The organism is Halosimplex marinum, assembly GCF_051414075.1.
Lineage (GTDB): Archaea > Halobacteriota > Halobacteria > Halobacteriales > Haloarculaceae > Halosimplex > Halosimplex marinum.
The window spans coordinates 1-112,958 of record NZ_JBLKNY010000003.1; the positions used below are offsets into that span (position 1 = coordinate 1).

The 112,958-nt window shown below is 69.8% G+C and carries 103 protein-coding genes and 1 tRNA gene (1 of these 104 running past the window's edge); 55 read left to right on the forward strand and 49 right to left on the reverse strand.

Going from position 1 to position 112,958, the window contains the following annotated elements; translation table 11 throughout:
• Positions 1-677: hypothetical protein (locus ACMGFI_RS01015; protein WP_436906726.1), on the forward strand; the 677-nt coding region annotated here is incomplete at its 5' end.
• A 42-nt stretch (positions 678-719) separates the two neighbouring features.
• Here ACMGFI_RS01015 and ACMGFI_RS01020 read toward each other — a convergent pair.
• The 6 genes from ACMGFI_RS01020 to ACMGFI_RS01045 form a co-directional block, all read right to left on the reverse strand.
• Positions 720-893: a DUF7129 domain-containing putative zinc-binding protein gene (locus tag ACMGFI_RS01020; RefSeq protein ID WP_436906727.1), complete on the reverse strand. Its 174-nt coding sequence runs from the start codon at positions 891-893 to the stop codon at positions 720-722.
• A 102-nt stretch (positions 894-995) separates the two neighbouring features.
• Positions 996-1,139 carry a hypothetical protein gene (locus tag ACMGFI_RS01025; protein WP_167837420.1) on the reverse strand — a complete coding sequence of 48 codons (144 nt, stop codon included), beginning with the start codon at positions 1,137-1,139 and terminating at the stop codon, positions 996-998.
• Between the two features lie 81 nt (positions 1,140-1,220).
• Entirely contained in the window at positions 1,221-1,589 is a 369-nt protein-coding gene (locus tag ACMGFI_RS01030) for a Cdc6/Cdc18 family protein (RefSeq protein ID WP_436906728.1), read from the reverse strand.
• Between the two features lie 125 nt (positions 1,590-1,714).
• Positions 1,715-2,404 carry a TIGR00266 family protein gene (locus ACMGFI_RS01035; RefSeq protein WP_436906729.1) on the reverse strand — a complete coding sequence of 230 codons (690 nt, stop codon included), beginning with the start codon at positions 2,402-2,404 and terminating at the stop codon, positions 1,715-1,717.
• Positions 2,405-2,517: 113 nt separating this feature from the next.
• The gene (locus tag ACMGFI_RS01040; RefSeq protein ID WP_436906730.1) at positions 2,518-2,736 is read right to left on the reverse strand and encodes a DUF8015 family protein; all 219 of its coding nucleotides are present in this window, start codon (positions 2,734-2,736) and stop codon (positions 2,518-2,520) included.
• A 69-nt stretch (positions 2,737-2,805) separates the two neighbouring features.
• Positions 2,806-3,558 carry a DUF429 domain-containing protein gene (locus ACMGFI_RS01045; protein WP_436906731.1) on the reverse strand — a complete coding sequence of 251 codons (753 nt, stop codon included), beginning with the start codon at positions 3,556-3,558 and terminating at the stop codon, positions 2,806-2,808.
• A gap of 166 nt (positions 3,559-3,724) precedes the next feature.
• On the opposite strand from ACMGFI_RS01045, the gene ACMGFI_RS01050 reads away from it, so the two are divergent.
• Positions 3,725-3,919, forward strand: a complete 195-nt coding sequence (locus tag ACMGFI_RS01050; protein WP_006883278.1) for a cold-shock protein — start codon at positions 3,725-3,727, stop codon at positions 3,917-3,919.
• Positions 3,919-4,113, forward strand: coding sequence for a cold-shock protein (locus ACMGFI_RS01055; RefSeq protein WP_436906732.1), 195 nt, complete (start codon positions 3,919-3,921; stop codon positions 4,111-4,113). The genes ACMGFI_RS01050 and ACMGFI_RS01055 overlap by 1 nt, the downstream gene beginning before the upstream one ends.
• 211 nt (positions 4,114-4,324) lie before the next feature.
• On the opposite strand, the gene ACMGFI_RS01060 is transcribed toward ACMGFI_RS01055, so the two are convergent.
• Positions 4,325-5,191, reverse strand: coding sequence for an aldo/keto reductase (locus tag ACMGFI_RS01060; RefSeq protein WP_436906733.1), 867 nt, complete (start codon positions 5,189-5,191; stop codon positions 4,325-4,327).
• A gap of 145 nt (positions 5,192-5,336) precedes the next feature.
• On the opposite strand from ACMGFI_RS01060, the gene arsN2 reads away from it, so the two are divergent.
• A complete protein-coding gene (gene arsN2, locus ACMGFI_RS01065) occupies positions 5,337-5,777 on the forward strand; it encodes an arsenic resistance N-acetyltransferase ArsN2 (RefSeq protein ID WP_436906735.1) in 441 nt (146 codons plus the stop codon).
• A gap of 11 nt (positions 5,778-5,788) precedes the next feature.
• On the opposite strand, the gene ACMGFI_RS01070 is transcribed toward arsN2, so the two are convergent.
• Both ACMGFI_RS01070 and katG read right to left on the reverse strand, forming a co-directional pair.
• Complete coding sequence (locus ACMGFI_RS01070) at positions 5,789-5,962, reverse strand: hypothetical protein (protein ID WP_436906736.1); 174 nt, start codon at positions 5,960-5,962, stop codon at positions 5,789-5,791.
• 134 nt (positions 5,963-6,096) lie between these two features.
• Positions 6,097-8,262 carry a catalase/peroxidase HPI gene (katG, locus tag ACMGFI_RS01075; protein WP_436906738.1) on the reverse strand — a complete coding sequence of 722 codons (2,166 nt, stop codon included), beginning with the start codon at positions 8,260-8,262 and terminating at the stop codon, positions 6,097-6,099.
• 238 nt (positions 8,263-8,500) lie between these two features.
• Between katG and ACMGFI_RS01080 the strand changes: the two genes are divergently transcribed.
• The 4 genes from ACMGFI_RS01080 to ACMGFI_RS01095 all read left to right on the forward strand — a co-directional run bounded on the left by ACMGFI_RS01080 (position 8,501) and on the right by ACMGFI_RS01095 (position 12,618).
• Positions 8,501-9,802: a M48 family metallopeptidase gene (locus ACMGFI_RS01080; protein WP_436906739.1), complete on the forward strand. Its 1,302-nt coding sequence runs from the start codon at positions 8,501-8,503 to the stop codon at positions 9,800-9,802.
• A 105-nt stretch (positions 9,803-9,907) separates the two neighbouring features.
• Positions 9,908-11,527: an alpha,alpha-trehalose-phosphate synthase (UDP-forming) gene (locus ACMGFI_RS01085; protein ID WP_436906741.1), complete on the forward strand. Its 1,620-nt coding sequence runs from the start codon at positions 9,908-9,910 to the stop codon at positions 11,525-11,527.
• Positions 11,514-12,332, forward strand: coding sequence for a trehalose-phosphatase (gene otsB / locus ACMGFI_RS01090; protein ID WP_436906742.1), 819 nt, complete (start codon positions 11,514-11,516; stop codon positions 12,330-12,332). The genes ACMGFI_RS01085 and otsB overlap by 14 nt, the downstream gene beginning before the upstream one ends.
• Before the next feature lie 76 nt (positions 12,333-12,408).
• Positions 12,409-12,618, forward strand: a complete 210-nt coding sequence (locus tag ACMGFI_RS01095; protein ID WP_436906743.1) for a hypothetical protein — start codon at positions 12,409-12,411, stop codon at positions 12,616-12,618.
• 107 nt (positions 12,619-12,725) lie between these two features.
• On the opposite strand, the gene ACMGFI_RS01100 is transcribed toward ACMGFI_RS01095, so the two are convergent.
• Positions 12,726-13,805: an NAD(P)/FAD-dependent oxidoreductase gene (locus ACMGFI_RS01100; RefSeq protein ID WP_436906744.1), complete on the reverse strand. Its 1,080-nt coding sequence runs from the start codon at positions 13,803-13,805 to the stop codon at positions 12,726-12,728.
• A 104-nt stretch (positions 13,806-13,909) separates the two neighbouring features.
• A complete protein-coding gene (locus ACMGFI_RS01105; RefSeq protein WP_436906745.1) occupies positions 13,910-15,682 on the reverse strand; it encodes an ArnT family glycosyltransferase in 1,773 nt (590 codons plus the stop codon).
• Between the two features lie 211 nt (positions 15,683-15,893).
• Here ACMGFI_RS01105 and ACMGFI_RS01110 point away from each other — a divergent pair, with 211 nt between their 5' ends.
• A complete protein-coding gene (locus ACMGFI_RS01110; protein WP_436906746.1) occupies positions 15,894-16,997 on the forward strand; it encodes a Gfo/Idh/MocA family protein in 1,104 nt (367 codons plus the stop codon).
• A gap of 46 nt (positions 16,998-17,043) precedes the next feature.
• Here the strand turns inward: ACMGFI_RS01110 and ACMGFI_RS01115 are convergent, their stop codons facing one another.
• Entirely contained in the window at positions 17,044-19,185 is a 2,142-nt protein-coding gene (locus ACMGFI_RS01115) for a PAS domain S-box protein (RefSeq protein ID WP_436906747.1), read from the reverse strand.
• Positions 19,186-19,420: 235 nt separating this feature from the next.
• Here ACMGFI_RS01115 and ACMGFI_RS01120 point away from each other — a divergent pair, with 235 nt between their 5' ends.
• The 3 genes from ACMGFI_RS01120 (at position 19,421) to mutS (ending at position 24,037) form a co-directional block, all read left to right on the forward strand.
• Positions 19,421-20,260 carry a sugar phosphate isomerase/epimerase family protein gene (locus ACMGFI_RS01120; RefSeq protein WP_436906748.1) on the forward strand — a complete coding sequence of 280 codons (840 nt, stop codon included), beginning with the start codon at positions 19,421-19,423 and terminating at the stop codon, positions 20,258-20,260.
• Positions 20,261-20,323: 63 nt separating this feature from the next.
• Entirely contained in the window at positions 20,324-21,172 is an 849-nt protein-coding gene (locus ACMGFI_RS01125; RefSeq protein WP_436906749.1) for a hypothetical protein, read from the forward strand.
• Positions 21,173-21,262: 90 nt separating this feature from the next.
• Positions 21,263-24,037, forward strand: coding sequence for a DNA mismatch repair protein MutS (gene mutS / locus ACMGFI_RS01130; RefSeq protein ID WP_436906750.1), 2,775 nt, complete (start codon positions 21,263-21,265; stop codon positions 24,035-24,037).
• 104 nt (positions 24,038-24,141) lie between these two features.
• Here the strand turns inward: mutS and ACMGFI_RS01135 are convergent, their stop codons facing one another.
• Positions 24,142-25,641, reverse strand: coding sequence for an outer membrane protein assembly factor BamB family protein (locus ACMGFI_RS01135; RefSeq protein ID WP_436906751.1), 1,500 nt, complete (start codon positions 25,639-25,641; stop codon positions 24,142-24,144).
• Positions 25,642-25,797: 156 nt separating this feature from the next.
• On the opposite strand from ACMGFI_RS01135, the gene ACMGFI_RS01140 reads away from it, so the two are divergent.
• Positions 25,798-26,478, forward strand: coding sequence for a GNAT family N-acetyltransferase (locus tag ACMGFI_RS01140; RefSeq protein WP_436906752.1), 681 nt, complete (start codon positions 25,798-25,800; stop codon positions 26,476-26,478).
• Between the two features lie 112 nt (positions 26,479-26,590).
• Here ACMGFI_RS01140 and ACMGFI_RS01145 read toward each other — a convergent pair whose 3' ends face one another.
• Complete coding sequence (locus tag ACMGFI_RS01145; protein WP_436906753.1) at positions 26,591-27,163, reverse strand: DoxX family protein; 573 nt, start codon at positions 27,161-27,163, stop codon at positions 26,591-26,593.
• Between the two features lie 224 nt (positions 27,164-27,387).
• On the reverse strand, positions 27,388-28,563 hold the full coding sequence (locus ACMGFI_RS01150) for a tubulin/FtsZ family protein (protein ID WP_436906754.1): 1,176 nt from the start codon (positions 28,561-28,563) through the stop codon (positions 27,388-27,390).
• 252 nt (positions 28,564-28,815) lie between these two features.
• Between ACMGFI_RS01150 and ACMGFI_RS01155 the strand changes: the two genes are divergently transcribed.
• Positions 28,816-29,877 (forward strand): hypothetical protein, encoded by a 1,062-nt coding sequence (locus ACMGFI_RS01155; RefSeq protein WP_436906755.1) that lies wholly within the window; start codon positions 28,816-28,818, stop codon positions 29,875-29,877.
• Between the two features lie 24 nt (positions 29,878-29,901).
• On the opposite strand, the gene ACMGFI_RS01160 is transcribed toward ACMGFI_RS01155, so the two are convergent.
• Positions 29,902-30,321 (reverse strand): hypothetical protein, encoded by a 420-nt coding sequence (locus ACMGFI_RS01160; protein WP_436906756.1) that lies wholly within the window; start codon positions 30,319-30,321, stop codon positions 29,902-29,904.
• 130 nt (positions 30,322-30,451) lie between these two features.
• Between ACMGFI_RS01160 and ACMGFI_RS01165 the strand changes: the two genes are divergently transcribed.
• Positions 30,452-32,974: a hypothetical protein gene (locus tag ACMGFI_RS01165; RefSeq protein ID WP_436906757.1), complete on the forward strand. Its 2,523-nt coding sequence runs from the start codon at positions 30,452-30,454 to the stop codon at positions 32,972-32,974.
• 150 nt (positions 32,975-33,124) lie between these two features.
• Here ACMGFI_RS01165 and ACMGFI_RS01170 read toward each other — a convergent pair whose 3' ends face one another.
• Complete coding sequence (locus ACMGFI_RS01170; RefSeq protein WP_436906758.1) at positions 33,125-33,994, reverse strand: NAD-dependent epimerase/dehydratase family protein; 870 nt, start codon at positions 33,992-33,994, stop codon at positions 33,125-33,127.
• Positions 33,995-34,080: 86 nt separating this feature from the next.
• Positions 34,081-35,061 carry a glycoside hydrolase family 5 protein gene (locus tag ACMGFI_RS01175; RefSeq protein ID WP_436906759.1) on the reverse strand — a complete coding sequence of 327 codons (981 nt, stop codon included), beginning with the start codon at positions 35,059-35,061 and terminating at the stop codon, positions 34,081-34,083.
• A 693-nt stretch (positions 35,062-35,754) separates the two neighbouring features.
• Between ACMGFI_RS01175 and ACMGFI_RS01180 the strand changes: the two genes are divergently transcribed.
• Positions 35,755-36,510: a pirin family protein gene (locus ACMGFI_RS01180; protein ID WP_436906760.1), complete on the forward strand. Its 756-nt coding sequence runs from the start codon at positions 35,755-35,757 to the stop codon at positions 36,508-36,510.
• Between the two features lie 406 nt (positions 36,511-36,916).
• Here ACMGFI_RS01180 and ACMGFI_RS01185 read toward each other — a convergent pair whose 3' ends face one another.
• Positions 36,917-38,149: an iron-containing alcohol dehydrogenase family protein gene (locus tag ACMGFI_RS01185; RefSeq protein ID WP_436906761.1), complete on the reverse strand. Its 1,233-nt coding sequence runs from the start codon at positions 38,147-38,149 to the stop codon at positions 36,917-36,919.
• A 118-nt stretch (positions 38,150-38,267) separates the two neighbouring features.
• On the opposite strand from ACMGFI_RS01185, the gene ACMGFI_RS01190 reads away from it, so the two are divergent.
• The gene (locus ACMGFI_RS01190) at positions 38,268-38,888 is read left to right on the forward strand and encodes a VOC family protein (protein ID WP_436906762.1); all 621 of its coding nucleotides are present in this window, start codon (positions 38,268-38,270) and stop codon (positions 38,886-38,888) included.
• Between the two features lie 461 nt (positions 38,889-39,349).
• Here ACMGFI_RS01190 and ACMGFI_RS01195 read toward each other — a convergent pair whose 3' ends face one another.
• Positions 39,350-41,515: an ABC transporter substrate-binding protein gene (locus ACMGFI_RS01195; RefSeq protein WP_436906764.1), complete on the reverse strand. Its 2,166-nt coding sequence runs from the start codon at positions 41,513-41,515 to the stop codon at positions 39,350-39,352.
• A gap of 782 nt (positions 41,516-42,297) precedes the next feature.
• Complete coding sequence (locus ACMGFI_RS01200) at positions 42,298-43,473, reverse strand: mandelate racemase/muconate lactonizing enzyme family protein (protein WP_436906765.1); 1,176 nt, start codon at positions 43,471-43,473, stop codon at positions 42,298-42,300.
• Between the two features lie 121 nt (positions 43,474-43,594).
• Here ACMGFI_RS01200 and ACMGFI_RS01205 point away from each other — a divergent pair, with 121 nt between their 5' ends.
• The 3 genes from ACMGFI_RS01205 (at position 43,595) to ACMGFI_RS01215 (ending at position 47,112) form a co-directional block, all read left to right on the forward strand.
• Complete coding sequence (locus ACMGFI_RS01205; RefSeq protein ID WP_436906766.1) at positions 43,595-44,356, forward strand: IclR family transcriptional regulator; 762 nt, start codon at positions 43,595-43,597, stop codon at positions 44,354-44,356.
• Positions 44,357-44,546: 190 nt separating this feature from the next.
• Entirely contained in the window at positions 44,547-45,416 is an 870-nt protein-coding gene (locus ACMGFI_RS01210) for a fumarylacetoacetate hydrolase family protein (protein ID WP_436906768.1), read from the forward strand.
• A gap of 199 nt (positions 45,417-45,615) precedes the next feature.
• Positions 45,616-47,112 carry an alpha-N-arabinofuranosidase gene (locus ACMGFI_RS01215; RefSeq protein WP_436906769.1) on the forward strand — a complete coding sequence of 499 codons (1,497 nt, stop codon included), beginning with the start codon at positions 45,616-45,618 and terminating at the stop codon, positions 47,110-47,112.
• Between the two features lie 152 nt (positions 47,113-47,264).
• Here the strand turns inward: ACMGFI_RS01215 and ACMGFI_RS01220 are convergent, their stop codons facing one another.
• Positions 47,265-47,912 carry a TetR/AcrR family transcriptional regulator gene (locus ACMGFI_RS01220; RefSeq protein ID WP_436906771.1) on the reverse strand — a complete coding sequence of 216 codons (648 nt, stop codon included), beginning with the start codon at positions 47,910-47,912 and terminating at the stop codon, positions 47,265-47,267.
• 89 nt (positions 47,913-48,001) lie between these two features.
• Here ACMGFI_RS01220 and ACMGFI_RS01225 point away from each other — a divergent pair, with 89 nt between their 5' ends.
• A complete protein-coding gene (locus ACMGFI_RS01225; protein WP_436906772.1) occupies positions 48,002-49,915 on the forward strand; it encodes a glycoside hydrolase family 127 protein in 1,914 nt (637 codons plus the stop codon).
• A 336-nt stretch (positions 49,916-50,251) separates the two neighbouring features.
• Here ACMGFI_RS01225 and ACMGFI_RS01230 read toward each other — a convergent pair whose 3' ends face one another.
• Both ACMGFI_RS01230 and ACMGFI_RS01235 read right to left on the reverse strand, forming a co-directional pair.
• A complete protein-coding gene (locus ACMGFI_RS01230; protein ID WP_436906774.1) occupies positions 50,252-51,043 on the reverse strand; it encodes an IclR family transcriptional regulator in 792 nt (263 codons plus the stop codon).
• Positions 51,044-51,189: 146 nt separating this feature from the next.
• Complete coding sequence (locus tag ACMGFI_RS01235; RefSeq protein WP_436906775.1) at positions 51,190-52,281, reverse strand: Gfo/Idh/MocA family protein; 1,092 nt, start codon at positions 52,279-52,281, stop codon at positions 51,190-51,192.
• Positions 52,282-52,499: 218 nt separating this feature from the next.
• Between ACMGFI_RS01235 and ACMGFI_RS01240 the strand changes: the two genes are divergently transcribed.
• The 6 genes from ACMGFI_RS01240 to ACMGFI_RS01265 all read left to right on the forward strand — a co-directional run bounded on the left by ACMGFI_RS01240 (position 52,500) and on the right by ACMGFI_RS01265 (position 59,728).
• Positions 52,500-52,946 (forward strand): NUDIX domain-containing protein, encoded by a 447-nt coding sequence (locus tag ACMGFI_RS01240; RefSeq protein WP_436906776.1) that lies wholly within the window; start codon positions 52,500-52,502, stop codon positions 52,944-52,946.
• Between the two features lie 115 nt (positions 52,947-53,061).
• Positions 53,062-55,320, forward strand: coding sequence for a DNA mismatch repair endonuclease MutL (mutL, locus tag ACMGFI_RS01245; RefSeq protein WP_436906777.1), 2,259 nt, complete (start codon positions 53,062-53,064; stop codon positions 55,318-55,320).
• Positions 55,321-55,422: 102 nt separating this feature from the next.
• Entirely contained in the window at positions 55,423-56,364 is a 942-nt protein-coding gene (locus tag ACMGFI_RS01250) for a sugar kinase (RefSeq protein WP_436906779.1), read from the forward strand.
• A 138-nt stretch (positions 56,365-56,502) separates the two neighbouring features.
• Positions 56,503-57,741: a carboxypeptidase-like regulatory domain-containing protein gene (locus ACMGFI_RS01255; protein ID WP_436906780.1), complete on the forward strand. Its 1,239-nt coding sequence runs from the start codon at positions 56,503-56,505 to the stop codon at positions 57,739-57,741.
• Between the two features lie 145 nt (positions 57,742-57,886).
• Positions 57,887-59,248, forward strand: a complete 1,362-nt coding sequence (locus ACMGFI_RS01260) for an MFS transporter (protein ID WP_436906781.1) — start codon at positions 57,887-57,889, stop codon at positions 59,246-59,248.
• Between the two features lie 72 nt (positions 59,249-59,320).
• On the forward strand, positions 59,321-59,728 hold the full coding sequence (locus ACMGFI_RS01265; protein WP_436906782.1) for a hypothetical protein: 408 nt from the start codon (positions 59,321-59,323) through the stop codon (positions 59,726-59,728).
• A gap of 115 nt (positions 59,729-59,843) precedes the next feature.
• On the opposite strand, the gene ACMGFI_RS01270 is transcribed toward ACMGFI_RS01265, so the two are convergent.
• Entirely contained in the window at positions 59,844-60,419 is a 576-nt protein-coding gene (locus ACMGFI_RS01270; protein ID WP_436906783.1) for an LURP-one-related/scramblase family protein, read from the reverse strand.
• Positions 60,420-60,637: 218 nt separating this feature from the next.
• On the opposite strand from ACMGFI_RS01270, the gene uvrA reads away from it, so the two are divergent.
• The 3 genes from uvrA to ACMGFI_RS01285 all read left to right on the forward strand — a co-directional run bounded on the left by uvrA (position 60,638) and on the right by ACMGFI_RS01285 (position 65,894).
• Positions 60,638-63,655 (forward strand): excinuclease ABC subunit UvrA, encoded by a 3,018-nt coding sequence (uvrA, locus tag ACMGFI_RS01275; protein WP_436906784.1) that lies wholly within the window; start codon positions 60,638-60,640, stop codon positions 63,653-63,655.
• Between the two features lie 117 nt (positions 63,656-63,772).
• A complete protein-coding gene (locus ACMGFI_RS01280; protein WP_436906785.1) occupies positions 63,773-64,981 on the forward strand; it encodes a hypothetical protein in 1,209 nt (402 codons plus the stop codon).
• Positions 64,971-65,894, forward strand: coding sequence for a hypothetical protein (locus ACMGFI_RS01285; protein WP_436906786.1), 924 nt, complete (start codon positions 64,971-64,973; stop codon positions 65,892-65,894). Before ACMGFI_RS01280 ends, ACMGFI_RS01285 begins: the two co-directional genes overlap by 11 nt.
• Positions 65,895-65,901: 7 nt before the next feature.
• On the opposite strand, the gene ACMGFI_RS01290 is transcribed toward ACMGFI_RS01285, so the two are convergent.
• Both ACMGFI_RS01290 and ACMGFI_RS01295 read right to left on the reverse strand, forming a co-directional pair.
• Entirely contained in the window at positions 65,902-66,870 is a 969-nt protein-coding gene (locus tag ACMGFI_RS01290) for a glutathione S-transferase family protein (protein ID WP_436906788.1), read from the reverse strand.
• 42 nt (positions 66,871-66,912) lie between these two features.
• Positions 66,913-67,332: a DoxX family protein gene (locus ACMGFI_RS01295; RefSeq protein WP_436906789.1), complete on the reverse strand. Its 420-nt coding sequence runs from the start codon at positions 67,330-67,332 to the stop codon at positions 66,913-66,915.
• Positions 67,333-67,561: 229 nt separating this feature from the next.
• Between ACMGFI_RS01295 and ACMGFI_RS01300 the strand changes: the two genes are divergently transcribed.
• Both ACMGFI_RS01300 and ACMGFI_RS01305 read left to right on the forward strand, forming a co-directional pair.
• Positions 67,562-67,924 (forward strand): winged helix-turn-helix transcriptional regulator, encoded by a 363-nt coding sequence (locus ACMGFI_RS01300; RefSeq protein WP_436906790.1) that lies wholly within the window; start codon positions 67,562-67,564, stop codon positions 67,922-67,924.
• Positions 67,925-68,050: 126 nt separating this feature from the next.
• A complete protein-coding gene (locus ACMGFI_RS01305; protein WP_436906791.1) occupies positions 68,051-69,154 on the forward strand; it encodes a WD40/YVTN/BNR-like repeat-containing protein in 1,104 nt (367 codons plus the stop codon).
• Positions 69,155-69,178: 24 nt separating this feature from the next.
• Here ACMGFI_RS01305 and ACMGFI_RS01310 read toward each other — a convergent pair whose 3' ends face one another.
• The gene (locus tag ACMGFI_RS01310) at positions 69,179-69,565 is read right to left on the reverse strand and encodes a hypothetical protein (protein WP_436906792.1); all 387 of its coding nucleotides are present in this window, start codon (positions 69,563-69,565) and stop codon (positions 69,179-69,181) included.
• A gap of 128 nt (positions 69,566-69,693) precedes the next feature.
• Positions 69,694-70,080 carry a 5-fold beta-flower protein gene (locus tag ACMGFI_RS01315; protein ID WP_436906793.1) on the reverse strand — a complete coding sequence of 129 codons (387 nt, stop codon included), beginning with the start codon at positions 70,078-70,080 and terminating at the stop codon, positions 69,694-69,696.
• A 145-nt stretch (positions 70,081-70,225) separates the two neighbouring features.
• On the opposite strand from ACMGFI_RS01315, the gene ACMGFI_RS01320 reads away from it, so the two are divergent.
• The 5 genes from ACMGFI_RS01320 to ACMGFI_RS01340 all read left to right on the forward strand — a co-directional run bounded on the left by ACMGFI_RS01320 (position 70,226) and on the right by ACMGFI_RS01340 (position 75,587).
• A complete protein-coding gene (locus ACMGFI_RS01320; protein ID WP_436906794.1) occupies positions 70,226-71,434 on the forward strand; it encodes an FAD-dependent monooxygenase in 1,209 nt (402 codons plus the stop codon).
• A gap of 84 nt (positions 71,435-71,518) precedes the next feature.
• The gene (locus ACMGFI_RS01325) at positions 71,519-71,719 is read left to right on the forward strand and encodes a DUF7333 family protein (protein ID WP_436906795.1); all 201 of its coding nucleotides are present in this window, start codon (positions 71,519-71,521) and stop codon (positions 71,717-71,719) included.
• A 117-nt stretch (positions 71,720-71,836) separates the two neighbouring features.
• Positions 71,837-72,988, forward strand: coding sequence for a CAF17-like 4Fe-4S cluster assembly/insertion protein YgfZ (gene ygfZ, locus ACMGFI_RS01330; RefSeq protein WP_436906796.1), 1,152 nt, complete (start codon positions 71,837-71,839; stop codon positions 72,986-72,988).
• A gap of 132 nt (positions 72,989-73,120) precedes the next feature.
• Positions 73,121-73,990: a CheF family chemotaxis protein gene (locus tag ACMGFI_RS01335; protein ID WP_436906797.1), complete on the forward strand. Its 870-nt coding sequence runs from the start codon at positions 73,121-73,123 to the stop codon at positions 73,988-73,990.
• Between the two features lie 118 nt (positions 73,991-74,108).
• The gene (locus tag ACMGFI_RS01340) at positions 74,109-75,587 is read left to right on the forward strand and encodes an alpha-N-arabinofuranosidase (RefSeq protein WP_436906798.1); all 1,479 of its coding nucleotides are present in this window, start codon (positions 74,109-74,111) and stop codon (positions 75,585-75,587) included.
• A gap of 22 nt (positions 75,588-75,609) precedes the next feature.
• Here the strand turns inward: ACMGFI_RS01340 and nth are convergent, their stop codons facing one another.
• The 5 genes from nth to ACMGFI_RS01365 all read right to left on the reverse strand — a co-directional run bounded on the left by nth (position 75,610) and on the right by ACMGFI_RS01365 (position 83,285).
• Positions 75,610-76,299 (reverse strand): endonuclease III, encoded by a 690-nt coding sequence (nth, locus tag ACMGFI_RS01345; protein WP_436906799.1) that lies wholly within the window; start codon positions 76,297-76,299, stop codon positions 75,610-75,612.
• An 88-nt stretch (positions 76,300-76,387) separates the two neighbouring features.
• The gene (hmgB, locus tag ACMGFI_RS01350) at positions 76,388-77,734 is read right to left on the reverse strand and encodes a hydroxymethylglutaryl-CoA synthase (protein WP_436906800.1); all 1,347 of its coding nucleotides are present in this window, start codon (positions 77,732-77,734) and stop codon (positions 76,388-76,390) included.
• A 93-nt stretch (positions 77,735-77,827) separates the two neighbouring features.
• Complete coding sequence (locus ACMGFI_RS01355; protein WP_436906801.1) at positions 77,828-81,946, reverse strand: hypothetical protein; 4,119 nt, start codon at positions 81,944-81,946, stop codon at positions 77,828-77,830.
• Positions 81,947-82,089: 143 nt separating this feature from the next.
• Positions 82,090-82,671 carry a DUF2150 family protein gene (locus ACMGFI_RS01360; RefSeq protein WP_436906802.1) on the reverse strand — a complete coding sequence of 194 codons (582 nt, stop codon included), beginning with the start codon at positions 82,669-82,671 and terminating at the stop codon, positions 82,090-82,092.
• A gap of 395 nt (positions 82,672-83,066) precedes the next feature.
• A complete protein-coding gene (locus tag ACMGFI_RS01365) occupies positions 83,067-83,285 on the reverse strand; it encodes a hypothetical protein (protein ID WP_436906803.1) in 219 nt (72 codons plus the stop codon).
• A 172-nt stretch (positions 83,286-83,457) separates the two neighbouring features.
• Here ACMGFI_RS01365 and ACMGFI_RS01370 point away from each other — a divergent pair, with 172 nt between their 5' ends.
• The gene (locus ACMGFI_RS01370) at positions 83,458-83,715 is read left to right on the forward strand and encodes a DUF6199 family natural product biosynthesis protein (RefSeq protein WP_436906804.1); all 258 of its coding nucleotides are present in this window, start codon (positions 83,458-83,460) and stop codon (positions 83,713-83,715) included.
• Between the two features lie 28 nt (positions 83,716-83,743).
• Here ACMGFI_RS01370 and ACMGFI_RS01375 read toward each other — a convergent pair whose 3' ends face one another.
• Positions 83,744-83,980: a hypothetical protein gene (locus ACMGFI_RS01375; RefSeq protein WP_436906805.1), complete on the reverse strand. Its 237-nt coding sequence runs from the start codon at positions 83,978-83,980 to the stop codon at positions 83,744-83,746.
• Positions 83,981-84,124: 144 nt separating this feature from the next.
• Here ACMGFI_RS01375 and ACMGFI_RS01380 point away from each other — a divergent pair, with 144 nt between their 5' ends.
• The gene (locus ACMGFI_RS01380) at positions 84,125-84,511 is read left to right on the forward strand and encodes a winged helix-turn-helix transcriptional regulator (RefSeq protein WP_436906806.1); all 387 of its coding nucleotides are present in this window, start codon (positions 84,125-84,127) and stop codon (positions 84,509-84,511) included.
• Between the two features lie 3 nt (positions 84,512-84,514).
• Here the strand turns inward: ACMGFI_RS01380 and ACMGFI_RS01385 are convergent, their stop codons facing one another.
• The 3 genes from ACMGFI_RS01385 to ACMGFI_RS01395 all read right to left on the reverse strand — a co-directional run bounded on the left by ACMGFI_RS01385 (position 84,515) and on the right by ACMGFI_RS01395 (position 87,129).
• Positions 84,515-85,363, reverse strand: coding sequence for a TatD family hydrolase (locus tag ACMGFI_RS01385; RefSeq protein ID WP_436906807.1), 849 nt, complete (start codon positions 85,361-85,363; stop codon positions 84,515-84,517).
• 72 nt (positions 85,364-85,435) lie between these two features.
• On the reverse strand, positions 85,436-86,296 hold the full coding sequence (locus ACMGFI_RS01390) for a CAP domain-containing protein (RefSeq protein ID WP_436906808.1): 861 nt from the start codon (positions 86,294-86,296) through the stop codon (positions 85,436-85,438).
• A 281-nt stretch (positions 86,297-86,577) separates the two neighbouring features.
• On the reverse strand, positions 86,578-87,129 hold the full coding sequence (locus ACMGFI_RS01395; protein WP_436906810.1) for an NYN domain-containing protein: 552 nt from the start codon (positions 87,127-87,129) through the stop codon (positions 86,578-86,580).
• Positions 87,130-87,222: 93 nt separating this feature from the next.
• On the opposite strand from ACMGFI_RS01395, the gene ACMGFI_RS01400 reads away from it, so the two are divergent.
• The gene (locus ACMGFI_RS01400) at positions 87,223-88,047 is read left to right on the forward strand and encodes an ATP-binding cassette domain-containing protein (protein ID WP_436906811.1); all 825 of its coding nucleotides are present in this window, start codon (positions 87,223-87,225) and stop codon (positions 88,045-88,047) included.
• A 79-nt stretch (positions 88,048-88,126) separates the two neighbouring features.
• The gene (locus ACMGFI_RS01405) at positions 88,127-89,626 is read left to right on the forward strand and encodes an aryl-sulfate sulfotransferase (protein ID WP_436906812.1); all 1,500 of its coding nucleotides are present in this window, start codon (positions 88,127-88,129) and stop codon (positions 89,624-89,626) included.
• Between the two features lie 33 nt (positions 89,627-89,659).
• On the opposite strand, the gene ACMGFI_RS01410 is transcribed toward ACMGFI_RS01405, so the two are convergent.
• The gene (locus tag ACMGFI_RS01410) at positions 89,660-92,188 is read right to left on the reverse strand and encodes an efflux RND transporter permease subunit (RefSeq protein WP_436906813.1); all 2,529 of its coding nucleotides are present in this window, start codon (positions 92,186-92,188) and stop codon (positions 89,660-89,662) included.
• A 390-nt stretch (positions 92,189-92,578) separates the two neighbouring features.
• Here ACMGFI_RS01410 and gcvT point away from each other — a divergent pair, with 390 nt between their 5' ends.
• The 3 genes from gcvT (at position 92,579) to ACMGFI_RS01425 (ending at position 94,726) form a co-directional block, all read left to right on the forward strand.
• Entirely contained in the window at positions 92,579-93,673 is a 1,095-nt protein-coding gene (gene gcvT / locus ACMGFI_RS01415) for a glycine cleavage system aminomethyltransferase GcvT (protein WP_436906814.1), read from the forward strand.
• Complete coding sequence (gene gcvH / locus ACMGFI_RS01420) at positions 93,670-94,053, forward strand: glycine cleavage system protein GcvH (RefSeq protein ID WP_436906815.1); 384 nt, start codon at positions 93,670-93,672, stop codon at positions 94,051-94,053. The genes gcvT and gcvH overlap by 4 nt, the downstream gene beginning before the upstream one ends.
• A 310-nt stretch (positions 94,054-94,363) precedes the next feature.
• The gene (locus ACMGFI_RS01425; protein WP_436906816.1) at positions 94,364-94,726 is read left to right on the forward strand and encodes a hypothetical protein; all 363 of its coding nucleotides are present in this window, start codon (positions 94,364-94,366) and stop codon (positions 94,724-94,726) included.
• 641 nt (positions 94,727-95,367) lie between these two features.
• On the opposite strand, the gene ACMGFI_RS01430 is transcribed toward ACMGFI_RS01425, so the two are convergent.
• Positions 95,368-96,384, reverse strand: coding sequence for a hypothetical protein (locus tag ACMGFI_RS01430; protein ID WP_436906817.1), 1,017 nt, complete (start codon positions 96,382-96,384; stop codon positions 95,368-95,370).
• A gap of 551 nt (positions 96,385-96,935) precedes the next feature.
• Here ACMGFI_RS01430 and ACMGFI_RS01435 point away from each other — a divergent pair.
• Entirely contained in the window at positions 96,936-97,733 is a 798-nt protein-coding gene (locus ACMGFI_RS01435) for a hypothetical protein (RefSeq protein WP_436906818.1), read from the forward strand.
• Positions 97,734-98,072: 339 nt separating this feature from the next.
• Here the strand turns inward: ACMGFI_RS01435 and ACMGFI_RS01440 are convergent, their stop codons facing one another.
• Together ACMGFI_RS01440 and ACMGFI_RS01445 are read right to left on the reverse strand one after the other, a co-directional pair.
• Entirely contained in the window at positions 98,073-98,258 is a 186-nt protein-coding gene (locus ACMGFI_RS01440) for a hypothetical protein (protein ID WP_436906819.1), read from the reverse strand.
• Positions 98,259-98,321: 63 nt separating this feature from the next.
• A tRNA-Ile gene (locus tag ACMGFI_RS01445) sits at positions 98,322-98,396 on the reverse strand.
• A gap of 101 nt (positions 98,397-98,497) precedes the next feature.
• Here ACMGFI_RS01445 and ACMGFI_RS01450 point away from each other — a divergent pair.
• Positions 98,498-99,004 carry a macro domain-containing protein gene (locus ACMGFI_RS01450; protein ID WP_436906820.1) on the forward strand — a complete coding sequence of 169 codons (507 nt, stop codon included), beginning with the start codon at positions 98,498-98,500 and terminating at the stop codon, positions 99,002-99,004.
• Between the two features lie 34 nt (positions 99,005-99,038).
• Here ACMGFI_RS01450 and ACMGFI_RS01455 read toward each other — a convergent pair whose 3' ends face one another.
• The gene (locus ACMGFI_RS01455) at positions 99,039-99,902 is read right to left on the reverse strand and encodes an ATP-grasp domain-containing protein (protein ID WP_436906821.1); all 864 of its coding nucleotides are present in this window, start codon (positions 99,900-99,902) and stop codon (positions 99,039-99,041) included.
• Between the two features lie 128 nt (positions 99,903-100,030).
• Here ACMGFI_RS01455 and ACMGFI_RS01460 point away from each other — a divergent pair, with 128 nt between their 5' ends.
• Positions 100,031-100,177 (forward strand): hypothetical protein, encoded by a 147-nt coding sequence (locus tag ACMGFI_RS01460; protein WP_436906822.1) that lies wholly within the window; start codon positions 100,031-100,033, stop codon positions 100,175-100,177.
• Between the two features lie 395 nt (positions 100,178-100,572).
• Here ACMGFI_RS01460 and ACMGFI_RS01465 read toward each other — a convergent pair whose 3' ends face one another.
• On the reverse strand, positions 100,573-101,103 hold the full coding sequence (locus ACMGFI_RS01465) for a 50S ribosomal protein L16 (RefSeq protein WP_436906823.1): 531 nt from the start codon (positions 101,101-101,103) through the stop codon (positions 100,573-100,575).
• Between the two features lie 159 nt (positions 101,104-101,262).
• Here ACMGFI_RS01465 and ACMGFI_RS01470 point away from each other — a divergent pair, with 159 nt between their 5' ends.
• Positions 101,263-102,261: a glutathione S-transferase family protein gene (locus ACMGFI_RS01470; protein ID WP_436906824.1), complete on the forward strand. Its 999-nt coding sequence runs from the start codon at positions 101,263-101,265 to the stop codon at positions 102,259-102,261.
• A 69-nt stretch (positions 102,262-102,330) separates the two neighbouring features.
• Here ACMGFI_RS01470 and ACMGFI_RS01475 read toward each other — a convergent pair whose 3' ends face one another.
• Positions 102,331-103,428, reverse strand: a complete 1,098-nt coding sequence (locus ACMGFI_RS01475) for a hypothetical protein (protein WP_436906826.1) — start codon at positions 103,426-103,428, stop codon at positions 102,331-102,333.
• A gap of 213 nt (positions 103,429-103,641) precedes the next feature.
• On the opposite strand from ACMGFI_RS01475, the gene ACMGFI_RS01480 reads away from it, so the two are divergent.
• The 5 genes from ACMGFI_RS01480 (at position 103,642) to ACMGFI_RS01500 (ending at position 107,769) form a co-directional block, all read left to right on the forward strand.
• The gene (locus ACMGFI_RS01480; protein ID WP_436906827.1) at positions 103,642-104,610 is read left to right on the forward strand and encodes a beta-ribofuranosylaminobenzene 5'-phosphate synthase family protein; all 969 of its coding nucleotides are present in this window, start codon (positions 103,642-103,644) and stop codon (positions 104,608-104,610) included.
• Between the two features lie 115 nt (positions 104,611-104,725).
• A complete protein-coding gene (locus ACMGFI_RS01485) occupies positions 104,726-105,568 on the forward strand; it encodes an RAD55 family ATPase (RefSeq protein WP_436906828.1) in 843 nt (280 codons plus the stop codon).
• A 123-nt stretch (positions 105,569-105,691) separates the two neighbouring features.
• Positions 105,692-106,627 carry a hypothetical protein gene (locus ACMGFI_RS01490; RefSeq protein WP_436906829.1) on the forward strand — a complete coding sequence of 312 codons (936 nt, stop codon included), beginning with the start codon at positions 105,692-105,694 and terminating at the stop codon, positions 106,625-106,627.
• Between the two features lie 4 nt (positions 106,628-106,631).
• Complete coding sequence (locus ACMGFI_RS01495) at positions 106,632-107,342, forward strand: DUF8135 domain-containing protein (RefSeq protein ID WP_436906830.1); 711 nt, start codon at positions 106,632-106,634, stop codon at positions 107,340-107,342.
• Positions 107,343-107,445: 103 nt separating this feature from the next.
• Entirely contained in the window at positions 107,446-107,769 is a 324-nt protein-coding gene (locus ACMGFI_RS01500) for a transcription factor S (protein WP_436906831.1), read from the forward strand.
• Positions 107,770-107,805: 36 nt separating this feature from the next.
• Here ACMGFI_RS01500 and ACMGFI_RS01505 read toward each other — a convergent pair whose 3' ends face one another.
• A complete protein-coding gene (locus tag ACMGFI_RS01505; RefSeq protein ID WP_436906832.1) occupies positions 107,806-108,066 on the reverse strand; it encodes a MarR family transcriptional regulator in 261 nt (86 codons plus the stop codon).
• Positions 108,067-108,199: 133 nt separating this feature from the next.
• Between ACMGFI_RS01505 and ACMGFI_RS01510 the strand changes: the two genes are divergently transcribed.
• A complete protein-coding gene (locus ACMGFI_RS01510) occupies positions 108,200-108,661 on the forward strand; it encodes an SHOCT domain-containing protein (RefSeq protein WP_436906833.1) in 462 nt (153 codons plus the stop codon).
• Between the two features lie 109 nt (positions 108,662-108,770).
• On the forward strand, positions 108,771-110,636 hold the full coding sequence (locus ACMGFI_RS01515) for a receiver/sensor box histidine kinase (protein ID WP_436906834.1): 1,866 nt from the start codon (positions 108,771-108,773) through the stop codon (positions 110,634-110,636).
• Between the two features lie 80 nt (positions 110,637-110,716).
• Here the strand turns inward: ACMGFI_RS01515 and ACMGFI_RS01520 are convergent, their stop codons facing one another.
• The 3 genes from ACMGFI_RS01520 to ACMGFI_RS01530 all read right to left on the reverse strand — a co-directional run.
• On the reverse strand, positions 110,717-111,580 hold the full coding sequence (locus ACMGFI_RS01520; RefSeq protein WP_436906835.1) for a hypothetical protein: 864 nt from the start codon (positions 111,578-111,580) through the stop codon (positions 110,717-110,719).
• A gap of 309 nt (positions 111,581-111,889) precedes the next feature.
• A complete protein-coding gene (locus ACMGFI_RS01525) occupies positions 111,890-112,258 on the reverse strand; it encodes a hypothetical protein (RefSeq protein ID WP_436906836.1) in 369 nt (122 codons plus the stop codon).
• A protein-coding gene (locus ACMGFI_RS01530; RefSeq protein WP_436906837.1) for a hypothetical protein crosses the window boundary here: on the reverse strand, positions 112,255-112,958 show its 3' portion. It continues 406 nt past the right edge of the window; 704 of the gene's 1,110 nt are visible here — the last part of the coding sequence; its start codon lies off the right edge, out of view; the stop codon is at positions 112,255-112,257. Before ACMGFI_RS01530 ends, ACMGFI_RS01525 begins: the two co-directional genes overlap by 4 nt.

The window sequence follows — 112,958 nt, forward strand, 5'->3', positions numbered from 1 at the left end:
GTCAACAACACACCGGCCAGCAACCTCAACAACACACCGGCCAGCAACCTCAACAACACACCGGCCAGCAACCTCAACAACACACCGGCCAGCAACCTCAACAACACACCGGCCAGCAACCTCAACAACACACCGGCCAGCAACCCCCCCAGCAGGCCGGCCGGCAGTCTCAACAGCAGACTGGTCAGCAGTCACAGCACCCCGGCCAGCAGTCACGGCACCACAGCCAACAGGGGTCACACTCCGGGACGGCCAGCAGCCCGCAACACAGTCCGAGCGAGCAGAACTATCGACAGGGCGGACAGCAGGGGACCGGCGGGCACCGAGGGGGCAGCGACCGGACCGCCAGCAGCCCGGACCACCGCCCGAGCGAGCAAGGGTCACAGCAGCGCGGGGGGAAAGTCCAGAGCCGGCAACAGCACAGCCAGCGGACGGGCGGGCGACCCGGACAGCCGACGCGGGGCGGCCAGCAGTCGGGAGGGCGCCAGCAGTCACGGGGCGGTCCGGAGGACAGCTCCGGGCGCTCGCGCGGCGCCGCCGAATCCAGCCAGTGGCCGGACACGGAACCCGGCCGGCACACCGGCACCTGGTCGGAGGAGGGGCTCCGCTACGGCGGCGAGGCGCGTCACGGACACGACCCGACCCACGTCGGCAGCGAGAACACGGCCGGGCGATAGCCGTCGAGGGATCCCCGGCCGTCGCGGACGACCGCCGCGCCGTCAGGTGTCCGGCGCAGCGTCGAATCCCTCGACCTCCTTGATGTCGGTGCCGCCGCAGTTCGGGCAGTCGGCCCGGGCGTCGTCGAACCGCTCGCCGCAGTCGGCGCACTCGTAGCGGACACCGGGTTCGTTGTCCGGGACGAGCACGTCCCTGACCGTGTCGAAGATGCCCATGCGAGGGGGTTCGCCGCGGCCGGTCGAAACCCCCTCGCTTGCGAACGAAGGGCCGGGAGGGGTCCGGGCCGCGCGACCGCGGCGACGCCGGAGTCGCGGATCCTACAGGCCGACGAGGTCGTCGAGTTCCACGTCCCTGACGCGGCCGCCGCAGGCCGAACACTCGCTGACGTTCGTCGGCGCCGGGCCGCCCTCCATGTGTACCACGCCACAGTCCGTACACACTTCGAGTTCAGCTTCGAGCATACACCGGGTCGTCAACCCGACGACACATGGGTCTTGTGCCGGCCCGGGGTCGTACTCGGCGGAGTCGCGGGGGGAGAACGGTCAGGAGTCGAGCGAGCCGAGCCGCTCCGCCAGTTCCGCGGTGCGGTCGTCGTCGGCCAGCGCCGCGCGGACCGCGTCGGCGGGCGGCACCAGCCGGTAGTTCGGCCGGCCCTTGCCGGCGGGCGACGCGTCCACCCGCGCGCCCTCGACGACGCCGTCGGCCTCGAGTTCGTTCAGCGTCCGCGCCACCTCCGCTTCGGTCACCGTGCCGAGGACCTCCCCCTCGACCGCGTCCATCGCGTCGTTGCACGCCCGCCGGATCTCGCCGGCGTGGGCCGGCGTCTCGTCGCGCACGGACAGTTCGACCACGCCCGCGGCCACGACGCGCGACGCCAGCGACTCCGAGTCGAGTTCGGCTCGTTCGCTCATGTCCACCTGTTCGGACGGCCCTGTCATAACGATTGTGCGGGATCCACCGACCGCGTGACCGGTCTGACGGCTACGCGCAGGCCGCGGCTCCGGGCGGCTCGCGCCCCGGCCGCGACGCCACCCGGTCACGTGGTCGTCGTGGTGGTGTTGCGCTGGGGGATCTTCGGGATCAGCCACGAGAGGAACGCGTCGGGGCTACGGGTCTGGGTCCAGACGGTCCCCTCGCCGGAGAACTCGCAGACCAGCCCCTCGCCGCTGAACAGCGTCGACTTCAGCCCGCCGACCTTCCGCACGTCGAACGACAGCGACTCCTCGAAGGCGACGATGTGGCCCGTGTCGACGACGAACGACTCGTCGCTCGTCACCTCGTGCTCGTCGATGGCGCCGTAGCTCGACAGGAAGACGGGCCCGGTCCCCGACAGCCTGAGCAGGAACAGCCCCTCGCCGCCGAAGAAGGTCTTCGCGCCGCCGAACTCGGTGTCCACCTCGACCGTCGGGTCGGAGGCCAAGAACGACGACGACTGGACGTACAGCGTCTCGTCGGCGAGTTCGTGGTGTTGCACGTCGCCCGACAGGGCCGGCGCCAGCTGGATCTCCCCGCCGTCGGGCGCCGAGAACGCATTCATAAAAAAGGACTCGCCGCCGAACAGCGACCGCGAGATGGACTTGAAGATGCCGCCCTCGGCGCTGGTCTCCACCTCGACCGACGGCGACTTGCTCACCATCGCACCCGCCTCCGAGCGGACGGACTCGCCGGGACCGAGGTCGAGCGTCAGCTGCGCGTACGACGGCCTGTGGGAGATCTCGTGCTCCATGGACACCCTGTTGGTTCGCCGATACGATATCCTTGTCGCCGGATCGTTGCGTGTCGCCGGCGGACCGGTCACCAACTGGGCGCCGATCGGAACGCCGACCGGGAGGGTTCCGGTCAGTTCAGCGCGTCGACCTCGTCGGTGAGGTCGTCGGCCCCGTCGACGGGGCCGTTGACGAACAGGCCGTGGCCGATGAGCGCGACGGCGACGAGGCCCGCGGCGAACACCGACGTGGTCGCCGCGACCGACGTGAGCGCCGCGACCGCGACGCCCGCGCCCATACTGGCGACCACGCCGAGCAAGACCAGGTCGTAGTACTGCCAGGTGTAACCCATGACACCCCTTCGCGCGGCAGCGGAAAAAGTGCTCGGGCGGCGCGCCGAACCGCCTGAGGGGAGGCGGGCTCACTCGGTCACGAGCGGGCCGTCGGCGCGGTACGTGATGGCCATCGGCAGGCCGGCAGCGTCGGTCGGCGGGTCCGCCGGGAGCGTCCGGAGGTCGCCCTCCCCGGGGGCGGCGGTGTAGGCCAGCGCGACCCCGTCGAGTACGTCGGCGACGGTAACCTCGTGACCTTCAGTGGCCTCGGCGGCGGCCTGGACGACCGGCGGCGCGTCGCGGTCGTGGTGGGCGAGCGTCCGCATCCGCTCGGCGTACCCCGCGGCGTAGGCCGTCCCGTGTTCCAGCGGCTCGCCCGCGAACGCGCGGAAACAGACCTCGGGGTGGCTCTCCGCGAACGCCGCCCTGGCCTCCGGGACGTTCTGGAGGAGTTCGTCGACGGCGACGATGGCGTCGCTCAGTTCGAACGCCCGCTCGGAGATGCCCCGCCCGGCCTTGCGCTCGTTGACTCGCTGGGCGGCGGGATACCGGCGTTTGCGCGTCGCCTCCCGCACCGGCGGCGTGACGACCGCGTCGCTCATCGGCCCGAGCACGCGCCGCGCGAGCTCGTCACAGCGGCGTCCCTCCTCGCCCTCCTCGACGAGCCCGACCGGCACGTCCACGAGCACGCGCTCGGCGGTCTCCTCGTAGCGGACCCACAGGTCGCCCACCTCCGCGAAGACCGCGGCGTGGTCGAACCCCTCGCGGTCGAACGCCACCGCGAACCACGACCCCTCGGACCAGGCCGCGCCGACGTACAGCGGTTCCCCGGCGTCGCTCATTACCAGTTACTCCGCCCCGCTCGATAAAAACCCCTCGCCCGCTTGCGATCCCCCCGCCACCACGACTCTCACGCGGCTGAGAATCCCCGATCCCGGTTCCGTGACGGGTCGTGGTAACGGTTCTCTCGGAATGCTTATACATCCCCCGCCTCTGTGTTTAGTCGCAATGGCATCCGGTAAGGTTGATTTCTTCAACGACACGGGCGGTTACGGTTTCATCGAGACTGAGGACGCTGACGACGACGTTTTCTTCCACATGGAGGACGTGGGCGGTCCGGACCTCGAAGAGGGACAGGAAGTGGAGTTCGACATCGAGCAGGCCGACAAGGGCCCGCGAGCGACCAACCTGGAGCGCCTCTAATGGCCTCCGGTAAAGTCGACTTCTTCAACGACACTGGCGGCTACGGCTTCATCGACACCGACGAGGAGGACGAGGACGTCTTCTTCCACATGGAAGACATCGGCGGCCCCGACCTCGAAGAGGGCGAGGAAGTCGAGTTCGACATCGAGCAGGCCGACAAGGGCCCGCGCGCGTCGAACCTCACCCGACAGTAAGTCGCTGACTCCGACGGCGTCAGCGACGGGCTGACCCCGGAATCTACTACTCACTCACCGACGAGCGACGGCGCCGTCGGTGGTACCGCACTATCGTTCCGCGGAGCGACAGCGCCGTCAGTGCGCCGCCGGCACACGCCACCGAGCGACCGCGCCGCCGCTCGCGGTCGCGAAATCCGAAAAACGCACTCGAAGCCCGCCAGCGACGGCCCTACTGCGGGTCGATGTCGTTCAGCTTCGCCAGGTCCTCGTCGGTGAGTTCCACCTGCGAGGCGGCGACGTTCGATTCGAGGTGGTCGACGCTGGAGGTGCCGGGGATGGGCAGGGTCACGTCGGAGTGTTCGAGCAGCCACGCGAGCGCGACCTGGCGGCGGCTGGCGCCGCGGGCCTCGCCCACCTCGTCGAGGACGCCCGCGACGCCCTCGTCGTCGACCGTGTAGAGCGGACCCCACGGGATGAAGCCCACGTCGTACTCCTCACAGGCGGCCAGTACGTCCTCGTCGTCGCGGTAGGCGACGTTGTACTGGTTCTGGACCGTCGCGATGTCGACGATGTCGCGGGCCAGATCCAGCTGGTCGACGGTGACGTTCGACAGGCCCACGTGGTCGACCTGCCCGGCGTCTTTCATCTCGGCGAACGCGTGGACGGAGTCCTCGAAGTCCGTGTCGGGGTCCGGCCGGTGGAACTGGTAGAGGTCGATGCTGTCGACGCCCAGCCGGTCGAGGCTGCAGAGCACCTGATTGTGGAGGAACTGCGGGTCGCCGTGTGTCGGCCACTCGCCGTCGCGGTGGCGCAACAGGCCGGCCTTCGACGCGACCACGGGGTCGGCGTCGACCTCGGCCAGCGCCTCGTTGAGGATCCGCTCGCTGACGCCCGGGCCGTAGGAGTCCGCGGTGTCGATGAAGTCGACGCCGAGTTCGACCGCGCGGTGGACGACCTCGCGCGCGGTCTCCTCGTCGTCGGGGCGGCCGATGATATCTTCCCCTGTCAGTCGCATCGCGCCGAAGCCCAGGCGGTGGACCGTCAGCTCCCCGCCGATGTCGAACGTGTCGCTCTCGTTGTGTACGTCCTCAGCCATAGCGCTCCGATCTGGGGTCGCCACCCACTAAGCCGTGGGGAAGCCGGAAGGCCGGGTGGGGTTCGGCGGGGGCCGCCTCCCTGACGGCGGCGGATGCCCCCCGACGGCGGCAAACGTCTTTGCGTCGGCGGCGGAACGTCCCCGCATGGTCGAACCCGTCGTCACGCTCGACCCGACGGACGGGTCCGCCGAGTACGTCGAATCGGTCCTGGCCGGCGCCGGCCTGCCGACCGACGACCTGGGACGCGACGCCGTCGACTGCTACGTCGCACGCGCGGCCGGCGAGCGGGTCGGCGTCGGCGGCCTCGAACGCCACGGGCGCGACGGCCTGCTCCGGTCGGTCGCGGTCGAGCCCGAGCACCAGGGATCGGGCTACGGTGCCGCCGTCGTCGACGGGATCGAACGGGAGACCAGCGACGCCGGCGTCGACCGGCTCTTCCTGCTCACCACGACCGCGAGCGACTTTTTCGCCGGGCTGGGCTACGAATCGGTCGAACGCGAGGACGTACCGGCGGCGCTCCGGACCACCGAGCAGTTCGCGGAGCTGTGTCCGGCGAGCGCGACGGTCATGCGGAAGTCGCTGTAGCGCGCCCACAGTCACTCCAGTCGCTCGCGCGCGACGAAGACGGTCTTGAGTTTCCGCCCGCAGTCCGGACAGCACAGCGCCTGCCACTTCGTCGGGTCGAGGTCGGCGATGGTCTCGCTGCGGATGGCCGACTCGCGAGGGACCGACCGTTCGCAAGTCTCGCAGTGGAGGTCGTCGTCGCTCATGCGCGCGGCTACGGGCGGTGCGCGCAAAGCCACTCCGGATCGTCCGGCGGCGTCGGAAAACGGAAGGAAAATCCCGGTCGGGGTTCAGATGGGACGGGTCGCGGTCACTTCGAGTCGAAGCGTTCGGGGCGCGGTCACTTCAGGTCGAAGCGGTCGGCCCGCATGACCGTGCTCCAGGCGTCGACGAAGTCTTCGACGAGTTCTTCCTCGCCGTCCTCGGAGCCGTACACCTCCGCGATGGCGCGCAGCCGGGAGTTCGACCCGAAGATGAGGTCGAAGCGGGTCCCCTCCCACTCCAGTTCGCCCGTGTCGCGGTCGTAGCCCTCGTAGACCTGGTCGGCGCCGTCGGCGGGCTCCCACTCGGTGCCCATGTCGAGCAGGTTGACGAAGAAGTCGTTGGTCAGCGTGCCCGGCCGGTCCGTGAACACGCCCAGCTCCGAGTCCTGGTAGGTCGCGCCCAGCGCGCGCATCCCGCCGACCAGCGCCGTCATCTCCTCGGCGCTCAGGTCGAGCAGGTCCGCCCTGTCGACCAGCAGTTGCTCGACCGGGCGGTCGACGTCGTCCGCGACGTAGTTGCGGAACCCGTCGGTCTTCGGCTTGAGCGCCTCGAAGGAGTCGGCGTCGGTCTCCTCGGCCGTCGCGTCGACGCGGCCGGGCTCGAACGGCACCGTCACGTCGTAGCCGGCGTCGGCGGCAGCCTGTTCGACGGCCGCGTTGCCGCCCAGCACGATGAGATCAGCCAGCGAGACGCGGGTGTCGTCGTCCTGGGCCTCGTTGAACTCCGCCTGGATCGACTCGTAGGTCTCCAGCGCCGTCTCCAGCTCGGCCGGCTCGTTGACCTCCCAGCTACGCTGGGGCTCCAGCCGGACGCGGGCGCCGTTGGCGCCGCCGCGCTTGTCGCTGTCGCGGTAGGTCGACGCCGAGGCCCACGCGGTCTTGACCAACTGCGACCGGGAGAGGTCGCTGTCGAGGATCTCGGCCTTGAGCTCTTCGACCTGCTCATCGTCGATGAGGTCGAAGTCCCGGTCGGGCAGCGGGTCCTGCCAGATCTTCGTCTCGTCGGGCACCTCGGGGCCGAGCAGGCGCTCGGGCGGACCCATGTCGCGGTGGGTCAGCTTGTACCAGGCCTCGGCGAAGGCCATCCCGAACTCCATCGGGCTCTCCTGGAAGTCCTCCATGATCTCGCGGTAGTCGGGGTCGCGCTTCAGCGCGATGTCCGTCGTGAGCATCATGGGGGTGTCCCGCTCGTCGTCGTCCAGCGCGTCGGGGGCCGAGCCCTCGAGTTCGCCGTCCTTGGGCGTCCACTGCCAGGCGCCGCCGGGCCCCTTCTCGGGCTCCCACTCGTAGTCGAGCAGGTTGTCGACGTAGCCCATGTCCCACCAGGTCGGGTTCTGCGTCCAGGGACCCTCGATGCCGCTGGTCGTGACGCCCTCCTCGGCGGCGGTCTCGCCGTCCTGCCAGCCCAGCCCCATGTTCTCGATGGGGGCCGCCTCGGGCTCGGGGTCGTGGGCCTCGTCGGGGTTGTCGGCGCCGTGGACCTTCCCGAAGGTGTGGCCGCCGGCGATCAGCGCGGCCGTCTGCCTGTCGTCCATCGCCATCCGCGAGAACGTCTGCCGGATGTTCTTCGCGGAGGCCTCCGGGTCGGGCTCGCCCTTCGGGCCCTCGGGGTTCACGTAGATGAGGCCCATGACGGAGGCGCCGAGCCCCTCCTGGATCCCGCCGGGCTCCTCGAAGCGGTCGTCGGCCTCCCACTCCTGTTCGGGCCCCCAGTCGACGGCCTCGTCGGGCTCGAAGGCGTCCTCGCGGCCGCCGCCGAAGCCGAACGTCTTGAAGCCCATCGACTCGATGGCGACGTTGCCCGCCAGGACGATCAGGTCGGCCCACGAGAGGTTGCGGCCGTACTTCTGCTTGACCGGCTGGAGCAGGCGCCGCGCCTTGTCGAGGTTGGCGTTGTCGGGCCAGCTGTTGATCGGCGCGAAGCGCTGTCGCCCGCCGGCCGCGCCGCCGCGGCCGTCGTAGGCGCGGTAGGTCCCGGCGCTGTGCCACGCCATGCGGATCATGAGGGGGCCGTAGTGGTCGTAGTCGGCCGGCCACCACTCTTTGGGCGTCGTGATCGCCTCCTCGATGTCGGACTTCACCTCGTCGAGGTCGAGTTCCTGGAACGCCTCGGCGTAGTCGAAGTCGTCGTCGTAGGGTCCGGCGTCGCGCGCGTTCTGGTCGAGGGCACTCAGGTCCAGCGAGTTCGGCCACCAGTCACGGTTCTTCTTCCGTGTCTGGGGATTCGGCTCGTTGTTGCTCATTAGTCATCTCTCTAGCGGGATTGTTGCTCCATAAGGTTACCTTTGGATAGGAACAACCCGGTAAGGTCCCCTGAATCGGCCCACCGGGGAGCGACGGCCCGTTGCGGGGCCGAGTGGTCGCCCTGTCGGACTGCCGAACGGTCGAATTCCGCGACCCGGCGACGACGGCGGCCCCGTCCGGCGGGTCGGTGAGGCGGCGGGCGAGGGGATTTAATGGGCCGCTCCCGTATCGGCCGGTATGCTCGCGTTTCACGTCGCCTTCCTCGCCCTGCTGGTCGGGACGGAGGCGTTTTTCACCTGGCTCGCGGCGCTGAACGTCCGCCACGGCGCCGCGGCGGTCACCCGGGAGGCCGAGTGGTTCGACGACCGCCTCGACGTCGACGACACCGACGAGCTGCTCGGCTACCAGCGCGCGACGACCGGGGCCGCCCAGCTGGAGTCGTGGGTCGGACTCGGGCTGGTCCTGCTGGTACTGTACTCGGGCCTGCTGGCCGACGCCGTCGCCGCCGTCGAGTCGCTCGGCTTCGGTACCGTGCCCTCCGGCGTCGTCTTCTTCCTCGGCGCCGTGGCCGTCCTCCAGGTCTCCTCGCTGCCCTTCGACTGCTTCGACACCTTCGTCGTCGAGGAAATCTTCGGGTTCAACGAGGCGTCGCCGAAACTCTGGGTCCGCGACAAGGTCGTCGGCCTCGCCGTCGCGCTCGCCTTCACCGCCGTCATCGGGGCGGCGGTCATGTGGGTCGTCGCGGCGTTCCCGGCGCTGTGGTGGGTCGGCGCCTGGGCGCTGTTCGTGGCCTTCTCGCTGGCGATGATGGTGATCTACCCCCGGGTGATCGCGCCGCTGTTCAACGACTTCGAGCCCGTCGAGGAGGGGGAACTCCGCGACGCCGTCACGGACGTGTTCGACCGCGCGGGCTTCGAGTGCTCGCAGATCTACGTGATGGACGCCAGCCGGCGCAGCGGCCACTCCAACGCCTACTTCGTCGGCTTCGGCGCGACCAAGCGCGTCGTCCTCTTCGACACGCTGGTCGAGCAGATGGAGACCGAGGAGCTCCAGGGCGTGCTCGCCCACGAACTCGCCCACTGGAAGAAGGCCCACATCTGGAAGCGCGTCGGCGCCTCGGCGGTCCAGATGGGGATCGTCCTGTTCGTCGCCTACCAGCTCGTGACCGGGCCGTGGCTCTACGAGATGTTCGGGCTCGCGACGGGCGCCGGCAAGCCGCTCTACGCCGGCCTGCTACTGGCCGGGCTCGTGCTCCAGCCGCTCACGCGGCTGACCAGCCCCATCGAGAACAGGCTCTCGCTGGCCCACGAGCGGGAGGCCGACGCCTTCGCCGTCGAGGTGATGGGCGACGGCGAGCCGATGGTCGACGCGCTCACCCGCCTCGCCAGCGAGAACCTCTCGAATCCCTTCCCGCACCCGCTCTACGAGACGTTCCACTACACCCACCCGCCGATCCCCGAGCGGGTCCGGGAGATCCGTCGGCGGGCCGGGGAGACGGCCGCGAGTGACGGCGACACGACCGACGCGTCGGCGGGATAGACCCCGTTCTACTCCTCGATTTCCGGAAGCGTGACGATCCGGGTGACACTCGCAGGTGCAAGCCGCGGCCATACCCCCGTGGCGGGGCAAGAGCGGGTAGCTGACATGGCGAGGACACACCTGCGTGCGGACCGGGTCGAGGCCGACCTCGACCGACTCCTGGCGGCGACCGGCGACGACATCGTCGTCGCCTCGAACCGACAACCGTACAGACACGACTACGAGGGCGGCGAGGTGACGGTCGACCGCCCGGCCGGGGGGCTGACCGCCGGCCTCGACGCGGTCATGCGGCGCGTCGACGGCACGTGGATCGCCTGGGGGGACGGCGAGGCCGACGAGGCCGTCGTCGACGGCGACGACACCGTCACCGTGCCGCCCGACGAGGGCGGCGAGGGCAGCGCGGGACCCGCCGCCGCGGCCGACGCCGACGGGACCTACACCCTCCGCCGGCTGTGGCTCGACGACGACGAGGTCGAGGGCTACTACTACGGGATGGCCAATCGGGTGCTGTGGCCGCTGTGTCACGCCGCGCTGGGTACCGTCGAGAGTTGCGGCGACGCCTGGGGGGACTACCGCCGGGTCAACGACCAGTTCGCCGACGCGATGGCGAGCGCCGCCGCCGACGGCGACCCCCTCGTCTGGCTCCACGACTACCACCTCGCGCTCGCGCCCCGGCAGGTCCGCGAGCGGACCGGGAGCGGGGGCGACGGCGTCGCCCGCGACGGGACCGACCGCGACGGCGATCCGACGCTCGCACACACCTGGCACATTCCGTGGCCCAGCTGGGACACGTTCCGGGCCTGCCCCAACCGCGAGGCCCTCCTCGACGGGCTGCTCGGCAACGACCTGCTCGTCTTCCACGTCCCGCGGTACTGCGAGAACTTCCTGCGGAGCGCCGACCGGGGGCTCGACGGGACGACCGTCGACGTCGACGCCGGGACCGTCGACTACCGCGGCCGGACGACGGCGGTCAGGGCCGCGCCGATGGGCGTCCCCGTCGACCGCATCCGCGAGCAGGCCGACAGCACGGAAGCCACGGGGTTCCGCGCCGCCTTCCGGAAGAACAGGGGCATCGACCGCGACACGCGCCTCGGGATCGGCGTCGACCGCCTCGACTACACCAAGGGGATCGTCCAGCGCCTCGACGCCGTCGAGCGGCTCTTCGCGGAACAGCCCGACTACCGCGGCGAGTTCACGTTCGTCCAGGTCGGCACGGAGAGCCGGTCGGCCATCCCGGCCTACGCGGACTACCAGGACCGCGTCGAGGCGGCCGTCGAGCGGGTCAACGACCGCTTCGCGACCGACGACTGGCGGCCGGTCGTCTACACGACGGACATGATCTCGAACGAGGGGCTCGCCGGACTCTACCGCGAGGCCGACCTGGCGGTCGTCAGCCCCGTCCGCGACGGGATGAACCTCGTCGCCCAGGAGTACGTCGCCGCCCAGAGCGACGACCCGGGGGTGCTCGTCCTCAGCGACCAGGCCGGCGTCCACGACGAACTCGGCGAGTGGGCCGTCTCCGTGCGCCCGCACGACACCGAGGGGTTCGCCGCCGCGCTCGACGACGCCCTCTCGATGCCCGACCGCCAGCGGCGCCGCCGCGCGAACGCCCTGGCCGACGGCGTCGAGGACGGCGACCTCGACGCCTGGCTCGGGGACGTGCTCGGCGCGGTCGCCCGCGTCGCGCGGCCCGACGGGGGTGTCCCCACCCGTGCAGACCACTGACGCGACGCCGCTGTGGCTCGCCCGCGAGGGCGTCGCCGACCGGCTCGCCGCCGCCCCCGGCGTCGTCTGCTGTCTTGACTTCGATGGAGTGCTCGCCCCCATCGTCGACGACCCCGACGCCGCCGCGATGCCCGCGCCGCTGGGCGAGCGCCTCGTCGCCCTCCGCGAGTGCGAGTCCGTCCGCGTCGCGGTCGTCAGCGGCCGCGAACTCTCCGACCTGCGCGACCGCGTCGGGATCGACGGGATCGCCTACGCCGGCAACCACGGTCTCGAACGCTGGGTCGACGGCGAGCGGTCGGTCGCCTCCGACGCCCGCCGGAGCGCTGACGCCGTCGCGCGGGTCTGCGACCGCCTCGACGATCAACTCGCGCACGTCCCCGGCGTCGGGATCGAGGACAAGGACCTCACCGCGACGGTCCACGTCCGCGACGTGCCCGACGACCGGGTCCCCGAAGTGGAGCGCGTCGTCAGGGAGACGGTCGAAGAGGCGATGAGCGCCGGCGGCCCCGCCATGGAGATCCGCGACGGCAAGGCCATCCGCGAGATCCGCCCCGCCGTCGACTGGGACAAGGGCCGGGCCGTCGAGCGGCTGGCCGAGGCGGCGCCCGACGGCTGGCTCCCCCTCTACGTCGGCGACGACGTGACCGACGAGGACGCGTTCCGCGTGCTGGACGGGGAGAGCGGGTCGCTCGACGGAGTCGGGATCCTGGTCGGCCAGCGCGAGACGGCCGCGGACGTTCGGATCGGGTCACAGCGCGACGTGCGCGAACTGCTGGACCTGGTCGCCGAAGCACAGTGCGAGTGAGACCGATCCGCCGGCGCGGATCCATCTCCGAGCGGCCGCAAACAGTAATGTGACCCGAGGCCGAACGCTACGCCCGATGCGCGAGTTGCTCGCGGACGCCCTGGCGCCGACGCGGTACAACGTGGCAGCGGCCGTCAGCGCCGCGGCCCTGCTGTTCGTCGCCTACGTCGTCGTCCCACACCCCTACGTCCAGTACGGCGCGTGGCTGGTCATCTTCACCGTCTGGATGGTGTGGTTCGTCTACCTCGGCGTCGACCACGTCTACGGGATCGACTCCGAGCCGTGAGCCCGGGAAAACCGCAGGTGCCGCTCATACGGATTATTGCACGCGTTTACCGGGTCGACCGCACGCAGTCGTGCGTTCGATCCCGGAATGTCTTGCAATAATCCGTATCAGTCGTCGTCAGCGGGCTGTTCGTCGTCCGCGGGCTGCTCGCCGCCCTCGTCCGCTTCGACCCGCGGCCCGCCGGCGTGGCCCTCGTGGGCGATAGCCGTCGCGAGCAGTTCCTCGGAGACCGCCGGCACGTCGCCCGAGGAGACCGGACCGAGTTCGTCGATGGCCTCGGTCGACCGGGGGAACTCCCGTTCGTCCATGTGGATGGCGATGCCGGCCTTGGCGCCCTGGCCCATCGCGACGGGGATCTGGTTGTGGCCGGGGGTCACGTCGCCGACCGCGTAGACGCCGTCGACGCTGGTGCGGCCGTGGTCGTCGACGGCGACCGTCCCGTCGTCGGTGATCTCGCAGCCCAGCGACTCGTGGAGGTCGGTGTTGTACTCCGAACCGAGCATCGGGAAGCCGCCGCGGTACTCCCGAACGGTGCCGTCTTCGAACTCGAACGATTCGAGCCAGCCGCCGTCGTCGCGGTTGGCCGCGGTGATCTCTTCCTCGACCACGTCGACGGGGTGGTTGTCCAGCATCTCCGCGGTGTCCGCGCTCCACTCGGGGTCGTCGCCCCGCAGTAGCACGTCCACGTCGTCGGTGAAGTTCAGCATGATCATCGCGACGTAGGCTGCCGAGTCGCCGGTTCCCATCACGTAGACGGGCTCGTCGACGAACATGTAGGCGTCGCAGTGCAGGCAGTAGTGGAGCCCGCGGCCGGTCGGCGGCAGCGGCGGGTCCGGCCGCACGTCCGAGAAGCCCGTCGCCAGGACGACGTTGCCGGCTGTGTACTCGCCGTCCTCACCTTCGAGGACGAATGACCCGTCGTCCACCCGCTCGACCTCCTCGACGAAGTCACGATGCACGTCGGCGCCGTAGGAGGCGACCTGTTCTTTCGCCGTTTCGAGGAACTCGACGCCGCTGGTCTCCTCGGTGACGCCGATGACGTTGTGGGTGTCCTGCATCATCGCGGCGCGGCCGCCGCCGCGGTCGACCAGGGCGGTGTCCAGCCCCAGCCGCGTCGTGTAGAGCGCGGCCGTCAGCCCCGCCGGGCCGCCGCCGACCACGACCACGTCGTACTCGCTGTCGCTCATGTACCCGTCGCTAGCGAACGCGCCCGCTTAAACCCCGTTATCCCGAGGTTCACGCACACTCGCGGGAGCGGCACCGCGTCGGCGGTCAGAACCGACCGTCGGCCTCACGTCTCGCAGGGGCCAGTCCGGCGGAGGACGACGGTGTACTGGTCGACGCCCATGTCCTGGGGGTCGCCGTACTGGATCGTTCGCGGGCGGACGCTCACTCTGAGGAGCCGCTGGTACATCGGCGCGCGGCCCTTCCCGTCAAGGAACCTCGGCTCCCGGCCGTACTCGCCGGCGATCTCGTAGGGGTAGGTGTCCTCCGCGAGGAGCGTGCGGACGTGCTCCTCCACCGCGTCGTTCGAGAGGACCTCCGCCCGCTTGCCCCAGCTGTCGGGGGCGAGATAGAGGATCGACTTGTGGTAGTTGAGGACGACGTACTCCGGACAGCGGAACTCGAAGCTGTCCGCGCCGACGCCGAAGCGGGCCTCGACGCGGTCGGTGTGGGGCACGGCCGCGTCCTGCGGGTCGTTGGTGTAGGTCTCGATGGTGTCGTTCGCCCCCGCTTCGCTCCGCAGGTAGTCGACGGCCTGGTCGCGCGGCTGTGAGGCGTAGGCGAGCGTCCCGGTGCCGGCGTAGACGGCGCTGGTGACGAGCAGGACGGCGACGACCGCCCGGCCGACCGCTGGGCGGCGGTCGCGGAGGCGGGCGAGCCCGACCGCGAGGACGACGACCAGCAGCGCGGCCACCGGCAGGAGGTGGTGGGTGCGGACGTAGCGCCACGAGGAGAACACCGCCAGGTAGACGCCGACGCCGACCAGCGCCATCCGCAGGCCGTCGGCGGCCAGCGAGTCCTCGCGGACCCGCCGGAGCGCCGCGAGCGCGCCCCCGACGAGGGCCACGGCCAGCGGGAGGCCGACGCCGTGGAGGTAGCTCCGGAGGATCCACCACCAGCTCGGCTGGACGAGCCAGCCGTGGGGCTCGGACTTCGACCCGAACGCGCGGGCGAGCCGGCCGGCGAACTCCGCTGGCGCGCCGAAGAGGATGCTCGGGTAGCCCGCGCCGATGGTGACGACCCCGATCAGGACGCCCGTCGCGAGAAACCGCGGGCGGACGGCCCCGTTCACGAAACCGTCTTCGGAGCGGCGGGCGCGCTGGAGGTGCGCGACGCCGAGCATCACCGCGCTGACCCCCCCCGAGAGTTTGAACGCGATGGAGACGCCGCCGGCCAGCGCCCCCCAGTAGAACAGCCGGTCGACGCCCGTCTCGACGTACCGGACCGCGAAGTACAGCGACAGCAGGAGGAAAAAGAGGGATGGCACGTCCTCGCCGCCCTCGTGAGCGAGGATGAGCAGCGCCCAGGTGACCGTCAGCAGGGCGGCGGCCAGCCGGCCGGTCGCGCGGTCCCGGAGGACGGTCCCGATGCGGTAGCAGAGATAGACGCAGCCGACCGCCATCGCGACGTTCGCCAGCCGGACGGGCAGGACGCTCCAGGTCCATATCCACGCGGGCGTCCGCAGCCAGTGGGTCCAGAAGCCCACGTCGAGGTGGCGACCCATGTCGGCGAACGCCGGCAGGGCGTCCGTCGCGAGAGCGACGACCAGCACCGGGATCAGGGCGAGCGCGGAGAGGTACATCGCCGAGCCGTAGGTCCGCCAGTAGCCGACGCCCTCGGAGACCGACCCGGGCCGCGGGTCGTCGAGGACGGTCGCCAGCACCTCGACGGGGTCGACCACGCGCCACCGCTCGTCGCGCGTCGCGAAGTTGGGCAGGCGATGCCAGATCCAGAACGACGACAGCAGGAGGGCGGCCAGCAGGATGTAGGGGAGGTACGGGTCGGCGCGCAGGTCGTCGACGACCTGGCGCTTCGCCCGCCGGAGCGGTTCGAGGACCATTCGTTCGTCCCGACTCGACCGGGCCGAAGGGTAAAAACGGCCCGCCTTCGGTCCGGTATGCGGCGGCTACGGCCGGATCGGGGGAGCGCGGTGGGCCGCGGGCGCGAACGCGGCGGGTCGCGGGGTGGCGACCTCCGCCCGTCGCCGCGCGTTCGAGGCACGGCTCGCCCGCTCGGATGGTTTTTTGCCGGGGCGTCGAGAACCCCGGGACATGACAGACCGCATCGCGATCGCCGGGATCGGCGCCGTCGCGTCGATGCACGCCGAATCGATCGCCGACATCGACGGGGCCGAACTCGTTGCGGGTTCCTGCCGGACCGAGGAGCGGGGCCGCGAGTTCGCCGACGAGTACGACTGCACCTGGTACGCGGACACCGAGGCGATGCTCGACGCCGAAAACGTGGACGTGCTGTCGATCTGCACGCCCAGCGGCGCCCACCTCGAACCCGCGCTGGCCGCGGCCGACCGCGGCGTCGACGTGCTCTGCGAGAAACCCCTGGAGATCACGACCGACCGCATCGACGAGATGGTCGCGGCCGCCGACGCGGCGGGGATCCGGTTGGGCGGCATCTTCAACCAGCGGTACAACCCCGTCGTCCGCCAGTTGCGGGCGGCCGCCGCGGAGGGTCGGTTCGGCGGCCTCTCGGTCGCCAACGCCTACGTCCCGTGGTGGCGCGACGACGACTACTACGACGGCGCCTGGCAGGGCACTCAGGACCTGGACGGCGGCGGCGCGCTGATGAACCAGTCGATCCACGGCGTCGACGCGATCCAGTGGATCGCGAGCGCAGCCGGGGCCGGCGGGGACGGCGACGCCGCGGGCGAGGCGGGCGGCGCGAGTGCCAACCCCGTCGAGGAGGTGTTCGCCTACACCGCACGTCGCGCCCACGGCGACGACATCATGGAGGTCGAGGACTCGGCGGTGGCCGTCCTCCGCTACCGGGACGGCACGCTCGGCCAGATCCTCGGTGCGACCTCGATGTATCCCGGGTCGCTGAAGCGGCTCCAGGTCGCCGGCCGGGACGGCACCGCCGAGATCATGGAGGACGAACTCGTCACCTGGCAGTTCCGCGAGGAGCGCGACGACGACCCCGAGGTCCGCGAGCGGTTCGGCGAGACGGAGTCGGGCGGCGGCGCGGCCGACCCGATGAGCATCGACTACGCCAACCACCGCCGCAACATCGCCGACTTCCTCGACGCCCGCGCGAGCGGCGATCCGTATTTGCTCGACGCGAGCGAGGCGCGCAAGGCCGTCGAGATCATCGAAGCCATCTACGAGTCGGCCGAGCGAGGCGAGCCGGTGCGGATCGAGTGAGTCAGTCTTCCACCCCGATTTCAGAGCCGGCGGGTCGCGTCCGCCGTCAGTTGCCTCGGTCCGATGCCGCCGGGAACGACAGCACGACCGCCGCCCCGCCGAGCGAACTCTCCTCGAACGCGAGCGTCCCGCCGGCGTCGTTCGTGATCCAGGTGACGAGCCAGAGTCCGATTCCGGTCCCGTGGTCGAGCGGCGTCTCCTCCTCCGATCGGACGGCCTCGCGTTCGTGTGCGGGGATCCCGGGCCCGTCGTCTTCTACGCGGATCCGGACCCGTTCGTCGGTCGCCGTCACCGCGATCCGCGCGGTCGGCGCGTCGACGTGGCGCCGCGCGTTGGCCACCAGTTCAGCCACCGCGTGCCTGACGTGCGGCGTCGCCACCGCCGTGGCCGCGTCGGGCAGGTCGGTCGTCACGTCGATCCCCGTCGTGTCGGTCGCACCAAGCGCGTCCGCGACGACCCGACAGAGGTCGATCGGCCGTCGCTCGGTCTCCCGGTCGCGGAGGAGCCGCTCGGCCAGCCGAGCGTGCTCGCTGGTCGACTCCAGGGCCGCAGCCGACTGGTCGACCACGTCGAGGGCGTCCGTCAGGTCGGGGTCGGCGACCGCCTCGGCGACCTGCCGAGCCCGGCCGCGGATGACCGTCGTCCGGTTGCGGACGTTGTGGCGGAGTACGCGCGACAGCACCGATAGCCGCTGCTCGCGCAACCGTTTCGCCGAGACGTCGCGCCCGATCCCGACGAGGCCGGTCACCGCCCCGTCGGCGTCGTGCAGCGGACTGCCGCTGAACTCGTGGGGGATCTCCTCGCCCCGCTTCGTCAGCAACGCCGACTCGACGGTCTGAGTCTCCTGCTCGTGCAGGACGGCGGCGATCGCGGCTCCGACCCGGTCGCGGTCCGACTGCGGGATCACGTCCAGCGCGTCCATACCGTCGAGTTCGGCGTCGCTGTAGCCGGTCACCGCGTTCAGTTCGTCGTTCCACCGCTGGAAGGTCCCGTCGAGCCCGAGCACGTAGAAGGCGTCCGGGAGCGCGTCGAGAATGCTCTCGACGAAGCGCCGCTCGGTCCGGAGTTCCTCCCGCCGACGTACCCGGTCGGTGATGTCCCGGACGACACACACCAGCCCGCCGTCGTCGAGCCTGGTCAGCGAGATCTCCTGCGGGAACGTCGACCCGTCCGCCCGCCGACCGGTCAGCTCGCCGCGCCACTCCCCATCGTCGTCGACGGTCGGTAACACCTCGGCTTCGAGACGCTCCACCTCCGCCTCGTCGTACAGCGTCCGCCAGTGTTCGCCCTCCAGCGCCGCCGGGTCGTCGTACCCGTAGACGGCCGCGTGGGCCGCGTTGACGTACTCGTATCTCCCGTCGGCGTCCAGCAGCGCCACGCCGTCCATCGAGGCCTCGACCGCCGTCGCCAGCCGGTCGAGCCGCGCCTCGCGCTCCCGCTGGTCGCGCATATCCCGAACGACCGCACTGAACAGATGCCCGTCGTCGGTCACCGTGTCGCCGAACGAGATCCCGAGCGGGACCTCGGTGCCGTCGCGGTGACGGCCCGGCAGTTCGACCCACGACCAGTCCAGCGAGCGCTCGCCGCTCGCAAGGTACGCAGCGACCCCCTCGTGGTGGGCGTCGTGGAACCGCTCGGGCATGATCGTCGTCAGCGGCTCGCCTTCGAGGGCGGCCGGTTCGTAGCCGAAGATGTCCCCGGTCGCGGGACTGGCGTACTGGACGCGGCTCTCCGCGTCGACTGTGAGGATCGCGAACGAGTCGTTGTTCGTGAGCGCTTCGAACTCCGCCGTGGTCGCCCGGTCGGACCGACCAGTGTCCGGGTCCAGGCCGACGGTTTCGAGGCGGTGGGCCAGCACCGGGAATCGGTCGGGACCGGCCGCCGTGACGACGTCGGTCGCGCCTGCCGCCAGCGCCGCGTCGGCCAGTCCCTCCGACGGCGGGACGAAGGCGACGACCGGAGGGTCGCGGTCCGCCAGTCGCTCGACCGCGTCGACGGCCAGCGCGTCCTCGCCGACGACGGCGACGAGACGCGCGTCGGCACCGAGCGACCGGTCGTCGAGGGCCGACGGCGACCGGACCGCCCCGACGGACGAACGGTCCAGTTCGGCGTCGAGCCGGGCGACGAGACGGTCCGCCCCGTCCACGCCGACGCAGATGACACCAGTCGTCGGGTCGGTCCCAACCACACAGTCGAATACGGAGCGATCCCCAAAAATCCCGGTGTCGAGCGGTCGAGCCGGCGGTCCGACGTGGACCGAACTCGCGAGCACCAGTGAGAGCCCGGAGCCACCGGTCGATCCGGAGACGACGGGAGGGGGCGCCGCCGCGGGCCCCCCGGTGCGGCCGGGACCGCGACTCGGTTTCCTGGCACCCCTCTCCGCGGGCGCAAGACACACCACCCCGCGCGCCGACCGGCGAGTCATGGCCGAAGCCCTACCGATCAGCGGGTTCGCCGACGAGATCGCCGACGACCTCGACGAACAGCTCGCGACGCTCGAATCGCTCGACATCAGCCACCTCGACCTGCGCGGAGTCTGGTCGGAGAACGCGCTCGACCTCTCCGAGGACCGGCTGGACGCCCTCGAAGCCGCGCTGGACGACCGGGGCTTCTCGGTCACCTCCATCGGCTCGCCGATCGGGAAGATCGGTATCGGGGACGACTTCGAACCCCACCTGGAGCGACTGGAGCGGGCGCTGGAACTGGCGAACCGCTTCGACACCGACCGCGTGCGGGTGTTCTCCTACTACATTCCCGACGGCGACGACCCGGCCGACCACCGCGAGGAGGTCCTGCGGCGGACCCGCGCGGCGGTCGAACGGGCCGAATCGGCGGACGTGACGCTCGTCCTGGAGAACGAGAAGGACATCTACGGCGACACGCCCGGGCGGATGCGGGATCTCTTGACGACCGTCGACTCGCCGCACCTGCGGGCGGTCTTCGACCCCGCGAACTACCTGGAGATCGGCGCCAGGCCGTATCCGGACGCGCTCCTGCAGGTCGTCGAGTACGTCGACCAGGTCCACGTCAAGGACGCCGAGTACGGCGAGCGCGGCGAGATCCGTCCCGCCGGCGAGGGCGACGGACGCATCGGCGAGACCGTGGCGGCACTGCACGAGCGAGGGTTCGACGGTCCGCTGTCGCTGGAACCGCACTTGGCGTTCGCGGGGTCGGCCTACGGCTACAGCGGCCCCGAGGGGTTCGAGGCAGCCGCCGAGGCGCTGAAGGACGAGCTGGACGAGGCGGGCGTCGAGTACGAGTAGCCGGGCGTCGAATACGAGTAGCGCGGGACAAGATCTTTCAATTCCCAGGAAAGATATGTGAGTGTGTCGAGCGACGATCCCCCGGAGTCGACGGGTGAACCTGCGGCGGCGGAGCGGACGCATCCACTGGTAGCCGTCGGCAAGTCGGACCGCCCGCTCGCAGGCGCCCTCGTCGTGCTCGCGGCGGCTGTCGCCTACGCGGTCGCGCTCGGGTTCGCGCTCGAACTGCCCGAGCCGACGCAAGCGGCCACGTTCGCTCTGTACTTCGGCGGTCTCGGTGCCGGCGTCGGGTTCACTTGCCGACGAGCACCTACGTCGGCCGGGGTCGGTCTCGTCGCCTTCGCGGTCGTGCCGTGGGTGCTGACCTGGGGGTTCGGACTGAACCGCGGACGGCCAGTGACGGCGCTGTGGTCGGCCGGCGCGATCGCCTTCGGCGTCTTCCTCCTGGCGTTCGGATCGGAGTCGCTGCTCCGCTGGCCGTCGTCCGTCCGGTCGCTGCTGTCCGGACGGGACGCGCTCGCGGGCGGGGCCGTCGGTGCCGCCCTTGCGCTCGCGGTCTTCATCACGTGGACGCCCGTTCCGACCACCTACGGGTCCGCCTGGGCCCGCGGGATCCACTACGTCGCCGTCGCGACGCGGGGCCTGTTCCTCGCCGCGGCCGTCACGGCCGCGGTCCTGTTCGCGACCCGGAAGCGAACGGTCGCTCCCGGGCTGCTGGTCGGCTGGGCGTCCGGGGTCGCCTTCCTCGGCGACGGCCGCGGGACCGCCGTCTGGTCCGCCACGCCGGACTACCTCGCTGAGTTCGGCGTCGTCGTCCTCGCCCTGACGCTCGCGGCGGGCCTCCTCGGACTCGCCGCGCGTGGGTTCCTCGGTCGCTTCGGCGGCTTCGACCCGACGCCCAGTGGACGGTGACGCGACCGCGGTGCGACCGCCGCACGGGACAGTGACTACTTCCGCTCCGGACCCGTAGGCTTTTACCCCAGTTCGGACACACCTCAGGGTATGACCGAGGCGACGGGTATCGTCGGGGAGTTCCTCTCGCTGAAGGAGGAGACCGACGCCGACTTGCTGGCGATGCAGTGCGGCGATTTCTACGAGTTCTTCGCCGAGGACGCCGAGACCGTCGCGGACGAGTTAGACCTCAAGGTCTCACAGAAGTCCTCGCACGGCTCGTCGTACCCGATGGCGGGCGTGCCGCTGGACGACCTGACGCCCTATCTCTCCGCGCTCGTCGAACGGGGGTACCGCGTGGCCGTCGCCGACCAGTACGAGACGGCGGACGGCCACGCCCGCGAGATCACGCGGGTCGTGACCCCCGGGACGCACCTCGAAACGAGCGACGACGACGCGCAGTACCTCGCGGCGGTCGTCCGCGAGGGCGGGAGCGGCCGCGGCGACAGCGGCGGGAGCGATGGCGACGACGCCACCTACGGCATCGCCGTCGCGGACGTGACGACGGGGCAGTTCCTCGTCACCGAACAGTCGGGGGCCGACGCGACGAGCGCGGCGCTGACGGAGCTGTACAAGTTCGACCCCGCGGAGGTCCTGCCCGGCCCCGAGGTCCGCTCGGACGACGACTTTCTGGACGAGATCCGCGAGCGCACCGACGCCTCGCTGTCGCTGCACACCACGGAGGCGTTCGCGCCGGGCCGCGCCCGGCATCGCGTCCGCGAGCAGTTCGGGACGGAGACCCTGGAGAGCGTCGGCATCGCCGACGCGGAGGCCGCGGTCCGCGCGTCCGGTGCCGTCGTCTCCTACGTCGACGAGACGGGCGCGGGCGTGCTGGCGTCGATGACGCGGCTGCAGTCGTTCGACGAGTCGGCCTACGTCGACCTCGACGCGACGACCCAGCGCAACCTCGAACTCACGGAGACGATGCAGGGCGACCGCGAGGGGTCGCTGTTCGACACGGTCGACCACACGGTCACGAGCGCCGGCGGACGGCTCCTCCGGGAGTGGCTCCAGCGCCCGCGCCGCTCGCGGGAGGAGCTCGGCCGCCGCCAGTCCGCGGTGGCGGCGCTCGCGGAGGCGGCGATGGCCCGCGACCAGCTACGCGGGACGCTCGGCGACGCCTACGACCTCGAACGGCTGGCCTCGAAGGCCGCGTCGGGCAGCGCCGACGCCCGGGACCTCCGGGCAGCCCAGGAGACGCTCGCACTGCTCTCCGAGGTCGGCGACCTCGTCGCCGACAGCGAGCGACTCGCCGACTCGCCGCTGGGGGACGTGCTCGACCGGCCGGACAGGGAAGCTGCGGCCGAACTCGCTGCCGACCTCGACGAGGCGCTCGTCGAAGACCCGCCCGGGACGGTGACTCAGGGCGGACTGATCCGGCGGGGGTTCGACCCCGAACTCGACGAGATCATCGACGACCACGAGGCGGCGCTCGACTGGATCGAGCACCTGCCCGAACGGGAGAAAGAGCGGACGGGCATCACCCACCTCTCGGTCGACCGCAACAAGACCGACGGCTACTACATCCAGGTCGGCAAGAGCGAGACCGACGCGGTGCCCGAGGCGTACGAGCAGATAAAGACGCTCAAGAACTCCGAGCGGTACGTCATCGACGAACTGGCGGAGAAGGAACGGGAGATCCTCCGGCTGGAGGAGCGCCGTCACGAACTCGAACGGCAGATATTCGAACGCCTCCGGGACCGCGTCGCGGCCCGCGCCGAGGCCCTCCAGGAGACCGGGCGGGCGCTGGCGGAGTGCGACGCGCTGGCGAGCCTGGCCGCCCACGCCGTGCGCAACGACTGGACCCGGCCCGAACTGTCCGACGGGCGGGAACTGGTCGTCGAGCAGGGGCGGCACCCGGTCGTCGAGCAGACGACGCAGTTCGTCCCGAACGACCTGCGGATGGACGACGACCGGCAGTTCCTCATCGTGACGGGGCCGAACATGAGCGGGAAGTCGACGTACATGCGCCAGGCGGCGCTGATCACGCTACTCGCGCAGGTGGGGAGTTTCGTCCCCGCCCGCTCGGCGCGCGTGGGGCTGGTCGACGGTATCTACACGCGCGTCGGCGCGCTGGACGAGCTCGCGCAGGGCCGCTCGACGTTCATGGTCGAGATGCAGGAGCTGTCGAACATCCTCCACTCGGCGACCGACGACTCGCTCGTGATCCTCGACGAGGTGGGCCGCGGGACCGCGACCTACGACGGTATCTCTATCGCGTGGGCCGCCAGCGAGTACATCGTCAACAACGTCGCGGCGAAGACGCTGTTCGCCACCCACTACCACGAGCTGACGGTCCTCGGGGAGGAGCTGCCGAGCGTCCAGAACGTCCACGTCGCAGCGGAGGAGCGCGACGGCGACGTGACCTTCCTCCGGACCGTCGAGGACGGGCCGACCGACCGCTCCTACGGGATCCACGTCGCCGACCTGGCGGGCGTGCCCGACCCCGTCGTCGACCGCTCGCGGGCGGTGCTCGACCGGCTCCGCGAGGAGGAGGCCATCGAGGTCCGCGGGAGCGACTCGGGCTCGGGCACCACCCAGGCCGTCTTCGACCTGAGCAGCGGGCAGTTCAAGACCGGGGATGGCGGCGACGGGTCGGCGGCCGACACGGAGCCGACGGCCGACGAAGGGACGGGCTCGGGCGGCGAACAGCTCGCCACCGACGGCAGTCACGCGGTCGGCGAGTCCGCCGACGCGGGGCCGGCGCTCGACCCCGAGGTCGAGGACGTGCTGGACGAACTGCGCGATCTCGACGTGAACGAGACGCCGCCGGTCGAGCTGATGGCGACGGTGCAGGACTGGCAGGCGGAACTCGACGAGGAGTGATACGGATTATTGCAAGTCATTCCGGGATCGACCGCACGCAGTCGTGCGGTCGACCCGGGAAACGCTTGCAATAATCCGTATGAGGCGTCGCCGGGCGGTCGAACTCACTCGGCGGCCTCGAAGACGCCCAGGCGACCGTCCCCGAACCCGGCGTAGACCGTCCCGTCGAACCCCGCGACGGTGAACACGGAGTCGTCCGGCCGGTAGACAGCGCGCGGTTCGCCGGTCGCCGCGTCGACGGCGAAGAGGCTGGTGAACTCGGCCTGCTCGGGGGCGATCGCCTCGGCGACGAGCGTCTCGGCCGTGGCGGCGGCCGGCCAGCCGTTGTTCGAGGGAGTGACGAACCGGAACGGCCGGTCGCCGCCGGGGAGGTCGTAGGCGTCGACGGCGTTCATCCGCGCGTTGGTCCGGGTGTACAGCCGGTTCCCGTCCGCGGAGAGCAGCGGGTCGTGGGCGGAGGCGCGCTCGCGCCAGGCGACGGTCCCGTCGGCGGCGACGGCGGCCACCGAGTCGTCCCCGACGTACACCCGGTCGTCGGTCGGGACGAACCACCGCGCCGACAGCGAGCGGGTCCACGCCGTCTCGCCGCCGGTCGAGAGGCCGACCAGCGAGGAGTCGTCGTCGCTCTCGCCGACCGAGCAGACGACGGTGTCGCCGAGGACGGTGGCCAGCCGGACGGGGGCGGCGAGTTCGCGGCGCCACCGCCGGTCGCCGCCGGGACCGTACGCCGAGAGCGTCCGGCCGCTGGCGGCGTAGACTGCTTCCGGACCGACCGCCAGTGCGGATAGCCCCGCGAGCGATGCCGACCACCGTGGGTCGCCACTCTGGGTGTCGACGGCGTAGACCGTCGTCTCCAGCGGTTCCTCCGGCGTGTCGTGGCTGTGCTCGGGCTCGAAGAACTCCGTGGCGCGGACGGCGACGGCGCCGTCGAGGAAACCGCAGACACCGAGGCGGCGCTCGCGCTTGAACGACCAGCGTTCGGTGCCCGTCCCCGCGTCGAGGGCGTGCAGCGCCGTCCACTCGTAGGAGTCGCCGCGGCCGTGGACGCTGTAGACGGTCCCGCCGCCGACGGTCACGCCCCAGGTGTCGGTGGCGTCGGTCGGTTCGTGGTGTGAGCGCGCCTCGGCCTCGCCCGCGAACGACTGGACCCAGTCGAAGTCGGTCCGGCCGGGCGACAGCGCGGCGACGGCCGAGCGGCCGCCACCGTCCGACCCCAGCGTGACGTAGAGACGGTCTTCGCCCCCGTCGAGCCCGAGGACGTCCGCGTAGTCGGTGTCGACCCAGTGGGCTGCGGTCCACTCGGGGAGTTCGTCCGGGACGCGGGTGACGGTCGCGGGCGGTGCCGGCGTGGCCGGGTCGGCCGTCTTCCGGGGTTCGTCGGTCCCCGCGACGGTGGGCGTCCCGTCGGGCCCCGGGGTGGGCGTCGCCGACGGGGAGGGCGTCGGGGCAGTGCCGGTCGGTTGTCGAGCGGTCGGTTCGTCCGTCGGCGTCGCGTCAGCCGTCGGCGGGTCCGTCCCGCTCCCGGCGTCGCCGTCGCCGAGACAGCCGGTCAGCGACGCGGCGAGGCCGGCCGCGAGCGCGAGCGTTCGGCGTCGAGTGGGCATGGTCGCAACCCACAGCCGGTACCGGAAAGGGCCTTCTGGAGGGTCAAACGACCGCTGAAGGACGAAGCGGCCACCGACCTGCGACCCTCCCTACCCGTTCCCAGCGACTGAGAGCGCGGTGGCCCCCTTATCCCCGTCGGGAAGGGACGTTCGTGTATGACCGACGCCGACGGGACGTGCACGTACTGGGCGCCGACGGAGTGCGAGGGGTCGGCCCACTGCCCGCCGCGCTGTCCGCGGTTCGTCGACCGGACGGGCGAGCCGTGGGTGGTCCGCCCCGCGACGGGCGAGGACCGCGCGGCGCTCGTCGAGATGTACGACGACTTCGCGCCGGGCGAACAGGCCCAGGGACTGCCGCCCCGTCACCGCCCGCGGCTGGAAGACTGGGTCGACGACTGCCTCGACGACGGCTGTAACTTCGTCGTCGAGGGCGGCGACCGACTGGTCGGCCACGCGCTGTACACGCCGACCGACGCGGCCGAGCCGGAGTTCGCCGTCTTCGTCCACCAGGACTACCAGGACCGCGGGCTCGGCACGGAGGTGAGCAAACACGTGGTCGCGGCGGCGGCCGTCGCCGACCGCGACGCGCTCGCGCTCGTCGTCGAACCGGACAACCGCGCCGCCCGGCACGTCTACGACGAACTCGGCTTCGAGACGGAGTCCGAACCGTCCGTCGCCGGCGGGGGCCTGGGCGCCGTCCGGATGCGCCGGCCGCTGGACGCCGAATCGACGGCCCCGTTCAGTCACCCGCCGGCCGTCCGGAACGGGTCTGCCGAGCCCGGAAGCGGAGCCGACGCGACCGCGGGGTCCGGCCCCGGCCCGGCGGCGTCCGACTGAAACGTCGCGGATACGGTCGGTCGCTCCGCAGGAGACCCGCCGCTCGTCGGGGGAAGCGGTCGCGAAAACAGGGTGCGGTCGCAGAGCGCGGGGAAATCGAGGGGCGTGGCCCTCAGCCGAGGACGTATTCGAGACGGGGGTAGCGCTCGACGAGCGTCTCCCCGCCCACGTCGTAGTTCTCGATGTAGGCGTCCAGGCCGAGAATGCGGCCCGCGCCGAAGGCGGCGACGGCGAGGAACACGAGCATGTAGGCGAAGTCGCCGTTGATGAACCCGTGGGCCATGTCCCAGTTGCCGAAGTAGAACATGAGCATCATCAGCGCGCCGAAGAACGCTGCGAGGCGGACGAGTGCGCCGACGAGCAGGCCGAGCCCGATGAGGACCTCGCCCCACGGGACGGCGACGTTGGCGAACTCGACGAACCAGGGCGTCGATCCCATCCACGCGAACAGCCCGGCCAGCGGGTTGCCGTTGGTCGCGGCGACGTTCGACAGGTAGCCGCCGGCGTCGAAGCCGCCGGCGAGGACCTTCGTCGCGCCCGAGTACAGGAACGCGTAGCCCATCATGAGTCTGAGCGAGAGGACGAACCACGCCGACAGGCTGTGGGCGCGGCCGCCGACCGTGTAGCCGCCGATTGTGCTTTCGAACGTGTTGCGAGTGTCGGGGGAGATAGTCGAGGCTGTCATGATACAGGAAGGGAACTTCCTACTACAGACGACGACCGGAGGGGTAATAAAGTAATATGTACAGGCGTTACCATGGTTCTCGATAAGTTATAGAGATATAAAACCGGGATCGGGATCGGTCCGGGGCCGTAGCGGGGAGCGGCGTGAGGAGGAGAGTCGTACGAGGAGAGCCGTACGAGGAGACCGTGACGGGGAGGGCCGAACCGGGGACAGGAGAGCGGCGGTCAGTAGAGGGGCGAGATCTCCTCGGCGCCATCGTGGAGGAGGCGGTCGAGGTTGTCCTCGCTCTCGGCCCGCAGGCGGTCGATGTTCTCGCGGGCCTCGATGGCGACCTGCTGGAGTTCCTTGATCCGGGGGACCCTGTGGACGCCGGAGAACAGGACGGCGCTCGCGACGGTCCCGGAGTCGGGGAGCGGGTAGTCGCCGCCGCGCACCTCCATGCTCCCGGTCTCCTCCTCCAGCCAGGAGCGGCCGCGCTCGATGCCCTTCCGGTTGAGCTGTCCGGGCGGTCCGCCGACGACGAGCAGCGAGCGTTCGGTCCCCGAGAGGTCGCAGGGGAGCGTGAGCCTGCCGAGCGCGGCCTTCCGGACGAGCGAGGTGATGCGGTTGGTCGTGTTCGTCTCGTCGAACTCGTCGTCGTCGTCCCGGCGGATCCGCGAGCGGAGGCCGCCGTCGTCGTCGGATTGCACCGATTCGGCGGCGTAGCCGACCGTGGAGACGCCGCCGCCGGCGAGCGTGTTGATGATCTCCGAGGAGTCGACGACGCTCTCGGCGACTCTGTCGTTGCCCTCGGTCTCGCCGGCGCCGAACAGCATCCCGAACCGGCGGACGATCTCGCGGTTGATCTCGTCGTAGCCGCCCGCCATCGACTCGCCGGTCTGCCGCCAGGCGTCGTTGTCGAACACGAGGACGTTGTCCGTCTCGCGGACGAACGTCTGGAACGAGCGGGCGGCGTTGAGCGTGTAGATGCCGCCCTCGTCGGCCGCGGGGAGGACCCCGAGGCCGAAGACCGGCTCCGTGTAGATGCGCTTGAGGTGCTTGGCGAGCACCGGCGCGCCGCCCGATCCGGTTCCGCCGCCGAGCCCCGCGACGATCAGGAACGCATCGACCTCGTGAACGGGGATCTCGTCGAGGGCCGCCTGGACCTCGTCGATGTCCTGTTCTGCGATCTCGGCGCCGAGTTCGTTGTCGGCGCCGACGCCGTGGCCCTTCACGCGGGCCTGGCCGATGAGGACGCGGTTGTCTGTGGGAACGTGCTCCAGCCCGTGCAGGTCCGTCTTCGCGGTGTTGACCGCGACGGGAGCGGTGAAGATGTCGAGTCCCGTCCGCCGCTCGTAGGCGACGAACTCGTCGACGATCTTCCCGCCCGCCTGTCCGAACCCGATGAGTGCGAGTTTCATGGGTGTCTGTGTGCCGGGGCCGCTCGCCCGCGACCCGACTCCGGCCGCACCGCCACGACTCGACGCTCCGGCGCCCCGGTTGCACCCGGACTCGCGGCCGGTCCCCGTATTGTTATGGGCCGTATTCCCGCTCTCCGGCCGCCCGGACCGACGGCCCGTTCGGTCGGGCCGCGACTGTTCGCGGCCGGCCGGACCGGGCGAACGACGACCCCCGACCGGGCGGATTTACGTCCGGGACTCCAAGGCGTATCCATGAGTCAGGGAGACGCCAGCCGCGGCGGTATCGCGGACGAAGACACCGCGCAGCCGGGGGAATCCAGCGGGGACGACGGGCGAGCGACCGGGCTCGCCTCGCGCCTCCGCGAGCACGCGAAGTCGGGGACGGTGGCGGGCGTCCTCGGCGGGGCAGCGGTCGTCCGGGGGGTCCGCTCGCTCCGCGCCGGCGAGCGCGCACGCGGCCTCGGCCGACTGGCCGTCGGCGGCGCGCTGCTGGCGGTGGCCGCCGTCCAGCGCCGCGCCGGCCGCGGGCCGGGCGGCGAACGCATCGACATCGACCAGTCGGACGTGGTCGACACCGCCCCGGACATCGGGGATGTCGGGTCGTCGAGCGACGAGGGCGACCGCGCCGGCGGCGACGCGGCCTCGGAGGTCGTCGACACCGCCCCGGACATCGAGGGGGCCGCGGGCGGCGACCGGACGGGGGTCGACACCGGCGAGGGAAACGGAACCGGGGCCGGCGGGGGCGCCGCCGGTGGGACCGCCGACGCGGCGGACGCCGGGGCACGAGACAGCGAGGGGACCGGAGACACCGAAGCAGCCGACGACGGAGCGACCGATACCGGCGCGGACGGGACGGCTGACGCCGGGCCCGGGGAAGAAGCCGCGGAGACGGCGGCGGACGCCGGGCCGGACGAGACGGTTACGTACGACCGGCTGGGCGAGGCGGCGTTCGACGAACACAGCAACGAGGTGCCGGTCCCCCAGCAGGCGTTCAACCGGGGCTTCCTCTCGCTCGGCGAGGAGGCCCACTGGGGCGTCCGCGACGGCGGGAGCGTCGTCGTCTCCGAGCGGTTCGACCCGGTCGCCAGCGGCGACGGGGTCGACTACGTCGCCACTACGGCGGTCGACGACGACCGGATGCTGACGGTCCCCGACGAGGTCACCGACCACTGGGACGACGCGGTCGGGGGACCGATGGCCGTCGAGAGCGGCGACGACATCGTCTTCGCGACGAGCGACGACCTGGCGACCGACCGTCAGTTGCTGGTCGTCCCCGCGGCGTGGGCCGACGACGTGCTGGGCGGGGGCGCCTGACGGCGCGCGGGGACGGTGTGCCGGTCAGTTCTGCCGGAACTCGGTGTCGGCGGGGGTCGGTTCGGAGGCCTCGACCCAGTTGGACTCGTCGAGGGCGGTCCGGGCAGCGACGGCGGCGACCTCGCGGGCGGTCGCCTCGCGGTCGAACAGCGAGACGCTCCCGAGCGAGACGCCGACGCTCTTGCTCACCTCGCGGACCGGCACGTCGGGGTCGCCGACCAGCGCCTCGATCTCGCGGGTGAGCCGCTCGTCGAGCTCCTTGCGCGCGGGCCTGGCGAGTTCCTTGCCGGCGGGGAGCAGGTCGTACGTGACGGTGTAGCCCTCCTCGTAGCGCTCGACCGCGAAGAAGGGAGTCCCCTCGCGCTCGGCGGTCTCGTAGGCCGCGTCCCGGGCGGCCGGGCTCTCGTAGACCGGCACGTCGGACGGCGCGTAGTCCTCGGTCACGCCCGGGCGTAGGGCCCTCGACGACATAAATACCGGGCGCGGCCGTCCGGACCGTGCCACGGCGTGACACTCAAACCGCTCTTTGAGCAAGCGGAACCTACTCCGTACGTCCGTGAGTCGGACCCGGTACATGTCTCGCGAACGAACGGCGACAGCCTGCTGGCTGGCCGCGCTGATGGTCGTCGGCACCCTCGCAGCAGTGGTGCCGGCCGGTGCGGCCGCCGCAGGGCCCTCCAGCCCGGCCGAGGCCGCGGACGGATCCGCCGCGGCCGCGGCCGACGCACAGTCGAACAGTCCCTACGGCGACATCGTCCCGACGGCGATCGAGGAGACCGACGACGGGACCGTCGCCGGCGGCGTCGTGCTGCCGGAGAACTACAGCGTCCGCTCGACCCCGCGGACGGTGAACGGCTCGGTCGTGCGCGTCGAGGACGACCGCACCGTCTGGTCGCGGACGTTCTCGACCGAGAACGCGACCACCCAGATCGCCGAGGTCGAGGTCGGTCCCGACGGCGACGTGTACGCGCTCGTCTCGACGCGACCGACCCAGGTCCAGTCGTACCCGCCGGAGACGACCACCGAGGTCGTCCGCCTCACCGCGGACGGCGACCTGACCTGGCGGTACGAACTCAACGCGAGCGTGGCCGCGACGGTCGGGTCCGGCGGCGAGACGCTGCGCGCGACCGACCAGGGCGTCGCCGTGGTCCACACGCTGCCCGGCGGCGACGGCGTCCGCCTGGCCGAGCTGACCGGCGGCGACGCTATCTGGACGGAAACCTACGATATCAGCGCCGAGCCGGTGACGCTCCGGACGACCGAGGACGGCTTCCTCGTGGCCGGGACGACCGGCTACGCGAACCCGTGGGTGCTGAAGACCAGCGCCTCCGGGGCGGTCGAACTCAACCGGACCGTCCGCGGGAGCGTCGACCAGCGCGTCGTCGGCGCGGTCCCGACCGACGACGGCGGCGTCCTGCTGGCCGGCTCCCGGACCATCTTCGGCGACGGCGCCACCTCGAACGCCTGGGTCAGCCGCCTCGACGACGACGGCGTCACGCGCTGGAGCCGCGTCTACGGCGCCGACGCCCGCTCGACCGTCCAGGGAGTCGCCCCCCGCGACGGCGGCGTCCTGCTGGTCGAACGCGGCGACCTCGTGGGCGGCAACGCGACGACCCTGCGCCTCCGCGGCGTCGGCGCGGACGGCGCCCAGCGGTTCGTCGAGTCGACCGAGTTCGACGGCTCGCCGACCGCGACCCACGTCGGCGAGGACGCCGTCACGCTGGCCGGCGTCACGAACCTCCTCGCCGGGAACTACTCGGTGACCACGGCGACCGTCGACGTGCCCCGGGGCGGCGACGGCGAGTACGCCTTCGAGGCCGACGCCGGCCCGACCTCCAACGAGACGGTCTACCGCGGGCAGAACCTCCGGTTCGCCGACGCGACTGCCGTCGGCGAGACCTACGAACTGGTCCGCCTGCCCGCCGAGTACGACGAGTTCGAACCCCACGTCGTCCGCCGACTCGCCTTCGAGGACGACGAGGTGCTCCTCGAGTCGGCCACGCTGCCCGCCGGCGAGTACGTCCTCCGGAACGCCGACGGCGAGCCGGTCGTCCTCGACGACGGCCGGGTCGTCGAGACCGCCGACCGCGAGGCCGCCGCGTTCGACCTCCGTAGCCAGGACTTCTTCCACCTCGAGACCAACCGGACGTTCGTCGACGCCGCCGCCGGCGAGGACGGCGTCTCGCTGTCGCTGTACTCCGATCGTTCGGACTACGTCCTCCACGCCTCGGCGACGGACTCGGACGGTGAGCCGGTCTCCGCCGCGGAGCTCCGGAACGCCTTCGGGACCGTCGACGGCTTCGACGGCGTCGAGACGGTCGACGGCCGCGAGGTCGCCCGCATCGAGGTCGGCGACGTCGAGGAGGTCCGGCTGAACGTCTCGGCCGCCGCGTTCGACGCCGGCCTCTACGAGGTCACCGTCGCGAGCCCCGACACCCGCGAGGCCGGCGGCGTCGCCACCGGCCGCGTCGTCGTCGCCCAGGACGCCGGCCGCGAGGTCGGCGTCTCGCTCAACCGGAGTTCGCTGACCGTCCCCGTCGACGGGTCGGCCGCGGCGAACGTCACGCTCACGGACGTCGACAACGGCATCAGCGCGCTCTCGCTGTCGGCCAACCGCACGGGCGAGCCCGCGGTCCGCCCGCGCCTGAACCTGCGGGTCAACGCCTCCCGGATCTCCGTCGGCGCCGGGTTCGGCGGCGGCGAGGCGACCACCGAGGCGACCGCCTTCGAGGCGAACACCCCCAGCGGCACCGTCGAAGTCGGGAACCTCGAAGTCCAGACCGAGCGCTTCGGGGACGAGACCATCGCGACCGGCAACAACACGATTGCCTTCCGCGTCGACTGGGTCGTCGACGAGGACGGGATCCCCTACAGCGTCCCCGGGACGATCACCGTCCCCGTCGAGGTCGTCGAGTCGACGAACGGGACGGACGCCGGCGAGCCCGACGAGGGCGGCGTCGTCGGCGGTGACGACTCCGGTGGCGACTCCGACGGGAGTTCCGGGAGCGGCTCCGCCGGCGGGTCGGCGAGCGGCTCCGACGGCGATTCGAGCGACTCCGGTAGCGAGTCCGACGCCGCCGCGGCCGCCGAGCGGTAACGAGCAGTCGCAACCGACGCAGTTCGATTTTTTCGGCTCCACGGCATGTAGCGACCGCTCCACGTTCCACGCGCGGAGCGATGCCCGGTCGCAGTCCGTCGGTCGCGGGGCGCCGGTTGCGTCCCGGCGGTTATCGAACCGCGACGTGCCTCAGTAGTCCCGCCAGCTGTGTTCGGGTTCCCAGCCGAGCACCTCGCGGGCCTTCGCGGTCGAGATGAGCGACTCGTGGCCGTCGAGCGAGCCGCGGATCTCGGCGTCGGGGTAGCACTCGGCGGCCACCCGCTCGGAGGGCGCGTCGACGTTCGTGTCGGCGGCGACCGCCCAGAACGCCTCGTGGCCGGCGAAGTCGGCCTCGACGGCGCGGCGGGCGATCGCGGCCGCGTCGGCGACGTGGAGATAGGAGAACAGCGTCGAGCGGCCGCTGTCGCGGACGGCGTCCAGCGAGCGGTCGGTCCCGACGAACCGCTCGCGGATCTGGTCGCCGCTCGGCACCCAGGGGTACCGGAGCGAGGCGACCCGCGGGGCGTCCGGACGGCGACCGAAGCCGTCCCCGAGGACCTCGGTCGTGTGCTTGCCGAGCGCGTAGGGGTCCCGCGGGGTGAGCGGATGCTCCTCGTCGACCGGGAGATATCGCACGTCCGTCGGGGCGTCCTGGTAGTCGGCGCCCATGACGTTGATGCTGGAGGGGAGAACGACGGCCGCCAGCCCGAGTTCCGCCGCGGCTTCGAGGACGTGGTAGGCCGACATCGCGTTGCTCTCGAAGGTGACGTGTTCGGGGTGGCGGACGGGCGAGGGGATGGTGCCCATGTGGACGACGGCGTCGGCGTCGCTCGCGGCGAGCGAGCCGTAGGTCTCGCCGGCGTCGAGCAGGTCGGTGGTGCGGTAGCTGTCGGCCGCCTCCTCGCGGCGCTTCCCGCGCGAGAGGGCGACGGTCCCGTAGCCGGCGTCGGCGAACTCGCGGAGGATCGCCTCGCCGATCTTCCCGTTGCCGCCGGTCACGGCCACGCGGTCGATGCTCATGGACGGGGATCGGGGGACCGGCGAAAATAGCTACCGGCGGGGGAAATCCGGTCCGGGAGTCCCGCGACTTCGCGCCCGCGGGCGAGTCAGTACTCCCGGAGCAGTTCCAGCATCTCGCGGTCCAAGTCGTGGCCGTGCCAGTCCTCGTAGTCGACGTCGTCGCGGTCGCTGTCGAGGACGCCGAAGGGGCCGCGGAAGTTCCACAGCGCCCAGCCCCAGCCGGCCGACTCCCACAGCGAGAGGTCGTCCTCCATCCACGAGAGGGTCACGTCGTGGGGCGTGTGGTTGTAGACGCCCCACTCGCCGACGTGGACGCCGACGCCCGTCGATTCGAGGCGCTTCCACGGAGCGATCCGGGTCGTCCGTAGCCACTCCCGACCGTGGACCTTCCCCGCGTCGTCGACGTAGGGCCACGTCGGCGGCTCGTCCAGATCCACGTCGGTCCACTCCGCCTCGTGGTGGGTCAGCGGGAACGGGTCGTACCCGCGGGTCGACTGGGCGCAGTCGACGCCGGCGAGTTCGAAGACGGGTTCTCGGCCGTAGCGCATCCCGTCGGCCACGACGAGCCGGTCGGGATCGACCTCGTGGATCGCTTCGACGGTATCGCGGACCACGTCGGCGTAGGCCCCGTGGCTCGTCTCCGCGGGCTCGTTGATCAGGTCGAAACTCAACTGCTCGCTGGGAGTCCCCTCGTAGCGCTCGGCGAATCGCTGCCAGTGCTCGGCGAACACCGCCTGCGTCTCGGCGTCGGTCCACAGGTCGGTCTCCTCGGGCGGGTCGGCGACGGTGAACCCCGGGCCGCGGTGGAAGTTGAGTTGCACGTGGACGCCGTGTTTCCGCCCGTACTCGACGGCCTCGTCGACCTCTTCGAGGGCGTCCTCGTCGAACTCGCGCCAGTCCTCGCCCGTCCAGCAGCGGTAGTCCATCGGGAGCCGGGCGAAGTCGAAGCCCCACTCGGCCATCCACTCGAAGTCCGCCTCGCGGAAGCGCTCCTCGTCGTCCGCCATGAACTTCGCCTGGAGGTTGAACCCGCGCCACCGCGGCAGCGAACTCGCGTTCACGTCCATGGTTCCCTGCCGGGCCGCGTCCGAGTTAAGTACGCGACTCCCGGAAGTTCGCGCCCGTTCGACTATACATAATAATTACATAATAAAACGATATCCAATATGATTCTGCGAGAATGAGAGACACAGGTGACGGCTGTTGCGGTTGCGGTGCGGTCGGCGCGCGCTGGAGCGCGCGTTCATGCGCGCGACCGTAGCCGCGCGAGGTCTTCTCGAACTCGTGAGAGAAGGCTCGTCAGAGCTTGCCTCTGACGGTGGATGAGGCGCGCAGGAGCCTGCGACGAGCACCGCAATCGGCTGGGGAGGTGTGTGGCCGTCTGCGGTGCTGTGCGGGACGGTTGCCGTGGCGGTGCTGTGCAGTCCCTGGTGGACTGAAAGGGCGAGGCGCGCTCGCGCTCGTTGCAGTCGTCTGCGCGGCCCCTATCCGCGCGGGCGGTGCCGAGAGCGCGGATATGCCGCTCAGCGACCGCGAGCGCGGCGAGGGCTTTCACCGCCCGCTGTCTCTTCCGGTCACTCTCGTTCGACTTCGTTTCACGACATTAGAAACAGAAACACCCACCCAACTCGCACAGACGCAGCACGCCGTAAATATAAAAGAAAATCTATCTTACTCGAATAAGGTAAGAAATCAAATATAAATATCCCTCCATCGTCGACCGTCGAGTATTAGTTCGCCCGGCCTTTACCGGACGGTAAATGGACACGGACGAGACAGTCGACGGCGGCGCCGAGGTACAGAGCGCGGAGGACATCACCCATCCGGGCGGGATGCGCGGCAATCGGGTGATGCCGACGCCGGTCCGGGACCACCTCGACCCGTTCGTCGTCTTCGAGCGCTTCTTCATCGCGGCCGACCAGGGCTTCGACACCCACCCCCATCGCGGGTTCGAGATCGTCTCGTACATGCTGGAGGGCGGGATGGTCCACGACGATTCGCTGGGCGAATCGCACACCGCCTACCCGGGCGACGCGATGCGGATCACGACCGGGAGCGGTATCCGCCACTCGGAACTCCCGGCCGACGGCGCGGCCTGCAACGGGCTCCAGCTGTGGGTGAACCTCCCGCGCGACCGGAAGGACGCCGACCCGGCGTTTCAGGACGTGAGCGGCGGCGAGTTGCCGACCGAAGACGCCGGCGACGCGACCGTGACGACCGTCGTCGGCCGCGGTTCGCCCATCGAGCTGGCGACCGACGTGACCTACCTCGACGTGACCGTCGAGGGGTCGTGGACCTGGGACCCGCCGGCGGGCTGGTCGGGCTTCCTCTACGGGATCGACGGGTCGGGGACGGTGGAGGGTGAGGACTTCGCAGTCGAGGACTTCGCGGCGCTGGAGGGGATCGACGAGGGGACGAGAGTGACTGTCGAGAGTGAAGAGGGGGTTCGGCTGGCCGCTATCGCTGGAGCGCCTCACGGCGATCCCATCGTCCAGCGCGGCCCCTTCGTGGAGTAGTTGGTGTCGCGTGAGATTCGTCGGCTCGCTCTTTAGCAGTGACCGGAGTCGACGGCACGTGCTGAAAGCCCTCGCCGCGCTCGCTAGAAGTGACCGTGATGGCTCTCGACAGCGAGCGATGAAAGCCCTCGCCGCGCTCGCGGTCGCTGCGCGGCATATCCGCGCTCTCCGCACCGCCCGCGCGGATAGGGGCCGCGCAGACGACTGAATAAACGCGAGCGCGCCTCGCCCTTTCAGTCCGCCAGGACAGCACCCACACCGCGACAGCACCCGCCCCATAACAGCACCGCAGACGGCCACGACCCTCCCCAGCCGATTCGCTCCGTCACTCCGTTCCTCCGCTCATCCCTCGCGCGGTGTCGTCGCGCGCATGAAAGCGCGCTCCAGCGCGCGCCACCGCAGTTGTTCACCAGGCTTCGTCGAGGACGGCCTCGATGTCCTCGGTCGTGGGGTCCAGCCCCCCGGGCGTGGCGTCCATGAGACCGTCGTCGCGGATCGCGGCGGCGATGGCCGGGAAATCGTCCCGCGAGAGTCCGTCGATCTCCCGGAGCCGGTCGGGCAGTCCCAGGTCGTCGCTGACGGCGGCGACCGCGTCGACGACGGCGTCAGCGAGTTCCGCGTCGGTCGCCCTCTCGTCGGCGTCGCCGAACGCTTCGGCGAGCAGTTCCCGGCGGCCGTCGACCTCGTCGAAGACGTACCGGAGGACGTGGGGCGCGAGGATGCCGTGGACGGTCCCCTGGTGGGCGTCGTAGTCGTGGGAGAAGCCGTGGCCGAAGGCGTGGATCACCGACGCTCGATAGGCGTCGGGCGTCGAGATGCCGTACTGCGCGAGCACGACGCCCGCGACCGCCTCGTAGAGCTTCTCCTCGTCCATCTCCTCGTCGGGGAGCGTCTCGAAGCCCGACCCCATGAGCGAGAGCGCGCGCATTGCGGTGCCGTCGGTGACGGGCGTGCGATGCGGCGAGTAGAGACACTCGACGGCCTTGTCGAAGCCGTTCATGGCCGAGGCGCAGAGCACGCCCTTCGGCGTCGTCTCGAACAGCGCCAGATCGTAGACCAGCGCCGTCGGCATCAGCCGGCGGTCGCCGACCGATCCGTTGGGGATCTCGTCGTCGGGGACGCCCTCGGGAGCCAGCGAGAGGCTCACGCCCGCGATGACCGACAGATCCGCGCCCGCCAGCGTCGTCGGGACGGCGACGACCGGCAGGGGCTCGCGCTCGTCGGCGACCGCCACCCCGCCGGAGTCGAGGGCATCCTCGGCGGCGGCCCGGAGGTCGTCGTGGCTCGACAGGGCGCTGGCGACCTTCGCCACGTCGAGACTGCTACCGCTCCCGACCGCGACGACGGCGTCGATGCCCTCTTCGCGGACGCGCTCGGCCGCGTTCAGGCCGGTCTTCAGGTACTTCTCGGGGGTCGTCTCGTCGAAGACGCCGGCGAGACGGTCGCCCAGGCCCGCCTCGACCGGGTCCATCACGTCGCGGTTCGCGCCGACGTTCGAGCCGGTGACCACGAGCGCGTCCTCGCAGTCGCGGTCGGCGAGCACCTCGCCGAGGTCCGCGACCGCGCCACGGCGACACCGGAGTTCGCCGGGGTCGTAGTCGAACGCGAACTGTCGATCGGAGCCGCCACCGGGAGTCATACCACGGAATTCGGCCGATCCGGGGAAAAGTCCACCGGGCCGCGAGGCCGCGGACCGGGGAGCCATCGCCGCCCGCGTTCGCAAGGTATATTCGCGCTCTCCCGTAGTCTCGGCCATCGTGTCAGATCCGACAGACCCGCCCGTGGACGCCGAGCGACCCGACAGCGTCGTCGGCGTCGAGGGCACCGACCACATCACCATCGAGGGGACCAGCGTCGCCGACACCGTCGAGTTCTACCGCGACATCCTCGGCATGCCCCTCGTGCTCCGCCAGCCCAACCTCGACCGGAGCGAGCTGACCCACCTCTACTTCGACACCGGCGACGGCCGCCTGCTCACCGCGTTCGTCTCCGACGAGCGGGAATCGACGGACGACCACGACCCCGACCGCGGCGACGTCCACCACGTCGCCTACCGGATCGACCACCGCCGCGTCGGCGAGATCCGCGAGGGGCTCCGCGAGGCGGGCTACCCCGTCGACGAGTACGATCGGGGCGCCTTCCACGCGCTGTACACCGAGGACAACAACGGCCTCACCGTCGAACTCGTCGCCGACAAGTTCGCGATCCCCGACGACCGCCGCGGCGAGGTGCTCGCCCGCGCCCACGCCCGCCGCGTCGACGACGGCGCCGAGTTCGTCGCCTCGAAACACATGCGCGCCGCCCTCGACGACCTCGGGATCGACGCCGAACAGCGGGACATCCCTACCGCCGCCGCCGGCCGCGACTACGGCGGCTGACCGACGAGTCCGCCACCACGCCGGATACACCTCGCTTTCACATACATATACGATAGATCACTCCCCGACAGGCACCGAACCGGACACGGATCGAATTTGCCGTTCGTTAGCCGTCTCTATCCATATACCGCTCTTTTCTGTTTCTCGCCGAACGTGGGAACGATCCGATCCGGCTCGGCAAGGAATCGAATATTCGGGTTCCCAGTGGCCGTATTGTAGCCGAATCCGAGTGTCGGCGTCGAAGATCGCCGTTACAGACAGTTATTCTATACTTCTATGTATCTATCAGATGCGTATAATATGTTCCGGCGTTCGGAGTCGGTGACAAGGAGCGGTTCGGGACCCGGTACCGCAGGGGTGGCGGGCGGTCGGGTCCGGGTGACGATCCGGACGTCCAGCGAGGGCGGGCCCGGAGGAGTGTCAGCGGGGTGGCGCCAGGCGGGGCGGGCGGCTCGACGGCGTCACTCCGGCGGCTGGAACTCGGTGTCGTAGCTGGCTTCGACGAGGCCGCCGAGGACCAGGGCGGTGCTGATGCCGAAGCCGCGCTCGTAGTCGAGGCCGCGTTGGCCGGGGTCGGGCCACTCGAAGTCTCGGACGTTACCCCAGGCGCCCCAGTTGTACTGGTGGAACACGAAGTGCGGGAGGTAGTAGTTGTAGTACCGGGCGCAGGTTCGGTACAGCTCCTGGACCTCTTCCTCGGACTTGCCGGGCTCGCGGATCTCGTGGACGATGCTGGCGAGGTCGATCTCCTCGCCGTCGGACAGGTCGGGGTTGATCCCGGCCTCGTCGGGCGCCTCGATCGAGCCGACCTCCGAGGGGATCTCGACCTGCAGGGGCTTGCCCTGGGCGTCCATCTCGGTGTCGGGGTCGACCCGCTGGGAGGGGGCGTCGGCCTTGCCCATCACGAGGGTGCCGGAGACCCAGCCGGGGCTGGAGTTGTAGTAGCCGAACGGCTCGCCGTAGCCGTGCCAGAAGATCGAGGAGTCGTAGTTGAGGCCGTTCGACGCCTTGAGGTTGTTCGACCAGGTCGACCACCCCTGGCTGGAGAAGTTGACGCCGAACCCGATGTTCGAGAGGTTCGCCCGGATCGTCTGGGCGGCGCCGGCGTAGTCGGCGATCGACGAGGGGAAGATGACGTCGATCTCCGCGGCGTTGCCGTTGGGGTCGACCCACTGGCCGCCCTGGTTGCTGTAGCCGCCCCGTCGGAGGTACTCGGCGGCCGCCTCGGTGTCGGACTCCATCGGCCACGCGTGGAGGCTGTCGAGGAACTCCCCGGAGAACACCGACTGCGACTGGGCGTCGAGCATGTAGGTGTGGTTCTCGATGGGGACCGACCGTTCCGGGCCCCAGCCGTTGGCTCCGGCCGCGTTCCAGTCGATGGCCGCGACCAGCGCGCGGCGCACCCAGAGGTTCTGGAGGTGCGGGTTGTTCCAGTTGAGCCGCCACTTGTCGCCGCCCGTCGAGCGCAGCCACCGGGTCAGCTCCTGCATGTGGTCGGGCAGCGACTCCCGCGAGTAGAGGCCGTTCGGCGCGACGATGTTGCCGTTGAGGTCGAGCGCACCGTTGCCCGCGAGCGTCTGTCGCCGCTCGCCGTCGCCCCACTTGATCGTCAACTGCGGGACGTTCGTGTTGGCGGCGTTGGGGTGGGCGGTCTCCGTGTCGCCCGCGCTGGCGGCGGCCTCGTCGCGCAGGCGCAGCGTGAGCTCCGCCGACCCGATGTCGTCCGCCGAGCGCAGTTCGTAGGGACCGCTCCCCCACCCGTTCTCCATGAGCCGCTGCAGCGAGATGCGGTCGCTCACCAGTTCGTCCGTCACCGACGAGACCTGGTCCGTGCTGCCGGCGTCCCGATAGCGTTCGAGATACGGCTGCGTGAAGTCGGGGTGGATCGGCATATCCCCGTCGTTGGGCGCCGCCTGCGACTCGAGGACGTGCCTCGCCTGCGGGTTGTCCGGCAGGCCGTCGCCCCCGTCGGGGTTCCACCAGTGGTACTCCCACTGACTGGCCGCCTCCTGAGTGAAGGCGGTGTCCTCGGTGAACTTGTTGCCCCCCTGGAAGTAGTCGACGTGGAAGTGCGTCTCCCGGGCCTCCGCGTCGAGCGGGTCCCCGTTCCAGTAGGTCGCGCGGTCGTCGTGGCTCTCGTAGACGTCGTACGGCGGGTCGATCTCGTACCCGCTGTACCAGGTCATGATCGAGGCGCTGTCGGTCCGGGGCTTCCACGGCGTCTCGATCTCAACGCCGCTGTAGGCCATCTGTCGCGTGTGAACGTTCTGCAGCGCCTGCAGGTCCGTCATGAACGCGACCCCGGTCGTGTTGTCCTGGGGCGCCCAGACGTTCGCGTCGAACACGCTCGGCGAGTTGGCCTGGAAGACCCGGACCTCCTCGGTCACCGGGTCGCCCAGCGGCGTCGGACTGTCCGTCTCCGTCTCGGTGTCGGCCGGCGGCTCCGTCCCGTCGGCCGGCGTGGCCGTCGGTGTCGCCGCGGACCCGTCCGTCTCGGTCGGCTCGTCCGTCGAGCCGTCACCGCTCCCCGATGGACACCCCGCCAGGCCCACCGCGCCCATTCCGGCCAGCAACTGTGCGTACTGCCGACGTGACAGCTGGTCACGCAGGTTGGTACTGTCCCGCATACTAACCACCGTTCCCCGGACGGCACATAAACTTTTTCACGGAGGCTGTCCGGCTCGACGAGCGGATGACCCGGCGTGCGGGACTCCGACGGCGCGGCCCTCGTTTCATACTGTGAAATACGGGCGCGGATCCGGCCGCGTCGATCCAGCCCAGGCGGACCGCTCGCGAGTCGACAGGCGCGACCGGCGACCATCGATTCCAATATTATACTCGTAATTCACCTGCGCAGGAGCGGCGCGACGCCACCGGCCACGGCGCAGATCGTTTCAGTATATGATACACCGTCGTGAGTCGTCGACTCCCCGCGGGACCGACGCTCGGGAGAACAGAATTCCGGTATGATCGGATCCATCGTTTCATGCCCGATATGCCAAATTCGCACCGTTTCGGGGCTGTGCTGTACCCGGTACGAACCCCCGCGGTCGCCCCCGACGTGAGCGATCCGATCGGCGACGAAAGCCGTCGGGTTGAGCCGGGAACGGGCGGCACACGCGCTCGTCCTCCGTGCGCCGGGAATTACAATCCTACTCGTGTAATCAGATCGGCCCGTCGCGAGGACCCTCATGCGGTCCGATAATATCGGACTAGATGGTCGGAACGGCCGAGTGCGGAGGGGCGCGGACGAACGGGGAGGGTCACAGCCCTGTGGGCTCGCGGGCGATGCTCCCAGGCCGTGTCGAGTTCCTCCTCGACTACGAGCCGAGAGACGGGCGAACGGCTACGGACGGGCGCCTCCGGTTCGACGGTCGAATAGAGGAGCCGCTCGATCCTTACCGCGCGGTCACCGCAGTTCGTCGGCGCGCTTCTCCCAGTCCTCCTCCCAGAGGTCGATCGTGTGGACCGCGTCCTCGGTGTACTCGTGTTCGCGGACCACGTCCATGTCGAGTTCGACGCCGTAACCCGGCCCCTCGGGGACCTGGACGGAGCCGTCCTCGACCTTCAGCGGCTCTTTCAAGAGGTCGTCGACCCACGGCTCGTCGTAGGTCTGGAACATCTCCTGGATGCGGAAGTTGGGGATGGAGGTACAGAAGTGCGAGTAGATGGCGCCGGCGACCGGTCCCTGCGGGTTGTGCGGCGCGATGTCGACGTGGTCGGCCTCGGCGAGCCCCGCGATCTTCTTGCCCTCGGTGATGCCGCCCGTGTTCATCAGGTCGGGCTGGAACACGTCGATGTCGGTGCGGGTGACCAGCTCGAAGAAGTCGTACTTGGTCATGTGGCGCTCGCCGGTGACGACCGGGATGGGGGACTTCCGGGCGACCTCGGCGAGGCTGTTGATCGAGTCCGGCGGGCACGGTTCCTCGTACCACGCCGGGTCGAACTGGTCGAGCTTCTTCGCGATGTCGACGGCCTGAGCGGCCGAGAAGCGGCCGTGACACTCGATCAGGAGTTCGACGTCCGGGCCGACGGCCTCGCGGACGGCGCCGACGATGTCGACGGCGTGGTTCTTCTCCTCGGTGGTCATCGACTGCCAGGCCGTACCGAAGGGATCGAACTTCATCGCGTCGTAGCCGTCGTCGACGACGCGCTCGGCGGCGCGGGCGAACCCCTCCGGCTCGCCGTCGGCGTCGGTGTACCAGCCGTTGGCGTAGGCGCGCAGCTCCTTGCCGTGGACCGGGCCGCCCAGCAGGTCGTAGACGGGCTGGTCGAGCACCTTGCCCTTGATGTCCCAGCAGGCCATGTCGACCGCCGAGACGACCGTCGTGTTGATGACGTTCTTCGAGAACCACTCGTCGCGGTACATCTCCAGCCACAGCGACTCCGTGTCGAACGGGTCCCGGCCGACGAAGAAGTCCGACATCTCCTCGATGGCCGCCGCGACGGTCCGGGGCTTGTCGTGGGTCGTCGCCTCGGCCAGCCCCGTCACGCCCGCGTCCGTCTCCAGCCGGACGAACACCCAGGGCTTCCACGGGTTGGCTACCAGGTACGTCTCGACGCCGGTGATTTCCACGTCTGACATACTCAGTCGAGTAGCGCCCGAGAGTCGACTTAAAATTGCCGGTCCGGGCCGAACGTCTCCGGCCGCGACGCCGTCCGACGATGCCGGACGATTAAAGAGGGATCGTCCCCGTGTGTCGAGTATGCACGCCGAACGCGACCCGCCCATCAAGTCGACCGCGACGAGCCTCGACATCGTCGAGGCGGTCCACGCGATGGGCGGCGCGACGCTCTCGGAGGTCGTCGAGCAGTTCGAGAAACCGCGGAGCACGGTCCACGACCACCTGAAGACGCTGACCGACGCGGGCTACCTGGTGAAGGACGGCCGGGAGTTCCGCGTCAGCGTCCGCTTTCTCAACCTCGGGGGTCGCGCACGCGCCCAATCGGAGCTGTTTCAGGTGGCGGAGGCGGAGGTCCGCGAGCTGGCGGGCGACACCGGCGAGCACGCCAACCTGATGGTCGAGGAGAACGGCCGCGGGGTCTTCCTCTACAAGGTCAAGGGCTCGCAGTCGGTCCACCTCGACACCTACGAGGGGATGGAGGTCGACCTGCACACGACGGCCATGGGCAAGGCCATCCTCTCGGAGCTCCCCCGGGAGAAACGGGACGCCATCGTCGACGAACACGGGCTCGAGCCGGTGACCGCCGAGACGATCACCGACCGCGAGGAACTGGAGACGGAACTGACGGAGATCCGCGAGCGGGGGTACGCCGTCGACAACGAGGAGCGCGTCGACGGGGTCCGCTGTGTCGCCGCCCCCATCACGACCGAGGACGGTGTCGTCGGCGGCGTCAGCGTCTCCGCCCCGAAGAGCCGCATGAACGGCCAGCGGTTCGAGGAGGAGATCCCCTCGGAGGTGCTCAGCACCGCGAACATCATCGAGGTCAACCTCCAGCACGCCTGAGCGGCCGCCGCCAGCCGCCGTGTGTGGTGCCCTCACACGACCATCCGATATCGTCGGACGCAGTGGCGGTCGGTCTGCTCCGCGAGGGTGGCCCGTCGGTCCCACCGAGTCAGCCCGTCGACGGCGGTCGACCGGAAATGAAACCGATTCGATAGCAAAGTTTATGCTGACGAACTCACGATGAGGCTGTATGCGTTACTACCGCAGCGATCGGGGCGGATCCATATCGCTGATCGCAGCAGACGAGTCGGCCGCGTACGACCTCTCGGGGACCGAGGCGGGGCCGACGTCGTTTCTCGAACTCGCGTCGGCAGCGTCGCTGACCGACGGGACCGTCGACGACGTGGCGCGGGGGCTCGTCGACGAGGCGCCGACGGTCGAACTCGCGGCGGTCGAGGACCACCTCGTCCGGCCGCTGGACCCCGACGAGGTGTGGGCGGCCGGCGTCACCTACTCCATCAGCCAGGAGGCCCGCCAGGAGGAGGGGGGACTCGCGGAGTCCTACCTGGAGGCCTACGAGGGCGACCGCCCGGAGGTGTACTTCAAGGCGACGCCGAGCCGGACCGTCGGTCCGAACGACCGCGTCGGGATCCGCGGCGACTCCGACTGGGACGCCCCCGAGCCCGAGATGACGATCGTCCTCTACGACGAGGAGATCGTCGGGTTCACCGTCGGCAACGACATGTGCAGCCGGTCGATCGAGCGGGAGAACCTCCTCTACCTGCCCCAGAGCAAGATCTACGCCAAGAGCTGCGCCATCGGCCCCTGCATCGCCACGGGGGAGACGGTCGGGGACCCGCTCGACCTGGAGATGCACATGTCGATCGAGCGCGACGGCGAGACGGTCTTCGCGGAGGGGACCTCGACCGCCGAGCTGGTCCGGACCTGCGAGGAACTGGTCGACTACTACACCCGCTACAACGAGGTCCCCGAGGCCAGCGTCCTGCTGACCGGCACCTCGATCATGGTCCCCGACGACGTGTCCCTGGAGGAGGGCGACGTGATCCACATCGAGATCGAGGACATCGGCACTCTCACCAACACCGTCGAACAGCTGTAGCCGAAGCTCCGGGCTCGCCCGCTACCCGGACGGGGACGTGTCGGCCCGAACGGAGGCGTACCGGCGCGGACGGAGGCGTATCCACCCGGAGGAGGACGCATCGACCCGAAGGGAGACGCATCGCCGGACTGCGGGGGCGTCCAGGCGGCCCCGCCGACCGATCGTTTTATAATATCGCTATCGGATACCATACGACTGCATGGCAAACGCCCGCGTTACGGTCCACACAGAGGCAGGTATCGACCGGGTCGAACCCGAACTCCACGGCCACTTCGCCGAGCACCTCGGGCGGTGCATCTACGACGGCATCTACACGGACGACTCCGTCGACGAGGACGGCTTCCGCGAGGACGTGGTCGAACTGCTCGACGAGCTGGAGATGCCCGTCCTGCGGTGGCCGGGCGGCTGTTTCGCGGACGACTACCACTGGGAGGACGGGGTCGGCCCCGTCGAGGACCGCCCCCGCCGGCGCAACCTCTTCTGGGGCCAGGGCCGCGAGATGGTCCCCGAGGAGTCCAACCGCTTCGGCACCGACGAGTTCCTGGGGCTCTGCGAGCGCGTCGGAGCCGAACCCTACCTGGCCGTGAACGTCGGCTCCGGCGACCCGGGGGAGGCCGCCGACTGGGTCGAGTACTGCAACTACGACGGCGACACCGAGCTCGCCGACCGCCGCCGCGCCAACGGCCACGAGGACCCCTACGGCGTGCGCTACTGGGGCATCGGCAACGAGAACTGGGGCTGCGGCGGCAACATGGGCCCCGAACAGTACGCCGGCGAGTACCGCCAGTTTGCCACCTACGTCGGCTCGATGGACGGGCAACTGCTCGACGACGACCTCGAACTCATCGGCTGTGGCTTCTCGAACCACGAGTGGAACCGCCGGTTCATGGAGGACATGACCGACGGTATCTGGCTCTCCGACATGCAGATGGACCACCTGACACTCCATCACTACTACGGGCGGACGATGTCGATCCTCGACGGTGACGCCGAGGACTACGACGAGTTCCTCATGGGCGCGCTCGCGCTCGACGACCACGTCGAGCGCATCGCCGGGACGATCGAGGCGACCGCCTCGACCCGAAACGTGGGCGTCATCGTCGACGAGTGGGGCGCCTGGCACACCGAGGCCGACCCCGGGACCGGCCTCGAACAGCCCGGCACGGTGCTGGACGCGCTGTCGGCCGCCGCGGTGCTCGACATCTTCAACGACCACGCCGACGTGATGACGATGTCCAACATCGCCCAGACGGTCAACGTGCTCCAGTGTCTCGTCGAGACCGACGGCGACGACGCCTTCAAGCGGCCGACCTACCGGGTCTACGATCTGTACGCCCCCCACAAGGGCAACGAGGCCGTCACCACGTCCGTCGAGACGCCGACCCGCGAGGTCGACGACGGCGAACTCCCGCTCGTCGGCGCCTCGGCCTCCGTCGACGACGACGGCGAGGTGTACGTCACCGCGACGAACCTCGACACCCGCGCGGCCCACACCGTCGAGTTCACCGTCGAAGACGCGACGGGCGACGACGTGGACGCCTCGGTCCTCTTCGAGGGCCAGGAGCCGGACACGGTCGTCGACGCCGACAACGCCGACGCCTTCGCCGCCGACGACCTCGACGTGAGCGTCGACGGCGACGGCCGCGTCACCGCCGAACTCGAACCGGGCACGGTCGCCGGTATCTCCGTCGAGTAACCGGCGGTCGGAGCCGGGGGTTGGAGCCGGAGGTTCGGATCTCTGATCTTCCGCGTCGGGACTGGGGAGAACTTCGTCGAGCGGCCGTACCTACGGTAAGGCGGGATCGGAGGGTCGAAGCCGAGGTGGTCGTGCTGTATTACGCTGTGGCGTCAGTTCCGTTGCTTGCTGAAGTCGCCGCCCTGATACTCGCCGACCTCGCGGTCGACGGCGAGGAGGTCGTGATCGATCCACCGGGCGATGCCTTCCCGCATTCGGAACGTGGCACGTTCGACACCGAAGGTAACCTGCACCGTCCGGGCACCGACGAGTGACGTGTACATGATGTGAGCGGTCTTGTGGGGGTTGACCTGCCGGAAGAGACCGGCGTCGGCGCAGTCGACGACGATCGCGGCGATCGTCGCGACGTTCTCGTCGTAGCGAGCCGAGAGTTTCTCGCGGAACTCGTCGTTGTGGGCGGCCTGAACCCGCAGTTCGGTGATCGCGAGCGCGAACGTCTCGCGCTGTTCCTCGCCCGGCTCGATGACGAACCGGTCGACGAACTCCACGAGACGAGCGAGCGGGTCCTCGGTATCGGACTCCCGGAGGCGTTCGCGCCGCCATCCGATAGCCTGGTCGAGAAACGCGACGAGTAACTCCTCTTTCGTGTCGTAGTGATAGTGGAGGAGTGACCGGCTCTTGTCGAACTCGTCCGCGATGTCCTGCATCGTGAGATCCGCGTAGCCGTGTTTGCACAGCGCGCTGTAGGTCGCGCCCATGATGGCGTCGTGAGTTTGGTCGGCCGCTTCCGCAAAACTCATACAGCCAAGTCAACCTCCTAATTGAATAATGTTTCGGCGATCGAGATCAGCAGGGTTATGTTTTCGCTGGCGCGACACTCCGCACTCTCATGCCCAGCCAGTACACCGTCGGCGTCGACGAGGTGACCGTCGACGACCCCTTCTGGTCGCCGTGGATCGAGCGCAACCGCGAGGTGACCATCGAGTACCAGTACGAGCAACTGGAGGAGTCGGGGACCCTGGAGAACTTCCGGCGCGCGATCGAGGGAAAATCGGGCGGCTTCCAGGGGATGTGGTTCCAGGACAGCGACGCCTACAAGTGGCTCGAGGCGGCGAGCTACGAGCTCGCGAAGGCCGACGACCCCGACCTGCGCGAGCGGGTCGACGAGGTTATCGACCTGGTCGCCCGCGCCCAGGAGGACTCGGGCTATCTGAACACCTACTTCCAGCTCGTCGAGCCGGACAACAGGTGGACGAACCTCAACATCATGCACGAGCTGTACTGCGCCGGCCACCTGATCGAGGCGGCCGTCGCCCACCACGAGGCGACCGGCGAGACCGCACTGCTCGACGTGGCCGTCGCCTTCGCCGACCACATCGACGACACCTTCGGCGACGAGGTCGACGGCGTCCCCGGCCACGAGGGGATCGAACTCGCGCTGGTTCGGCTCTACCGGGTCACGGACGAGGAGCGATACCTCGACCTCGCGCAGTATTTCGTGGACCTCCGGGGCCACGACGACCGCCTGCAGTGGGAACTCGAACACTCCGCGGCGATCGGCGGGGCCTCGTGGGACGACGGGGCGCTGATCCCCGCCGAGGGCGGGGGAAGCCTCCTGCTCGACGACGAGGGCGAGTACGTCGGCGCGTACGCCCAGGCGCAGGCGCCCGTCCGCGAGCAGGAGGCCGTCGAGGGCCACTCGGTGCGCGCGATGTACCTCTACGCGGGCGTCGCCGACCTGCTCGCCGAGCGCGACGACGCGGAGCTGCGCGCGGCGCTGGACCGGCTGTGGGCCAACATGACCGAGAAGCGGATGTACGTCACCGGCGGGATCGGGTCGGCCCACCGACACGAGGGGTTCACCGAGGACTACGACCTCCCGAACGAATCGGCCTACGCCGAGACCTGCGCCGCCGTCGGGAGCGTCTTCTGGACCCAGCGGCTGTTCGAGCTCGACCCCGACCCCGCCTACGCCGACCTGGTCGAGCGGACGCTGTACAACGGCTTCCTCGCCGGGGTCGGGATGGACGGCGAGGAGTTCTTCTACGTGAACCCCCTCGCGAGCGACGGCGACCACCACCGCAGCGGCTGGTTCACCTGCGCCTGCTGTCCCCCCAACGCCGCCCGACTGTTCGCCTCGCTCGGCCAGTACTGCTACTCGACGGCCGGCGGCGAGCTGTACGTCACCCAGTACGTCGGGAGCCACCTCTCGACAGCGGTCGACGGGACCGCCGTCGAACTCGACCAGGAGAGCGCGCTCCCGTGGGACGGCGAGGTGACGCTCGATATCGAGGCCGACGGGACGGTCCCGGTCAGCCTCCGGATCCCCGAGTGGGCCGCCGACGCGACGGTCACCGTCGACGGCGAGGAAGTCGACCACGACGGGTCCGGGTTCGTCCGCCTGGAACGCGACTGGGGCGGCGAGCGAGTCGAGCTGACGCTGGAGCAGACCGCCGAGTTCGTCGCGGCCCACCCCGCGGTCGAGGCCGACGCCGGTCGGCTGGCCGTCGAGCGCGGCCCGCTGGTCTACTGCGCCGAGGCCGTCGACAACGAGCGGCCGCTCCACCACTACGCCGTCGACGAGACCGGGGAGGTCGAAGCGAGCCACGACGCGGGCCGGCTCGACGGCGTGACGGTCCTCGATGTGGACGCGACGGTGCCGGATCCCGACGGGTGGGACGGGGAACTGTATCGCCCGGTGGATGAAACCGAACGGGAGAACACTGATCTCGAACTGGTCCCGTACTACGCCTGGGACAACCGCGACCCGGGCGCGATGGCGGTCTGGTACCGCCGGGCCTGACCCCTCTCCCCGGAACATAATTTTTTCTAGAATAGATTTAACTCGTTCCCGCTTCGAATCCGGGTCGGCAGGCACGTACCGACCACTGTCAGACCGAATCAGCCCTACATCCCCCCGTAGGACGCCGTCTCCACACCCGGTACTACGACCATGCGTCGCGGATCGCCTGCCACACTTCTCTCTCCCCTCTCTGCATACCGACGGCGCATACCGGAGTTAGTGCCCCGAATAGTTCGCATCACAGTATACATTGGAATATGATAGTTAGGGCTCGTAGATGGGTGAGACAGGGGCTCGCCGGCGAGGCGAGCGGAAACCGACTCGAGCGGGGGAGACTCAGAGCGCGTCCGACCACTCGGAGTAGGTGGTGTTGAACTCGACGACGCCGACGACGTTGCGGAGCTGGGAGGGGATCTCCGAGCGGAACCGGTCGTCGGGCATCCGGTCGACGGGAGCGGAGACGCTGATGGCGCCGAGCAGATCGCCCGAGCGGTCGGAGACCGCCGAGGCGACACAGCGGACGCCCTCGTCGCGTTCCTCGTCGTCGAAGGCGACGCCGCGCTCGCGGATGGTCGAGAGGGCCGCGCGCAGCTCCTCGGGGTCGGTGATCGTGTCGGGGGTCCGCCGGGGGAGCCGGTGGTCCGCGAGGAACTCGTCGAGCCGCTCCTCGGGGAGCTCCGCGAGGTAGGCCTTCCCGGCGGCCGTGCAGTGGGGGTCCTCGACGGTGCCGGCGTAGGTCGGCGGGTCGTCGACCGCGTCGCCGGTCGCCTGGTAGAGGGTGATCGCGCGGCCGTCGCGGACGACGACCAGCCGGGCCTGTTCGCCGGTCGCCTCGGCGAGGCGGTCGACGTTCGGCTTGGCCACGTGGTAGATCCGCTCGCCCGTCCGCGCGGTCGCACCGAGCGTGAACAGCCCGAGCCCGAGCCGGTAGCGGCCGTCCTCGGCGCGGAGATACCCGTCGTCCGCCAGCGTGGCGAGGTAGTGGTGGACGGTGCTCTTCGGGAGGTCCAGCGCCTCCGCGAGTTCCGTCACCCCGGCGCTGTCGCGCTCGCGCACCGCCTCGAGGATCCGAAAGGCCGTGCCGACCGAGGCGATCCGGTCGCCGCCACGGGTGTCCCCGTCGCTCATGTCCGTGACTGTCGCGGCCGACACTTAACCGTGTCCCGCCGGCCTGTCGCGCGACCGTCGGGCGGACCGTCAGCCCGTCAGTGGTATATCGGCGCCGCCGTCGGTCGGCCGGCGTCCGTCGGCCGGTGAGATCGCGGTCCTCCGGGTCAGGCCCGCCCTCGGTCGGCGGCCTCGTAGATGCGGTCGACCACGCGCTGGACGGCCAGCGCCTGCTCGGCGGTGCAGCGGTCGGGCGACTCGCCCGTCTCGACGGCCGCGAGGAAGGTGGCGAGTTCGTCCCGGAACGGGTCGTTGGCCGGCGGGACGAGCTCGCTGTCGACGTAGTGGTCGACCACGTCGCTGCGCACCTCGTAGAGCCGGAAGTCCCGGTGCTGGCCGTCCGAGGGGTCGACCGACTCCAGCGGGGTCGTGATGTCCAGCGAGACGCCGGCCTCGGTGCCGCGGATGTTGTACTCGTGGCGCCGCCGGGCGTTGGCGGCCCACGCGACCTCCAGGTGGGCGGTCCGGCCGCCTTCGAACTCGCAGAAGGCGGTCGCGGAGTCCTCCACGTCGTACATCTTCGCCTCGTCGTCCTCGCCCCACATCTCCAGGTAGGCGTAGTCCTCGCGGTCGCCGAAGTCCGACCGCGTGGTCGCGACTACCTCCTCCAGGTCCGGCCAGCCGTAGAAGTCCAGCACGAGGTCGACGACGAACGACCCCACGTCGATGAGCGCTCCCCCGCCAGCGATCTCCCGGGAGGTGTACCACGTCCCCAGCCCGGGGACGCCCCGGCGGCGCATGTACCGGGCGTCGATGTGGGTGACCTCGCCCAGTCGGCCGCTCTCGGCGTAGGCCTTCGCCAGCCGACAGCGGTTGCGAAACCGGTGGAAGTAGCCGCACATACAGATGCTGTCGGTCTCGTCGGCCCGCTCGACGATCCGCTCGGCGCTGGCGAGATCGTGGGCCAGCGGCTTCTCGATCAGCACGTCCAGCCCGGCGTCGAAGGCCTTCAGCGCCGCGGTCTCGTGGAACTTGTTCGGCGTCGAGATGATCGCGGCGTCCACGCCCGCCGCGAACAGCTCGTCCAGCCCCTCGTACATCGACGCGTCGTAGCGCTCGCGGAAGCGCTCTTTCGCCCGCGGGTCCAGGTCCACCGCGTGGACCGTGTGGCCCAGCTCCTCCAGGAACTCCGCGTGGGTCTCCCCGTGCTCGCCCAGCCCGACGAGTCCGATGTCCATGCGGGCGGCGTCGTCGTCCATAGCCCACCCTCCGGGCGGACCGACGTATGGGTTTTGGTCACCGCCACGACACTGCGGTCACCTCGCCGATAGTATCTTTCTTCAAACCACTCCGCCTAATAAACAGTTAACTTATGATTTTCAAGGCGTTTCGACGCCCGGCGGATATCGGCCGAGGCGGCGCGCGGCGGGGTGACCGGGAGGGAAACGTTGACGGTGGTACGACGAAATCCCCACCCATGGGCGAATCGTACTTCAGGGGGCACGTGACCCAGCGGGGGATCGTCTTCGGCCCGCGGGGGGACGTGTTGCTCGTGACGAGCGGGCTGCGTCCGTGGACGTTCCCGGGGGGGCGGATCGAGGTGGAGGCGGACCCGGAGCCGGCACTGCGGCGGACCCTCTACGAGCGGGTGGGCCTGCACACGACCGTCGAGGAGCCGGTCAAGACGGTGACCGACATCTGGGGGAGCGGCGACGAGCCGGTGTACGCGGTGCTGTACCGGGTACAGGCCCGCAGCCGCGACGTGCAACTGGGGGAGAAACACGACGACTACTGCTGGTACACGCCCGACGGCGCCGTCGAGGAGATGCACTTCAAGTCCCTCGAACAGGCCGTCGAGCGCGCCGTGGAGAACCACCGGGCCACCGAGTGGACCGGCGAGACGGAGAGGCCGGACGGCGAGTGAGCCGTCAGGGTTCGCCTGCGGCGGTCGCCCGCGAAAGTCGGCGAGTCGGCAACCGGACTGCGCGCCGCTCTCGCCTCCGGGAGTGTTTTGAGGGCGCCGCCCCGACGGGGTGGTGATGGTCGACATACGCCGGCTCGACGAGGCGACCGTCGAGCGCATCGCGGCGGGCGAGGTGGTCGAGCGCCCGGCCTCGGTCGTGAAGGAACTCGTCGAGAACAGCCTCGACGCCGACGCGACCCGGGTCGACGTGACCGTCGAGCGCGGCGGCAAGGACGGCGTCACCGCGGCGGACGACGGGGTCGGCATGACCGAGGACGAGGTCCGCCGCGCCGTCGAGGAACACACCACCTCGAAGATCCGCGACATCGACGACCTCGAATCGGGCGTGGGAACACTGGGTTTCCGCGGCGAGGCGCTACACGCCATCGGCGCCGTCTCCCGACTGACGATCACGACTCGCCCCCGGGCCGACCGCGACGTGGACAGCCACCGCGGGACGAAACTCACCGTCGAGGGCGGCGAGGTGACGAGCGTCGAGCCCGCAGGCTGCCCGGAGGGTACCACCATCGAGGTCGACGACCTCTTTTTCAACGTCCCCGCCCGCCGGAAGTACCTCAAGCAGGACGGCACCGAGTTCGCCCACGTCAACACCGTCGTCACGAGCTACGCGCTCGCGAACCCCGGCGTGGCCGTCTCGCTGACCCACGACGGTCGCGAGACGTTCGCCACGACCGGCGGGGGCGACCGCCGCGAGGCCGTCATGGCCGTCTACGGCCGCGAGGTCGCCGAGTCGATGGTCGAGGTCTCGATGGGGAGCGGCGACGGCGCGGACGGCGCGGACGGCGGCGACGGGGAAGCCAGCGACCTGCCGGATGGCCCGCTGGACGGGGTGTCCGGGCTGGTGAGCCACCCCGAGACCACCCGGAGCACCCGGGAGTACCTGTCGACGTACGTCAACGGTCGGTACGTCACGGCGAGCGCGGTCCGCGACGCCGTCGTCGACGCCTACGGCCACCAGCTGGCGCCGGACCGGTACCCCTTCGCCGTCCTCTTCCTCGACGTGCCCGCCGGCGACGTGGACGTGAACGTCCACCCCCGGAAGCTGGAGGTCCGGTTCGCCGACGAGGAGGGCGTTCGCGAACAGATCGAGACCGCCGTCGAGTCCGCCCTGCTCGACGAGGGGCTGCTCCGCAGCGGTGCCCCCCGCGGCAAGTCCGCGCCCGAACAGGCCGAGATCGCTCCGGAGCGGGGTGCGAACGACGGTGAAGGGGAGGGCAACGGCGTCGACGAACCGACGGGCCCGGACGGGTCGCCCCGGGCGACCGAGTCGTCCGACGGAACGGCGGCGACGGCCAGTAGTGAGGCGACCGCCGAATCGAGCGAATCCGGCGGGAGTACCGACGCCGCCACCGAGTCGACGACCGGACCGACCTTCTCCTCGGACCCGTCGGCGCCCTCGCCCCGCTCGACGCCCTCGGGGAGCGATCCGTCGAGGGAATCGGGCGCCGAGAGCGACGGAACCGCGACCGCCACGGACGCGAGCGCAGGACCCGTGACGGACGAAGCGAGGACGACCGCGGAGCCGGGCGACGGGGAACACCCGGGATCCGTCGCCGGCGGCGACGCCGACGCGTCCGCCGATCCGACAGCGGAGCGCGACCGGGACGACCGCGGCCGCAAGTTCGCCGGGGGCCACGACCAGGCCCGCCTCGGGGACGGCGATCCGGTCGAGGCGGGCGCCGACGGGGCGTCGGCGTTCGACGCGCTGCCCTCGATGCGGGTGCTGGGCCAGCTCCACGGGACGTACGTCCTCGCGGAGACCGACGAGGGGCTGGTCATGATAGACCAGCACGCCGCCGACGAGCGGATCAACTACGAGCGGCTGCGCGAACAGTTCGCCGGCGAGACGACGACCCAGGCGCTCGCCAGCCCGGTCGAACTCTCGCTGACGGCCCGGGAGGCCGAACTGTTCGAGACCTACGGCGAGGCGCTGTCGACCCTTGGTTTCCGGGCCGAGCGCGTCGGCGACCGGACCGTCGAGGTGCGGACGGTGCCTTCGCTGATGGCCGACACGGCCGACCCCGACCTGTTGCGCGACGCGCTCGCGGCGTTCGTCGAGGGCGAGGGGTCGGCCGCCGAGACGGTCGAGGCCGCCGCCGACGAACTGCTGGCCGACCTGGCCTGCTACCCCTCGATCACCGGCAACACCTCGCTGACCGAGGGGTCGATCACGGAACTGCTCGAACGGCTGGACGACTGCGAGAACCCGTGGGCCTGCCCGCACGGCCGCCCCGTCGTCGTCGAGTACGACGCCGAGGAGATCGAGGCGCGCTTCGAGCGGGACTACCCCGGCCACGGCGGCCGCCGGGACTGAGAGCGAGTTCTCGCGGGGGACGGCTGGAACGGTTCTGCGGGCGTCGCCTGCTGCGGACACACTGCCCAATGAACTAAACCGGATGCTGTCCATGGACGGGGTATGACAGAGCTGGTGACGTTCGGCGAGACCTCGTTGCGGCTGTCGCCGGCGGGCGACGAGCGGCTGGAGACGGCCGAGGACGTGCGGATGCGGGTATCGGGGACGGAGAGCAACGTCGCGGTCGCGGCCAGCGCGATGGGGGCCGACGCGACGTGGCTGTCGAAGCTGCCGGACTCGCCGCTGGGCCGGCGCGTCGAGCGGACGCTACACGCCCACGGCATCGACACGGAGATCGCGTGGGCCGAGGAGGGGCGGCAGGGCCTCCAGTTCGCGGAACAGGCGCCGGCGCCGCGGACCGACCGCCTGCTGCAGGACCGCGGCCGGGCCGCCGCAGCGTCGGTGACGCCCGGCGAACTGCCGATGGACCGGGTCCAGCGGGCCGACGCCACGTTCGTCGCCGGGAGCACGCTGTCGCTGTCGGGCGACATCGTCGAGACGGCCGAGGCGGTCCTGCGGGCGGCGGGCAGCGGCCTGGTCGCGATGGATCTGGACTTCCAGCCCGGCCTCTGGTCGGCCGAGGAGGCCCGCGAGACGCTCGACGGCGTGTTCGACGCCGTCGACGTGCTGATCGCCAACGAGGAACAGGCCCGGGCGGTCTTCGACCGGACCGGCGAGCCCCGGAAGTTCGCCCACGCCATCGCCTCGAAGCGGGACTTCGACGCGGTCGTGATAACGCGGAGCGAGCGCGGGGCGCTGGCCTGCAGCGACGGCGTGATCCACGAGCAGGACGGGATCGAGGTCGACGCGGTCGACCCGGCGGGCCAGCACGAGGCCTTCACCGGCGCCTTCCTCGAACGGGTCCTCTCGGGCGCGGGCGCGAGCGAGGCGCTCACCTACGGCGTCGCGAGCGCGACGCTGGCGCGGACGATCCCCGGCGCGATGACGACCGCGAGCCGCGAGGAGGTCGAGTCGCTGGCCGCGGACCTCGACGGCGGGCGCTGACTGCGGTCCCGTCGTCGAACGGGCACAGCGGGCGGAGCGACTGCGGGACCACCGGCGCTCGGATCCGCCGGACGGGAGCGGGTCGACGGTGAGATGCCAACAGAGATATGGGGGCGCCAGCCGAGGGTCCACCCGGCTATGTCACGGGCACACACGCGAGCCGTCACGGTCGTGTTCGCGGTGTTCGTCGCCAGCGCGTCGTTCGTCGGGGGCGTCGGCGCGGGATCGGACGACACCGTCACGCTCACCGTCACCGTCGTCGACGAAGGGGGAGATCCGCTCTCCGACGCGGCGCTGTCGGCCACGTGGGACGGCGGGGGGCCGGTCAACCGCACCACCGCCGGCAACGGCAAGGCGTTTCTCACCGTGGCCGAGGGGGCCGACGTGACCATCGGCGTCGACCACCCGAACTACGTCCGCAACCACCCCTACGTCGTCGAGAACGCCAGCGAGGAGGACGTGACCATCGAGGTCGCCCGGGCCGGCCGGGCGACGGTCACCGTGGAGGACAGCGAGGGGCCGCTGGGCAACGCGATCGTCCGGCTGTTCCACGACGGGCGACCGGTCGTCAACGAGCGGACGACGGCGGACGGCCGGTACACGACCCCCGATATCGAGCGGGGCAACTACACGCTCGTCGCGTTCAAGGAGGGGTACCTGCGCAACCGGACGACGCTGACCGTCGACGGCCGGGTCGGCGAGACGACGCAGATCCGCCAGGAGTCGGTGCTGGTCGCCTTCACCGTCCGCGACGACCACTTCGACCCGCCGCGGGCGGTGCGGAACGCGAACGTCACCGTCCCGGGCGTCGCCGACGTGACCACACAGGGGACCGGGACCGTCAGCGTGAGCGTCCCCGTCAACGACGCCTACGAGGTGCGGATCACGAAGCCGGGCTACGAGTCGGTCACCGAGCGCCTCCGGGTCCGCGAGTCCGGGACCTCGCTGAACGCGACCATCCAGCGGACGCCCGCCATCAGCCTCCGCGCCGACAACGACCGCGTCGTCGTCGGCGAGCCCGTCCGGGTGACCGTCACCGACGAGTACGGCAACCCCGTCCCCGACGCGTCGGTCAGCCGGGCGGACACGGCGGTCGGCGAGACCGACGGGGACGGCGTTCTCAGCGTCCCGGTCGAGAGCGCCGGGAACGTCACCATCTCGGCCGAAGCGGACGGGCGCGAGGCCGAGGTCACCGTCGAGGGCGTCCAGCCCGCCGGCGCGTCCACGCCGACCGCGACGGCGACAGCGACCGCCTCGCCGACGGCGTCCGGGACTCCGACCGGGACATCGAGCGGGTTCGGACCCGGTCCCGGCGTCGCGGGCGCGCTCGTCGCGCTCGTAGTCGGGGTCCTGCTCGCCCGGCGCCGCGTCGAGTGACCGGGGCCGCCGGACCGTGCCGCCGGCCGCCGGTTCCCGGTGGCTCTATATAGCGAAACGGTCGAGAACGTCCAACATGGGAGCCCAAACCGGAAATCGTCGCCGCGTCGCGGGGGTTTAGGTTCGGGGTGGCGAACTCGGGGCTATGGCCACGGAATCGCCGAGCGTCCGGTCGACGGTCCGGCAGTTCCTCTCGCTGGAGCGGGACGTGCTCGTCCTCTCCGTCGCGATGTTCGCGTTCAGCCTCGGCTTCCAGATGACCGGCCGCTACCTCTCGGAGTACCTGGTCGTCCTCGGTGCCTCCCCCTTTATCGTCGGCCTCTACGGTTCCTTCGGCAATATCATCAGCGCGGTCTACCCCTACGCCGGCGGCGTCTTCTCCGACCGGGTCGGCTCGCGGTACGCCCTGACCCTCTTCGGCCTGCTGTCGACGCTCGGCTTCCTGTTCTGGTTGGTCGCCCCGCTCGTCGGCCCCGTCGATCTGGGCGCCCTCGTCCTCGAACCGTGGGTCTGGATCTTCGTCGGCCTCGTGCTCGCCCAGGCCTGGAAGTCCTTCGGGCTGGGGGCGACCTTCGCCATCGTCAAGCAGAGCGTCCCGGACGACCGGCTGGCCCGCGGGTTCGCCAGCACCGAGACGTTCCGGCGGACGGCCTTCCTCGTCGGCCCGCTGCTGGCCGCCGGCCTGCTGTTCGTCTTCTCCGGCGGCGCCACCGAGGAGGAGATTCTCCCCGGATTCCTCTACGTGCTGGGCGTCGCCGTCGTCTTCGGCGTCGTCGCCACCGCGGTCCAGCACGTCAGCTACGAGGCCGACGCCGACTCGTTCGGCACGGAGTTCGCGGGGATCGACCAGATCCGCTCGGACCTGGCCGACCTGCCCGACCCCCTCCGGCCGCTGCTGGTCGCGGACACGCTGGTCCGGTTCGCCAACGGGATGGTCTACGGCTTCTTCATCCTCGTGGTCACCCGCATCTGGGAGCTCGACGCGACCCTCTTCGGGTTCTACCTCAACCCGGCGGTCTTCTTCGGCGTCCTGCTCGGCGTCGAGATGGTCGTCGCGCTGGTCTCGATGGCGCCGGCGGCGGTCGTCGCCGAGCGGGTCGGCCTCAAGCCCGTCGTCGCCCTCGGGTTCGCCGTCTACGCCGTCTTCCCCGTGCTGCTGATCTTCGCCCCGGCGGACCCGCTGGTGGTGACCCTGCTGTTCGCGTTCTCCGGCCTGCGCTTCGCCGGCCTCCCCTCCCACAAGGCGCTCATCGTCGGCCCCGCCGAGCGCGACGCCGGCGGCCGCGTGACGGGCGCGTACTACCTCCTGCGGAACACGATCGTCATCCCCAGCGCCGCCCTGGGCGGGTACCTCTACGACAGCGACTGGACGGTCGCCCTGCCCGGCGGTCCCCTCGATACCGTGACCGCCGGCCCGGAACTCGCCTTCTCCGTCGCGACCGTCGTCGGCGTCGTCGGCGTCGCGTACTTCCTCGTCTTCGGCGAGGAGTTCGCCGCCTACGCCTGATGGGCGAGGAGTTCGTCGCCTGCGCCCGGGGCCGGCGACAGTCCTTTCTCCGCGGGCGTGGTAGAGTTTCACATGGCGATCGAAGACGACCGTCCGGGCAGCGACATGACCGACCGCGAGGTCGAGGCGCTCCACGAGGTGGAACTCGGCGTCGAGTGGCTGCGCCGCGCTCACGGCAAGCTCGTCGCGTTCCACCACAACACCGGCCACGCGATGGAGCACTTCGCCGAGGCCGAAGAGTTGCTCCGCGAGAGCGGTCACACCGACCTGGCCGACGAGATCCGCGACAGCCACCTGCCGCGCGGCGTCGTCGACGAACACCGCTGGTCGTACGACGTGCTGGAGTCGTTCGAGGACGACTTCATGGCCGACGTGACCGGGCTGGCCGACCGCGCCCGCGCCGACCTGGCCGACGGCCGCCGCCACGTCGCAGAGCGCCGCCAGGAACGCGAGTGGAAGCGCGACGCCGACCGGGAGTAATCGGATCCACCGCCGGCGGTGTCGTCGGCCTCACCGCTCGTCGGTATCGCGGGCGCTCCGGCCGTCGGTCGCCGGTCGCACCGCGGCGAGGGGCGGCTGCTCCGACCCGGACCCGTCAGTGGTTCTGGATCGCGTCGATGACCATCGCCGCGGCGACGATGGGCTCTTTCGGCACGTCGGTGGCGTCGTCGATAGTGATGTCGTAGCGGTCCCGGAGGGAGACGTGGCCCTGGATCGTGCCGACGTGGTCGCCGTCGGCGTCGGTGATCTCGTACTTGTGCGGGATGAACGCGCCGAACGGGAGGTAGTGGCGCGCGACCGTGTAGAGGGCGCCCCGCGAGTCGATCTGGGCGAGCTGCTCGCCGGTGTCGGCGTCCCGCACCGTCCACGTGTCCTGGAAGATCGAGAAGTCGTTGTCGAGCACGACGAGCTCCTCGTCCGTCGCGGCGTCGATCAGGGCGTAGTTGCCGGCCACGTCCATGATCCCGCCGGCCTTGACGGTGAACACGTCGTTGCCGTCCCCGTCCGTGAACGGGAACTCCTCTTTCATCTTCATCAGCTTCTGCTTGCCCCGCAGGACCACGTTCCCGGCGGCGTCGGTCGCCTTGTACTTGTTGCGGATCAGCGACTGTTCGACCGTGTAGCTGTCGTCTCCCAGCTCGATCCCCGCGATGTCGTAGGTCCCAGCCATGTTCGCCTTAACTGTTCCGTCCCTGGTATTTAAATCTCGGTTCCAGATGCCCGCCAGCGGGGACCCGCGGCCGGGCCGAGCGGCCCGTCAGCCGCGCAGGGAGTGGCCGCCGACACGGAGACTCGCCGACGCGGGGACCGCCGGCGGGTCGAGCGGGGCGGTCGGGCGGACCGGGAGATCGACAGCGTTTCACACCGCCGGACCCTGGCGAGGGATAGATGAGCAAAGACGTCATCGAGGTCCGAGGGGCAGAGGAACACAACCTCAAGGACGTCGACGTTACGATCCCGCGGGAGCAGTTGACGGTCGTCACGGGGCTGTCGGGGTCGGGGAAGTCCTCGCTGGCGTTCGACACCGTCTACGCCGAGGGCCAGCGCCGGTACATCGAGTCGCTGTCGGCCTACGCCCGGAACTTCCTCGGGCAGATGGACAAGCCGAAAGTCGAGAACGTCGAGGGGCTGTCGCCGGCGATCTCCATCGACCAGAAGAACGCCGCGAACAACCCCCGCTCGACCGTCGGCACCGTCACCGAACTCCACGACTACCTCCGCCTGCTGTACGCCCGCGTCGGCACGCCGCACTGCCCGGAGTGCGGCCGCGAGGTCGGCGAGCAGTCGGCCCAGCACATGGTCGACCGCGTGCTCGAACTCCCGGAGGGCACCCGCGCGAAGATCCTCGCGCCGGTCGTCCGCGACCAGAAGGGCGCCTTCGAGGACCTGTTCGACGACCTCGTCGCCGAGGGGTACGCCCGCGTCGAGGTCGACGGCGAACAGCACGACCTCTCGCTCGACCGCCCGGACCTCGACGAGAACTACGACCACACCATCGACGTGGTCGTCGACCGCGTCGAGGTCGGCCCGGAGCACCGCTCGCGGATCACCGACTCCGTCGAGACCGCCCTGGAGGAGGGCGACGGCGTCCTGAAGGTCGTCGTCCCCGACCCGCCCGAGGACGTGGAACTGGGCGGCGCAGAGGCCCGCTCGGTCGGGGACCTGGGCGCCGACGACGCGGGCGACGGTGACGACGGCGACGAGGCCGACGCGGCCGACGACCGCCTCGTCGTCGAGTTCTCGGAGGACCTGGCGTGTACGCACTGCAACGTCGACATCAGCGAGATCGAGACCCGCTCGTTCTCGTTCAACAGCCCCTACGGCGCCTGTCCGGAGTGCGAGGGCCTCGGCGAGACCAAGGAGGTCTCCGAGGACCTCGTGATCCAGGACCCCTCGAAGCCGCTGAAACACGTCTTCGAGCCCTGGAGCTACGACCGGACCTACTACTCCCGGCAGCTGGACAACGTCGCCGAGCACTTCGGCGTCTCGCTGGAGACGCCCTTCGAGGACCTCGACCCCGAGATCCGGCGCCAGTTCCTCTACGGCACGGACTCGCGGGTCCACTTCGAGTGGCGCACCAAGAACGGCACCCGCGAGAAGACCGAGCGCTTCGAGGGGGTCATCCCCAACCTCGAACGCCGCCACGTCGAGACCGACTCCGACCGCGCCCGCGAGCACATCGAGGAGTACATGGCGACGACCACCTGCCCCGCCTGCGAGGGCACCCGCCTGAAGGCCGAGTCCCGCGCGGTGCTCGTGGACGGCACCGCCATCACCGAGGTCAACCAGCTCTCCATCGGCGACGCGCTGGAACACTTCGAGGACCTCGAACGCAACCTCGGCCCGCGCGACACCAAGATCGCAGAGGAGATCCTGAAAGAGATCCGCGCCCGCCTCGGGTTCATGTGCGAGGTCGGCCTCGACTACCTGACCCTCGACCGGGAAGCCGCCACGCTCTCCGGCGGCGAGAGCCAGCGCATCCGCCTCGCGACCCAGATCGGGAGCGGCCTCGTCGGCGTCCTCTACGTCCTCGACGAGCCCTCCATCGGCCTCCACCAGCGCGACAACGACCGCCTGCTGAACACGCTGGAGGAGCTCCGGGACCTCGGGAACACCCTCCTCGTCGTCGAGCACGACACCGAGACGATGCGCCGCGCGGACAACATCATCGACATGGGGCCCGGCCCCGGCAAGCGCGGCGGCGAGATCGTCGTCAACGGCGACTTCGACGAGGTGCTCGACTGCGAGGAGAGCACGACGGGCGAGTACCTCTCCGGCGAGAAAGCGATCCCCGTTCCCGACGAACGGCGCGACCCCGACGGCCACCTCACCGTCGAGGGCGCCCGCCAGCACAACCTCAAGGACCTCGACGTGGACCTGCCGGTCGGCTGCTTTACGGCGATCACCGGCGTCTCAGGCTCGGGCAAGTCCACGCTGATGCACGACGTGCTCTACAAGGCGCTGGCCCGCGAGATGCACGGCAACTCCGACGTGAACCCCGGCGAGCACGACGGCCTCTCGGGGCTGGAGAACGTCGAGACGGTGCGGCTGATCGACCAGTCCCCCATCGGCCGCACGCCGCGGTCGAACCCCGCCACGTACACCAACGTCTTCGACCACATCCGCGAGCTGTTCGCCGAGACGGACCTGGCCAACCAGCGCGGCTACCAGAAGGGTCGGTTCTCGTTCAACGTCAAGGGCGGCCGCTGCGAGGAGTGTGGCGGCCAGGGCACGGTCACCATCGAGATGAACTTCCTCTCGGACGTGCAGGTGCCCTGCGAGGAGTGCGGCGGCGCCCGCTACAACCGCGAGACGCTCGACGTGACCTACAAGGACGCTACCATCGCCGACGTGCTCGACATGAGCATCGACGAGGCCTACGACTTCTTCGAGGGCCACAGCCAGATCCGCCGTCGGCTGAAGCTCCTCAAGGACGTTGGGTTGGGCTACATGCAACTCGGCCAGCCGTCGACGACCCTCTCGGGCGGCGAGGCCCAGCGCGTCAAACTCGCCGAAGAGCTGGGCAAGAAAGACTCCGGCGAGACGCTGTACCTGCTGGACGAACCGACCACGGGCCTGCACCCCCACGACGAGCGCAAGCTCATCGACGTGCTCCACCGGCTCACCGACGACGGCAACACCGTGGTCGTCATCGAGCACGAACTCGATCTGGTGAAAAACGCCGACCACATCGTCGACCTCGGCCCCGAGGGCGGCGAGGCCGGCGGCCGGCTCGTCGCCGAGGGCACGCCCGAGGAAGTGGCTCGGACCGACGGTTCCTACACCGGGAAGTACCTCCGCGACCTGCTGCCCGACGTAGACCTCGAAGGGCCGCGCGGCGACCGCGTCGTCACCGCCGACGCCGACGGCGAGACGGAGACGGCGCCTCGCGCCGACGACGACTAGGAGCCGCTTTTCACTTCGACGGGTCGGATCCAGAGAGTCTGTCTACGCCATACAGGTATCATATCTGATATCTGCGCGGACAGCTATAACTGTTGACAGACGAGTGACTCAGCCGATATGGGACTCGCACGAACGGGCGCCGTGCTCTCGGGGCTCGCGGGTATCGGGTTCGGGCTGCTCGGGTGGCTGTATCCGGTCACGGCCACGGCCGGGGGCGGGCTCTACACCGCCCAGCCGGGCTGGGTGTCGACGGTCTCGGGGCTGGCCGTCCCGCTGGTCGTCCTCGCGGTCGTCCTCTACCTGATCGACCGCGGGACGGTCGGGCGGCTGCTCGGCGGCCGCGGCGACGGCGTCGGCGGCGTGCTGGGCGGGTCGGACGCCGTCCCGGTCGACCGCTACGAGATCGTCGAGGCGACCAACTGGAAGCGGCTCAACTGGATCCGGCTGCGTCGGTCGCTGGGCGTCGCGCTGACCGTCGCCGGGACGGTCGCGCTGGTCGTCTCGCTCACAGTCGGTACCGGCGGGGAGACCGGGAACGCCGGCGGCGCGATGGCGCTGCTGTGGCTGGGCGCCGTCCTCGCGGGGCTGGCGATCGTGGTGACCTCGCGGACCGACGGCGAGGAGATCGCCGCCGACTACACCCACCGCGTGTCGGTCCGCATCCCCGATCTGTTCTCGCTGCACTCCTTTCACGTCCACCTCCGACAGATCACGGAAGACCTGGGCTACGTGCCGACCAGCGACACCTCGCCCGGCCGGGGCGGCTCCGCGGCCGCCTTCGACGAGGAAGTGTATCTCTCGAAGGGCGGCTTCAAGGTGCGAAAGCGCCCGTTCGAGTCGTCGCTGAGTCCGCTGCCCGACGACTCGCCGATGGCCGAAGTGGTGAACCTCACGACCGCGAGCCTGTCGGTGGTCGCCGTCGGCGTCTCCCTGCTCGTGACCGGGCCACGGGTAGCTGGACTCCCGCTGTTGCTGGTCGGCGGCGCCGGGTTCCTCTACGACTACGTCCGGCGGACCCGCCAGTGGGCCGAACTGTACTGCGTGGAGGAGGGAACCGTCTACACGCCCACGGCGGCGGTCCACGACGGCGAACCCCCCGGCGAGGGCGTCGTCCACCACGAGCCCGCGGTCACGGCCGCCGAGTCCTCGACCGAGTTACTCGTCACGCTCGGCGCCAAACACTCGGTGTACTTCGAGGTCGACAGACTCGAAGCCGACTTCGACGCCCTGACCGACCGTCTCGACGACGTGGCCGCCGAGAACAGCTACACCGTCGTCGACGAACCGACCCGCGAACGGGTGAGCCCCCACACCAATGGCCACTGATCCCGGTCCGCCCGACGACGCCGCCGACGACTCCACGGGGGAGTATCCCGCCGACCCCACGGACCTGGCCGGCGCGAGCGACGCCGATCTGGCCGCCCTCGTCGCCGAGGCGTGGACCGCCGACGGCTACCGGACGACGGTGAGAGAACACGGGTCGCACGTCTTCGTCTTCGCGAAGCGGCGGGTCGACGGCGGGATCAGCGGGGAGATCGTCTGGATCGCCGGCGAACGAGCCGTCGAGTCCGCCCAGCTAGAACAGCTCCGCGCGCTCGCCAAGAAGACCGGCGCCGACTCGGCAGTCTGTCTGACCGTCGGCGCGGGCGGGGTCGCCCGGTCCGTGGCCGCGGGCCACGACGTGACCGTCGTCGACGGCGACGACCTGCGATCGAAACTCGGGGTCGACGGCCCCTCCGACGCGGGCACCGACCCCGATGCGACGGCCGACGGCCCGGCAGTCGACGCCGGGGGTGGTGACGGCGGACTTGCCCCGCCCGGCGGCGAGATGGCCGGTGACAGCATCGGCGACACGAGTACGGGCGACGCCGCGTCGACCGGCGCGACGGGAACCGAACCGGACGACGCCGAGAGCGGATACGACCTGGGCGACGCCGAGAGTGACGACGGCTCCGACGGTATCGGCGCTGGCTCCGGCGGTTTCGTCGATGGCGCCAGTGGTATCGGCGGTGGCTCCGACGGTATCGGCGACGAGGGGGACGGAGCGGGCGGCGAGTCCGGGGCGGCGGGCGGGGGTGGGCCGTCGAACGGACGCCCTCACCTCGACGCGTGGGACGGTCGGACCGCCGAGGCCGACGTGACGGCGCCGCCGTTCGACGGCCTCTGGGCGGCGGTGACGCGGGACGACGCCGTCGAGAGCGTCGGCGACCGCTCCGTCTGGGACGGCACCTCGCGGTGACCAGTGGCTACGGCGGCACCGCGGGCGGTTCCCCTGGCAGTTCCGCCCGGTCGTGGTCCGCGTCGAAGTCCACCTCGGGACCGACCGGGACGTACCCGGTCGGGTTCAGCGCGTCGTGGCTGCGGTAGTAGTGTTCCTTGACGTGGTCCAGATCGACGGTGTCGGCGATCCCGCCGGTCCCGTAGAGGTCCCGCGTGTACCCCCAGAGATTCGGATAGTCGACGATCCGGCGGAGGTTGCACTTGAAATGAGTGTGGTAGACGGCGTCGAACCGGGCGAGGGTCGGGAACAGCCGGAGGTCCGCCAGCGTCAACCGATCCCCAACGAGGTAGCGGCGGTCCGAGAGATGCCGTTCCCAGCGGTCGAGGGCGTCGAAGACCGTCTCGACCGCGGCCTCGTACTCGGCCTGTGTTTCGGCGAACCCCGCGCCGTAGACGCCGCGGTTGAGCGGGCGGTAGAGCTCGCCGATCACACGGTCGACCGCCTCGCGGTTGGTCTCGGGGTAGAGGTCGACGCCCCGGTGGTCGGCGAACGCGTCGGCGAGCGTCCGCATGATCTCGTCCGACTCCTCGTTGACGACGGTCCCCGCCTGCTCGTCCCAGAGGACGGGGACGGAGACGCGGCCGGTGTAGTCGGGGTCGGCCTCGGTGTAGACCCCGCGGAGGTAGTCGCTGCCGTGGAGCCGGTCGGGCGTGCAGCCGTCTTTCTCGGGGGTGAACTCCCAGCCGTCGTCCCGGCGGTGGGGGTCGACGACGCTGATACCGATGGCGTCGTCCAGCCCCAGGAGTTCGCGGACGAGGAGCGTCCCGTGCGCCCAGGGGCAGGCCCACGAGACGTAGAGGTGGTACCGGTCCGGATCCGCGGGGTGGCGGTCGGTGCCGACCTCGCTGCGGAACTCGGTCGTCTCGTAGTCGAAGTCCTCGCGGTCGTCGTTCGATACGTCGCGCAGCCATTCGCCGTCGATGAGTCGTCCCATGTGTCGAAGGTGTGCGGAGTGGAGCGTCGTTTCGCGAGCGAGTCAGAACAGCGCGAGGCCGACCGCGTAGGGCCACGACGCCGTCGACAGCGCGAGGAAGACCAGCGCCGCGCCGGCCAGGCCGGCGTTCTTCAGGAAGTGGACCTGCTCGTTCTGTCGATCCTGGCCCTCCTGGGCCCAGAAGTCGTGCATCACGGGCGTGACGCCGACGAGGAAGCCGACGACGAGAACGGCCCCGACGGCCGGGAACGCGCCGAGCAGGATCGAGGCCGCGCCCGCGACCAGCGCGAGACTCGACAGCGGGACCAGCAGTCGGGGCGCCGGCGCGCCCTTGTGGGCGGCGTAGCCGACGGTGGTCTCCAGGTCGAGCAGGTTGCCCAGCGCCATGAACGCCAGGACGGCCGCGAACAGGACGCGACCGGCGAGCAGCGCGCCGCCGGCCAGCGCCGACTCGAAGGCCATCAGGCCCACACCTCCGGTTCCGCCGCGTTCGCGTCCCGTTCCGATTCCGCGTCGATTCCGTCGAGCTGCTGCGTTGCGTTCATCGCATCGCCGACTTTCGCCGCCGTCCCCATAGATGTCAGGTAAATTATAGTATATCGGGTGGAAGGCGGGCAACCGGGTATACCGCGGTGTACCGGGACCCGACGACCCGCGATATTTTTCAGGGGAAGGAGCGAACGGTAGGACCATGCAGGCCGACGACCCGGACGACCCGTTCGCGGAGGTGGACCCGCAGGCGTGTCCGACGGCCGAGTCCTTGGAGGTGATCGGCACGCAGTGGCGGCTTCACGTCCTCCACGACCTGAACGACGAGGGGGAGATGCGCTTCAACGAACTCAAGGAGTCGACGGGGGCGAGTTCGCGCACGCTCTCGCAGTCGCTCGACGCGCTGACCGACGCCGGCCTGGTCGACAAGCGCATGGAGGAGGCCGCCCCCGTCGCGACCTTCTACTCGCTGACCGAGCGGGGCGAGGCGCTCGGACCCGTCTTCGACGAGCTCGACGCCTGGGCGCGCGAGCACGTCGACCCCGCCGACTTCGCCGGGGAGTGAGCCGGGGCTCGCGCGGCGCTGTCCCGGCCGTCCCAGTCGCCCCGCCCTGCGCTCCCCGCCCGACCCCTCGGTCGCTGAACTCAATTTCAGCGAGCAGTCAAGTGTCTCCCGCCCCTCCGATCCGGTATGAGCGACACCACCGCCTACGCCGCCCTCGGCGACCGCGTGCTCGTCGTCCGCGGCGGGGGAGCCGAACCGACCGCCGACGGGCCGGACCCGAGCGCGACCGACGACTGGACCGCCGACGAGCGCCTCGTCGGCCGCGACTTCCAGTGCGTCGCCGCGACTCCCGACGAGCCCGACCGGGCGTTCGCCGGCACCGTCGAATCGGGGATCCACCGCACCAGCGACGGCGGCGACACCTGGGAACGGGTCGCCCCGGGGATCGACGACCGCGTCACCGCGCTGGCGGTCAGCCCGCACGATCCCGACACCGTGTGGGCGGGGACCGAACCCTCCGCAGTCTACCGCTCGGCCGACGGCGGTGACTCCTGGGAGGCGCTGCCGTCGCTGACCGACCTGCCCTCGGAGTCGGAGTGGTCGTTCCCGCCGCGGCCGCACACCCACCACGTCCGCTGGCTGGAACCGGACCCGGGCGACCCCGAGCGGCTGTACGTCGCCATCGAGGCCGGCGCACTCGTGCGGACGGACGACGCGCTCGCGGCCACGGCGGCCGACGGCGCGGACGGCACCGAGACCTGGCAGGACCGACCCGGGGGCGCCCGCTACGACAACCACACGCTCGCCACCCACCCCGACGCCGAGGGCCGAGTCTACACCGCGGCCGGCGACGGCTACGCCCAGTCCGAGGACGGCGGCGACACCTGGGCGTACCCCCAGGACGGGCTCGACCACCGGTACGTCTGGGGGCTGGCCGTCCCGCGGGCCGACCCGGACACCGTCGTCGTCTCCGCCGCCAGCGGCGCCCGGAACGCCCACAGCGTCTCGACCGCCGAGGCGTACGTCTACCGGACGACGGACGCGGGAGGCGGCGACGACGGCGCCGCTCGGGAGGCGTCGACCGAGTGGGACCTCGCGATGGACGGCCTGCCGGACCCGGAGGGGACGGTCCGGTCGGTTCTCGCCGCGGCCGACGGGCCGACCCTGTTCGCGCTGAACAATCGCGGACTCTACCGCTCGGCCGACGCCGGCGCGTCGTGGGAGCGAGTCCCCCTGGAGTGGCCCGACGCCTACGGGTCACAGACGCCGCGCGGGCTGGCCGCAGTCTGAGCGCTCCCTTCGCCTCCCACGGGGTCACAGCGCCGCGCCGACGCCGTAGACGGCCATCGTCGTCACGACGGCCGCCGCGGCCGAGACGGCGACCACCTGGAACGCTTTGACCCGGTCCTGTTTCACCGCCTCCGCCTCGGCGACGGACCCGCTGTCGCCGCCCGACCCCGAGAGGTCGTAGCGCGCCAGCGCGCCGAAGCCCGCACAGAAGCCCATCCGGGCCTGGACGACGCCCATGAACCCGCCGAACAGGAGCGGGAACGACCCGAGCAACAGCCCCGCTGGTCGACCCGTCGCGACGACGAAGCCGACGTAGACCGCCGCCGCGAGGAAGGAGACCGCGCCCAGCGCGCGCCGCTTGCGCCGCTCGTCGCGCCCGATATTGCAGACGCCCGGTTGATACTCGCTCATAACCGTGACTGTGAACCGACGGCGGATAAGGCCACCAGCAAACAGCGTCGGGTCCGTCCTCGACGGGCGCTGGTCGAACTCGGAGCGTACGCCCCGCGCGGGCTGAACGGGCGGACCGCCCGGGAGCCTCAGAACAGCAACACCATCACGGCGGCCAGGTGTTCGTCGGTCCCGCCGTCGAACCTCCCGATGGCGTTGGAGTAGGTGTCGACGACCTCGTAGCCGGAACCGTCCTCCCGGATGATCCCGACCGTGTCGTTCGATATATCCTCGACCTCCAGGGTCTGACCGTCCTCCTGGACGGTCCCGACCGTGTTGTTCGAGTCGTCCTGTACCCTGTGGTAGTACCCCTTCTCCTCGACGACGCCGATAGTGTTGTTCGAGGCGTCTTCGACCTCGTGGTAGTACCCGCGGTCGTGGATGACCCCGACCGTGTTCTTCGAGGCGTCCTCGATCTCGTAGTAGTTGCCCTTCTCGTAGGTGTAGTAGTCGTAGCCGCCGCCGAACAGCCCCATAACCCACGACTCGCGGCGATGCATAAAGCGGTGTGGGTCCAGATATCACGCCGCACAGTCGACCCGTCCGCCGCCGGACGGTCGGACCCGCCCAGTCTCACCGGAGGCCGTTGACTATTTACAGCGAGGCGACCCACCGCTCGGTATGCACGATTTCGTCGTCGTGGGCTGTGGGCCCGCGGGGTCGCGGTTCGCCCGCCGCGCCGCCGAGCGGGGCCACGACGTGCTCGCCCTCGAGCAGGGCGAGGTCGGGAAACCCCTCGCGTGTTCGGGCCACGTCTCCACCGACATCTGGGAGTACACCCCCGAGGGCGCCCGCGACCGCCTCCTGCAGAACGTCGTCCACGGCGCCCGCTTCCACCTCGGCGGCCCCCGCGGCGACCCGCCGGGCGACCCCCGGTCGAACGGTCACGTCCGCTCCGGCGGACACGCCTCAGCCGGCGGAAACGGAGCCAGCGGCGGCGACGGACACAGCTCGAACGGCCGCGACGGCGAGTTCCCGGCCCGCACGTACCCCTTCTACAAGGACGAACAGGTGTCGAACGTCATCGACCGCGTGGGCCTCGACCGGGAGCTCGCCGACGCCGCCCGCGAGGCGGGCGTCGACCTCCGGGAGGACCACACCGTCGTCGGCGTCACGGAACGCCGCGACCGCGTCGAACTCGAAGTTCGAGGTCCGGAGGGCGTCGAGACCCACGAGGCGCGGATGGTCGCCGGCTGCGACGGCCCGAAATCGCGGGTCCGGCGCGAACTCGATATGCCCGAACCCGACGAACTCCTCCACGGCGTGCTCGGCTTCTCCGACGAGGACGACGACTCCGATTTCGTCGACGTGCACCTGACTGTCCCGGACTTCTTCGCCTGGCGCATCCCGCGGGGCGAGGCGGGCGTCGAGTACGGTCTCGCGACGCCGCCCGGCGCGGACGTGCGCGACCGCTTCGACCGGTTCACCGCCGACTACGGCGTCGAGACCGACCGCCGCTGTTCGGGGCTGATCCCCGTCGGCCCGCCCGACTCGGTGACGAGCCGCCGGGCGTTCCTGGTCGGCGACGCCGCCGCCCAGACCAAGCCGTTCACCGGCGGCGGCATCCTCTACGGGATGACCGCCGCCGACCACGCCGCCCGCGAGATCGACCCCCGCGACCCCGCGACACTGGCCGCCTACGAGCGCGCGTGGCGCGACGACCTCGAACGCGAGATCGAACTGGGCCACTGGATCCGCCGGGCCTACTCGCTGCCCGAGCCGGTCCAGCGGGTCGGCCTCCGGGCGTTCTCCGGGGAGATCGGCGTCCACATGGACCGGCCGACCACCGTCTTCTCGCTCGACCAGCTCCAGTCGTTGCTGCGCGGGTGAACTCCCGGCGGGCGGGGTTCGAGCCCCGCAGGCCGGGTGAGAATCCCCGCAACGCTGATTTGGGGAGCTTCCTAACCTCCTGCCATGGAACTCGACCTGCCGAAGACTGCTGCCGCGTTCGTCGTCCTGATCGCGGTCGGCGTGGGCGGACTGATCGGCGCGCCGATCCCGATGGGCACCGACACGATCCTGATGATGGTCGCCCCCTCGATGGTCGTCTTCGGCCTGATCTGTCTGGTGATCGGCGTCGCTCACGGGGAGTACCGGGCCGGCGCGACGCGGTGAGCGCGACGCGGTGAGTGGACCCACTGACGCGAGCGGCGTGATGGCGGGCCCCTGCCGCGCGGTCCGCCGTCCCCCGCTCCGCAAGACGTAACCCGCCACCGGCCCCACGTCGGGGCAATGACGGTCATCGAGTCGGTCCACGAGGACCACGGCGCGACGTTCGAGGAGCGGGGCGACCGCCGGGTGGTGGCCCACTACGGCCGCCCAGAGCGGACCCACGTCGCCGTCCGCAACGTCGTCGGCGTCACCGAGCGCGGCTACGGCGTCCTCACCGTCGAGGGCGACGACCGCGTCGAGTTCGTCGACAACGCCGTCTCGAACCGCGTCCCGACGGAGGACGGCGAGGGCTGCTACGCCCTCCTGCTGGATCCGCAGGGGAAGATCGAGACGGACATGTACGTCTACAACGCCGCCGCCGGCGACCGCCTGCTCGTCTTCCTCCCGCCGACCGAGCACGAGCGCGTCGCGGAGGACTGGCGCTCGAAGACGTTCATCCAGGACGTGGCGATCACCGACGCGTCCGACGACTTCGGCGTCTTCGGCGTCTACGGCCCCCAGGCGACCGAGAAGATCGCGAGCGTCCTCAACAAGGCCGGCTCCCCCGAGGGACCCCTATCCTTCGTCCGCGGGACGATGGGCGACGCCGGCGTCACGGTGATCCGCGACGACGGGCTGGCCGGCGAGGAGGGCTACGAGGTGGTCTGCGCCGCCGAGTCGGCCGCCGAGGTGTTCGACACCCTCGAAAATCGCGGAAACGCGGCCGCCCCCTTCGGCCACCGCACCTGGGAGACGCTGACGCTGGAGGCTGGCACGCCGCTGTTCGAGACCGAACTCGCCGGCCGGATCCCCAACGTCTGCGGCGTCCGCAACGCCCTGGACTTCGAGAAGGGCTGTTACGTCGGCCAGGAGGTCGTCTCCCGCGTCGAGAACCGGGGCCGGCCGAGCCGGCGGCTCGTGGGACTGGTCGTCGACGCCGAGGCGGACAAGGAGAGCGGGACCGACCGCATCCCCGAGGCCGGCGCGGCGGTGTTCGCCGGCGACGCCGCCGTCGGTGAGGTGACCCGCGCCGCCATCGGCCCGACCCGCGGCGAGCCGGTCGCGCTGGCCGCCGTCGACAGCGACGCGACGGGCGGAGACGCCGACGACGGCGACCTCGCGGTCCGCGTCGAGGGCGAGGACCGCCCCGCCGAGCGCGTCGCGCTCCCGTTCGTCGAGGGAAGCGACGACTCCGCCCGCCGGCCGCGGTACCCCGACGCGGACGCCGCGTAACGGGGCCGGCGGCCCCGCCCCGGGCCGCCACCGGCCCGGTCGGACGAACGACCGGCGTCGACCGTTCTCGCACGTGATACTGGCTCGAAACGCTCAATATTCGGGGGGTGAAATGGACGGCTAAGGCCGCCCATGTCGGAATCAGTCATCGCGGACTTCGTCGCCACCTTCAACTCGGAGGCGTCGGCCCGCGCCGAGCCGGTGAAAGGGCGGATCCTCCTCAGCGAGAAGCGGCTCGTCCTCGCGGGCGACGAGGGGAAGGTGACGATCCCCCTCTCGGCCGTCTTCGACGTGGCCGTCGGCCATGTGCCCGACGACCTGGGCGACTTCTTCGACTCGACGGTGACGGTCGCCTTCGAGAAGGGCGGCAACCGCATGGTCGCCGCCGTCGAGGCCGACGACGATAAGATCGAGAAGTTCACGACCGTCCTGTTCAAAGCCATCCTCAACGGCACCGACGTGACCGTCAAACACCCCGCACGCGTCGGCGGTCGCGTCACCGACGCGGAGTTCGCCCCCGCGAAACTCTACCTCAAGCCCGGTACCGTCCGCTTTCGGCGCGCCGACGACACCGTCGACGTGGACCTCTCGACGGTCAGCGACTTCGAGCGAACGTCCCGCGAGATCAACGGCAGCGAGCGGTCGGTCCTGGCGGTCCGTCACCTGGCGAGCGGCCAGTCGAGCCTCTCGCTGGCCGCGCTGGAGTCCCCGCGGAAGATGTCGATCCTCGGCCGCTACCTCCGCCTGGAGTACAGCGACCTCATGGCAGACCTGGAGGACGTGTCCCTCTCCGAGGAGCAGATCGAGCTCCTGGTGGCCGTCTACTCGACGGGGCCGGGCGTCTCGCTGACGAGCGTCCTCGACATGGAGAGCAGCCAGCTGACGATGGTGCTCAACGACCTCCGCGCCGACGAACTCGTCGTCGACGGCGAGGACGGCCCGAAACTCACTCCCAAGGGGCGCGTCGTCGTCTCGAACCACCTCGAAGACGTCAACGAGTGATGCGGATGAGCCGCTCGCCACCGGAGGCGACCGCCGACCCCGGATCCCCGACCCCTCGCGGCAGGTCGATCCGGGTGGCCTAACTTTTTACCCCCGTCGGTGCGAGAGCACACGTCTCATGGTATCCGACACCGTCCGCGTCCGCGACGAGGCGATCGACCGCGTTAACCCCGAGGTCCACGGCCACTTCGCCGAGCACCTCGGGCGCTGTATCTACGGCGGGATCTGGGTCGGCGACGACGACCGCGTCCCCACGGACGACGGGTTCCGCGAGGACACGGTCGAACTGCTCGCGGACCTGGATCTGCGGCTGCTCCGGTGGCCCGGCGGCTGTTTCGCCGACGACTACCACTGGCGCGACGGGGTCGGCCCCCGCGAGGAGCGGCCCTCTCAGCCCAACCACTTCTGGGCGCAGGGCCGCGAGAAGTCCAACGTCGAGTCCAACGAGTTCGGCACCGAGGAGTTCATGCGCCTCTGCGACCTCGTCGACGCCGAGCCGTTCCTGGCCGCCAACGTCGGGTCCGGAACCCCTGCCGAGGCCCAGGACTGGGTCGAGTACTGCAACAGCGACACCGACGTGGCGATGGGACAGGAACGCGCCGAGAACGGCTCGCCCGAGCCCCACGACGTGGCCAACTGGGGCGTCGGCAACGAGAACTGGGGCTGCGGCGGGCAGTTCGACCCGGAGACCTACGCCAACGAGTTCCGCCGGTTCGCCCACTACATGCGCCTGGCCGGCGCCGAGGAGACGGTCGCCTGCGGCCACGTCGACGACGACTGGAACCGCCGCTTTCTCGCCGAACTCACCGAACCGGACCTGCTGGACCACCTCTCCGTCCACCGCTACTTCGGCCGGTGGGACGGCGACTGCGGGAGCGCCACCGAGTTCGACGACCAGCAGTACTACCGGCTGTTCGCCGAGTCGCTGAAGGTCGGTCGGCAGATAGACGAGGCGGCGGCTGCCATCGACACGTACGCGTCGACCGACGACATCGAGATCGCGGTCGACGAGTGGGGCGCCTGGCACCCGGAGGCGACCAGCGAGAACGGGCTCGAACAGGACAACAGCGTGCGCGACGCGGTGGCGGCCGCCGGCGTCCTCGACGACTTCAACCACCGCGCGGACCTGGTGTCGATGGCCAACCTCGCCCAGACCGTCAACGTCCTCCAGTGCGTCGTCCAGACCGACGAGGAGGCCGCCTGGCCGACGCCGACCTACCGGCTGTTCGACCTCTACCGCCCCCACGCCGGCGCCACGGCGCTCCGGACGACCGTCGACACCGACGCCGTCGAGACGGACCTGTGGGACGTGCCGCTCGTCAGCGCGTCGGCCACCACCGGCGACGACGGCACCTACGTCACACTCAGCAACCGCTCGCTCGACGACGCGCGGACGGTCCGGGTCGACCTCGACGAGGCCGTCAGCGGCGCGACGGGCGAGGTCCTGTTCGGCGACCACGAGCCCGACGACCACTCCACCCGCGAGAACGCCGCCGAGTTCGCGGCGGCCGACCTCGACGTGTCGACCGAAGCGGGCGACCTCGTCGTCGACCTCCCGGCCAACAGCGTCGCGGGCCTGTCGGTCGAACCGGCGTAAGTCGACTCGCTCCGACCCGCAGTCAGGCGTCCCAGGGGTCGCCGCTCGCCAGGTCCACCTCGCGGTCGAGCTTCGACGACGGACAGATGTCCTCGACGACGCACTCGCCGCAGTCGGGGTTGCGCGCCGTGCAGACCTCGCGGCCGTGGCTGATCAGCAGGTGGGTGTACCACTTCCACTCGTCCTCCGGAACGACCGGGAGCAGGTCCTCCTCGATGGCTTCCGGGCGCTCTTCCTCGGTGATCCCCAGCCGCCGGGAGAGTCGCTGGACGTGCGTGTCGACGACGATGCCCTCGACCAGGTCGTAGCCGTGCTGGAGGATGACGTTCGCCGTCTTCCGGCCGACGCCCTTCAGGTCGGTCAGCTCGTCCATCGTGTCCGGGACCTCCCCGTCGTGTTCTTCGACGATCGTCTGCGCCGAGGACTTGAGGTAGTCGGCCTTGCTGTTGTGGTAGGTGATCGACCCGATGTCCTCCGAGAGTTCGTCCACGTCGGCCTCGGCGTAGTCCTCGGGTGACTGGTACTTCTCGAAGAGGTCCTCGGTCTCCTTGTTGACCCGCTCGTCGGTGCACTGCGCGGAGAGGACGACGGCGACGAGCAGTTCGAGGCGGTTCGAGAAGTTCAGCGAGATGGCGGCGTCGGGGTACTCCTCCCAGAGCCGTTCGATGACCTCCTCAGCCTGTTCGGTGCGCGAGGGAAGCGGCGTGCCCATTGTGGGCGATCCGTCGGGCGAATCGCGCTTGAGTGGTTCGGTCTCGCGCTCGGCGCGGCGGGGGCCGAGCGGGGACCGCCGGGGGCGGTCACTCGACGTAGGTGTACTTGCGCTCGCCCATCCGGCCCCAGCCGTCGAAGACGAACTCGGAGTCGGGCGTGGTGAACTGGTCCACGTCCGAGACGCCGGCCTCGGCGTCGTGGTTGTGCACGTCGTGGACGTCCTCGTACTCCTCGAAGGTCAGCTCGTAGCGGGCGGCCAGCTGGTCGTCGACGTCGAGCGCCTCGATCTCCGTCTCCCAGCCGGGCTGGACGGTCTCGGCGTGGATCTCCGCCTGGGCGCCCGACCCGTAGGAACCCACGAGGAGCCGCTCGCCGGTCAGGTCGGTACCGTCCTCGTAGGCGGCCTTCAGCCCGGACAGGCGGGCGAGGTGGACCGAGCCGGTGTACCAGTTGCCGACCTCGCGGGAGACCGTCAGGGTGGGCTCGACGGTCTCGGCGTACCACTCGCGGTAGGTGTCCGTGTCGGTCAGCTCGTCGGTGTAGTCGGCGGCGGCCTCGCGGAATGACTCCTCGCTGTCGAAGGCCTCGCGGCGCGGCTGGCGGCCGATGTCCTCGGAGAGTCGCTCCTCGATCTCCGTGTCGCGGCTGAAGTGACGGAACGCCAGCGCGGCAGCCTTGCGGACCATCCCGGGGAAGGGAGTGTGGAACGGCCCGAGGACGTAGTCGTCGGGGTGGATCGGCTCGGTCACCGACTCGAAGTCCTCGATGGCCTCGCGCATCCGCGCGAGGTACACCTGCACCGAGCGCTTGCCGTCGACGCTCGGGAACTGCTGCTGGGGTTTGAGGAAGTCCGTCTCGTCGGCGCTGCCGTAGCCCTGCTCGGCCGACAGCTCGACCAGATCGGGGTCCTCGCTGACCAGCAGGGCGACCGCGCCCGCGCCCTGCGTGGCCTCGCCGGGGTCGTCGCGGGCGTACAGCGCCGTGTCGGTGGCAATGACGAGGGCCGACCGGCCGCGGTTGCGGCCCGCCCGGATCCAGTTGTACGCGTCGTCCAGGCTCTGCGTGCCCGAGATGCAGGCGAACTTCCGCTCGCCCTTGTTGGCGTGGTGGAAGTCGCCGTCGTAGACCTGTTCGAGACAGCCGGCGATGTACGTCGAGACCGGCTTGGAGTTGTCGAACGCCGACTCCGTCGCCACGTCGATGCGGCCGATGTCCTCGGGTTCGAGCCCCTTGCGCTCCATCAGGTCGTGGGCCGCGTTGGCCCCCATCGTCACGATGTCCTCGTAGACGTCCGGGAACGAACTCCCGGTGAGGCCGAGCCCCTTCGTGTACTTCCCCGGGTCGTCGCCCTGCGCCGGCGCGAACGTCTCCGGCAGGTCCAGCCTGAGCTTGCCCGTCCGGATCTCGACGGCGTCGATACCGACCGATGTCATACCCCGAACTCCGTGAGACTCCTACAAGTGCCTGTCGACTAGCGTATCGACGGGTGTCGAATGCGCGTTCGGAGCCGACCGAGACTGGGGACCTCAAACGACCTGGCCCTGGTCGGGTTCGCCGACGACGCCGTTCGGTGGGTTCGGATCACCCGGCGGACCACCGGTATTGCCCGGCTCGATGTCGAAGTCCCGTCCGTTCCCGGCGGTGTCGACGAAGTGGGCATCGGTGACGGTGACCTGTGAATTGCCGCTGGGCCTGTCCCCGGTGAGCGACCCGTCGGCGGCGAGTCTAGCCTCGGTGAGGTTCATCTCGGCGTTCGTGGTGAGCGATATCGAGCCGTAACTCACGGTGGCTTCGAGCGAGGACCCGCCCACGTCGAGCGCGCCCGAAGTGGCCGTTGCGTCGAACCCGCCGTACGTGGTCGCAGTGACGTTCCGGAGCGTCGTCGTCCCCCCGGACACGGAGGCGGTCCCGCCGCCGCCGCCTCCGGACACGACCGTGGTGTCGCGAACGTCGGTCACTCCCGTCGCGGAGAGCGGCACGGACGCGTAACTCGCCGTTCCGCTGAACGACGAATCGTCAACAGCGAGGTCGCCGTTCGTCGCATCGACGGCCACACCGCCGTACCCCGTCGCATCGACGTTGCGTAACGTCACCGACTCGCCGGTGATGGCCACGTCTCCACTGGACCCCGTATCCAGCGTCGAGTCGGTCAGCGTGACGGCGGTGGTCGAACTACCACCCAGCGTGATGGACCCGCTCGCGTCGAACGTTGCATCGGCGAAGTCGACCGACGTGAGATCGGAGGCGGTGATGCTACCGCTGGTCCGGAATTCGATCCCCGTCCCGGTCGCTCCGGCCCCAGTCAGGACGATGTTCGACGACCCGGCGGTGTTGTCCAGCGTCGCGCCGCCGAGTTCGATCGCCCCGCCGTTGAGCGTGAGTCCCTGCGCTGCGATGACCTCCGCGTTACGAAGGTCGAGCGTATCCCCTCGGACCGTCACGTCGCTCGATCCCGCCGTGTTGTCGAGCGTCGCGCCCGACAGATCGACTTCGCCTGAGGGAGCACGAACGTCAACAGCCCCTCCGGGCGTGATCGCGATCCCACTCGCGTCGAGGTCACCCTGCGTGGCCCGGAGGGTCATTTCGTAATCCGTCGTGATGTCCGAGCGGATCGTGAGGTTGTCACCACGGAGCGTCAGACTACCGGCGTCGAGGGGGACACCCTCCGGAACGACGAGCGATGCCGGAGACTGGTAATCGTAGCCCTCGGCGGCCAAGTCGACAGTGAAGTCGCCGTCGGAGGGTTCGTACACCTCGTCCCCGTCCTGGTCGACGTACGCCTGATTCGGCGTCGGTGGGGGCGCCGTTCCGAACGTCGTGCTCGTCGTGTCGGCGTCGCCGCGGGTGATCCCGACCTCGTATGGCGCGTTCGTCAGTTCGTCGGTGTTGGTGTTGATCGTGACTTCGACGCCGGTTCCCGCCGGGAGTCCGCCGGACGGCGGTTCGATCAGGATCCACGTCCCGTCGGAACCGCTGTTGAGGTTCTTGTTGCTCTGCGAGAAGTTCACAGTGACCGACCCCTGATACTGCACATCGGAACTCCCCTGGGCGTCGGACAGTCCGATGTTGATCCGGTCGTCGCCCGACAGCGCCGAATCCAGCGTGAACGTGAACGTCTGTTGCTGGCCGTCCGTGTCGGGCTGGAGGTCGCTGGCCTCGAAGTTCGAGATCTCCGCGTCGCCGGCGCTGTTGGACACGTCGAACGAGGTCGTCGTCGAGGCGCTGGTATCGCGGCGGGTGACCGTCACGTCGTACTGTCCGTCGCCGCCGGTCTTGATCGGCGCCGTCCGGACCTGAACGGTCTGTCCGGCTGCGATGTCGTCGGTGGGCTCGATCATGATGAACCCGGTGTCCCCGTTCGTGTTTCCGTTCGTGTTGCTCGTCGAGATGTTGGCGTCGATGAAGTTGTAGTTGCTGTAGTCCACCTGGAGCGGGCTGAGCTGCTGCGGGTCGTCGAGGTTGATCTCGATCTGAGTCCCGCTCGGGATCGTCGAATCCGGCGTGAAGGTGAACGTCTGTTGCTGCTGGCCGGTGTTCGGTAGCAGCGCGGTGGCGGTCGCGCGCTCGAACCCGCCCGACGGGCCACAGCCGTCCCCGCCACCGAAGAAGTCACACTCCCCTCGCTCTGCCCAGTCGCTCGCGCTGTCAGTGTCGACGTAGCTCCCGCCGTTCTGAGTCCGATAGGCGACCTGTCCTTCGTAGTCGGTCGCACCGAAGTCGAACGACGACCCGTCGTCGAACGTCGGTCCCTCGTAGGCGAATCGGTCGACGACGGTTCCCGTGCTGTCGCGGAGTTCAACCGCGTCACCGTCGTTGTTCAACGCGAAGTCGAACCCTTCCACGTCGCCCGCCGAAACGCCGTTCCACTGGTCGGCGAACGCACCCGGGTCTCGGGCGAAGTAGACGGTCCCGTCGAGGTTGGAGAGGGTCACGCTGTTGCCGTCCCCGTCGGCCAGCACCCAGCCGCTCGTATCCACGCCGCTCGGGATATCGAGCCGGACGAACTCGCCCTCGTCGTCGGGGAGTCGTTGCGGGTCCGGTTCGACGGCGGTGATCAGCGAGTTCGCGACGACGCTCACCGTGGTCGTCCGGATCGGTCCCCAGTTCCCGTTGGCGTCTTCCCCGCGGAACGCGATGGTGTGCGTCCCGGTCTGCCAGCTCGCGGTTGTCGTGTCGGTAACGTCTTCGAACGCCTGGTCCCAGCTCCCGTCGGCCGGTGACAGCGAATTGGCGCTCCCGTTTCCGGGGTCCTGTCCGGCGACCGTCTCGCCCGGCGCGGCGCGGAACCACTCGGCGGCGATGATGTCGAGCCCGCCGCGTTCGATATCGCTGACCCGCCCGGAGAGCGTGACCTGCGCTCCCTGGTCAACCGGATCCGGCGACGCCGTCTGCCCGGTCACGTCCGGTCCCTGGCCGTCGCCGCTTCCCGTCCCCGTCCCGGTCACGTCGGTGTCGACCACCGACACGTTCAGACTCACGTTCTCGGGCGCTCCGCCCCGAAACGCCGCCGGCGGTGCCCCCCTCCCGATCGACACGTTGACGCGTTCGGTCCGCCCCCCCGCGTCTTCCGGGACTCGGTAGACGAAACTCGCCCGGCCGTCGTTCCCGGTCCGCTCGGTGGCTGGCGCCCCTTCGATCCACGACGCGTTCGCCGTGACCGGCTCGCCGGGGACCGGGTTGTTGTATCTGTCTCTGAGCTCGACGACGAACCGCTGACTGCCGTTCTCGGGTACCGTCGAGCCGTTGCCTCGAACGCCCGTGAGATACGCCGGCTCTGTACGGTTTACCCGCGTCCCGACGCCGGCCTTCGCCATCCGCAGCTCGTAGGTTCCCGGCTTCAGTTCGACTTCGAGCATCCGGAACCCGTCGACGCCGGTCAGCGCGCTCGTCTCCCAGCCGGTCACGTTCGACTCGTCGGCGAGCAGTTCCGTCCAGGTCGAGTTCGGCAACCGCGTCGCCGTCCGGATCGTGATCAGCTCGGCGTCCTTGTTCTCCACCGTCACCGTCGTGCTCGACGCGCTGACCGGCCGCACGTCCACGGCGGTGCTACCGGACGACGACCGCTGGAGCGACCCGTTCAGCGCCACCAGCGAGATCGTCGACCCGTCGATCAACGTCTGGTCGCTGTGCGCGATGGTCGCGCCCTCGAACGTGAAGTTGTCGTACAGCACCGTCGAGTCGTAGACCGTCCGCGGCGGCTGGCCGTACTCGTTGTAGCTCGGCCGGTAGACGACCGCGCCGGTCGAATACTCCCGGAGCGGGCCGGTACCGTTCCAGAAGTCGTCGGTCTCGCGGTCCAGCGCCACGGCGTTAGCCAGCCCGAAATACACGCCGCTCTCGGCCGTCCCGTCGGTCCGCAACGATCCCGACACCGGCGGCGGGTTCACCGCGAGCACCCGCGAGGGATAACTCGTCCCCAGCCGGATCGACACCGAGCGACTCGCCGACTCGCCGAACATCGAGGTGACGGCGTTCCGCAGGTCCAGCAGGTCACTCTGTACCTGCTGGCTGTGGTCGAACTCGACCTGCTCGTTCTGCTGTGGGACGACCGTCGCCTGGTACAGCGACAGCAGGAGGATCAGCGCCGCGAACAGGATCACGGCGCCGATCTGGATGGACTGCCCCCTGTCGTCCCACGACTCCATGTCGCCGGACTACCCCCTCGGCGTGCAAAAACCTGTGTTCCCGATTTTCCACCCTGATAACGCCCACCCGCCGAGCCGGGGTCGGCCGACGGCGGCCGCGCGCCGCGCCGGCGGGGACCGTCCGCGACGGTGCGCCCGCGCCCCTACTCGTCGTCCTCCTCGACGACCTCGGGGTCTTTCATCGCCGTCTGGAGGCTGTCGAGCCCGTTGACCCACTGGACGACCAGCCCGGGTTCGACCTCCTCGGCGATGGAGGGGTCGAACTCCGCGCCGTCGATGACGAGCGTCCCCGCCTGGACGCAGTAGGACAGCGCCGTGTCCAGGTCCTCCTCGGCCTCGGCGTCGGCCGCGGCGCCGACGTACTCGCCGATCTCGGCGTCCTCGGCGGTGCCGCCGACGATGAACTCCTCGGCGGCGTAGAACACGCAGACGAGCGAGGTCTGGACGCTGTCGACCAGCATCAGCGCCTCCTCGTCGTCGAACGCCGGCTCGGCGAGGACGACCTCGCGCATCTCCTCGATCTCCGAGAGGGCCTCCTCCTCCTCGAGGATGCCCTCCTCGAAGTCGGAGACGACCTTGACCACGGCGATGGCCGTGTCGTCCTGCATGTTCCAGAGCAACTGCGCCGTGTCGTCGTCCTCCGGGTCGAGGTCCTCCTCGTCGATCCTGTCCAGCCAGTTCTGCCAGCGTTCGGGCGTGTAGTACTCCCCCGGCTGATTGCTCATACAACGTCGTTCGTCGCTCCGGTCATATGGCTTTCGACCCCGATCCCATCTTTTTCGCTCGGGGGTGTCCTCAGTCGCTTCGCTCCCTGCGGGCACCCCCGAGCCAAAAACATGGGTGAAAAAGGCCGCTCGCGCTCCGCGCGAGCGGTGAACCGGCGCCCGTGGCGCCGGACACTCGGGAATCGCCGCTTCGGCGAGCCTGCCTTTCCCCGAGTCGCGCGGCCCGCGCAAGAGCGCGGGCACGCGCTCCCGGCCGCCGCGACCGCACCGCTCCGCGACCGCACCGCTCCGCGACCGCACCGCTCCGCGACTGCACCGCTCCGCGACCGCACCGCTCCGCGACCGCACCGCTCCGCAACTACGCCCGCACCGAAACTGTGCCGTATGACCCGACTTCAGTACGGTTCTTCGTCCTCGTCGAGATCGGCGTAGAACCGAAGCAGGCCGCATTCGGGACACATCAGCGTCGTCACGTCCTCGGTCTCGCCCACCCCGAGTTTGCCGAGCAGTCCCTCGCGCTTCTCGCCGGTCCGGACGTGGGGGTTCCAGGCGTCGCTCATGCCGAACTCGACCGACTCCATCGACACGCCGCAGTCGGGACAGCGTCGTTCCATACCGGCCCGTCGACCGGTGGTGACGTAAAACCGTTCCAGTGAGCGCTCGCGGAAGCCTCTACCCTTATCGTGTCCGCCGACGCATCGGAGGTATGTTTCGGAGGATCAGTCGGTCGGCGGCCGCTCGTCTCGGGTCTGGAGTATCCGACCGTCGAATCGGACGGGAGGCGGAGTGACCGTCGCCGCGGCCGCCAGCGCCACCGTCGTCGGCGCCGTGCTCCTAACGGTGGGCCTGTTCGGCGTCTTCCGGCCGTACACGGTCGCGCTGTGGCGCGAGCGCCTGGACGCCGTCGGGAGCACCCGCTCGTGGGACGAGATCGAACCGACCGACTGGCGTGTGCGTATCGCCCGGTACACGTTCGGGGTCTTCCTCGCGGGCGGAATCCTCTTCCTGTGGATGGCGACCCAGCAGTGGGCCGCCGTGCTGTGATACCGTCGACCGGCGCGGGCTCGGGCGGTCAGCAGTCGCAGTCGCCGCCGCAACCGCACCCGGACGACGAGCGCTTCGTCGCCGCGTACAGGCCGCCGCCGGCGACGAGCGCGCCACCGCCGACGAGCAGTCCCGACACCGATCCGACACCCGGGACCGTGACCGGGTCCGGCGGGACCAGCGTACCGATACCGATGCCGACGAAGACCGCGGCGACGAACAGGCCGACCCTGGCCGGCACGACGGCGCTACGTGACAGGTTCATCGTGCGTTCGTAGTCCCGACGGGTGCTTAACGCTCAGCGGAGTGTGCGCTGACCTGGTTGCATTTCCGAACCGGGTTCGGTTTCGAACCGCTCGCGGCGACCGCGGGGCGTAACGTATTCGGCGGGGGCGGGAGAACGGCGGCCATGGCCTCGACGGACGACTGCGTGGCCGGGTGGTGCGCCGACGACGACTGGTGCGCGCTGACGTGTGCGGCCGGCGTCCTCGACGGGAAGTGGCACCCGGTCATCGTCGCGCGCCTCCTCGACGACGGCCCCCTCGGCTTCAACCGGCTGGGGGAGGCCATCGACGGCGTCTCGGACACGGTCCTCTCGGACAGCCTCGACTCCCTGGAAGCGGACGGCGTCGTCGACCGCGAGGTGGTCAGCGAACGGCCGTACCGCGTCGAGTACTCGCTGACCGACCGCGGCGCGGATCTGGAGCCCGTGATCGCCGCGCTCCGCGAGTGGGGCGCCGACCACGCCACCGCCGACGACTCCACTGCCGACGGCTCTACCACCGGCTGCGACTGACCGCTACTCCAGCGTCGCCTCGGTGTCGATGCCGTAGACCGCCGCGGGCGTCTCGACGTGCGCGCGCTCGATGGCCTCGTCGTACCCCTCCTCGCGCAGCCAGCGCACCCGCGAGGGAACCGTCCCGACGCCCAGCACCGCGCCCGGCCGGTCCGGGTCGTCGATGTAGTCCGTCTCCATCATGAACGGCTCGTCCTCCCCGATCGCCAGTTCGAGTTCGTCCTTGTGGGAGATGACGCTCTTGGTGATCCCCGCCAGCCGGCCGCCGGCGTAGTGCTTGACGACGCGCTCGGGCGGGAGCCCCCGCGCTTCGGCCCACTCGGCGACTTCCGTGAAGTCCTCGCTGCCCTCGGCGTGGAGCTGGATCGCGCAGCCCGTCTCCGCCGCGAGGTCGAACCCGTGGCGCATCACCTCGTTCGAGGCGTCCCACACGGCGTCGCTCACGTCGTAGTGGGGCCGGCCGGACTTCAGCGCCAGCGCCGGCCCGTCGGCGACGTACTCGGCGGCGGTGTCTAGCCCCGTCTGCATCAGATCCCGTGCCGCCTCGGGGTCGAGGCCGTCGTCGACGAGTTGCGAGACGAGCCCCGGGTGGACGCCCAGCACCGGCCAGGCCCGTCCCGGTAACTCCTCGTTCGCCCGCTCGACCACGTCGACAGTCAGGTCGAACACCTCGCGGAAGTCCTCGGCGCCCTCGGGCAGGGCGTCGAGCAGGTGCCAGGAGGGCTTGTTGACGACGAGCAGGTGCGTCCCGCCGCTGTCGGCGAACTCGCGGGCGGCGTCGACGCCGCGGCCGTGGACCGGGTCCAGGTGCATGTGGTCGTCGAGGACCGGCCCGTCGATCTCGGCGTTCATGTCCGGCCATCCGGCGCGCGGTCGAAAAAACCGTTCGCTGTGGGTCGGCGAACCAGTCGGAACCCGACCTCCCTACGCGCTGCCGTAGACGCCACAGAGGTTGCCGGTCACGTACACCTCGTTTTTCCCGGTGGTCTCGATACCGATGCCCAGCCGCGTGGCGTTGGCGTACGAGAGCCGCTCGCGGAACACCCGGTCGGTCCGCCAGTTCTCGAAGATGGCCCGCGCGACCATCGACTCGTTCTCGTTGTACCGGGGGCCGTCCGGCCCGCGGTAGGTCACCCCCGCGTAGGTCTTGCCCAGCACCTCCAGGCGGTTGCGCGTCGGCGTCACGATGTACTGGTCGCCGCGCTTCTTGAACTGGCAGGTCTCGAACAGCTCGTGGTCGCGGTAGCGGCCGGCGCTGGAGCGGTTGTCGATCCGGTGGACCGTCTCGCCGGCGTCGGCCATGTCGACGCTGTGAGCCGTCGCCATCCGGTCTAACTTCCGGACGACCGTCCCGTCGACGTGGCTGAACCGCCGGAGGTCCCGCTCGGCCCGCCAGTCGTTGATCAGCCGCCGGAGGCTGTTCTCGATCCGCTCGGTGTCGAATCGCCGGATCAGCGTCGGCGTCCGCGTCGGGGTCGGCGCGGGCGTCAGCGTCGCCGTCGCTGTCGCGGTCGGCGTCGGGACCGCCGTCGGGGTGAGCGTCGCCGTCGGGGTAGGCGTGGGCGTCAGCGTCGCCGTCGCGGTCGCAGCCGGCGTGAGCGTCGGCGTCGGCGCGGGGGAGGGCGTCGGGGTGGGGGCGGTGCCGTCACCCGGGCCGGCGTCGGTCGGCGTCGCCGGGCCGCCGGGCGCGCCGCTCCCCCCGCCGGCGACGAACCCGACGAGCGCGCCGACGAGGAACACGCCGAGCACGGACGCGGCGAGCACGCGCCCGTCGATCCGGAGCATATCCCACGGTTTCCGCTCGCCCGGTTAAAGACTCGCCCCCGATTATCACCGCTTGAACGCGCGACGGCTACGCTCGCACGACGGCCGCGCTCGCGGCGCGACGGTCCCGCGTCAGAGCACGGCCGCGAGCGCGTATCCCACGAGGAGTCCGAACAACAGCGCCGCGACCAGTCCCGCGACGAGCTTCCGGCCGTCGATCCTGCGCATACCGCCCGATCCCGGCCCGGTGAGTTAACTCTTGGTCCGCCGGCCGACGGCCGCGGCCGTCGGGGTCGCCCCGGCTACAGCGTGACCGACTCGTGGGCGGTGTTGCGGAGCGCGTCCGAGCGGCCGTGTTCGCCCGGGGCGACCGCGATGGTCGCCAGCCCCCGCTCGGCGGCCGCCTCCAGCACCGGCTTGAAGTCGGTGTCCCGCGAGGCGACGACGAGTACGTCGATGGCCTCCTCGACGGTCGCCGCCGTCGCGTCGACCCCGAGCTTCACGTCCACGTCGCCGCTCGTCGTGACCACCTCGAACCCCCGCGCCTCCGCCGCCTGGATGAGTCCCGACGGCGCGTTCTCGTCGAGGTAGAGGCGGCCGAACGCGAGGTGGCCGTAGCGCTCGGCGGCGCCCCGCACGTCGTCCAGGTCCACGTCGAACTCCTCGCGCAGGACGTTCGGCCCGTCGACGAACAGGCCCACCCGCGGCTGGTCGTGGCCGCGCGCTTCGAGGTCCGTTCCAGCCTCGGCCGCGGCGTCTCCGACCGCGCCCGAGTGGCCCGGCCCGTCCGCGCCCGCCGATCGGTCCGCGCCGGCCGCCTCGTCGCCGCCGAACAGCCGCCCCAGCCAGCTCATACCCCGCCGTTCCCCACCGCCGAGTATAGGCGTGACGCTTCGGGGAACCGCCGGAAGCGATAGGTGGCCGAAGCCCGAAAGGCGGACAGTACCATGGCCGCCCCGCCAGCGGACGCGCCCGGCGACGAACTGGACGACCCCGTCCTCGCCCTCGAACGCCTGTCGGTGAGCTACGGGAGCCAGGAGGTGCTCGACCGGCTGGATCTGGCCGTCGAGCGGGGCGAGCGACTGGCGGTCGTCGGCGCGAGCGGGAAGACGACGCTCGCGCGGGCGCTCGTCGACGGGCTCCCGGCGCCCGCCCGGGTCTCGGGCTCGGTCACGTACCGCCCCCGGCGCGGCGACCCCGTGTCCGTCTTCGACCTCTCTGACGGCGAACGCGAGCGGTTCCGCCGCGAATCGGTCGCGGTCGTCACCGGCGACGAGCCGTTCGATCCCGCGTCGACGCTCCGGGGACAGTTCCGGGCGGCGCTCCGGGCGACCGGGGCCGACGAGGCGCGGGCCGAGGCTCTCCTCGCGGCGCTCGGACTCGACGCCGGCCGGGTGCTCGACGCCCGACCGCGGGAACTGGACGCCGCCGCGACCCAGTTGGCGGACCTCGCCCGCGCGGCGCTGGCCGACCCGGCCGTGCTCGTCGTCGACGACCACCCGGCCGCCCTCGCCCACCTCGCCCGCGGCGACCACCTCGACGGGTTCGAATCGGCGGTCGCCGCCGGCGGAACCGCCGACGCCAGCGGAACCGACCCTCTCACCCTGGTCACGCTCGGGGCCGAACTGCCGGCGCCGGCGGCGCTCGCGGACCGGCTGGCGGTGCTGTCGGACGGCCACGTTGTCGAGGCCGGGCCGACCGAGCGGGTGCTCGACGACCCGGATCATCCCCACACGCGGCGGCTGGTCGAGTTCTACGACGGGTTCCCGTAGCGCCCAGTCGCCGTAGCGGTCGGCTCCAGCCGCCGGGAGTCGTAACCGAGTTAACCTCCTCGGTCGATACCCGTGACAGATGCGAAGAACCGTCCTTCCGACTCTGTTCGTCGCGCTCCTGCTGGTGGTCCCGATCGCCGGCGCCGCTGGCGGCGTCGCGGCGGCCGGCGACCGCCCGGGCGCCGCGCCCGGCGTCGGCCACGCGGCGGCCGGCCTCCAGCAGGCACCGAACCCCTGCGTCGGCACGATCGAGCGGACGCCCGACCGGACGACCCTGTTCTCGATCCAGGGCGCCTACCAGGGCGAGAAGACCTCGGCGATGGTCGTCGGCGCCCGGCCGAACGGCTCCATCGTCGGCGTCCACAACGACACCGCGGTCGGCCGCTGGTGGAGCTACGACATCGACGTGCTCGACAACGGCAACATCCTCCAGGCGACGACGGACAGCCGCGATACGCTGATCGAGGAGATCGACCCCGAAACGGGCGAACACGTCTCCGAACGGCGCTTCGAGAACGCCTACGACACTCACGACGTCGATCTGATCAACGGCGACGAACTGCTCATGAACGACATGAGCCAGGACGGCGAGGACCGCGTCCTGATCTACAATCTCACCCGGGAGGCGATCACCTGGGAGTACTACTTCGCCAACTACACCGAGCACTACCCGAAGTCCGGCGGCGGTGAGTTCGGCGGCGACTGGACCCACAACAACGACGTCGAGCAGATCCGCGAGGGCATGATCATGGTCTCGGTCCGCAACTTCGACAAGGTCGTCGCCATCGACCGCGAGACGAAGGAGGTCGAGTGGACGCTCGGCAGCGACGACAACACCTCGATCCTCCACGAGCAGCACAACCCGGACTACCTCGCGAGCGAGGACGGCAACGCGACGGTCATCGTCGCGGACAGCCTCAACGACCGCGTCGTCGAGTACGAGCGCGAGGGCGACGAGTGGAACCGGACGTGGGTGCTTCGGGGCGGCCGCCTGAACGAGCCACGGGACGCCGACCGCCTGCCCAACGGCAACACGCTGATCGCCGACCGGCGGGCCCACCGTATCGTCGAGGTGACGCCCGACGGCGAGGTCGTCTGGGAGGTGTACTCGCCGTACCAGCCCTACGACGTGGAGCGGGTCGGCACGGGCGACGAGTCCAGCGGTCCGACGATGGCCGATGTCGGTGAGGGCGGCGTCGTCGAGGCGACCGGCGGCGCCGACTTCGACGCCGAGGACATCGCGGCCTGCTACGACCACCTCACCGGATTCGAGAGCACCCGGCTGATCCCCGACGAGGACCTGGCGGCCATCGGCGCTGCGCCGACCGCGACGGACGGCGACGGGACCGACCCGGCCGACGGCTCGGGCGGCGACGGGGCCGACGGGAGCGCCGGCGACGGCGACGACGGCGGGGACAGCAATGGGGACGGCGACGACGGCGAATCGAACCCGGGCGACGACAGCGTGCTCGGCACGCCCACGTCGGGGTCGGGGCCGACGCCGCTCGGTGCCGCCCTCGCCGTCGGCGCGGTCGCCGCGGCGGTCGTCGCTGCCGCCGTTCGGTTCCGCCGGAACTGAGTACCGGAGCGCCGGCGAAAATCGGGTGGCCCGTCAGTCCTGGGCCGCCGGCCGGTCGCGGGTCGGTGACTCGCTACGGACGGCGTCGGGGCTACCGTGGTTCGCCCACAGGAGCAGCAGGCTCGGGAGGACGAACACGGCGACGACGAACGACAGCGACAGCGCGAGGACGACGAGCGTCCCGAAGCTCGTGATCTGGGGGTGGGGGTGGAGCAGCAGGGCGCTGAACGCGCCGACGGAGGTGAGCGTGCTGCCCAGCAGCGCGCCGCCGGTGCCGGTCACGGCCGTCCGCAACGCGCCGGTAACCGTCTGCCCCCGCTCCAGTTCCTGCGCGAAGCGGTCGCTGACGTGGATGTTGTAGTCGATGCCGAGCCCGATGACCAGGCTGAGCAGCAGCGAGGTCAGCAGGGTCAGCGGGATCGAGAGCAGGTACATCCCGCCGACGACCAGCGCGGTCACGAGGACGATGGGGACGGACGTCACCACGCCGAGCGCGGCGCTCCCGGTGGCGACCCGGTAGACCAGCGTCAGCAGGACGCCGACCGCCGCGAGCGCGACGATCAGCGTCGTCAGGATGCTGTCGGTCGTCTGGGACAGCTCGGCCTCGTTGAGCGTCCCGACGCCGGCCGCGATGGCGTCGACGCCCTCCGCCGAGACGCTCCCGGAGACCGCCTGCATCGCGTCGGCCTGCTGGGCGATGGTCGCGTCCCCGTCGATCGGGACGACGACCCGCAGCGAGCGGTACTCGCCGTCCGTGCGCTCGACCACCTGACTCGCCTCTTCGGGCGCGGCGGCGTACAGCGCGTCGTAGACGCCCTCGACGTTCCGGTCGGGGACGCCGTCGCCGTCGGTGTCGGCCTCGGCGAACGTCGCCGCGAACTCGTCGTTCTCGGCGGCGACCGACTCCATCACCGACAGCGGCGAGCGCAGCGGGACCGTGCCCGCGCGCTGGAACACCTCCGCCTGCTCGCCCGCGCTGTCGCGGACCGTCTCCACGGCGGCCAGCGCCGACGGCGAGGTCACGTCGCCCTCGAGGAGCACCTGCGAGCTGCTCCGGGCGTCCTCGTCGGCCGCGCGGTAGTGGGCGTCGACGTAGTCGGCGTAGGCGTCGTATTCGCTCGTCTCCCAGCCCAGCGGGCCGGGCAGGTTCTGCTTCCACTCGGCGATCCCGTCGGTGTCCTGCTGGACCGACTGGCGGTCCAGATCCGTCCACGCGACGGCGCCGGCCGACCCGGCGACCAGGGCGAGGACGATCACGACGGGCGCGGCCCGCTTGGCGAGCCGGACGCCGCCGGTGAGGAACGGTTCCAGCAGGCGGGTCTTCCCCAGCGGTCGCTTGGCCCGGTCGAACCCGACGCGTTCGAGCAGGCGGTCGACGGTCACCTTCAGCGCCGGGACGAACGTCAGCGAGACCACGAACGTCGAGACGACGCCCAGCGTGATGCCGATCGAGAGCTGCTTGATGATCGCGAACTCGTTGGTGATGTTCGACATGAAGCCGACCGCGGCGGTCAGCGTCACCAGCCCGAGCGCGACGGCGACCGACGAGAGCCCGCGGGCCATCGGCTCGCGGATGTCCTCGGCCTCACCGCGCTCCTCCCGGTACCGCATGAACACGTGCAACCCGTAGTCGACGCTGAGGCCGACGATGAGGACCGGGCCGATGATGAGCGTGAACCCGGCGGGGATCCCCATCCAGCCGAGGATGCCGAACATCCACAGCACCGAGAGGACGACGCCGGTGAACCCGACGACCACGTCCACCAGGTCCCGGTAGGCGAACGCGAGCACCGCGAGGATCGCCAGCAGCGCGACCGGGACGATCAGCTGCATCGTCTGCTGGTTGAAGTTGGCGTTCGATTCGGCGATCGCGTGTTCGCCGAGGGTGAAGTAGTCGGGCCCCTCGCGGTCGTCGGCGAGGTCGTACAGCGTCGCGGTCGCGGCGGTTCGCCGCTCGGCCGCGGCCTCGCCGGCGTCGGCGCTCTCGAACCGGAACAGCATCCGGTGGCTCTCGGCGCTCGCGGTGCCGGGCTCGTAGTCGTTCGGGACCAGCGCGGTCGCCTGCGACCCCTCGGTCAGCGTCTCGGCGACGAGCGACTCGACCTCGCTCGCGCTCGCCGACTCCAGGGCCGCGACCTGCTCATCGAGCGACGCGCCGGGGTCGCCGGCCGCGCGCGTCGCGATGAGGTTCGCGACGCCGAACGGCTCGCGGTCGCCCAGCGCGGCAGCGACCGATTCGTTGTCCAGCGCCCGTTGCTGGAACTCCAGCGAGTCCAGCAGGGCGGCCTTCGAGAGGGCGTTGCCGTCGCTCCGGACGTAGACCGGCGCCGGGCTGACCGACGTGGCGTTGGACTCGCTCTCGCTCGTCCCGTAGTTCGCCTGGATGTACTCCATGGCCTGGGCGACCTCCGTGTCGCCGACCGCGCTGGACCCGTTCATCTGACTCTGGGTCTGGAGCTGGCCGATGCCGACGACGACGCCGGCGCTCACGAGCAGCATGAGCAGGAGCACGACGAGGTTGTGCTCCGTGACGAACCGGAACGGGCGGTCGAGGCGGCTCACGGGGCCACCTCCGCGGGCGCGTGCGATGCGCCGCCCGGCGGCTCGCCGGGCGGGAGGGCGTTCGATCGTGGGGACGGTGCGGGAACCATTGCGTTCGACCCGAGAACCGGGACCAGCATATAAAGGGGAACACAGTTTCAGGGTCGGAAACTGTGGGAAACCGACCGGCAACCGCCGCACGCGGCGGTTCGGCGGGCGACCGGACCGACCGTCGACTCGCGAGGCCGGATGGCGGTTACGCCACGCATCCGCGGCTCGCCGTCGGCGAGCCGGCGCCGTTCGATATAGCGACATTCGGTTGAGGGCGTCAGACGCCGGGTCGAAACAGTCGGTCGCGGGCGCGCATGTGCGACGGCAACAGTTACGTCGCTGGCGGGCGGAAATCGGGGTATGGCGCTCAGACAGCCGCCGCTCGCGGAGACCCACGAGGCGAGCGGCGCGACGCTCACCGAGTTCGGGGGGTGGGAGATGCCCGTCGAGTTCGACTCCATCCGGGCGGAACACGAGGCGGTCCGCGAGTCGGTCGGCCGGTTCGACGTCTCGCACATGGGCCAGCTGACCGTCTCCGGCCCCGACGCGGGCCGGCTCACCAACCGGCTGGTGACCAACGACGTGTCCGACCTCGACCCGGGCGAGGCGAACTACGCCGCGATCACCGACGACCGCGGCGTGATGCTCGACGACACCGTCGTCTCCCGCCCGCCCGCGGACTGGTCGGTCGACGCCGACTACCTGGTGGTCCCCAACGCCGGCCACGACGCCGAGATGGCCGACCGCTGGGTCGACCACCGCGACGCCTGGGAACTGGACGCCGCGGTCGAGAACCGCACGGAGTCGCTGGCGATGGTCGCGCTCCAGGGCCCCGACGCCCGGGACCGCCTCGCGGCGGAGACGGACGCCGACCTGGGGGAGATGGGGCGGTTCGAGACGACCGTCGGGTCGGTAGCGGGCGTCGAGACGTTGATCTCCCGTACCGGCTACACCGGCGAACCTGGCTACGAGCTGATCTATCCCTGGGACGAAGCCGAGACGGTCTGGTCGGCCCTGGACTGTCAGCCATGCGGGCTCGGCGCTCGCGACACGCTCCGCCTGGAGATGGGCTTTCTCCTCTCGGGGCAGGACTTCGACCCCGAGGACAACCCCCGCAATCCCTACGAGGCGGGCATCGGCTTCGCGGTCGACCTCGACAGCGAGTTCGTCGGCCGCGACGCGCTGGAGGGCGTCGACGTGGAGGGCGTCGACGAGAAGCTCCGGGGGATCGAACTGGTCGACCGCGGCGTTCCCCGGGAGGGGTACCCCGTCGAGTCGACCGACGGCGAGCGCCTCGGGACGGTCACGAGCGGGACGATGAGCCCGACGCTCGGGAGGGGGATCGGCCTGGCGTACCTCCCCGCGGAGGTCGGCGTCGACGAGTCGGTCCGCGTCTCGGTGCGGGACGAACCGAAGAAAGCACGTACCACCGCGACCCCATTCCTCGACAGATGAGCTTCGACGTTCCCGACGACCTGCGCTATCTCGACTCCCACGAGTGGGCGCGGGTCGACGACGACAGCGCGCGCATCGGCATCTCCGAGTTCGCCCAGGACGAACTGGGCGACGTGGTCTTCGTCGACCTCCCGAGCGAGGGCGCGGAGGTCGCCGCGGGCGAGGACTTCGGCGTCGTCGAGTCGATCAAGGCCGTCTCGGACATCTACGCCCCCGTCTCCGGCACCGTCACCGCCGTCAACGACGACCTGACCGACCGGCCGGAGCTGGTCAACGAGGACCCCTACGGCGACGGCTGGCTGATCGAGGTCGACGTCAGCGACGAGTCCGAACTCGACGACCTGCTGTCGGCCGACGAGTACCGCGACCAGATCGCCTGAGACCCCGTTTTCGCCGCCCGTGTCGTTCCGTCACCCCCGACAGTGACGAGTTCCCGGCGTTCGAAGCCGACGAAATAAACCCAATACCGCGATACCAAAACCGTGCAGCGGGCGACCACCGAGGCGAGAGAGGGCGAAGAGCCGAACTTCGCGGTCGACAGCGCCCGATCCGGACCGGGGCGGCCACTCGATATCGCGGCCAGCCCGGCGAGAGCTCCGGAGCGTGACCCGAAGCAACCGTTGGAACGGGCGGCCGTCCTTCGGGTACTCCGGGGGACACCGTTATTACCGGGTAGCGCTCACCCCCCTCATGGATCGAACGCAAGAGGAGAGGAACCTGCCCCCGGACCGCGACGACGGACTGGACCACCCGCTCGCTCGGCTGGTCGTCCGGGCGCTGCTCGACGAACCGGACGGCGAGCGCGGGATGGTGTTGCTTGTCAACGAGGCCGCCCGGTTCAAGGCCGCCAGCGACGGCGAGACGCTCGACGCGATCACGCTCGATACGATCCGGGCGGAGCTCGTCGACGAGTGCATCGCTCCGCTGGAGGCGGCCGACGTAGTGACCCACGACGAGGACGAGGACACCCTGTCGCTCGTCGGTTCAAAGCGCGAGGCTCGGTCCCGGTTGGCCGAGGCCGCCGCGGCGGCGTCCGGCGAGTCCTACAAGTGACTCGGACGCGATAGCGGGAGGATCGGGTGGCGGGAAGGGCTCGCCCCGGAAGGGGCGAGACGGGTAGGTGGGTGGGTAGGTGGGTCGGGTGTCCCCTCGTTCCCCCGAAACGAAGTGGATGGCTTCGTTGCCCGTGTGTGCGGGCAGTTGCCGGTTCGTTGCGTAGTGGTATAGTGATACTCCCAATCTGTTTAGGTGGTGCTCCCGGACCGGCGTCGAAGTGAGAAAACTGGACACGGGGGGAGTGTCCAGGTGGCAATTGGGGTGGGTGTCTGCACTGTGGGGGGTCTCGGGGGAATGCAGACACGCGACTCTGTGGATTGGTCGGAAATAAAGGCGGACCAGCGTTTTCAGTGCGTGAAAATCAGATGGCTCTACGGGTCACAGAGTACGGTGCTCGTGTCCGAACGCCGCGATGAATACGGCAGGGTGGATCGCGTACACACGACTCTCTCAATTCCGGCCTCAGCGAGCGGTTTGACAGTCATTTTTCTTAAAACACGTTTCAGTTCACTGCCCACAGTAGCCGATACCGAGTCCACCAGTCGATTCAGCTCCCCGGAAATACACACGGGCCACTCTCGGTCGTGTGCATATCGCGTCAAGTGCTTCTCTTGAACACGACCGTTGGGGGTTAGAGATTATCCAATGCTCTTCACAACTCTGTAGAGGCGGCCAAGTTGCGGTGGTAAAATTAGCAACAAAATGGCGAACAGCATTAGAATCAGTCCTGCTACTAGATTTAGCGGACTAGCATATTGCAACAGAACTTCCGTAAAATCGTATCCCTCCGGTGGTTGCATAGCGTTATATGAAAATCCGAACATAAACCAACTAATTCCGATAGCAGTACCGGCGATAAACGGAAGGTACCGCCATGTTCCGACAACATATAGGGGACCTGCAGTTATCTGATTTAATCGACTCACGAATCTTCGATATGCGATCTTTGGCGGGTCGTCTTCCTCACACAATTCTTCTACAAGTATTGGTGCTACGGTCAAGTATGAACCAATCCCAGCGAGTAGAAGCAGAGGGGCCGCTCTCTTTGGGAGATCTACGGTTCCGAAATAGACTAAGAGGCTACTGACAATGATTAGGAGAAGATATAGTATGAGAGATAAGGTGAGATGCCACCCTTTTTCTTGGACATCAACTGAATCAAGCGCAATACGACCAGTATTGGCGATATGCCGAGCGGCAGGTACAATCCAAATGGCAGTAGTCTTGATCAGCATCTGAGTATATTGGTGTTTGTAAGCCTGATACGGGGACATCTGTTGGCTGAGGCCCAGCATTGTGGTAAACAGTATCGTAGACAGAATAAGAACAATCCAGAGAGAAAATCTATCAAGATTATCAAAACCCTGTTCTGCTTGTTCTTCTGCCCAAGAATCGAATTTTAGGTAATATGTGGTGGTCAAAAGGCAGAACGCCATAGTGCTCAATAACCACGCTGGTTTTCCACCTAACTCGATTAAATCATTTATCATAGACATGCCGTCTTCCCTAGAAAGGCGAACCGCTTGTGAGAGAATAATGCTATAGAGTATTGTTGCAATAGAATACCCAAAGATAGCGGCTACAGTAACACGCAAAAGCGGATTTGTTGTAGTCGCTGGGACTTTTTGGGCAAGGGAGGAAATACCAGAGCGCATTATGTTCGTTCTTATCCATATCGAATATTATTGATTTCGGTTAATCCGACTCGGTTAGCTCTATTTTGTCTGTAAAACAGAAGACCGAAACCTTCGAAATGTTGCTTTATATCGTCTCTACTGAGGATATTAGTTCACCTAAAACCCTATCTTTTCTCAAAGTAGTGTATCGAGTTTACATCGTCATTGTGAAAACCGATGTACGGCACCCGGATGTAAAGGTGGAAACGAAAACCCAACCCCCATACTATGTATAGACACTCCCTTCTTGATTTCCCAGATTCCCAGACGATCTCGCCTACTTTGCTCTCGATAGATGGTATTCCTCCCGACACCAGAGACGTGCTAACCGCTAGACAGCGCGCTGATGTCTGTCTGTCGGTGTCTACCGCCTCCCCTTTACAGCCCATCGCACCTGCTCGCCTTGATGGCGAGCGACGCACGCCATGGGCCGCGCCGTGAGAGTGGCCGGAAGAGTGTATATATAAGACGCGCGATAGGCGCGTCTGAATAATCTTCAATACAATCCTCGACAATCAGTCTAAGAAGACATGAGAGTTCTACTGGATACCATGGTTTGGGTATCTCTCAAAGAAGATAGGAAGTTTCTTGAAGATTTCATACGAACCTACAGAAACCATGATATTGAGATTGTCTTTAGCCACGGGAACTTTCTCGATCTAGTCAGACGGGAAAATCAGGATAAATTGTCGGCCATAATTGGAATGTTTTCCGATGAATACCTCGGTCCATTTCGACTTGAGCCTGAGGGAGAATATATCCACTCAGATGAACCTCTCGTGCTCGCTTTGATTGACGAAGAGTGGTACGAACATTGTAAAGTGGGGACAAGAGGCTACAATAATATTGAGACACTGCGGTCAATGTTTAGAGACGGTGACTTTGATGCAGAACCTGCCTCGTCCGTCTTGTCTGAGTTCATTGAAGATCTTCGAGGATTGGAAGATTTAGAATTAGAGGGGCACTTTGAGGTCCCTGAAGATGTCTCAAAGGAGGTAGCCTCTAAGAAGATTGGCCTATTCGCAGAATATACTCAAAACCAGTCTGACGGGTTGGAGCAGTTTGAGGATTCTAGGGTACCTCTGAAAAAATATGTATTCGGAATGTCAATGATATACATCTCTGAAACATACCACGAACCGGAGCCTGGCGATTACAGAGATGCAATCATCTGGTCTCAAGCGATCTATTGTGATTGTGATATTCTATGGACCGAGGCTCAATGGAAGTACGAACACCCAATAATTAAACAGGTGATGGAACGGTTGAATCGGAAACCACTTGATGTAGTCCACAACTTCGAAGAGTTTCAGAAACAACTCCAGTGATGGATGTGGAAGCTAGTTAGATGTCTGAAATTATGTATTTCTAATCAAAGCTGGAAAGTTTCAACACCAGACTCTGAGAGCGGTGCGGTGTATTTTGATGATGTGGCCTTAGCCACACCCCTAAGTGGAAACGTGACCGCCCCGGTCGGGTTTCCACTCGGGCGGTGGCCGAGGCCCATCGCCCACAGCCCACCACGCCCCGGCTCGACCACGCCGATCTCTCTTGCCACCCCGGCAGACACCCCGCAAACGAGGCGAAAATACCCGGAAAATAGAGATTTCGAGAGTGTCGCCACTACCCACGAACCGGGACGTTCCCGGCCCGCGGGAGGGTAGCGGCTACGCCAGTAGCCGCCAGGCGTCCACCCGGCAGTTCTCCCCGTCCGGCCGGGTCCACTTCACCACGGCAGAGCGGAACCGCTCGGCATCCTGTTTCGCGTCGGTCCACATCGAAAAGGCGCGCTTCGCCAGGAACGACGGCGAGGGGTCCGCGTCCGGGTCGAGTTCACCGAAGCGGATCTTCATCCGCGCGTCGCTCTCGTTTCAACAGACGATACGGTAGCGGTCGCAGAACGCCGAGAAGTCGAGTGGGCCCGCCCGGATTTGAACCAGGGACGAAGCGGTTATGAGCCGCTCTCTCTAACCGGACTGAGATACGGGCCCTCGCGTCTAGCGGTTCCGGACGCCCGCCCTTTAGCCTACCGGGTTCGTACGCCCCGCGGCCCGGGAACGCCTTTTAGCCACTCGCGCCCGGACCCTCGGGTATGGAGTTCGACACCGTCCAGGGCGACATCGCCGCCCAGTCGGCCGACGCCTTGGTCAACGCGGCGGGGACGAGCCTGCGGATGGGTAGCGGCGTCGCAGGCGCGCTCCGTCGGGCTGCCGGAGGCCCGATCAACGAGGAGGCGATGGACAAGGGCCCGGTTGACCTCGGGGCCGCGGCGGTCACCGACGCCTACGAGCTCGACGCCGACCACGTGATCCACGCCGCCGCGATGCCCCACTACGGCGACGGCCGGGCGACCGCGGAGTCGATCCGCGACGCGACGCGCAACGCGCTCGCCAGCGCCGACGACCTCGACTGCGAGTCGGTCGTCGTCCCCGTGCTCGGGACCGGCGCCGCCGGCTTCGAGTTCGCCGAGGGCGCCCGGATCGTCTGCGAGGCCGTGGATGGGTACGATCCCGACACGCTCTCGGACGCCCGCGTCATCGCCTACGCCGACGAGGAGTTCGCGGAACTGGAGCGGATCGCGGAGGAGATCCAGGGCTGACGGGAGCTGATGGGACCGGACGGCCGCGCGAGTCTCACCGCCGTGCCGTCCGGCGGACCAGGTCGGCCAGATCGTCCCAGAAGCCGTCGGCGTACTTCTCGGCGTCGTCGATGGTCGGGCGGGCGTTGGTCTCGTTGACGACCGCGCGGTCGTCGGTCACGAGCAGGTCGACGCCGAGAAAGGGGATGTCCAGCGCGTCGGCGGTCCGCTCGGCCAGATCGCGGAGTTCGGGGTCCAGATCGACGCGGCTGGCCTCGGCGCCGCGGTGGACGTTGTGCTTCCACTGGCCGGCCGCGAGGGCGTCGTCGGGGAGCCGGCGCTCGACGGCGCCGACGTACTCGCCGTCCAGCACCATCACGCGGTAGTCGGTCGCGTCGGGGAGGAACTCCTGGACGAGGAAGGACTTGTCGCCAGTGGCTCGAAAGTCGTGGACCAGATCGAGGTAGTCGACGACGCCCAGAAGCGAGTCCAGGTCGCCCGCCTTCGCGACACCGACGCCGCGGGTCGTGGAGTTGGGCTTGACGACGACCGGCGAGTCGAGCGGTTCGACGGCCTCGATGACCTCGGACTCGTCCGCGGGGTTCGAGACCATGACCGTCTCCGGGACCGGCACGTCGGCGGCGGCCAGGCGGGCGATAACCCCCGCCTTGTTCCGCGAGCGGAGGATGCACTCGCGGTCGTTGACCCAGGGGACGGCGAGCGCGGCGTCGGCGACGCCGCCCTCCATCAGGCGCGGCGGGAAGACGAAGCCGGCGTCGAACTCGCCCCAGGGCGGGTCGGTCAGGTGGACCGTCCGCTCGCGCGAGCGGACGTGGTCGACCGCGATGTCGCGGTCGGCGAGCGGCCCCCGCATCCGCTCGTACGTTTCGGCGTTGGTGGCGACCGCCAGCCGGAGCATACCCGCCCGTTTGGATCAGCCCCACTTAGCACCTCCGCTCGCTCGTACCGTGGCTGTGGTCGATAGGGGTGGTGAGAGCCCTCGACCTGCTGGCAAGCCGTCGTCTCCACTGCCGGTAACGACGGTCGATGAAAGCCCTCGACGCGCTCGCCCTGAACCGGATCGACCGCAGGAGACAGCAAGCGATGAAAGCCCTCGACGCGCTCGCGGTCGCTGAGCGACATATCCGCGCTCTCCGCACCGCCCGCGCGGATAGGGGTCGCTCAGGCGACTGAACTGCACGCGAGCGCGCCTCGCCCTTTCAGTCCGCCAGGGACAGCGACCGCACGGCGACCGCTCTGCACAGCGCCGCAGACGACCACGAACCTCCCCAGCCGATTGCGCTCCGCGCGCCTGCGGCGTGCGGTGCTCATCCCTCGCGCGGCTTCGTCGCGCGCATGAAAGCGCGCGACAGCGCGCGCCACCGCAGTTCATATCACTGGTAGAGAAATCGGAGCCGAAAACGTCCACGCATGGAGTCGACGACCGGGACGAGCGCGCGGAGACTCGTCAGTGGTCGACGGGGAGAGACCGAGAGGAAGGCCGGCTCATACGGATTATTGCAAGCGTTTACCGGGTCGACCGCACGACTGCGTGCGGTCGATCCCGGAATGTCTTGCAATAATCCGTATCAGGCGATCAGCAGTTCTTCGCCGCGCTCGACCTTGATGCGGCAGGGCGGGGTGATCTTGTTGTAGGCGCGGCGGTAGGCCTCCTTGACTTCCTCGGCTTGGTCGACGTCGCAGTAGGCCGTGAAGAGGCGCTCGCCGGACTGGATGCGCGCGGCGGTGCCGACGATCTTGCCGAACGACTGGCGCATCCCGTCGGAGACGCGGTCCGCGCCGGCGCCGGTCGCCTGTTTGTTCTCCCGGATGACCTGGTGGGGGAACTTCCGGAGGACCATCTTGTAGTTGCCCTCGCCGAGCTCCTTGATCAGGTGGCGGTTGGCCGACAGCCGGGAGGCCTCCATCGAGCCGTGACGGAGCTGGACCGACTCTTCGACCACGAGGCTGATCTGGACCGGGTAGTCCTCGGGGTCGGAGTTCTTGTCGCCCATCTGGTGCTGTGCGATCTTCGAGCCGGGAATACCCGTGATGTACTCCCGTCGGGTGTACGCGGGCTTGTCGATGTCCCGGTACATCGAGGCAGGTTTTTCGGCCATAGTCTTGCCGTAAACGAGTCCGAGCGCGTGGATAAAGCCTTCGAACCCGGGCGGGCCCCTGCGAACGCGTGGCACCCGGCGACCGCGGTGGACGCGCGTCCGGTTACTCGCGTGTCACTGGTGCCCTTTTGAGTGTCGCGGCCCAACGGACGACCAGCCATGAACAAACTCGTCGACGGCGAGTGGCGGACGGACGCCGAGGAGTACACGAACGACGACGGGGAGTTCGAGCGCGGGGAGACGACGTTCCGCGACCGGGTCGAGGACGACCCCGACGCGCGGTTCCAGCCCGAGGCCGGCCGGTACCACCTCTACGTCTCCTACGCCTGCCCGTGGGCCCACCGCACCCTGCTGATCCGGTCGCTGAAGGGGCTCGAAGACGCCATCTCGGTCGACGTGGTCGACCCCTACCGCGACGACGACGGCTGGCAGTTCACCCCCGAGAAGGAGGGCTGCACGCCCGACACCGTCAACGGGAGCGACTACCTCCGAGAGGTCTACCAGAAGGCAGACCCCGACGCGACCTGCCGGGTGACCGTTCCGGTACTCTGGGACAAACAGGAGGAGACCATCGTCAACAACGAGTCCGAGGAGGTCCTGCGGATGATCGACACCGAGTTCGACGACATGGCCGAGCGCGACGTGGACCTCTATCCCGAGGGCTACCGCGATGAGGTCGACCGGATCATCGACGACATCTACGAGCCGATCAACAACGGCGTCTACCGGGCGGGCTTCGCGAGTTCCCAGGAGGCCTACGACCGGGCCATCGACGACCTGTTCTCGGCGCTGGACCACTGGGACGAGGTGCTGGCCGACCAGCGCTACCTCGCCGGCGACCGCCTGACCGAGGCGGACATCTGCATGTTCACGACGCTGGTCAGGTTCGACCAGGTGTACCACACCCACTTCAAGTGCAACGTCAAGGCGATCCACGAGTACGAGAACCTGTGGCCGTACCTGCGTGACCTCTACCAGACGCCCGGAGTGGCCGAGACGGTGAACATGGACCACATCAAGGAGCACTACTACACGACCCACCCGGACGTGAACCCCAAGCGGCTGATCGCCCGCGGGCCGGACCTGGAGTTCGACGCCGACCACGACCGCGACGAACTGCCCGGGAGCCCGCCGAAGGAGCTCCTGCCGCTGGCGTAGCGGATTCGATCCGCGGCGACACGCGCCGGCCGGTCGCCCTCGCCGCCCCGCGTCGCTCCCGCCCGTCGGTCAGTCGTCGCGGTCCCGCCTCGACCGCGCCGGTCGACCGGACCGACCCCCGACGCGGGCCGCGAGTTCGCGGTCCAGCGGCGAGTCGGGACGCGTCCGCATGGCGAGGACGGTGCCGTCGTCGAACGTCGCGGTGACCGTCCGGCGGCGCCGCCGGACCACCTCCAGCCCGTCGAACTCGTCGCCGTTGCGGACGGCGTGGACGACCAGGGCGAACCCGCCGACCGTCGCCAGCGCGAACAGCGGCGGAAGGATGGTCCCTTCGAGCGCGACCAGTGCCGCGAACGGGCCGACCGCGAGCGCACCCGTCCCCCAGCGGCCGAGCGGGTCGGCGCCCGCGCGACCGCGGAGGCGCCGCTCGATCCCGCCGAGCGCGTCGGCGAGCGTAGCGAGCGGGTCGAACCTGCGGAGCCGGTCGGTCAGCGTCCGGCCGTTCGGGGCGACGCCCTCGCGGTGGACGTGGTCGGCAGCGATGGCACCGCCGGCGGTCGCCAGCGCGAGCGTCGGCGTCAGCGGGTCGGCGGCCGTCCCGAGGACGCCGAGGAAGGCGACGACCGAACAGAGGTAGCCGAGAGCGCCGAGGAGGCGGGCGTCGCGGCCGCGCACGCCCAGCGTCGCGTCGACGGAGCTGCGGACCGCCGTCAGCCGGTCGAGGCCGACGCTGACCAGGCCGTCGTCGGTGACCGCGAGCAGCCGGTCGTCGCTGAGGCCGACCGCGGCGTCCCCGCCGCGGTCGCCGAGCAGTCGCGCGCCGTCGACGGCCTGCAGCGACTCGTCGCGGCGGAGGTGACGGCGGACGGCCGCGGTCTCGCGCCCGGTCGGCGACGCGGGTCTCCACGGTTCGACGGTCGTCGCGTCGGCGGCGGCCGCCAGCAGGCCGGCGTCGCGGCCGTCCGTCCCGTCGTCGGCCTCGGGGTCGCGGTCCCCGCCGCCAGTCACGGACGGGAACCGACCGTCGGTGGGTCGCGATCCGTCACCCGTCTCCGGGACCGACGGACCGGCGTCGTCTCCAGTCGACGGCGCCGAGCCCGTCCGCTCCCCCTCCCGGTCGCGAGCGGACTCGTCCCGGCGGTCGCCGGGCGGTCGTTGCTCACTCATGCCCGGGGATACGCCGTCCGACACCGATTGTAAATGGCGGCTTATCGACGCCAGCGGCCCGGTTCGGACGATTCGGTCGGCCCGCCGAACCGACGGTCGAGGGGTCGGACGCTCCGGCCCGCCAGCGGGGTCGGCGGGGCGAGCGCGTCGCGGACTCCGGCGACGCCGGCCGGTGTCGAAAGGCCGTAGGACCGGGGCGGCGACGGTGGGGGTATGACCCGGGTCACGGTCGGCAGCCGCCTCCACGCCGGCTTTCAGAACCTCTCGCTGGCACACGAACGCCTCTACGGCGGCGTCGGCGTCGCGCTCGCCGAGCCGCGGCTCGACCTGCGCGCCGAGCGGGGCGACGCCGTCGACTGCGACGACGAGGCGGCGCGGCCGTACGTCGAGCGGGTCGTCGACCACCTCGACGTGCCGGGGGCGACCGTCCGCGTGGCCGAGCGCCCGCCGCGCCACGCCGGTCTCGGGAGCGGGACCCAGCTCGCGCTGGCCGCGCTCGTCGCCGTCGCCGGTGCCTACGACATCGAGGTCGACCCCCGCGAGCGCGCGCCGGCGCTGGGCCGCGGCGGCCGCAGCGGCATCGGCGTCGCCACCTTCGAGTCGGGCGGGTTCGTCGTCGACGGCGGTCACCCGACCGAGCGGTTCACGACCGCGCCGCCCGCCGAGGGCGAGTGGACGGTCCCGCCGGTCGTCGCCCGCCGTGACCTCCCCGAGTCCTGGCGGTTCGTCCTCGCGGTCCCCGACGCCGGGCCCGGCCGCAGCGGCGACGAGGAGGACGAGAGCATGCGCTCGGTCGTCGAGCGGGCCGACCCGGGCATCGCCGAGGAGATCGCCCTGCTGGTCACCCAGGGGCTGCTCCCGGCGGCCGCGACGGGCGACCGGGCCGCCTTCGGGAGGTGCGTCGCGCGCCTCGGCCGGCTCAACGGCGCCTGGTACGCCGACGAGCAGGGCGGCGTCTACCGCCCGCCGGCGGGGGCGATCATCGACGCGCTCTCCGAGCACCCCGCGGTCGCCGGCGCCGGCCAGTCCTCGTGGGGCCCCACCGTCTACGCGCTGACCGACGCCGAGTACGCGGCCGAGGTGGCCGACGCGGCGCGGGCGGCGCTGGCCGACGCGGCCGAGGGGGGCCGCGTCGTCGTCTCGCGGCCGCGCAACGAGGGTGCGACCGTCGAGGCGGACTGACCGGCGGGGCGGACGACCGGCGGGGCGGACTGACCCGCAAGAGCGGCCGACCACAGTTTCAGCGAGCGAGAACCGCGGCGCAACAGGTAAACGGCCGGGGTCGAACAGTGGGCGCATGGACCGGATACCCTTCGGGGTCCGCCAGCTCGACACGACGCTCGGCGGGGGCGCGCCGACGGGGAGCGTCGTCCTCGTGGCGGGCGAGGGCGGCGCGGGGTCGCGGGAGTTCCTCCAGACGAGCACGCTGATGAACGCCCTCGCCGAGGTCGACGGGGAGTTACACGACCTCTACTACGGCGACGTGGCGGCCGGCGCCGCCACGCCGGAGGAGGTCCACTTCGTCTCGTTCACCGCCGACGAACGGCGCTTCGCCGAGGAGGTCGGGATGACCATCGACGACGACATCGTCGACGCCGGCATGGAGGCGGTCCGGTATCACGACCTCTCCGAGCAGTACTTCCACCAGAGCCCGGTCCCGCGGGACTGGTACGCCGAGGAGACCGCCGACATCCGCGACCTCCGGGCGCGCCAGGAGCGCGACGACATCCTCGGCGTACTCGGGGAGTTGCTCGTCGAGCACGCGCCGGGGAACCTCGTGGTCATCGACTCGCTGTCGGACCTCATCAGCACCGCCGGCCGCAACGAGAACGTGAACTGGTCGGACGTGGTCTTCCTCATCAAGGGCCTCCAGAAGGGCGCCAACGAGTGGGACGGCGTCATCCTCGCCCACGTCGGCCGGGAGACGGTCTCGGACACGGAGTACGGCCAGCTCGTCGACAGCGTCGACGGGACCCTGGAGTTCGAGTGGGCCAGCGGCGGCTCCACTCGCGCGCGGACGCTCGTCGTCAAGCAGTTCCGCGGCGTCCTCTCGGGGATCGACGACGAGAACATCGTCCAGTTCGAGACCGAGATCGGCGACGGCGGCTTCGACATCAGCGACGTGCGCAAGATCCGATAGCGGGATCCGGATCTGAAAACGACCAAGAGACGCCCATTGGAGCGGTTTCGCCGCACCCCCCGAGTTCGATTTTCGAGAACCGGTGGCAAACCCTTAACTGCCTACTCGCGTCAAGGGGAACTAATGGCGAGCGAGTCGTCGGACGACGCCGGCGTGTCCGTGTCGCTCCCCCCGGACGTAGAGGCCTGGCTGGACCGCAAGGCCGCCGACCTGGGCGTCGACCGCGAGGCCGTCGTCGTCCAGTTGCTCGCGTCCTACCGCGCCGCCGAGGAGTTCGACGACGGGGACGTGGCCGCCGCCCTCGGCGGCCGGGACGTGGAGGGGGAAGTGCGGGACGTGATCGCCGAGCGACTCCCGGACATCGCCGACGCCGTCGCCGAGCGCGTCGACGACGGGAGCGAGGACATCGACGCCGTCGAGGAGGGGCTGTCGGCGGAGATCGACCGCGTCGAGTCCGAGTTCACCGACAAGATACAGGACGTGCGCGAGCGGGTGGTCCAGGTGAAACGCGAGGCCGACGGCAAGGCCGAGGCCGACCACGCCCACCCGGAGTTCGGCGAGCTCGCGACGCTCTCGACGGCCGTCGACGACCTGGAGTCGTCGCTGTCGGCCCTCGAATCGCGGGTCGACGAGGCGGCCGACGACGCCGCCGCGGCCGAGCGGCGGGTCGACGACCTCGACGACCGCGTGAGCGAGATCGAGGAAGCGACCGGCCGCCTCGACGAGGTCGAGGAGCGACTGCGGACGGTCGCGTGGGTCGTCAGCGACCTCCGCGAGGCCGAGCAGGCGCGGTCGAGCGGCACCGACGCCATCGACCGCCTCAAGGCCAGCGCCGCGGAGCTCGACGTGGACCGGGCGGTCTGCGGGAACTGCTCGCAGGCCGTCGACATCGCGCTGTTGCACGAGCCGAAGTGTCCCCACTGCGACGCGACCGTCAGCGACGTGGCGCTGCCGGGCGGGCTGTTCGGCAAGCCGAAGCTGACCGTCGCGCGCAAGCTGGAGGCCGGCGACGAGGACGACAACCGTCCGAACGTCCCCGACGCCGCCGACGGGAGCTGATACCGTGAGCGACGACTCCGACGACACCGGCGACGGCCGGGACGGGGCCGACCGCGGCGACCCCTTCGATTCGTTCGACGAGTACCGCGACCGCGAGGGCGACCCCTTCGACTCGCTGGGCGAGGGCCCGGACGACGACCGGAGCGGCGGGACCGGGGGCGACGACCCCTCGGACGACCCCTCGGACGACGAGGAGTCCGCAGCCCAGGGGCCGGCGACCGGTGCCGACCCGGACCCGTTCGAGTACGTGGACGACCGGGACGGCGGGAGCGAGCGGACCGATAGCGGAGGCGTCGGCGAACCGCGCGACAGCGGGGCCGGGGACGACTCGTTCGGCGGGCGGGGCGAGGACCCGCTCGCGGACGTGGAGGTCTCGGAGGGCGACCCCTTCGAGTCGGCGTCGAGCGCCTTCGAGCGGTCGGGCGTCGAGGGGATCGACCCCGACGAGGTGTGGGACCGGCTCACCGCCGAGCCCGACGCGGACCCATCGACCGGCGGGGAGGGCGAGGTCGACCCGCCGGACGGCGACGAGGACGACGTGGTCACGGTATCGAAACACGGCTACTGCGAGGGCTGCGAGCACTTCTCGTCGCCGCCCGACGTGACCTGCACTCACGAGGGCACGGACATCCTGGAGTTCGTCGACATCGACAGGGTCCGGGTGAGCAACTGCCCGGTCGTCGAGGAGCGGCGCGAACTCGAAGAGGACGCCTGAGCGGGGCCGGGAGAGGACAGGCGGGACCGCCTGCCGGTCGCCCGGACGGACCACCACGAGAGCGGGGTATACTTACGGCCGGGCGGCCAACGGGCGTGGTACCATGCAGTTCTGCGACGACTGCGGATCGATGATGCACTCCGAGGGCGGCGAGATGATCTGCAAGAGCTGCGGCGCCACGGCGGGCCGCGACGACGAACTGGCCGAGCAGTTCGTCAGCATGGCCGAGCAGTCCGGAGAGGAGGTCGTCGAGACCGAAGAGGGAGCCAACTTCGAGGGGAAACCGACGGACAAGAGCGTCACCTGCGAGGACTGCGGCCACGGCGTCGCCTGGTACACGATCAAGCAGACCGGCTCCGCCGACGAGCCGCCGACGCGATTCTTCAAGTGCAAGGAGTGTGGCCACCGCTGGCGGGAGTACAACTGAGCGCCGGACGACCGGAGATAGCGACCGGCCAGTCCATCACCGCGCGGTCGCCTCGGGGCTGACGGTCCAGTAGGCCCCGCGGTGGCGGACGAGGCCCCGGTCTTCGAGCCGCGCGAGGGAGACCCCGACGCTCCCGCGGGGGACGCCGGTGCCCTCGCAGATCTCGGCGGGCGTGAACGCCTCCGCGCGGCGCTCGGTGAGGAAGGCGAGCACGCGGTCGGCGTTCTCCGAGCCGGCCGCGGGCGGGCGAAGTCTCTGCTCGGGCGTCTTCTCGAACTGGTCGATACTGATTGGCATAGACCCTCTACGCCGGCTGCGAGCTTATCGCTGTCGGCGCCGACGGGATGCGCGCTCGGGGCCGCCCGAGGCGGCGGCCGACCGGACGCGGTCGTCCCCGAGAATTATGACGCCCGGGCCGGTAGCGTCGGCCATGAGCGACGGGACGGACGACGCGACCGAGGACCCGATGGAGGCGCTCGTCGGGATCGTCGCGGTCGCGACGCTCCCGCTGGCGGCGCTGGCGGCCATCTTTATCGGCGGGGACGCGGCCGCCGTCGTCGCCATCGTCGGGTGGTTCTTCCTCGTGCCGGTGCTGGGGATCCTCTCGGACCACGTCGACCTGCGCGAGTACCTCGGCGAGCGAGGGGACCGGGACCGGACGGTCGGCGGGGCTCGCGGCGACCGGGACGAGGCGGACGACGCCCTCCAGCGGCTCCGGGAGCGCTACGCGACCGGCGAGATCGACGACGTCGAGTTCGAGCGCCGCCTCGAGCGCCTGCTGGAGACGGAGGGGGTCGAAGTACCGGAGGGCGCCGGCCTGACCGACTCCGCCGGGGCGGGCGTCGACCTGTCGGCCGAGCGCGAGCGCGAACCCGAGCGCGAGCGGGAGTGAGTCGGTCCGGCCGAACCGGAGCCCGGCCACCGCCGTACTCGGCGCGATCGTTCTTCTAGCTGATACTCACCCCCAAACCGTTTTATTCGGCCTGTGCGTTGGATCGCTGATGAGTCGGTCGTCACCGGACCCGATCCGGGTCCTCCACGTCGACGACGACCCCGAGTACGCCGGTCTCGACGCCGCGGTCGAGGCGGCGGACGAGTCGCTCGCCGTCGAGGCGGTGGCGGACGCCGAGGCGGGGCTGGAGCGCCTGGCCGACGGCGGATTCGACTGCGTCGTCTCCGAGTACGACCTGGCGGGTCGCGACGGCGTCGCCTTCCTCGACGCCGTCAGGGCCGACCACCCCGATCTCCCGTTCGTCCTGTTCACCGGCGAGGGGAGCGAGGCGGTCGCGAGCGAGGCCGTCTCCGCGGGCGTTACCGAGTACGTCCGGAAGGGCGTCGACGCCGACGGTCCGACGGAGCTGGCCGCCCGGATCGAGGCGGCCGTCGAGTCCGCCCTCGCCGAGCGCGAGCGGCGGCGGCGCTTGGAGGCGATCGACGCCGCGCGGGAGGGGATCGCCATCATCGAGGAGGACGGGACCTTCAGCTACGTCAACGATGAGTACGCCGACCTCTACGGCTACGATCCCGAGGAGATGGTCGGCGAGTCGTTCGAGATCACGTACCCGGACGGGGCGCTGGAGACGGTCAGGGCGGACGTGATGCCCGCCGTCGAGGGGACGGGGTTCTGGCGCGGGGAGACGACCGGGCTCCGGGCCGACGGCACGACCTTCGTCGAGGACCACACGCTCACCAAGACCGAGGGCGAGCGGCTCGTCTGCAGCGTCTTCGACAAGACCGACCGCGGGGGCCACGAGGACGCCATCGAGGGGATCCACACCACCGTCCGCGGGCTCATGGAGGCGACGACCTTCGAGGGCGTGGCGGAGACGCTGGTCAGGGCGGTCCGCGACGTGGTCGGACTGCCCAACAGCGCGGTCCACCGCTACGACGAGGACGCCGAGGCGCTGGTCCCGGTCGCCTGGACCGACGAGGGCGAGCAACTGCTGGGCGAGGTCCCCTCGATCCCGCGCGACGAGGGGCTCGCGTGGGAGGTTTTCGAGGCGGGCGAGCGCCGGGTGTACGACGACGTGTCGACGGTCCCCGGCCGGTTCGCTGAAGACACGCCGATCCGGAGCGAGCTGATCCTCCCGCTGGGCGACCACGGCGTCCTCCTGGCCGGGTCGAGCGAGCCCGAGGCGTTCGACCAGGTGGACGTCACGCTGGCGGGGACGCTCGCGGTCCACGCGACGACGGCGCTGGACGGCATCCGCTCGGAGCGGGAACTCCGGGCCGAGCGGGAGGCGCTCGAACGGCAGAACGAGCGGCTCGAACGGCTGGCCGGCATCGTCAGCCACGACCTGCGCAACCCGCTCACCGTCGCGAAGGGGCGGCTCGAACTGATCGCCGACGACAGCGACGACGAGCACGTCGCGGCTATCGATCGGGCCCACGAGCGGATGGAGACCCTGATCGAGGACCTGCTGGCGCTCGCCCGGGAGGGGGAGGGGGCGACCGACCCCGAGCCCGTCGACCTCGCCGCCGCGGCGCGGGAGTGCTGGGACCACGTCGAGACCGGCGAGGCGACGCTCGTCGTCGACGCCGCGTCGACGGTCCGGGCCGACCCCGGTCGGCTCCAGCAGTTGCTCGAAAACTGCGTCAGGAATGCGGTCGATCACGGCGGCGGCGACGTGACCGTCACGGTCGGCGACTGCGAGGGCGGGTTCTACGTCGCCGACGACGGCCCCGGGATCCCCGAGGGCGAGCGCGAGCGGGTGTTCGAGGCCGGCTACTCGAACGCCGACGGCGGCACCGGCCTCGGGTTGAACATCGTCGCGGGCATCGCCGAGTCCCACGGCTGGGACGTGGCGGTCCGGGAGAGCGAGGGCGGCGGCGCGCGCTTCGAGTTCACCGACGTCGAGACCGTCTGAGAATCGGCTCGACGCGGAGCTCGGTGGCGGCCGCGAGCGAGCGGGTGAGTGGCACCGACCGAGAGTGACCGCACCGGCGGTCACTCCGCGGCGTCGGCCGCGGCGGCGGGCCCTCCGGGACCCTCGCCGGCGAGACGCCAGACCAGTTCCGCACCGGCGGCCAGGGCCATTGCCGCGACGCCCACGAGGACGAACGCGGTGATCACCTCGTCGGCCAGGAAGACCGGGCTCCCGTCGGGCGGTTGCGGCGGGAGGTCGTCCGGCGGCGGGACCACGTCGGTCGCGCCGATGAACTCCGGGCGGACGTAGGTCCACGGCGGGACCGCGAGCAGGGCCGCGGCGAGGAACCAGACGGCGTGGGCCCGGAGCCAGCCCAGCGGCGCGCGGACGAGCAACAGGTACGCGCCGAGCGCGACGGCGAAAAGCGGGAGCGTAACGAGCGACCAGTACCCCAGCAGGGCGGTAGCCGCGAACCCCGCGAACACCGAGACGCCGCCGAACGTCGCCAGGCGACTCGGCAGGCCCTCGCGGTCGCGGGACCCCCGTTCGAACAGTCCGCCGGTGCCGCTCGCGACGAGGAAGCCGCCGGCGACCAGCGGGGGCCAGGCCCAGAGTGTGACCGGGACGACGAACGCCCACCCGGCGAGCGCGCCCATCGCACAGAGGTGGGCGCCGACGAGCGCGCGCGAGCGGGCCCTGCCGGACCACCAGAGCAGGGTTACACCGAGCGAGACGGGGACCGAGAGGACATAGGCGCTCCACTGGACGAGCGTCGGGCAGTCCGCGGCCGCGCAGTAGATCGACGGCGCCCAGAGAACGGACAGACCGGCGGCCCGCGCGTAGAGGATCGGTACCAGCGATCCGAAGCTCACGAGGGCGAGCCCCCAGCCGACCCGGCGGTCGTAGTCCGGGTCCTTCGGTCGGTGCACCGGCGGGGAGGCCATACGGCGCGCTTGCGGCGGCGACAGTAAAGGTCTGGTGGCGGTCGAAGGTAAGGGCGAATAGTGCGGCGAGAGTGATATCCTCCAGCGACTCCGGAGAGCGTTATGCCGCGTTGAGACCGGCAATACCGAGTCAAACTGCGACTCAAACGCCCGCTGACGACCGAGGCTAGCGGTTTCGGATCATGTCGACCTAAACGGGCAGTGGGAAGGCATTGAGTCGACAGCCGGCAGCGAATGCGAACAGAGGTGTCAATCCACGTTACTCATTGCGGTCGGGAACACCCAGGGTCTGGACAGAACAACGGATTTTCAGGATATCAGAATGTATTCCAACCAGAACGCTCCTATCGAGAGGGCCACCACGATCGGCCAGAGGCCGAGATACAGCGTACCGAATGGCTCTCCGGGCCCACGCCGAATTTCCGTTCGAACGACGAGGAACCAACAGGAGGTGACGACAAGTATCGGGCTGATCGTTCCGTAGGTGAGATACAGATACATCGGTACGGACCCGAGGAAGAAGCTCCCGAGGGCGATCCACACCTGCGATCCCCGCGTCAGAGACTCCGTATCGAAGTCGTAGTCGAAGTAGCGTATGATGAAAACGGTCACAGCGGAGTGGAAGAGTCCAGCAGCGAGTGTTCCGAAAAGTGTGACCTCTTTGAGGCTGCCACTCACGTCGCGTTCATGCCGATGATACGACCCTGTTTCCCGTCACAGCCCTCGAAACAGCCGTTACCGGCGTCGACGAAGCTTCGGTTGAACTCCTTTTGGGTCCACTGATCAAGGACGATATCCCGAACGTCGTTGAACATCCAATGTGGTCCGTCACCGACGATCACGCCGTGGTCAAACGGGTCGCAGTGCGCCTGCCCGACGACGCGATGTTCGAAGTCGGTCCCTTTTGTCTCGAACAATCGGACGTGGTGTTGCTTCGTCGGGATCCAGATATCGACGCCCTTTGTCGGTTCGGTGGTGGCACTATGGTCAGAATCACCAGCCGAGTCACGCACGTTGATCACCACACGGTTTTGCGACAAAAGCTGAAAGACCCGGATCCAGCCGTCTGAGATGAAGTGGTTGGCGACCTGTCGAGCCGTTTTAGTAGTCGATGAACTTTTCCAGACGAGATTGATCGGGGACGAGGGTCGATAGCCGGTCGTTTCAAGCTTCCAGTTGCGCTCTTTCGAGTAGGTGAACAGGGGACCACTGTAGTCGTCGTGTCCCGAGCCGATAGCGAGGTCGGGGCGAACGAGTCGCAACAGTTGCTCGACGGCAAGACACTCCGGCATCTTCCAGATCTTAAGACCATGGTTGTCAGCACAGTCCCGCTGTTCGATCACGTACCGGATCGTGTCGAGAGAGACATCGCGGAGAG

Coding starts and splice junctions, on each gene's coding strand:
- ACMGFI_RS01020 (WP_436906727.1), bottom strand. CDS start 893: ATGGGCATCTTCGACACGGTCAGGGACGTGCTCGTCCCGGACAACGAA.
- ACMGFI_RS01025 (WP_167837420.1), bottom strand. CDS start 1,139: ATGCTCGAAGCTGAACTCGAAGTGTGTACGGACTGTGGCGTGGTACAC.
- ACMGFI_RS01030 (WP_436906728.1), bottom strand. CDS start 1,589: ATGAGCGAACGAGCCGAACTCGACTCGGAGTCGCTGGCGTCGCGCGTC.
- ACMGFI_RS01035 (WP_436906729.1), bottom strand. CDS start 2,404: ATGGAGCACGAGATCTCCCACAGGCCGTCGTACGCGCAGCTGACGCTC.
- ACMGFI_RS01040 (WP_436906730.1), bottom strand. CDS start 2,736: ATGGGTTACACCTGGCAGTACTACGACCTGGTCTTGCTCGGCGTGGTC.
- ACMGFI_RS01045 (WP_436906731.1), bottom strand. CDS start 3,558: ATGAGCGACGCCGGGGAACCGCTGTACGTCGGCGCGGCCTGGTCCGAG.
- ACMGFI_RS01050 (WP_006883278.1), top strand. CDS start 3,725: ATGGCATCCGGTAAGGTTGATTTCTTCAACGACACGGGCGGTTACGGT.
- ACMGFI_RS01055 (WP_436906732.1), top strand. CDS start 3,919: ATGGCCTCCGGTAAAGTCGACTTCTTCAACGACACTGGCGGCTACGGC.
- ACMGFI_RS01060 (WP_436906733.1), bottom strand. CDS start 5,191: ATGGCTGAGGACGTACACAACGAGAGCGACACGTTCGACATCGGCGGG.
- arsN2 (WP_436906735.1), top strand. CDS start 5,337: ATGGTCGAACCCGTCGTCACGCTCGACCCGACGGACGGGTCCGCCGAG.
- ACMGFI_RS01070 (WP_436906736.1), bottom strand. CDS start 5,962: ATGAGCGACGACGACCTCCACTGCGAGACTTGCGAACGGTCGGTCCCT.
- katG (WP_436906738.1), bottom strand. CDS start 8,262: ATGAGCAACAACGAGCCGAATCCCCAGACACGGAAGAAGAACCGTGAC.
- ACMGFI_RS01080 (WP_436906739.1), top strand. CDS start 8,501: ATGCTCGCGTTTCACGTCGCCTTCCTCGCCCTGCTGGTCGGGACGGAG.
- ACMGFI_RS01085 (WP_436906741.1), top strand. CDS start 9,908: ATGGCGAGGACACACCTGCGTGCGGACCGGGTCGAGGCCGACCTCGAC.
- ACMGFI_RS01095 (WP_436906743.1), top strand. CDS start 12,409: ATGCGCGAGTTGCTCGCGGACGCCCTGGCGCCGACGCGGTACAACGTG.
- ACMGFI_RS01100 (WP_436906744.1), bottom strand. CDS start 13,805: ATGAGCGACAGCGAGTACGACGTGGTCGTGGTCGGCGGCGGCCCGGCG.
- ACMGFI_RS01105 (WP_436906745.1), bottom strand. CDS start 15,682: ATGGTCCTCGAACCGCTCCGGCGGGCGAAGCGCCAGGTCGTCGACGAC.
- ACMGFI_RS01110 (WP_436906746.1), top strand. CDS start 15,894: ATGACAGACCGCATCGCGATCGCCGGGATCGGCGCCGTCGCGTCGATG.
- ACMGFI_RS01120 (WP_436906748.1), top strand. CDS start 19,421: ATGGCCGAAGCCCTACCGATCAGCGGGTTCGCCGACGAGATCGCCGAC.
- mutS (WP_436906750.1), top strand. CDS start 21,263: ATGACCGAGGCGACGGGTATCGTCGGGGAGTTCCTCTCGCTGAAGGAG.
- ACMGFI_RS01135 (WP_436906751.1), bottom strand. CDS start 25,641: ATGCCCACTCGACGCCGAACGCTCGCGCTCGCGGCCGGCCTCGCCGCG.
- ACMGFI_RS01140 (WP_436906752.1), top strand. CDS start 25,798: ATGACCGACGCCGACGGGACGTGCACGTACTGGGCGCCGACGGAGTGC.
- ACMGFI_RS01145 (WP_436906753.1), bottom strand. CDS start 27,163: ATGACAGCCTCGACTATCTCCCCCGACACTCGCAACACGTTCGAAAGC.
- ACMGFI_RS01150 (WP_436906754.1), bottom strand. CDS start 28,563: ATGAAACTCGCACTCATCGGGTTCGGACAGGCGGGCGGGAAGATCGTC.
- ACMGFI_RS01155 (WP_436906755.1), top strand. CDS start 28,816: ATGAGTCAGGGAGACGCCAGCCGCGGCGGTATCGCGGACGAAGACACC.
- ACMGFI_RS01165 (WP_436906757.1), top strand. CDS start 30,452: ATGTCTCGCGAACGAACGGCGACAGCCTGCTGGCTGGCCGCGCTGATG.
- ACMGFI_RS01170 (WP_436906758.1), bottom strand. CDS start 33,994: ATGAGCATCGACCGCGTGGCCGTGACCGGCGGCAACGGGAAGATCGGC.
- ACMGFI_RS01175 (WP_436906759.1), bottom strand. CDS start 35,061: ATGGACGTGAACGCGAGTTCGCTGCCGCGGTGGCGCGGGTTCAACCTC.
- ACMGFI_RS01180 (WP_436906760.1), top strand. CDS start 35,755: ATGGACACGGACGAGACAGTCGACGGCGGCGCCGAGGTACAGAGCGCG.
- ACMGFI_RS01185 (WP_436906761.1), bottom strand. CDS start 38,149: ATGACTCCCGGTGGCGGCTCCGATCGACAGTTCGCGTTCGACTACGAC.
- ACMGFI_RS01195 (WP_436906764.1), bottom strand. CDS start 41,515: ATGCGGGACAGTACCAACCTGCGTGACCAGCTGTCACGTCGGCAGTAC.
- ACMGFI_RS01200 (WP_436906765.1), bottom strand. CDS start 43,473: ATGTCAGACGTGGAAATCACCGGCGTCGAGACGTACCTGGTAGCCAAC.
- ACMGFI_RS01205 (WP_436906766.1), top strand. CDS start 43,595: ATGCACGCCGAACGCGACCCGCCCATCAAGTCGACCGCGACGAGCCTC.
- ACMGFI_RS01210 (WP_436906768.1), top strand. CDS start 44,547: ATGCGTTACTACCGCAGCGATCGGGGCGGATCCATATCGCTGATCGCA.
- ACMGFI_RS01215 (WP_436906769.1), top strand. CDS start 45,616: ATGGCAAACGCCCGCGTTACGGTCCACACAGAGGCAGGTATCGACCGG.
- ACMGFI_RS01220 (WP_436906771.1), bottom strand. CDS start 47,912: ATGAGTTTTGCGGAAGCGGCCGACCAAACTCACGACGCCATCATGGGC.
- ACMGFI_RS01225 (WP_436906772.1), top strand. CDS start 48,002: ATGCCCAGCCAGTACACCGTCGGCGTCGACGAGGTGACCGTCGACGAC.
- ACMGFI_RS01230 (WP_436906774.1), bottom strand. CDS start 51,043: ATGAGCGACGGGGACACCCGTGGCGGCGACCGGATCGCCTCGGTCGGC.
- ACMGFI_RS01235 (WP_436906775.1), bottom strand. CDS start 52,281: ATGGACGACGACGCCGCCCGCATGGACATCGGACTCGTCGGGCTGGGC.
- ACMGFI_RS01240 (WP_436906776.1), top strand. CDS start 52,500: ATGGGCGAATCGTACTTCAGGGGGCACGTGACCCAGCGGGGGATCGTC.
- mutL (WP_436906777.1), top strand. CDS start 53,062: ATGGTCGACATACGCCGGCTCGACGAGGCGACCGTCGAGCGCATCGCG.
- ACMGFI_RS01250 (WP_436906779.1), top strand. CDS start 55,423: ATGACAGAGCTGGTGACGTTCGGCGAGACCTCGTTGCGGCTGTCGCCG.
- ACMGFI_RS01255 (WP_436906780.1), top strand. CDS start 56,503: ATGTCACGGGCACACACGCGAGCCGTCACGGTCGTGTTCGCGGTGTTC.
- ACMGFI_RS01260 (WP_436906781.1), top strand. CDS start 57,887: ATGGCCACGGAATCGCCGAGCGTCCGGTCGACGGTCCGGCAGTTCCTC.
- ACMGFI_RS01265 (WP_436906782.1), top strand. CDS start 59,321: ATGGCGATCGAAGACGACCGTCCGGGCAGCGACATGACCGACCGCGAG.
- ACMGFI_RS01270 (WP_436906783.1), bottom strand. CDS start 60,419: ATGGCTGGGACCTACGACATCGCGGGGATCGAGCTGGGAGACGACAGC.
- uvrA (WP_436906784.1), top strand. CDS start 60,638: ATGAGCAAAGACGTCATCGAGGTCCGAGGGGCAGAGGAACACAACCTC.
- ACMGFI_RS01280 (WP_436906785.1), top strand. CDS start 63,773: ATGGGACTCGCACGAACGGGCGCCGTGCTCTCGGGGCTCGCGGGTATC.
- ACMGFI_RS01285 (WP_436906786.1), top strand. CDS start 64,971: ATGGCCACTGATCCCGGTCCGCCCGACGACGCCGCCGACGACTCCACG.
- ACMGFI_RS01290 (WP_436906788.1), bottom strand. CDS start 66,870: ATGGGACGACTCATCGACGGCGAATGGCTGCGCGACGTATCGAACGAC.
- ACMGFI_RS01295 (WP_436906789.1), bottom strand. CDS start 67,332: ATGGCCTTCGAGTCGGCGCTGGCCGGCGGCGCGCTGCTCGCCGGTCGC.
- ACMGFI_RS01300 (WP_436906790.1), top strand. CDS start 67,562: ATGCAGGCCGACGACCCGGACGACCCGTTCGCGGAGGTGGACCCGCAG.
- ACMGFI_RS01305 (WP_436906791.1), top strand. CDS start 68,051: ATGAGCGACACCACCGCCTACGCCGCCCTCGGCGACCGCGTGCTCGTC.
- ACMGFI_RS01310 (WP_436906792.1), bottom strand. CDS start 69,565: ATGAGCGAGTATCAACCGGGCGTCTGCAATATCGGGCGCGACGAGCGG.
- ACMGFI_RS01315 (WP_436906793.1), bottom strand. CDS start 70,080: ATGGGGCTGTTCGGCGGCGGCTACGACTACTACACCTACGAGAAGGGC.
- ACMGFI_RS01320 (WP_436906794.1), top strand. CDS start 70,226: ATGCACGATTTCGTCGTCGTGGGCTGTGGGCCCGCGGGGTCGCGGTTC.
- ACMGFI_RS01325 (WP_436906795.1), top strand. CDS start 71,519: ATGGAACTCGACCTGCCGAAGACTGCTGCCGCGTTCGTCGTCCTGATC.
- ygfZ (WP_436906796.1), top strand. CDS start 71,837: ATGACGGTCATCGAGTCGGTCCACGAGGACCACGGCGCGACGTTCGAG.
- ACMGFI_RS01335 (WP_436906797.1), top strand. CDS start 73,121: ATGTCGGAATCAGTCATCGCGGACTTCGTCGCCACCTTCAACTCGGAG.
- ACMGFI_RS01340 (WP_436906798.1), top strand. CDS start 74,109: ATGGTATCCGACACCGTCCGCGTCCGCGACGAGGCGATCGACCGCGTT.
- nth (WP_436906799.1), bottom strand. CDS start 76,299: ATGGGCACGCCGCTTCCCTCGCGCACCGAACAGGCTGAGGAGGTCATC.
- hmgB (WP_436906800.1), bottom strand. CDS start 77,734: ATGACATCGGTCGGTATCGACGCCGTCGAGATCCGGACGGGCAAGCTC.
- ACMGFI_RS01355 (WP_436906801.1), bottom strand. CDS start 81,946: ATGGAGTCGTGGGACGACAGGGGGCAGTCCATCCAGATCGGCGCCGTG.
- ACMGFI_RS01360 (WP_436906802.1), bottom strand. CDS start 82,671: ATGAGCAATCAGCCGGGGGAGTACTACACGCCCGAACGCTGGCAGAAC.
- ACMGFI_RS01365 (WP_436906803.1), bottom strand. CDS start 83,285: ATGGAACGACGCTGTCCCGACTGCGGCGTGTCGATGGAGTCGGTCGAG.
- ACMGFI_RS01375 (WP_436906805.1), bottom strand. CDS start 83,980: ATGAACCTGTCACGTAGCGCCGTCGTGCCGGCCAGGGTCGGCCTGTTC.
- ACMGFI_RS01380 (WP_436906806.1), top strand. CDS start 84,125: ATGGCCTCGACGGACGACTGCGTGGCCGGGTGGTGCGCCGACGACGAC.
- ACMGFI_RS01385 (WP_436906807.1), bottom strand. CDS start 85,363: ATGAACGCCGAGATCGACGGGCCGGTCCTCGACGACCACATGCACCTG.
- ACMGFI_RS01390 (WP_436906808.1), bottom strand. CDS start 86,296: ATGCTCCGGATCGACGGGCGCGTGCTCGCCGCGTCCGTGCTCGGCGTG.
- ACMGFI_RS01395 (WP_436906810.1), bottom strand. CDS start 87,129: ATGAGCTGGCTGGGGCGGCTGTTCGGCGGCGACGAGGCGGCCGGCGCG.
- ACMGFI_RS01400 (WP_436906811.1), top strand. CDS start 87,223: ATGGCCGCCCCGCCAGCGGACGCGCCCGGCGACGAACTGGACGACCCC.
- ACMGFI_RS01405 (WP_436906812.1), top strand. CDS start 88,127: ATGCGAAGAACCGTCCTTCCGACTCTGTTCGTCGCGCTCCTGCTGGTG.
- gcvT (WP_436906814.1), top strand. CDS start 92,579: ATGGCGCTCAGACAGCCGCCGCTCGCGGAGACCCACGAGGCGAGCGGC.
- gcvH (WP_436906815.1), top strand. CDS start 93,670: ATGAGCTTCGACGTTCCCGACGACCTGCGCTATCTCGACTCCCACGAG.
- ACMGFI_RS01425 (WP_436906816.1), top strand. CDS start 94,364: ATGGATCGAACGCAAGAGGAGAGGAACCTGCCCCCGGACCGCGACGAC.
- ACMGFI_RS01430 (WP_436906817.1), bottom strand. CDS start 96,384: ATGCGCTCTGGTATTTCCTCCCTTGCCCAAAAAGTCCCAGCGACTACA.
- ACMGFI_RS01435 (WP_436906818.1), top strand. CDS start 96,936: ATGAGAGTTCTACTGGATACCATGGTTTGGGTATCTCTCAAAGAAGAT.
- ACMGFI_RS01440 (WP_436906819.1), bottom strand. CDS start 98,258: ATGAAGATCCGCTTCGGTGAACTCGACCCGGACGCGGACCCCTCGCCG.
- ACMGFI_RS01450 (WP_436906820.1), top strand. CDS start 98,498: ATGGAGTTCGACACCGTCCAGGGCGACATCGCCGCCCAGTCGGCCGAC.
- ACMGFI_RS01455 (WP_436906821.1), bottom strand. CDS start 99,902: ATGCTCCGGCTGGCGGTCGCCACCAACGCCGAAACGTACGAGCGGATG.
- ACMGFI_RS01460 (WP_436906822.1), top strand. CDS start 100,031: ATGAAAGCCCTCGACGCGCTCGCCCTGAACCGGATCGACCGCAGGAGA.
- ACMGFI_RS01465 (WP_436906823.1), bottom strand. CDS start 101,103: ATGGCCGAAAAACCTGCCTCGATGTACCGGGACATCGACAAGCCCGCG.
- ACMGFI_RS01470 (WP_436906824.1), top strand. CDS start 101,263: ATGAACAAACTCGTCGACGGCGAGTGGCGGACGGACGCCGAGGAGTAC.
- ACMGFI_RS01475 (WP_436906826.1), bottom strand. CDS start 103,428: ATGAGTGAGCAACGACCGCCCGGCGACCGCCGGGACGAGTCCGCTCGC.
- ACMGFI_RS01480 (WP_436906827.1), top strand. CDS start 103,642: ATGACCCGGGTCACGGTCGGCAGCCGCCTCCACGCCGGCTTTCAGAAC.
- ACMGFI_RS01485 (WP_436906828.1), top strand. CDS start 104,726: ATGGACCGGATACCCTTCGGGGTCCGCCAGCTCGACACGACGCTCGGC.
- ACMGFI_RS01490 (WP_436906829.1), top strand. CDS start 105,692: ATGGCGAGCGAGTCGTCGGACGACGCCGGCGTGTCCGTGTCGCTCCCC.
- ACMGFI_RS01500 (WP_436906831.1), top strand. CDS start 107,446: ATGCAGTTCTGCGACGACTGCGGATCGATGATGCACTCCGAGGGCGGC.
- ACMGFI_RS01505 (WP_436906832.1), bottom strand. CDS start 108,066: ATGCCAATCAGTATCGACCAGTTCGAGAAGACGCCCGAGCAGAGACTT.
- ACMGFI_RS01510 (WP_436906833.1), top strand. CDS start 108,200: ATGAGCGACGGGACGGACGACGCGACCGAGGACCCGATGGAGGCGCTC.
- ACMGFI_RS01515 (WP_436906834.1), top strand. CDS start 108,771: ATGAGTCGGTCGTCACCGGACCCGATCCGGGTCCTCCACGTCGACGAC.
- ACMGFI_RS01520 (WP_436906835.1), bottom strand. CDS start 111,580: ATGGCCTCCCCGCCGGTGCACCGACCGAAGGACCCGGACTACGACCGC.